The sequence below is a fragment of the Mycoplasma sp. 773 genome (genome assembly GCF_053851515.1).
Window position 1 is genome coordinate 1 of the sequence record NZ_JBSQAV010000002.1, and the last position, 94,443, is coordinate 94,443.

Annotated in this window: 70 protein-coding genes, 4 tRNA genes, 1 other RNA gene and 1 pseudogene; 24 read left to right on the forward strand and 52 right to left on the reverse strand. The window is 27.8% G+C overall.

What is annotated here, in order from left to right; all coding sequences use genetic code 4:
- The coding region (locus ACWXVJ_RS00415) for a hypothetical protein (RefSeq protein WP_455966013.1) at positions 1-3,599 on the forward strand (3,599 nt) is incomplete at its 5' end.
- Positions 3,600-3,728: 129 nt separating this feature from the next.
- On the opposite strand, the gene ACWXVJ_RS00420 is transcribed toward ACWXVJ_RS00415, so the two are convergent.
- Positions 3,729-3,804 (reverse strand) — tRNA-Arg (locus ACWXVJ_RS00420).
- A gap of 458 nt (positions 3,805-4,262) precedes the next feature.
- Here ACWXVJ_RS00420 and ACWXVJ_RS00425 point away from each other — a divergent pair.
- A complete protein-coding gene (locus tag ACWXVJ_RS00425) occupies positions 4,263-5,957 on the forward strand; it encodes a S41 family peptidase (protein ID WP_455966015.1) in 1,695 nt (564 codons plus the stop codon).
- A 62-nt stretch (positions 5,958-6,019) separates the two neighbouring features.
- Here the strand turns inward: ACWXVJ_RS00425 and uvrC are convergent, their stop codons facing one another.
- A complete protein-coding gene (gene uvrC / locus ACWXVJ_RS00430) occupies positions 6,020-7,714 on the reverse strand; it encodes an excinuclease ABC subunit UvrC (RefSeq protein WP_455966017.1) in 1,695 nt (564 codons plus the stop codon).
- 3 nt (positions 7,715-7,717) lie between these two features.
- Complete coding sequence (locus tag ACWXVJ_RS00435; protein WP_438340751.1) at positions 7,718-8,632, reverse strand: gamma-glutamylcyclotransferase; 915 nt, start codon at positions 8,630-8,632, stop codon at positions 7,718-7,720.
- A gap of 196 nt (positions 8,633-8,828) precedes the next feature.
- On the opposite strand from ACWXVJ_RS00435, the gene ACWXVJ_RS00440 reads away from it, so the two are divergent.
- Positions 8,829-20,027 carry a hypothetical protein gene (locus ACWXVJ_RS00440; protein ID WP_455966019.1) on the forward strand — a complete coding sequence of 3,733 codons (11,199 nt, stop codon included), beginning with the start codon at positions 8,829-8,831 and terminating at the stop codon, positions 20,025-20,027.
- Between the two features lie 714 nt (positions 20,028-20,741).
- Here ACWXVJ_RS00440 and ACWXVJ_RS00445 read toward each other — a convergent pair.
- The 11 genes from ACWXVJ_RS00445 to ACWXVJ_RS00495 all read right to left on the reverse strand — a co-directional run bounded on the left by ACWXVJ_RS00445 (position 20,742) and on the right by ACWXVJ_RS00495 (position 33,489).
- Positions 20,742-21,359: a hypothetical protein gene (locus ACWXVJ_RS00445; protein WP_455966021.1), complete on the reverse strand. Its 618-nt coding sequence runs from the start codon at positions 21,357-21,359 to the stop codon at positions 20,742-20,744.
- Between the two features lie 10 nt (positions 21,360-21,369).
- An RNA gene (gene ffs / locus ACWXVJ_RS00450) (signal recognition particle sRNA small type) lies at positions 21,370-21,465 on the reverse strand.
- 127 nt (positions 21,466-21,592) lie between these two features.
- Complete coding sequence (gene rpsD, locus ACWXVJ_RS00455) at positions 21,593-22,195, reverse strand: 30S ribosomal protein S4 (protein ID WP_438340744.1); 603 nt, start codon at positions 22,193-22,195, stop codon at positions 21,593-21,595.
- A gap of 207 nt (positions 22,196-22,402) precedes the next feature.
- Complete coding sequence (locus ACWXVJ_RS00460; protein WP_455966023.1) at positions 22,403-23,956, reverse strand: hypothetical protein; 1,554 nt, start codon at positions 23,954-23,956, stop codon at positions 22,403-22,405.
- Positions 23,957-23,968: 12 nt separating this feature from the next.
- On the reverse strand, positions 23,969-25,516 hold the full coding sequence (locus ACWXVJ_RS00465) for a hypothetical protein (protein WP_455966025.1): 1,548 nt from the start codon (positions 25,514-25,516) through the stop codon (positions 23,969-23,971).
- A gap of 5 nt (positions 25,517-25,521) precedes the next feature.
- Positions 25,522-26,436, reverse strand: a complete 915-nt coding sequence (locus ACWXVJ_RS00470) for an NAD(P)/FAD-dependent oxidoreductase (RefSeq protein WP_455966027.1) — start codon at positions 26,434-26,436, stop codon at positions 25,522-25,524.
- Between the two features lie 35 nt (positions 26,437-26,471).
- A complete protein-coding gene (gene lgt, locus ACWXVJ_RS00475; RefSeq protein ID WP_455966029.1) occupies positions 26,472-27,413 on the reverse strand; it encodes a prolipoprotein diacylglyceryl transferase in 942 nt (313 codons plus the stop codon).
- 82 nt (positions 27,414-27,495) lie between these two features.
- The gene (gene uvrA, locus ACWXVJ_RS00480; RefSeq protein WP_455966031.1) at positions 27,496-30,333 is read right to left on the reverse strand and encodes an excinuclease ABC subunit UvrA; all 2,838 of its coding nucleotides are present in this window, start codon (positions 30,331-30,333) and stop codon (positions 27,496-27,498) included.
- Positions 30,334-30,591: 258 nt separating this feature from the next.
- A complete protein-coding gene (locus ACWXVJ_RS00485; protein ID WP_455966033.1) occupies positions 30,592-31,845 on the reverse strand; it encodes a hypothetical protein in 1,254 nt (417 codons plus the stop codon).
- A gap of 1 nt (position 31,846) precedes the next feature.
- A complete protein-coding gene (locus ACWXVJ_RS00490) occupies positions 31,847-32,743 on the reverse strand; it encodes a Cof-type HAD-IIB family hydrolase (protein ID WP_438340737.1) in 897 nt (298 codons plus the stop codon).
- A complete protein-coding gene (locus ACWXVJ_RS00495) occupies positions 32,743-33,489 on the reverse strand; it encodes a hypothetical protein (RefSeq protein ID WP_438340736.1) in 747 nt (248 codons plus the stop codon). Before ACWXVJ_RS00495 ends, ACWXVJ_RS00490 begins: the two co-directional genes overlap by 1 nt.
- 122 nt (positions 33,490-33,611) lie before the next feature.
- Between ACWXVJ_RS00495 and ACWXVJ_RS00500 the strand changes: the two genes are divergently transcribed.
- Positions 33,612-35,006: a DNA recombination protein RmuC gene (locus ACWXVJ_RS00500; protein WP_455966035.1), complete on the forward strand. Its 1,395-nt coding sequence runs from the start codon at positions 33,612-33,614 to the stop codon at positions 35,004-35,006.
- A gap of 53 nt (positions 35,007-35,059) precedes the next feature.
- On the opposite strand, the gene tuf is transcribed toward ACWXVJ_RS00500, so the two are convergent.
- The 3 genes from tuf to ACWXVJ_RS00515 all read right to left on the reverse strand — a co-directional run bounded on the left by tuf (position 35,060) and on the right by ACWXVJ_RS00515 (position 37,560).
- On the reverse strand, positions 35,060-36,253 hold the full coding sequence (gene tuf / locus ACWXVJ_RS00505; RefSeq protein WP_438340734.1) for an elongation factor Tu: 1,194 nt from the start codon (positions 36,251-36,253) through the stop codon (positions 35,060-35,062).
- A gap of 317 nt (positions 36,254-36,570) precedes the next feature.
- The gene (locus ACWXVJ_RS00510) at positions 36,571-37,143 is read right to left on the reverse strand and encodes a diadenylate cyclase (RefSeq protein WP_438340733.1); all 573 of its coding nucleotides are present in this window, start codon (positions 37,141-37,143) and stop codon (positions 36,571-36,573) included.
- 18 nt (positions 37,144-37,161) lie between these two features.
- Positions 37,162-37,560, reverse strand: a complete 399-nt coding sequence (locus tag ACWXVJ_RS00515) for a hypothetical protein (protein WP_438340732.1) — start codon at positions 37,558-37,560, stop codon at positions 37,162-37,164.
- A gap of 127 nt (positions 37,561-37,687) precedes the next feature.
- Here ACWXVJ_RS00515 and ACWXVJ_RS00520 point away from each other — a divergent pair, with 127 nt between their 5' ends.
- The 9 genes and pseudogenes from ACWXVJ_RS00520 to ACWXVJ_RS00560 all read left to right on the forward strand — a co-directional run bounded on the left by ACWXVJ_RS00520 (position 37,688) and on the right by ACWXVJ_RS00560 (position 44,186).
- The gene (locus tag ACWXVJ_RS00520; protein WP_438340731.1) at positions 37,688-38,884 is read left to right on the forward strand and encodes a phosphoglycerate kinase; all 1,197 of its coding nucleotides are present in this window, start codon (positions 37,688-37,690) and stop codon (positions 38,882-38,884) included.
- A 71-nt stretch (positions 38,885-38,955) separates the two neighbouring features.
- Positions 38,956-39,936: an aspartate--ammonia ligase gene (gene asnA, locus ACWXVJ_RS00525; protein WP_455966037.1), complete on the forward strand. Its 981-nt coding sequence runs from the start codon at positions 38,956-38,958 to the stop codon at positions 39,934-39,936.
- A gap of 224 nt (positions 39,937-40,160) precedes the next feature.
- Complete coding sequence (gene metK / locus ACWXVJ_RS00530) at positions 40,161-41,306, forward strand: methionine adenosyltransferase (protein WP_444705062.1); 1,146 nt, start codon at positions 40,161-40,163, stop codon at positions 41,304-41,306.
- A gap of 21 nt (positions 41,307-41,327) precedes the next feature.
- Positions 41,328-41,401 (forward strand) — tRNA-Trp (locus ACWXVJ_RS00535).
- Positions 41,402-41,788: 387 nt separating this feature from the next.
- Complete coding sequence (locus tag ACWXVJ_RS00540; protein WP_455966039.1) at positions 41,789-42,856, forward strand: alanine/ornithine racemase family PLP-dependent enzyme; 1,068 nt, start codon at positions 41,789-41,791, stop codon at positions 42,854-42,856.
- Positions 42,857-42,984: 128 nt separating this feature from the next.
- The gene (locus ACWXVJ_RS00545; protein ID WP_455966041.1) at positions 42,985-43,167 is read left to right on the forward strand and encodes a hypothetical protein; all 183 of its coding nucleotides are present in this window, start codon (positions 42,985-42,987) and stop codon (positions 43,165-43,167) included.
- Positions 43,164-43,553 (forward strand): annotated as a pseudogene (locus tag ACWXVJ_RS00550) (transposase). Before ACWXVJ_RS00545 ends, ACWXVJ_RS00550 begins: the two are co-directional and overlap by 4 nt.
- A 76-nt stretch (positions 43,554-43,629) precedes the next feature.
- Entirely contained in the window at positions 43,630-43,992 is a 363-nt protein-coding gene (locus ACWXVJ_RS00555; RefSeq protein WP_455966084.1) for a transposase, read from the forward strand.
- A 26-nt stretch (positions 43,993-44,018) separates the two neighbouring features.
- Positions 44,019-44,186: a hypothetical protein gene (locus ACWXVJ_RS00560; RefSeq protein WP_455966086.1), complete on the forward strand. Its 168-nt coding sequence runs from the start codon at positions 44,019-44,021 to the stop codon at positions 44,184-44,186.
- A 203-nt stretch (positions 44,187-44,389) separates the two neighbouring features.
- Here ACWXVJ_RS00560 and ACWXVJ_RS00565 read toward each other — a convergent pair whose 3' ends face one another.
- From ACWXVJ_RS00565 to ychF, 3 genes are all read right to left on the reverse strand, one after another.
- Positions 44,390-45,214 carry a hypothetical protein gene (locus tag ACWXVJ_RS00565; protein WP_455966043.1) on the reverse strand — a complete coding sequence of 275 codons (825 nt, stop codon included), beginning with the start codon at positions 45,212-45,214 and terminating at the stop codon, positions 44,390-44,392.
- Positions 45,214-46,692, reverse strand: coding sequence for a putative cysteine peptidase (locus tag ACWXVJ_RS00570; protein ID WP_455966045.1), 1,479 nt, complete (start codon positions 46,690-46,692; stop codon positions 45,214-45,216). Before ACWXVJ_RS00570 ends, ACWXVJ_RS00565 begins: the two co-directional genes overlap by 1 nt.
- Before the next feature lie 283 nt (positions 46,693-46,975).
- A complete protein-coding gene (gene ychF, locus ACWXVJ_RS00575) occupies positions 46,976-48,079 on the reverse strand; it encodes a redox-regulated ATPase YchF (RefSeq protein ID WP_438340724.1) in 1,104 nt (367 codons plus the stop codon).
- Positions 48,080-48,189: 110 nt separating this feature from the next.
- Between ychF and ACWXVJ_RS00580 the strand changes: the two genes are divergently transcribed.
- Entirely contained in the window at positions 48,190-48,768 is a 579-nt protein-coding gene (locus ACWXVJ_RS00580) for a thymidine kinase (protein ID WP_438340723.1), read from the forward strand.
- Between the two features lie 5 nt (positions 48,769-48,773).
- Here the strand turns inward: ACWXVJ_RS00580 and ACWXVJ_RS00585 are convergent.
- The 15 genes from ACWXVJ_RS00585 to ACWXVJ_RS00655 form a co-directional block, all read right to left on the reverse strand.
- Positions 48,774-48,849, reverse strand: a tRNA-His gene (locus ACWXVJ_RS00585).
- A gap of 156 nt (positions 48,850-49,005) precedes the next feature.
- On the reverse strand, positions 49,006-50,427 hold the full coding sequence (locus ACWXVJ_RS00590; protein WP_455966047.1) for a hypothetical protein: 1,422 nt from the start codon (positions 50,425-50,427) through the stop codon (positions 49,006-49,008).
- Between the two features lie 53 nt (positions 50,428-50,480).
- Positions 50,481-50,792, reverse strand: coding sequence for a hypothetical protein (locus tag ACWXVJ_RS00595; protein WP_455966049.1), 312 nt, complete (start codon positions 50,790-50,792; stop codon positions 50,481-50,483).
- 91 nt (positions 50,793-50,883) lie between these two features.
- Positions 50,884-52,422 (reverse strand): hypothetical protein, encoded by a 1,539-nt coding sequence (locus ACWXVJ_RS00600; RefSeq protein WP_438340711.1) that lies wholly within the window; start codon positions 52,420-52,422, stop codon positions 50,884-50,886.
- A gap of 70 nt (positions 52,423-52,492) precedes the next feature.
- On the reverse strand, positions 52,493-54,769 hold the full coding sequence (locus ACWXVJ_RS00605; protein ID WP_455966051.1) for a hypothetical protein: 2,277 nt from the start codon (positions 54,767-54,769) through the stop codon (positions 52,493-52,495).
- A gap of 57 nt (positions 54,770-54,826) precedes the next feature.
- Positions 54,827-57,769 carry a hypothetical protein gene (locus ACWXVJ_RS00610; RefSeq protein WP_455966053.1) on the reverse strand — a complete coding sequence of 981 codons (2,943 nt, stop codon included), beginning with the start codon at positions 57,767-57,769 and terminating at the stop codon, positions 54,827-54,829.
- A 281-nt stretch (positions 57,770-58,050) separates the two neighbouring features.
- Positions 58,051-58,422, reverse strand: coding sequence for a hypothetical protein (locus tag ACWXVJ_RS00615; RefSeq protein WP_438340708.1), 372 nt, complete (start codon positions 58,420-58,422; stop codon positions 58,051-58,053).
- 2 nt (positions 58,423-58,424) lie between these two features.
- Positions 58,425-59,891 carry a F0F1 ATP synthase subunit beta gene (gene atpD, locus ACWXVJ_RS00620; protein WP_438340707.1) on the reverse strand — a complete coding sequence of 489 codons (1,467 nt, stop codon included), beginning with the start codon at positions 59,889-59,891 and terminating at the stop codon, positions 58,425-58,427.
- Positions 59,875-60,759, reverse strand: a complete 885-nt coding sequence (gene atpG, locus ACWXVJ_RS00625; RefSeq protein ID WP_455966055.1) for an ATP synthase F1 subunit gamma — start codon at positions 60,757-60,759, stop codon at positions 59,875-59,877. The genes atpD and atpG overlap by 17 nt, the downstream gene beginning before the upstream one ends.
- Positions 60,738-62,321 (reverse strand): F0F1 ATP synthase subunit alpha, encoded by a 1,584-nt coding sequence (atpA, locus tag ACWXVJ_RS00630; RefSeq protein WP_438340705.1) that lies wholly within the window; start codon positions 62,319-62,321, stop codon positions 60,738-60,740. Before atpA ends, atpG begins: the two co-directional genes overlap by 22 nt.
- A 13-nt stretch (positions 62,322-62,334) precedes the next feature.
- The gene (locus ACWXVJ_RS00635; RefSeq protein WP_438340704.1) at positions 62,335-62,865 is read right to left on the reverse strand and encodes a F0F1 ATP synthase subunit delta; all 531 of its coding nucleotides are present in this window, start codon (positions 62,863-62,865) and stop codon (positions 62,335-62,337) included.
- 2 nt (positions 62,866-62,867) lie between these two features.
- A complete protein-coding gene (locus tag ACWXVJ_RS00640) occupies positions 62,868-63,398 on the reverse strand; it encodes a F0F1 ATP synthase subunit B family protein (RefSeq protein ID WP_438340703.1) in 531 nt (176 codons plus the stop codon).
- 42 nt (positions 63,399-63,440) lie between these two features.
- On the reverse strand, positions 63,441-63,749 hold the full coding sequence (atpE, locus tag ACWXVJ_RS00645; RefSeq protein ID WP_438340702.1) for an ATP synthase F0 subunit C: 309 nt from the start codon (positions 63,747-63,749) through the stop codon (positions 63,441-63,443).
- A 28-nt stretch (positions 63,750-63,777) separates the two neighbouring features.
- Complete coding sequence (locus ACWXVJ_RS00650) at positions 63,778-64,572, reverse strand: F0F1 ATP synthase subunit A (protein ID WP_438340701.1); 795 nt, start codon at positions 64,570-64,572, stop codon at positions 63,778-63,780.
- Positions 64,565-65,005, reverse strand: a complete 441-nt coding sequence (locus ACWXVJ_RS00655; protein ID WP_455966057.1) for a hypothetical protein — start codon at positions 65,003-65,005, stop codon at positions 64,565-64,567. The genes ACWXVJ_RS00650 and ACWXVJ_RS00655 overlap by 8 nt, the downstream gene beginning before the upstream one ends.
- Before the next feature lie 241 nt (positions 65,006-65,246).
- On the opposite strand from ACWXVJ_RS00655, the gene ACWXVJ_RS00660 reads away from it, so the two are divergent.
- The gene (locus ACWXVJ_RS00660) at positions 65,247-67,409 is read left to right on the forward strand and encodes an ATP-dependent Clp protease ATP-binding subunit (protein WP_455966059.1); all 2,163 of its coding nucleotides are present in this window, start codon (positions 65,247-65,249) and stop codon (positions 67,407-67,409) included.
- Positions 67,410-67,443: 34 nt separating this feature from the next.
- Here the strand turns inward: ACWXVJ_RS00660 and ACWXVJ_RS00665 are convergent.
- Positions 67,444-67,519, reverse strand: a tRNA-Lys gene (locus ACWXVJ_RS00665).
- Positions 67,520-67,822: 303 nt separating this feature from the next.
- Here ACWXVJ_RS00665 and ACWXVJ_RS00670 point away from each other — a divergent pair.
- Positions 67,823-69,436 carry an ABC-F family ATP-binding cassette domain-containing protein gene (locus ACWXVJ_RS00670; RefSeq protein ID WP_444705050.1) on the forward strand — a complete coding sequence of 538 codons (1,614 nt, stop codon included), beginning with the start codon at positions 67,823-67,825 and terminating at the stop codon, positions 69,434-69,436.
- Positions 69,437-69,478: 42 nt separating this feature from the next.
- Here the strand turns inward: ACWXVJ_RS00670 and ACWXVJ_RS00675 are convergent, their stop codons facing one another.
- On the reverse strand, positions 69,479-70,732 hold the full coding sequence (locus ACWXVJ_RS00675; RefSeq protein WP_438340697.1) for a CNNM domain-containing protein: 1,254 nt from the start codon (positions 70,730-70,732) through the stop codon (positions 69,479-69,481).
- A gap of 102 nt (positions 70,733-70,834) precedes the next feature.
- On the opposite strand from ACWXVJ_RS00675, the gene def reads away from it, so the two are divergent.
- Complete coding sequence (gene def, locus ACWXVJ_RS00680; protein WP_438340696.1) at positions 70,835-71,392, forward strand: peptide deformylase; 558 nt, start codon at positions 70,835-70,837, stop codon at positions 71,390-71,392.
- Between the two features lie 36 nt (positions 71,393-71,428).
- Here the strand turns inward: def and ACWXVJ_RS00685 are convergent, their stop codons facing one another.
- The 3 genes from ACWXVJ_RS00685 to ACWXVJ_RS00695 are packed head-to-tail and all read right to left on the reverse strand — an operon-like array spanning position 71,429 to position 76,858.
- Positions 71,429-72,571, reverse strand: coding sequence for a hypothetical protein (locus ACWXVJ_RS00685; protein ID WP_438340695.1), 1,143 nt, complete (start codon positions 72,569-72,571; stop codon positions 71,429-71,431).
- Entirely contained in the window at positions 72,571-76,494 is a 3,924-nt protein-coding gene (locus tag ACWXVJ_RS00690; RefSeq protein ID WP_438340694.1) for an AAA domain-containing protein, read from the reverse strand. The genes ACWXVJ_RS00685 and ACWXVJ_RS00690 overlap by 1 nt, the downstream gene beginning before the upstream one ends.
- A 1-nt stretch (position 76,495) precedes the next feature.
- Positions 76,496-76,858: a hypothetical protein gene (locus ACWXVJ_RS00695; protein ID WP_438340693.1), complete on the reverse strand. Its 363-nt coding sequence runs from the start codon at positions 76,856-76,858 to the stop codon at positions 76,496-76,498.
- A 252-nt stretch (positions 76,859-77,110) separates the two neighbouring features.
- Here ACWXVJ_RS00695 and trpS point away from each other — a divergent pair, with 252 nt between their 5' ends.
- Both trpS and thrS read left to right on the forward strand, forming a co-directional pair.
- Complete coding sequence (trpS, locus tag ACWXVJ_RS00700; protein ID WP_455966062.1) at positions 77,111-78,115, forward strand: tryptophan--tRNA ligase; 1,005 nt, start codon at positions 77,111-77,113, stop codon at positions 78,113-78,115.
- The gene (thrS, locus tag ACWXVJ_RS00705; protein ID WP_455966064.1) at positions 78,102-79,841 is read left to right on the forward strand and encodes a threonine--tRNA ligase; all 1,740 of its coding nucleotides are present in this window, start codon (positions 78,102-78,104) and stop codon (positions 79,839-79,841) included. The genes trpS and thrS overlap by 14 nt, the downstream gene beginning before the upstream one ends.
- Before the next feature lie 58 nt (positions 79,842-79,899).
- Here the strand turns inward: thrS and ACWXVJ_RS00710 are convergent, their stop codons facing one another.
- The 3 genes from ACWXVJ_RS00710 to ACWXVJ_RS00720 form a co-directional block, all read right to left on the reverse strand.
- Entirely contained in the window at positions 79,900-80,637 is a 738-nt protein-coding gene (locus tag ACWXVJ_RS00710) for a hypothetical protein (RefSeq protein ID WP_438340690.1), read from the reverse strand.
- Between the two features lie 179 nt (positions 80,638-80,816).
- Positions 80,817-81,458 carry a hypothetical protein gene (locus ACWXVJ_RS00715; protein ID WP_444705045.1) on the reverse strand — a complete coding sequence of 214 codons (642 nt, stop codon included), beginning with the start codon at positions 81,456-81,458 and terminating at the stop codon, positions 80,817-80,819.
- A 14-nt stretch (positions 81,459-81,472) separates the two neighbouring features.
- A complete protein-coding gene (locus ACWXVJ_RS00720; protein ID WP_455966066.1) occupies positions 81,473-82,177 on the reverse strand; it encodes a YgjP-like metallopeptidase domain-containing protein in 705 nt (234 codons plus the stop codon).
- A 150-nt stretch (positions 82,178-82,327) separates the two neighbouring features.
- On the opposite strand from ACWXVJ_RS00720, the gene rpsT reads away from it, so the two are divergent.
- The gene (rpsT, locus tag ACWXVJ_RS00725) at positions 82,328-82,591 is read left to right on the forward strand and encodes a 30S ribosomal protein S20 (protein WP_438340687.1); all 264 of its coding nucleotides are present in this window, start codon (positions 82,328-82,330) and stop codon (positions 82,589-82,591) included.
- A 42-nt stretch (positions 82,592-82,633) separates the two neighbouring features.
- Here rpsT and rsmI read toward each other — a convergent pair whose 3' ends face one another.
- From rsmI to dnaX, 6 genes are read right to left on the reverse strand one after another with little or no spacing between them, the layout of a single operon-like run.
- Positions 82,634-83,341 carry a 16S rRNA (cytidine(1402)-2'-O)-methyltransferase gene (rsmI, locus tag ACWXVJ_RS00730; protein WP_444705043.1) on the reverse strand — a complete coding sequence of 236 codons (708 nt, stop codon included), beginning with the start codon at positions 83,339-83,341 and terminating at the stop codon, positions 82,634-82,636.
- Positions 83,331-84,209 (reverse strand): hypothetical protein, encoded by an 879-nt coding sequence (locus tag ACWXVJ_RS00735; protein WP_455966068.1) that lies wholly within the window; start codon positions 84,207-84,209, stop codon positions 83,331-83,333. Before ACWXVJ_RS00735 ends, rsmI begins: the two co-directional genes overlap by 11 nt.
- Complete coding sequence (gene tmk / locus ACWXVJ_RS00740; RefSeq protein WP_455966070.1) at positions 84,209-84,850, reverse strand: dTMP kinase; 642 nt, start codon at positions 84,848-84,850, stop codon at positions 84,209-84,211. The genes ACWXVJ_RS00735 and tmk overlap by 1 nt, the downstream gene beginning before the upstream one ends.
- A gap of 8 nt (positions 84,851-84,858) precedes the next feature.
- Positions 84,859-85,449: a toprim domain-containing protein gene (locus ACWXVJ_RS00745; RefSeq protein ID WP_438340683.1), complete on the reverse strand. Its 591-nt coding sequence runs from the start codon at positions 85,447-85,449 to the stop codon at positions 84,859-84,861.
- Positions 85,449-85,742 carry a YbaB/EbfC family nucleoid-associated protein gene (locus ACWXVJ_RS00750; RefSeq protein ID WP_455966072.1) on the reverse strand — a complete coding sequence of 98 codons (294 nt, stop codon included), beginning with the start codon at positions 85,740-85,742 and terminating at the stop codon, positions 85,449-85,451. Before ACWXVJ_RS00750 ends, ACWXVJ_RS00745 begins: the two co-directional genes overlap by 1 nt.
- Before the next feature lie 29 nt (positions 85,743-85,771).
- Entirely contained in the window at positions 85,772-87,760 is a 1,989-nt protein-coding gene (gene dnaX / locus ACWXVJ_RS00755; RefSeq protein WP_455966074.1) for a DNA polymerase III subunit gamma/tau, read from the reverse strand.
- Positions 87,761-88,011: 251 nt separating this feature from the next.
- On the opposite strand from dnaX, the gene ACWXVJ_RS00760 reads away from it, so the two are divergent.
- Both ACWXVJ_RS00760 and ACWXVJ_RS00765 read left to right on the forward strand, forming a co-directional pair.
- A complete protein-coding gene (locus ACWXVJ_RS00760; protein WP_455966076.1) occupies positions 88,012-88,539 on the forward strand; it encodes a hypothetical protein in 528 nt (175 codons plus the stop codon).
- Positions 88,526-88,954 carry a bis(5'-nucleosyl)-tetraphosphatase gene (locus tag ACWXVJ_RS00765; protein ID WP_438340679.1) on the forward strand — a complete coding sequence of 143 codons (429 nt, stop codon included), beginning with the start codon at positions 88,526-88,528 and terminating at the stop codon, positions 88,952-88,954. The genes ACWXVJ_RS00760 and ACWXVJ_RS00765 overlap by 14 nt, the downstream gene beginning before the upstream one ends.
- A gap of 26 nt (positions 88,955-88,980) precedes the next feature.
- Here ACWXVJ_RS00765 and ACWXVJ_RS00770 read toward each other — a convergent pair whose 3' ends face one another.
- Positions 88,981-89,349 (reverse strand): hypothetical protein, encoded by a 369-nt coding sequence (locus ACWXVJ_RS00770; protein ID WP_455966078.1) that lies wholly within the window; start codon positions 89,347-89,349, stop codon positions 88,981-88,983.
- Positions 89,350-89,883: 534 nt separating this feature from the next.
- Here ACWXVJ_RS00770 and ACWXVJ_RS00775 point away from each other — a divergent pair.
- Both ACWXVJ_RS00775 and ACWXVJ_RS00780 read left to right on the forward strand, forming a co-directional pair.
- A complete protein-coding gene (locus tag ACWXVJ_RS00775; RefSeq protein ID WP_455966080.1) occupies positions 89,884-91,572 on the forward strand; it encodes a hypothetical protein in 1,689 nt (562 codons plus the stop codon).
- A gap of 157 nt (positions 91,573-91,729) precedes the next feature.
- Positions 91,730-92,815 (forward strand): M42 family metallopeptidase, encoded by a 1,086-nt coding sequence (locus tag ACWXVJ_RS00780; protein WP_438340671.1) that lies wholly within the window; start codon positions 91,730-91,732, stop codon positions 92,813-92,815.
- Here ACWXVJ_RS00780 and ACWXVJ_RS00785 read toward each other — a convergent pair.
- Both ACWXVJ_RS00785 and ACWXVJ_RS00790 read right to left on the reverse strand, forming a co-directional pair.
- A complete protein-coding gene (locus tag ACWXVJ_RS00785) occupies positions 92,783-93,544 on the reverse strand; it encodes a transposase (RefSeq protein WP_455966088.1) in 762 nt (253 codons plus the stop codon). The genes ACWXVJ_RS00780 and ACWXVJ_RS00785 overlap by 33 nt on opposite strands.
- A gap of 472 nt (positions 93,545-94,016) precedes the next feature.
- Complete coding sequence (locus tag ACWXVJ_RS00790; RefSeq protein WP_455966082.1) at positions 94,017-94,205, reverse strand: hypothetical protein; 189 nt, start codon at positions 94,203-94,205, stop codon at positions 94,017-94,019.
- Positions 94,206-94,443: the final 238 nt, after the last annotated feature.

Genomic DNA, 94,443 nt, shown 5'->3' on the forward strand with positions numbered 1-94,443 from the left:
TAAATAATCAAAAACAAAATGCCGATAAAAATCTAGAAAGAATTAACAACATAATTAGCCAAAAAGAATCTGAAATTCAGGCACAAACTAATGTTAGAAATCAACTAGAAGCACAAAAAAATGACAATCAAGAGAAAATCAATAAACTACAAGAAAAGATCAAACAAACCGATCATCTTTTAGCACAAAAACAAAGTGAAATTTCAACTAAAAACAATGAATTAATAGAGGCAAATAAAGAACTAGCACAAGCTCAGGAAGCCCTAAATAATTCAATGCAAAATTTAGATAATATTAATCAGACAATCATAGACCTCGAAAAACAAAGAAAAAATCTTGAGGCAAATTTATCACAAAATAACAACAGTTTTCAAGAACAAACCAACAAAATCGATCAAATAACAATGCAACTGCACTCTGCTATTGATGAATTAAAAAAAGAGAATGAGAATCAAAAAAATAAAGTAGAAAAAGCTGAACAAGCAAAGCAAAACCTGCTAGAAAAGCAAGGCGAAATTTCGCTAAAAAACAAGGAATTAGAATTTACACAAAAACAAAAAGAAACTCTCGAAACTCAGAAACAAAGTGTGCAACAACTTCTTGATAAAATTAGTTTAGATATAGGCAAAAAAGAAAAAGAAATTCTAGATAAAACCGATGTAAAAAAACAATTAATGGTTGAACAAAATAAAGCACAACAAGAAGTTACAAAAGCAAATGAAAAGCTAACACAAGCAACACAATCACTAAATCAAAAAGCAAGTGAAATTTCAACTAAAAATAATGAATTAATAGAGGCAAATAAAGAACTAGTACAAGCTCAGGAAGCACAAAAAGCAACAAAGCAAAGCCTAGAAAACACAAACAGACAAATAAAAGAACTAGAAACTAAAAAAGAAGAGGCTGATACAAACCTTTTAAATATCAACAATAATTTACAAGAGGAATCAATCAAAATTTTGCAATTAGCAAATGATTTACAAAGTGCGATTGATGCATTAAAAAAGGCAAATGAGTCTCAAAAGAGTGCAATAGAAAAAGCAAAGCAAGCTAAGCAAAAACTTTCGCAGAATCAAAATGATATTGCTCTAAAAAATAAAGAATTGCAACAACAAAATAATCTAAAGAGTTCACTACAACAAGAAAAAGCAAAACTAGAACAAGACCTACAAAAATACACGGAAGAAATAAAACAAAAAACTGCTTCCAAAACTACCAAATCACAAGAAAAAAGCAAAGCTTCAAGTGCATTAGATACAAGTAAACAAAAAGTCACAGAAACTGAAAATAAATTAGATGAAACTAACAACTCAATTAAAGATAAATCAGTTGCTGTATCTAAAAAAGAAAAAGAATTAGAAATAGAAGAAACTAATTTATCAAATCTACAACGTTTAGAACAATATAATATGCAAGTGTTGCAAGAAAAGAACACCGAATTAGACGGAATTAGTCAAATTTTAGCGCAAACAATACATACATATGAAGAGGCTTATAATCAACATAAATCAGTAGAGCAAGAAAGTTTGAATGCAAAAAATAATATTGAAAGAATAAAAAAAGAAAAAAAGAATGAATTAGAAACTATTAAAGAAATACAGGATGAATTTAACCAGGAAAAGAAAGAGCTTGACGACGAAACTGAAAGAAGATGAAAAAAAATAAAAGATATCGAAAACGCCCCTGACACCAAAACAAATGAGGAAAGGAAAAAAAGAGATGAAGAGTGAAGAAGTGCAATAATATCATGATATGTTTGAAATAATTTTTCACTTAAATCTCGGTTAGAGAGACTCAAAAAACAATATGATCGAGAGCTGATGGATTGGGATTCTGACAAAATTATGTCTGAACTTAAGGCTGCTGAGCAAAAATATAACGATGCCCAAAAGGTATTAGAAGAAAAAACAAAAATACTTGCCGAAAAAACTAAAGAAAAAGATAATGTTCAACAAGAATACAACAATGCTGAACGTGAAAAAAATAACGCAACGCGTGAACTTGAGCAAACAAAATCTTCTATTCAAGCAAAAAATAACGAGATAGATAGGATAAAAAGAGAGTTAAATGCTGCGAAGCAAGAACTTCAGGATGCTAATGTTACAAAACAATCAAATATAGCAGAATTACAAGAAGCTAAAAAAGAATATGAAAGTAATATAAAAAACTTAAATACAAAAATTGCAGAAGAACAAAAAGCTGTAGATACATTAAATAATGTAGAAACAAATAAAAATTTATTACAACAAAAAATACAAGAAACTGAAACAAAAATAAATCAAATAGATAATGAAATAGCTAAAATCAACCTTTCATTAGCGCCATTAACTAATTCAAGCAAAACATTGCAAACAGAAAATAACGGAGTTGAAAGCGAATTGAGTCAAGCTAATAAAAATGTAACACAAAAAACTAGTGATCTTGAATTAGCAAACACTAAATTAAAAGAAGCAAACGCTAAAATTCAGGAAATTAAGAAAAATAAAGAAGAAGCAACCCTAGCCAAACTAAAAGCCGATAATAATTTAAAGGAAACTCTAAAAAATAAAAGTGATCTCGAAACCCAACTTCAAACCACGATACAAACAATAGATGAAAAACAAAAAGAAGTAAACAAAAAAAATAATGCACATGAAATAGCAAAACTAGAAGAACAAAAAGCCCAAGCTAATAAGGAAAAAGCAGATTTTGAACATAAAATAGCAACCCAAAAACTAAATAATAAAAATCAAGAATTAAACAACATATCAAAGCAATTAAATGATGAACAACAAGCATTGCAAGATTCTAAAACTACAAAACAAAATACACAACAAGAAGCTGACAAATTAGCAAATCAAATTAGCATTGTTAATGAAAATATTAAAAATATAGAACATGCTATCAATAACTCAAATCAATCAAAAACCATAACTGAAAACACAAATGCACAAGCACAAAAGGATTTAGAAGAAGCAAATAAGAAGGTAGCAAATAAAGCTCAAAATATAGAAAATATAAACTTAAAATTGCAAGCAGCAAATAAAGAAATTAAAAAAATCAAAAATACTAAAGCTAATGATGATTCAAAATTAGAAAAAATAAATAGTGATATTCAAATGTTTTTAAACAAAAAAGAAGAAAAGGAAGCTGAATTAAAAACTCTGACACAATCAAAGGATAAAAAAATTGCAGAAATAAATAAAATAAACAAAAATCTCGAATTCACAAGATTGGGGCAACAAAAAACTCAAAATAATAAAGATAATACAATATCATTATTGGATATTGCACAACAAAATCTAGATAACACAATTGAGCAATTAAAAAATAAAGATAACGAGTTGCAAAAAACCAAACAACAACTTAGCGAATCTCAAAGTGTCTTAAAGGAAACAACACAAGATATAAGTGAACAAGAAGAAAAACTAGAAACTATAAATAAAGATATTACAAACCTAAACCAAACTTTAGTAAGTAAAACAAAGGAAAAAGAAGAAGCAAATTTAGCAAATACAAATGCTAAAAAAGAATTAGAAAAAACAAGTCAAGAATTAGTTGAAAAATCAAAGAAACTTGAACAACTAATCAATAAACCACAAACCTATACTAATAACTAAAAAACAAAAATATCAAAAAACATCAGACTCAAATTTAAATAAAAAGATTTGGGTTTTTTCTTATTTTGTATTAAAAACAATTAAATTAAGTTTTATTAATAATTTAGTATAAAAAAAGAATAAAAAAAATGGCGATCGTAGCAGGATTCGAACCTGCGACCACATGCTTAGAAGGCACGTACTCTATCCCCTGAGCTACACGACCGTTGCATATAATATTTTAGCACTAAAATAAATTTAAGAACGCTTTTTATAAAATTTATTTTTGCATTAATTATCACAATACATATAAAATGAATTTTGATATCAAAATATGAGCTTTTTATATAGGCTATTATCCTATAATAAAAGATGCAAAATTTTGATAAAATTGTAGTTAAACAATTAAATAAAATCATAAATCTATCTTAATTTAAGTTGAGTTTGTATTTTTAAATCATAAAATTGGGAAAATAAATATTTAATTTCAAATATCAAAAAATTTTGTTTTTGTATAGAGCAACACAAACTTATAAATTTTTCAAAATCAATAAGTTTTTATAAAGAAACTAATTAAATTAATCTATTTCACATCATTGCATAAGTAAATAAATAATTTTGATAATGAACCTTAATAAAAGCGTAAAATTTCAATATTATAAGGAATTAAGAGGGAATTAAAATATGAAGAAAAAGTTCTTATTTCTATTAGGTACACCATTACCACTAATATCATTGAGTGCTGTTTCATGTTATAGTGATTTTGATTATTTAGACAATGGTCCTTCTAAAATTTTTAATATCAAGAAAACAAAATTTATAAATTTATCATCAAAAGATTATTCAATAAAAAATAAAAATCTAAACTTATATTTTCTTGACAATAAAATTCATCAACCATATGTTGCTATTGAGGAAATGTTAGGTGTTTTAAATGGTTTCGTTGATACTTCGCTAATTAGAAAAATACCGACTTATGACATCAATGCAACACAACTAGTTTCAAATAATCAATTAATGTATATTGACGCAGATCGTGATATTATTAGTGTTAGCAACGAAGCATTTTTTAATTTTGTTAAGCAAAGCAATTTGACTAATTACTCACGCTTCATAAGTTATGAAGGCTCAAAAATTGAAAATATTAACGACTTAAACGGACCTATCAAATTTGATTTAAGAAGTTATCACATCGATATTTTTAAAGAGGGGAGAAGAACTTTTATTCCTTTAAGTATTTTTAATACCTTATTTTGTAGTCAAAACTATTACAATCTCTACTATAATGGCGATGCGGTTTATGGTAAATTTTTTTCACTAATGGAAGATGAAAATGACGCTTACTCATATCAACAAGGTTCATGGTCGGCGGATAAAGAAACAACACAGGATCGAATTTATAACCTTGATAATCTCTTATTTACCCTTGATAATTTTTATGGACTTAAATCATATAAAAATATATCAAACTTTCAACAGTATATCAGCGATATAAAAAAAGAATTATTAAACAATAATCCCGATATATATAACAAGGCATATGCAAAATTATTCTTTAACAAATTAAATGACTTGCATACTAGAATTAATATGTTAAATATATTCACAAACAATAGTAAAAAAATCAATGATTATGCATCTAAATTATATGGAACTGAACGAAGTGAATATGCCAAAGTTAATGAATACCTTGAGCAAAAAAGAGCCATACTTGAGCAAAAAATTAAACAAGATGGCTTTATTATAAATGGTAACTTAGCATATATTATTATCGACAATTTTGAAACAGCATCTAATAATGAAATTTATGCAAAAAATATCAAAAGTGACACATTTGAATTTTTAAGAAATACATTACAAAAAATATTAAAACAAAAAAATATTAAAAATGTTGTGATTGATATTTCTAGAAATGGTGGTGGAAATATTGGAGCAATGTATCGTGCTGTTGGTTTATTAACAAATAAGGACATTGTTGTGCATAGTAAATCACTACTTTCTGGTATTATAGAAACACAAAAATATAAAATTGATGCTAACAAGGATGGTAATTATTATGATAATGATGCATTTGAAAACTTTAATTACTATATATTAACTAGCAAAAATACTTTTAGTGCTGCTAACACATTTTCAGGAATCATAAAGGAACTAAAAGTAGCCAAAATTATAGGTCAAAAATCTGGAGGAGGGACCGCGCCTGTATTGCCCTTGGTTTTGAATGATGGAACATCAATATCAACTAGTTCACCATTAAATTATTTATATAAACATCACGGATCAGAAATAAATCTAGAAGATGGTGTAAAACCAGACATTGAAATTCCATATAACAACTTTTATGATATAGACTATCTAACTAAAATTTTGCCTAAATAAATCTAAATTTAAATTGAATTTTTTTCTTTAAACAATAAAGTAGGAATTTAAAATTCCTACTTTTAGATTTTTATTTTCTTAATTTCACTAGCGATTTTTGTACTAATAATTTTAGATAATTCTAAAATATCTGCGTCAATTATTGCCTGATATGAGCCAAACTTTTCCAATAATTTTTGTTCTATCTTAGGCCCAACACCTTTTATTTTTGTTAAGAGACTATCTGTAATTATTTTATTGTGTCTTTTATTATAAACGGCCTTAGCACTCTTATCGACATCATATTGAATTTGCGATAAAAAATTAAATACCTTAGCATCTGAAATTTTAATTTCTACGCCACTATCATTAATTAATCTCGCAAACTCGTGGTGATTATTTTTTACAAGTCCGAAAATAGGCACATTTTTATGAAATTTTTTCAAGGCCTTAATTGCAGCATTAATTTGAATCTCACCGCCATCAACAAAAATCAAATTAATATCTTCATCAATTGAATGATCACAAAAAAACTTACTAATATTTTGATACATATAATGGTAATCAGAATTAGCATCTTCATTTTTGCAAAGTATATAAGAACGATTAAATTTCTTAACATTAATTCCATCAACAAAAATCATCCCTCTGCCAACGACTTCTTTAGTTGCTGATTGAAACGAATTATCGAATATTGCAAACCTTGAACAATCAATATTTAATATATTTTTTAAAGATTGGAGAATATCATTGCTTTTTGTTTTATCTTTTATTTTCTTTATTTTATTGCTTAAATCATTCTTAGCATTAGCATTAGCTAAATCAAGTAATTTAGAATTTATACTATAATTCTTTTTAATAATCGAATTTCTAATTTCTTTATTAAAAGGCTGATTTTTATATTTATCATCAATAATTATTTGATCAGGAATAAGGTTGTTTTTATAAAAATTTTCTATAAATTCAAATACCAATTCTTCTTCATTTTTTTCAAAACAAAATTGAAAGTCTTGGCGATTATTTAACAATGAATAACGATATTGTAAAATAGAAGCAAACAAAATATTATCATATAAATATACGCCCCATACATCAATAGATTTTTTTGTCTTTAATCTAATGTTTTGGATATTATTCTTTTCGTTTATAAAATCAAGAATTTTTTTAAGTTCTTCCGCCCTTCTAAAATCAAGTTGTAAGGAGGCGCTTCTAATTTTACTAATTAATTCTTGTTTAAATTCTTTATTAAATTTTATTATTTCCTTTGCTTTTGCGAATCTTTTATCTACCTCTACCGGAGTCATTTTTTTAATAATTAATCCTTCTTGCGTTTTTAATAAATGGACTAAATATTTAATTAATAGACGTGTTTTTTCACCATCTACAACCGGACCATAATAAATAATATCATCACGTTTTTTATATTCATTTTTAAGTTGTATATCAATACTATTGGCTTTTTTTATAATACAAATATAAGGATAATTATTATGAGAGGGAAGCATTACATTATATTTAGGTTTATATCTATTAATACTAGCTCGTTCAAACATCAAGGCTTCCGATTCCTTATCAAAAACGGTTGTATCAAAAGAAGCAATATGTTTTAACATTGCACTAGTTTTAAATGAATTATGAACATTTTTGTCAAAATATTGTGACATCCGTGATTTTAGGTTTTTGGCTTTGCCCACATAAATAACATTGCCATCTTTATCTTTTCAAAAATAAACACCAGGTTTTGTTGAAACGTCTTTAATTAATTCTTTATCAATCATTAGTTATTTCATATTTTCTTCAAGAGTATGAATAATAATATCTAATCTTCTAAATGGATCGATATCAAAATCATTAAGGGTTATTTCATAGGCAATATCTTCAAATACACCAAACTTAGGTTTTTCGATTGTTTTATCTAACTTTAAATTAATGTACTTAATTGGCTTTTTATCTAATAAGAAATCAATATTAAATTTATAAAGTGGTTTAATATCTTTAATAATTTCTACCCCTTCAATTTTATTTTCTATAGCATGATAATAAAAAATACTATTTAATGAATTTTTTCTACCAAACGAAATTAATAAAGCATATTTTTTATCATGAATTTTAATACCTAAAACTGCATAAGGGTCAACCAAATAATTCTTAAATTTTTGGTCATCCAATATCAATGCAACATACGGATGCGAAAGATGAATTATTTTTTCAAATTCTTCATCGGAAATTTCATATAAAATAGCATTATCAACCAACGGAAATAATTCTGTTTGTTGTTCTAACGTGATAAAAGCTTTTAAATTTTGCTCATTTTCATTAGGCGAAGTTGAAAATCCCATGTCATCGGTTGCTAGATAATATTTACCAAATTCTAATTTAGTGTACACATATACGTTTTCGATAATTTCGTTTGTATCAGTGGCAATAACATTGGCCTGAAATCTTTGATATTGAGGAAACATTTCTCATCTATCAATCATAAATAATTCATCCTTTGTTATTTCAAAAAGAGTGCCTTTAACTTGATGGGCAATATCTTTTTTTAATAAAAAATATGCAGTTTCATCAACACACTTAGCATAGCCATTTAATAAAGCGGGTCTTCTTACGCAATCAGGCGACAATAAATTTTTATAGAATAATTCATCTTGAATAGTTCCATATGAAAATAAATAAATTTTGTTGTCTTTTTCCATTTTTACTCCTTAAACATAAACTAATTTTAGGTAGATATTATTAATTATATTTAATATTATTTTTTTAAGCCCATTTTAGCTTGTAATATTTAAAAATTTCCTAATTTTGAGCCTCTTTCTTTTTTTTTTTTTTTTTTTATCTAAAATATTAAATTAATATAAAAAACTATACAAAAAATATTTTATTGAGGTGTTTATGAAAAAAACAAATAGAAGAAAAAAAGTTGTAGCTGGAATAATAACTGGTGTTTCAATTGGGGCAACAATTGGAACGGGCTATGTTCTTTTAAATGAAACAATAAAATGAAATCACACAATGGCAAAATTGCAAGCATTAATAAAAAAGATGAATGAGTGGAAGAAACAAAATGAAATTGATAAAAAAACATATACTCACGATCTTTATGCAACCTTTCAAAAAGAACTAAATGAGCTAGACCAATTATTAAATATAAAAGACATCAAAAAAGTAGATGAAATATTAACTAAATTACAATCATCTAAAATTAATTTCAAGAATTATAAAAGTCAATATGATAATCTTGAATTACTTAATGGTGAAGCAATTTCTGAAAAATCGTCATTTAGTGATCTTCTTGCAAACTATGAATCTAAGTACAATAATAAACCTTTTGCTACCAAATATATAACTATTTACAATCAAGAAAAAACAAATTTGGAAAATCAATACAATAATGCAACCAATGAAGATGGACTTGCAAAAGTAAAAGCCAAAGCTATTGAATTAAAAAACAATCTCCAAGTGTTGTTTAACCTGACAGATGAAATTTTAAATGCAAAAAACATTGATTCAAAATTTCCTTCTGATATCAAAAATAAAGGTATATTTGAAAAAGCAATCAAAGAAGCTGAAAAAATTCTTAATAATCCAAATGCAACCCTTGAGGAAAGACAAAAAGCACTAAATTCTTTACATGAAAAAATTTCAGAATTCCAAAAAACCCTATCATTAGAAAAACAAAACCTAATAAAGCAAATTAATGACTTAGTAAAAGATGCCGAAAATTATAAGAACACAACCCTCGATTATGACAAATATAAAAATTTAGCCAAAAAATTAGACGCTGAAATAACCAACATAAAAAATAAAATGAGCAAAGATAATGAAATTGCTACACTGAGAGAAATTCTAGAAAAGGCTAAACCACTAAAAAGTGATGCACAACAAATTAAAGAAGCTATTGATGGTTTAACCCAAGAATTACCTTCTTCACAAAAATTACTAAAAGAAATCGAATCAGCTAGCGATTTATTTAGTTCTCAAAAAATTGAGGACGAATTAAAGAATGCAATAAATGTAGGTAATGAAGCTCTAAAAAAACTTGACAAAAATAGTATTACAGAAGCTTTAGCTAATCTAAACAACAAATCAGAACAAGCAAGTGATTTAATTACAAAACAAAAAGATAAATTAATTAGTGAAATAACTAACTTAATTGAAAGAGGACATCAACAATTAGATAAAATTAAATCTTCTGATGAATATGAAAATAATAGAGACCAAATTAGCGATGCCATTGAAAATGCACTACGAAACAATAATACTAATACTTTGTTAGGCGATCTAGTTACAAATAAAAATATGCTTGATAGTTTATTAACAAAAACTAAAAAGCAAGTTGCAAGAGATAATCTGACCAGAGAAATTGCCATTGCAAAACAAAATCTTAAATATACCAAAGAAAACAATATTATTAGTTCGACTAATGAATTTGAAAAATTCATACAAGATGCTGAAAAAACGCTAGAAACATTAGATAATGAACAAAAATCCGTAGATGAAATTGAGGTTGAATATAACAACGGTGCTAAAACTTTAAAAGATAGCTACCTTCAAAAATCTAAGGAAGCATCTATAAGCACACTAGTAGAAGCTAAAGAACTTAACACTGAACTAGAACAAGAAAAATTTAAGGACAAGGGAACTTATCATGTTTCTAAAAAGGATCTACAATCAAGAATAAATTCGGCCGAAGAAACAAATAGCAATGCTAACTCAAATAGTTACAATGTTCTTGAAAAACTTAACGAGCTAAATAAAGCAATTAAAGAGGCTAAAAGATTCCGTGATGCTGATGAAAATGAACGCAAGAAAATAATTGAAGAAATTATTAAATTAAAAGAAGACATTATTAGCAAAAAGAATGAACTAATTGGTGCTCAAAATGGGCTAAAAAATGAAAATTCCGAAAAATATAAGACATTAATCAAGGAATTAGACAAAGTTTTAGAAGATTATAATACTAACATTGAGCCAAATGTTAGCGATTTTGGTGTTGCGAGATTAGATGATGTTAAAGTTAATCTAAAAAAAATAGTTGATAAAATACCTAAAGAAAAAGAAGAAATCAATAAAAAATTTAGCGAATTAAATACCAAATTGGATGAATTAGTTAAAAAAGCAAATGACTTTGTATCGCAAATGCCAACTGATGAATATGATCCTGAAAAACAAGATCTAAAAGATTTAATAACCAAAACGCAAGATCCAACTAATAGGGATGCTATTGATGAATTAAAACAATTAGTTGAAGATTTTAAGGATAAAAATCGAAAAGCGGAAACAAAAATTATCCAAATTAATTCTAATAAAGATGAAGAAATCGAAAAAATTAATAACAAGATTGCTGAAATAACCGATTTTGCTAATGCAAATAAAGATGAATATCCTCAAATAACAACCCCATTATTAGAATCGCTAAAATTAGTCAAAGACAATAATTATCCAAGTTATAACAATACTATCCAAGAATTACAACAAAAATTATCTAATATCACAAGCGCACTAGATAATGCAAAACAACTGCTTTCAAATACACAAAATAAAGAACAGCTTTCATTATCAACCAACCAACTTGAGGCTATAAAAGATAGCATCAAAAGTAATGATGACGAAATGATGCAACTAAAGCACAACTTAGATGTTGAAATCCAAAAAGCACGTGAAATAATCGCGAAAGAACAAACAGATAAATATACTCAAGAAAAACAAACTATTGATAATCTAAAGCAAAGCGCAGAACAACAAATTATTGATTTTGAACAAAAATTAGCAGAAGCAAAAAGTAGATTTAACCAGGCTAAAGAAAGTGCTAATAGCGTTCTGGAACAAGCAAAAAGTGATCCTAATAGCGCTAACTATGCTGACATCATTGCTAAAATCAAAGAAAAGATTAGTCAAAATGATGTTATTGATGAAAACGGTCCTTTAAAAAATATTGATGCTGCAACAGCTGAACTTAATGGTTTAGCAAGTTTTTATAATGCAGAAAAAGAAAAAGCTGATGCTATTACACAAGCTGCTCTTGACAAACTAAATCAAGAAATCGAAAATGCTGAACAAATTAAAAACAAAATGGAGCAAGAACCAGATTTAGATACACAAAAAGCAGTGTTAGAAAAAGCAATTGAAGTTGCTAGAACTTCACATATGCAAAGTCCGAAGTTAACTAATAACGCTATAAAACAAGTTCAAGATACACTAAAGCAAGCAGAGGATGTAGCAAATGACGCCATCGATAAAGCAAATAAGCAAAAAGATGGTATCAGAACAAATATTGCACAAAAAGAAGTTGAAATTCAAAATTATATTAACAATGTTTTAACGAAACCTGAATATGAAGCTATCAAAAATGATCTAGATGCCTTTTTAAAATCTTATGAGGCAAATGATAAAAATCTTCTAGGGGAAAAAACTAGACAGCAACTAGATGATTTAGTAACGCAAATGAATATGCATCTTGATTCTGCTAAACAAAAGAAGGACGAAAAAGATGCAGAAATAAGAGCTAAAAATAAGCAAGCTCTAGCAGAAGCAAAAGAAGCATTAGCAAATGTTTCAAATTCAATAACAAGCAAAGATCCAAAAATGACTGCTTTAAGAGACGAACTTAACCAAGCAATCAGCGAATCAGAAGCAATCATTACAAATGAAGAATCAGATAAATATGTTAGTCAAAAAGAAAAACTAGAAAACCTAAGTAAAAAAGCAGAAACCACAAAAACAGAATTTGCTAAGGAATTACAAAACACCAAAGAAGCTCATGCGCAAAAAATTCTTGAAGTAAGAGAAAAAATCTCACAACTTCAAGCAGATGAAAATGCAGCTAATTTAAATAATGTTATTCAAGAACTGCAACAAGCAATTGCAGATAATCAAACAATCGATGATAATCTACCACTATCAGAAATTAATAATAAAAAAGATCAATTACAAAAAGCAATAGAAACTGCAGAAAACAAAAAAAATGCTGAGGCACAAAAAACTAGTGAGCATTTAGCACAACTACAAAAAACAATAACAGATGTTAGTGCTACAAAAGACTCAATGACTTCTGAGCCATTATTAAGTAGTGCCCAAACTAACTTAGAGCAAGCAATCGCAATAGCACAAACAGCAAAAAATCAAACTCCAAAATTAGCAAATAACGAAATCGATGAAGCTAAAAAAACATTACTACAAGCAGAAAATATTGCCAAACAAGAAATTAAAAAGATAAATGATCAAAAAGACCAAATTAAAAATCAAATTAATCAAAAAGAAACAGAAATTCGTGATTATATAAATACCGATTTAGCAGGAAATGATTTTGCAAATATAAAAAACGAATTAGAAAAACACTTAAATGATTATGTAAATAATGAAAAAAATAGCTTATCAAATAAAACAAAACAACAACTTACTGATTTACTATCTAAATTAGATTCACAACTACAAGACATTAAGAATAAAAAACAACAAAAAGACTTAGAAATTAGAGAACAAAATAAGCAAAAGCTAACAAAAATAAAAGAAGCCCTTAAAAGCGTTGGTAATAGCATCACAAGTCGTGATCCTGAAATGACAAAACTAAAACAAGAAATTAATACAACAGTCGCTGCGACTGAGGGTATAATTAGCAAAAACGAATTTAATAAATATGTATCGCAAATTTCAAAAATCGAAAGTTTAAAAACTGAAGCAGATAAAAAGATAAGTGACTTTACTAAAAAATTAAATACCGAAAGAGACACATATAGACACAAGCTACAAGAAGCCAATAATAAAGTATCTGAATTACAAAATGATGCTAACTCAGCAAATCTAAATACTGTAATTCAAAATTTGCAAAACACAATAAATCAAAATAACAATGCCCAAGACAGAGACCCAATTTCATCATTTACTACTAAAAAGGAGAATTTAGACCAAGCAATAAAAACAGCTGAAAGAGAAAAAGCTGTTGCAAATCAGAAAACTGAAGCAAATTTAGCAAAATTAGGAAATACAATCAATGAATCAAAAACTACGCTAAATTCAATGAATTCTGAACCTTTATTATTGGATGCTAAAAATAAATTAAGTGAAGCAATCAAAACAGCTGAGGGTATAAAAAATCACACACCTAAACTGGCTGATAAAGATATAGAAAATGCAAATAAAACCTTATTAGAAGCAAAAACAGCAGCAGAACAAGCTATAACAGACATAAATAGCCAAAAAGACTCAATCAAGACGCAAATAAACCAAAAAGCCAAGGAAATTGAGGATTACAAAAATAACCTAAATGGAAATCAATATGATGAAATTAAAAATAAATTAAAAACAGAATTAGATAATTTCAATAGCAATAATAAGAATAATCTTGGTTCTAAAACAAAAGCCGAATTAGATGAAATATTAAATGATTTAAACAAAAAATTATCCGATGCTAAGGTGGACAAAGCTAAAAAAGATAATGACATAAATGCTCTTAATAAGCAAGAATTAACAACCACAAAAGATAATTTAAAGACATTTGTCGATTCAATAACAAGCAATGATAAGGAAATGTCAGACCTTAAGAAAAAAATAAAAGAGGCAATTAAGGAAGCTGAAAGTACAATTTCCCAAGATCAAACAGATAAATTTGTTGAACAAAAGAAGAAACTTGATGATCTAAAAGAAAAATCTGAAAAAGAAAAAACATCATTTGACGCCAGAGCAAAACAAGCAAAAGATGCCTATGACCAAAAATTAAAAGAGGCTCAAGAAAAATTAAATAATCTAAGAAGTGATTCAAATGTAGCAAACCTAACTGATGTAATTAATACTTTGCAACAACAAATTAACAATAATCAAAACGCTAATATTAATGATGCAATTAAGAATATTAACAACAAAAAAGATTCGTTACAAAATGCGATACAGGCAGCAGATCAAGCCAAAAATGCAGCAGATCAAAAGACACAAGCAGCTTTAAATAAATTAAATGATGCAATAACTGCCGCAAATAAAACAAAAGATATGATGGCAAATGAATCTGCACTAAATAGTGCTAAGGATACATTAAGTGAAGCTATAAGAGTTGCTCAACAAGCAAAAGATAATAATCAAAAATTAGCCGATACTCAAATAGAAAGTGCAATTCAAACATTAACTCAGGCTGATAATGTGGCAAAAGAAGCTCTCAAAAATATAAATACTGAAAAAACAACTTTAATAAATCAAATTTCTCAAAAAATAGATGAAGTTTCAAACTTTTCAAATACATTAAAAAACCATCCTGAATACAAAGAAATCAAAGATAAATTAGATACAACTCATAATAAATACAAAGATAAAAATGCGTTAAATTCAAAGGCTAAAAATGAACTTCAAAGCACATTAACTGAATTAATAAATGCATTAGACAAAGCAAAACAGAATAAAATTAAAAAAGATAATGATATTACACAAGGAAATAGACACGCTCTTGAACAAGCTAGAGATACATTGCAAAATATTTCAAATTCAATTACTAGTCATGATAATGAAATGACAACACTTAAAGTCAAACTTGATGAAGCAATAAAAGAAACAAAAAAAATTCTTGATAGTAATCAAGCAAGTAATTATGTCACTCAAAAACAAAAATTAGAAGATTTAAAAACCGAAGCTGAACAAAAGAAGAAGCAATTTGAAGCTAAATTACAACACGCAAAAACTGAACATAATAATAAAGTTAAAGAAGCAGAAGCTAAAATAAGCCAATTAAATCAAGACAAGAACTCTGCAAACTTGACTAATGTAATTAAAAAATTACAATCAGTTATTGATAACAATAAAAGCATTAATGATAATGATAGCATTGTAAATATAGACAATAAAACAAAAACATTGCAAGATGCTATTCAAACTGCCGAAACAGAAAAAACCACTGCAAATCAAAAAACCAATAACGAACTTGCTGAGTTTGAAAAAACAATTCAAAAGGCTGATGCAACTAAAACCACAATGGATAATGAGCCAGAATTAAATAGTCAAAAACAAACCTTGCAACAAGCAATCAATACAGCTAATGGTATTAAAAACGCAAGTAAAAATGCAACTGATGCCCAAATAAAAGAAGCTAATAAGGCGCTTGCTGATGCTGAAAAAGTTGCAAAAGCTGCACTTGATAATATCAATGTTCAAAAATCAAAATTGATAAGTGAAATTCAGACAAACGCTAATAATGTTCAACAATATATAACCCAAAATTTATCTAATAATAGTGATTATAATCAAATTAAGACTGAATTAGAACGAGTTTTAAATGATTATAATAAGAATGATAAAGCAAATATTAATTCTAAAACAAAACGCGATTTAGAACAACTTAAGTCAAAACTTCATGATGCACTTGAAAAAGCCAAAAGTGATAAAACTCAAAAAGATACCCAGATTGTAGCAAGAAATAGACAAAATCTAATAAATGCTAAAAATCAAATAAATGATGTTGCAAAGCGTATTATTACTCGTGACCCTGAAATGGTAAAACTTAAAAAGCGCTTAGAAGAAGCTATTAAAGAAGCAGAAAGAATTATTAATGATAATGATCAAAGTAAATATATTCAGCAAAAACAAGTAATTGATAACTTAAAAAATGAAGCAAACCGTGCAATAAATGATTTTAATGATAGACTTCATGCTGCGCAAGCTCAACATGACCAAAAACTCAGAAATGCAAAAGCAAAATTAAATTCATTAAAACAAGATCCAAACCGCGCAAATTTAGTCACCATAATTAGTCAATTGCAACAAAAAATTAATACAAATAAATCCAAAGAAAAGATTGACCCAATTAAAAGCATTTCAGATAAGACTAAAGCCTTAGAACAGGCAACAACAAACGCCGAAACACAAAGAGTAGCCGCAAATAAGAATACTGATGCTGAAATTGCTAAATTAGAAGCGACTCTTACCAAAGCGAATGCTACAAAAACCGAGATGGATAAGGAACCGGCATTAAAAAGTTCAACAGAGGCACTTACAAATGCGATTAGTTCAGCACAACCAGCAGCTAATAAAACTACTAAACTAACTGATGCTCAAATTATCAATGCTAATAGAAGTTTAACGGCGGCTGAGGATGTTGCCAAAAATGCTCTTGATGCTATTAATACCCAAAAACAAAAATTAAGAACACAAGTGCAACAAAAAGCAGATGCAATTAACACTTATATAACTTCAAACCTAAATAAAAAAGAATACAACACAATTAAGAAAGAACTACAAAATATTCTTAATACATACAATTCGCAAAATAAACCTCATCTAACAACAAAAACAAAAGCTCAATTAGAAGAAATATCTAGAAATCTAGAAAATGAATTAAATAAGGCTAAACAAAAGAAAACAAAACAAGATAGCGATACAAGCATTGCTAATAAGAAAAAGGAAATTAATAAATTAATTGACCAAATTCCTTATCCAGATCCTAAATCACCTGAAGCAACCCAAGCCAAAACTGCATTAAAAAACGCTGTCGATAAATTAAATAATATCCAAAGTTTAGATCAAAAACAAACTGAGATAACTAATTTTAGCAGCCATATGCAAAAAAAGAAAGATCAGTTAGGTGCCAATGGCGAAAATCTAAAATATTCACAAGATAATGCACAAGCAGTTCAAAAAATAAAACAAAAGCTAAATTCAGCGGAAAATATAGATCAAGCTAACAATGCGTTGCCTGATGGTTGAGCTAATAAGATTGAAACATACAAAAATGTAATTAATAGTTCATTTAATGATGGACCAGATAAGAACAATTTAATAACAAGATTAAACCAAACTGTTCCTACAACAATAACTGGCAATGACATTTATAATGAAAATAACTTAAAAAATGAAATAATACTAAACTATAAACGTCTTTCAAAAGAAAAAATTGGCACTTTAACCAATATTCCTCAAAATGAAAAAAATAATATAACGAGAAATATCGATAACATACAAGTTCCCAATGATCATACAAATTTATCTAAAACCATCGTTGACATTAAGTTACTTGTGACAAATGCTACAAGACAAAACTTCAACTTATTTATTGATAAATTAGCATATCCAGAAAAACCATCGCAATTAAGAACTGATTCATTAAAAACAAAAGAAAAAATTAAGCAGGATCTAACATCTAAAATTGATTATTCAAATAAAAATTCTGTGGAAACGACTCTAAATAAGCTAAAAACAAATATTGATACATTAAAAAATGAAATAAATAATATTAAACCAGAAGCAAAGAAAAATGAATTCTTAACAGAATTTTCTAAGGCTGATCATACTAAAATTTCAACATTATTACAAAAGGTTAGAAAATATAAACAGGATTATGAAAACAAAAAGCGTTTAGCTCAAGAAGTTATTTCGCAAATTACTGATCAAAATGAAAAGAAAAAACTGCAAGAAAAATTAGATAACCCAACAAATAGTATCGAAAACTTTGATGCTATTAAAACTGAAGCAGAAAATCAAAAAGAAAAAGAAATTAAGCAAAAGTCTAAGGAACTTCAAAGAGCTAAAGATGAAGCAAAGAAAATTGTCGACGAAATTAACTATCCTAGTGGAAACAAATCTCACGCGAACGAAACTTTGAAACGCCAAATTGATCAAGCACAATCAATTGATGAAATTAATAGATTAAATGAAAATAATAAGAAGATAAAAGATGCTGTTAAGAGGGCTCTTGACGCTATTGATAAATTAACAGATAATAAAGAAAAAGAAAATTTAAAAAGAGAGCTTGATAGCACCATAAGTATCGATGGCCAAAATAGTGGTATTAAACATATTACCGGTAAGGCTATAATGAAACATCGTGAAGCATTAGAAAAGAAAAAAGGTAATATTCAAAAAGAAATAGAAAAACAAAAGGATTCGGCAGATAAAAAAGATTTAATAAACCAACTAAAACACATCGATAGTGAATCAGACCTAGATATGGTTAAGCAACAACTTAACTTAATTAAGGAAAAAGATAAACTAAAAGATGAAGTTTCAAAACTTGAACTATTTGACCTATCTGGCCACTCAAATGGAAATGGTCAAACTGGTAGAGGAGGTTTAAATAGTTCGGAATTATCAATGCTAAACAAGAGAATTACTGACGCAACTACTAAGCAACAACTAGATGCTATAAAAAATGATATAGATCGTCAAAAAGCCGCAGAACTTAATGACTTAAAATTGCAACATGCAAACGGGGGAACCATAATAAATAGCGATTATACTCAAACCTTCCAGGATTTTAGTGAAATGAAGAAAGCCTTATTCTCAATTATTGCAAAAATACAAGTAATTAAAGGAATAGGAAATCATGCAGCTGAAAGTGAATTCAGAAATAAAGGAATGGCGTTGCAAAATAAAATACTTTATCAAACAACAACCATAGATCAATATAAAAAAGTTAAACAGGAAGTAGAAAATTTTGCTAAACGTTGAGAAGATGATAGCAAAACTAAGAATTGAACATTCTTCTTTATTGAAAGAGTTGAAAAACATTCTACACAAATCCCGCCTGAAGCCGGTCCATTCCCAGTAAATGTTGCGAAAGAACATATTGATCATATTAAAAAAATATTTGAAGATCCAGGGACAACACGTGAACAAGCCATAGAAGCAGAAAATAATTATCTAAAACATATATTCTTTAATGCAAGAAGATTAAAAAAGCTTGATTATGACTATCTACAATTTATTAAAGACTTAAAATTAAATCCGTTCTTGGATGAAAATGAAAAATCAAGACTTGATGCGCAATTTGACAGCTTTAAGAAAGCTCCTAGTATAAACAGCAAAGAAATAGTAGCTCTTAATATTGATTCTAGCTTGATTGGAAAAAGAACTAATACAAGGGATTTCTGAAGGGCAAGTTCACAAATCGCCTTTGTTGAATATTGGGTTTCAATGGTTGCTGAAGCATCAGAAAATATAATTAGCCAAGAAAACAAATATATATGAATTGATAAAATTGCTCTAAATATTGATGAAAGAAAAGAAGTCGCTAAAAAACTATGAGATGAGTTTAAAGCCAAATATAAGGATACGCTACTAAAAGGCGTTCCATTAGATAAAGACGGATTTCCTCGAAGACATGAACCGTTCTTTGAATAAAATATTTTATTGAAACATTAATTAATGATTTTCATAAATTAATAACTTAAACTTTTAACATTTTTAATAACTAAACAATAAAATAAGGGGAAAATGCTGATTTATTAAAAAAATCAGTATTTTTTTACTTTTTTGACCTCAAATATATAATAATTTAGTTATAAATAAACTAAAGAAAATAAGGTAAAAATGATACTAAAAGGCCAAAGAGTTCAAATGTCTAAAAATGTCAAAATGATTAGAAAAGGTGATAATAAATATGTATATTATTAGAAGATGATAAAAAAATATCATTCGTTGCTTATACCGGGCAATATTTGACAATAACTAAAATTTTTAAAGATTTATATATAGATAAACAATTCCCGTATTTCCCACTTTAAGTATAAAAAAATAAATATTCCATTTTTATGGAGTTTATTAAGTTAAAATAAAAGGATTTTTTCAGTAGTGTACAAAATTTTGTGTAAATTAATCTCAGGCTTACCTTTTAGTAAGAGATTTTAGTATAGCAATTACACAAATCTAAATTTATTATGCAAAAACAACCAAACAACATGACAAAATTTGATAAATTTTCTTCCAAATATGTTGTTTGAATATTTTAATTATTTAATCTTCTTTTTCAAAAATAAATTGTAACTGATTAAAAACAGGCCCTCAATTAGGAATAAGGTACCAAAAATAATAAATTAAAAAGTCCTTTTGGACTTTTTAATTTATTGATTCCAAGTCATAAATGGCTTTTTCAATATTAATCCCAATAATATTATGAACATAATGATAAACTGATGATTCTTTGTTTAAAAAAGCATCATTTGCGGTTTTTATTTTAATAAAATAATTTTCATGAAGCTGAATATTTGCATTAACGTCACATTTATATACTGTTTCTAATAGATATTTAAATTCTTTCTCAGCAATTTCTTGATCGCAAAAAACATAAAATGGTCAAAAATTATTTTCTTTATATTTAAACGTAATTAATGTTCCACCTTTTCCATCATTGTTTATTATTTCACGAATTTTTTTTAACTGCTTTAATTTAAAATAAGAATTTTTTTTATTGGCAGTGATATTTTTAATAAAAACAGCATCTTTATTAAACTGACTATAAAACAATTCATAAGAACAAATGAAATATAAACTTTCCTCAAAGTAGAAATTATATTGAGTTTCTTCATTACTTATGTATGATTCATAATCAATAGAATTATAAAACGGAGATTTTGCAATTTTTTTATAAATAACAAAATCACCTAAATCAAGAATTGGTAATATATCATAATCTTCTTGATTTTTTATAGGACTTAATAAACGTGTGCAAATCATTTCTTTCTCCTTAAAATAAAAACCACAAGACACTGCACTTCTCGATATGGCTGCTATATCTCTATCCTGACCAATTTACAAGGTTACCGTTCTCATGGCTTTATTATTATACTATATTTGCAAGCATTTTATTATATTAAATTAATCCAAAAAAACGCTTTGAATAAACTACATTATTTGCAACATTAACAAATGTCCCAAAATGAATTATAAAATGCGCCGAAGCGCAAATTTTAACGTCTGTTGTAATATTCAACAATTAATGATTCATCAATTTCTTTTGCAAACTCATTTCTTTCTGGCATTCTTGTATATGTAAACTTATTCCCATCACGAGTTAATCATGCAGCGGTTGTCATAACTTCAAGAGCGTCTTTAACATTTGCATTATTTTCTAATGATGATTTAAGTTCGATTACAGAGCCTGGTTTAATAATCATTGAAGGTATGTTTGCCTTATGTCCATCAACAACTACGTGATTATGGTTTACAAATTGTCTTGCCTGAGCTCTAGTACGAGCGAATCCTGCTCTAAATACTAGGTTGTCTAGTCTAGATTCAACTAGTTGCAATAAATTAATACCTGTAACACCATCTTTTCTAGCGGCAATAGTAAATAGATTTTTGAATTGTCTTTCATTTAAACCATACATAAATCTAACTTTTTGCTTTTCATACATATGTAATTGGTAATCAGAAGGTTTCGATCTTTTGGCACCATGTTGACCAGGCGCAGTCATTCTCTTCTTACCCTTTGTGAATTCTTTATTATTTTCTAGAAGCGATGTTCCATATCTTCTAGATTTTTTAAAAATTGATCCTAAGAATCTTGACATATTTTTTTCCTTTCAATATGCAAAGACAATTAAATAATTCTTAATTTATATTTTTTTCTCTAATGATTTCGGTTAAACAGCTTCCTTACTATCAAATTTATAAAACAAAGAAAAAACTTTTAAATAATATTATTTATGCTGTTGTCAATGCTTTACAATTATACCTTATTTTTATTGTCAATAACTAATTATTTTCGCAAGAAATATTTATTCAGCCAAATTAATCAATGGTTTATCATATTTAATTGTAAATTTATGCATAAACTTCTTGATTTTTTTTGCAATATTACCTCTAGTATTATTTTTTTCTTGAATCACAAAAATTAATTTTTCGTATTTAGCATCGTATTTAATAGCCATTCATTCTCTTTGCTCAAAATTAAACTTTGCAACATACTTTGTATCACTATCCTTAAAATTTTTTCTAACATCTTCAATTGTGCTAACTTTTAATTGGGCAATTGAATCCTGCATATATAATTTAGTCTCAAAGTCAACAACATTTGATGGATGACAATCATAAACAAATTCACTAATAATCAATTTATTTGATAGGTCCAAATTTTGGTCACATATATCATCATATCTCATTTCTTGAGTTTGATAATAATTTAACATATCAACTAAAATATTAAAAAATAAAAATGCATCATACTTGATTTTTTTATCATTACTAAAATAAACCTGATAATCTTCATTAAAAAACATAAAATCAGGTTTTTCTATATTTTTTGAATCAAATTTTCAACTAAAACCAAGGTTAATTTTATATTTATTAGCTATGTTTGTAATATTCTCCTTCTTACAAAGATTTGATGTAGCAATACTTTTTAGATTTTTAAAGTCATTGTTTGTATTTGTGTAATTATTAATAAAGGATAAATAATTTATCACAAGGTCAGAGATATCAACCAAATCATATTGAATAAAATATTTTTGTTTATTATTTCTTCTATATAAATAGACCTTTTCATAGTCAAACGAAAATTTAAAAATATAATCGACATTTTTAAGCAATGCAAGTTTAAAAATTGAAAATTTCAAATAACTAGGCTTATCAGGCTTAAATGTATCTTTTAAAACTGTATAAGCAATATCATTTTTTCCAAGAATTTTCTTAACAAATGAATCTTGTAGCGCGCTAGAAATTACACCTATTTTGAGAATATGATTAGCGTTTTTAGTAAAGTTTTTACTTAAAAGAAAATCAGTGTATTCCTTTAATATTTTCCTAAAATTTAAATTACGCATTTGCGTATTGCTATCCTTAACTAAGTCTATTGATACTTTTGTATATTCGTCTAGAATATATTCAATTATTTTATGATTTAATGGTTCATTATTCTTACCATATAACGAAATAGCAAAATTATTATTATCATATTTATGAAGATATATGATAACCACAAAAGCTTCGCTAACACTGTTTGTAAATGAACAAAATGCTCTACTAACAGGTTCATTTTTCTCATAACCATATGAGTCTATATGATCACCATTGATTTTATCAATTAATTCATTTTCAAAAAAAGCTAAAAATTTATGGCTGCCATCATTTGCAATTAAAATTGATTTTTTATCCTTGCTAACATTAGATAAAACATTCTTAATAGCAAATCCTAATAATTTAATAGTAACCTCATTAAAGTTATCATATCCTGCCTTAATTTTAGCAATAATGTGATTGTTTCTACTAACGAAATTGCTATTTATTTTATTATTTGTAGATTCATAGAAATTAGGAAATAATTTCAGCTTCATATTTTTTATCCTTTATTTTATAAGTTCTTCTAGCTTAACAAGAAATTCATCTATTGCTTGTTTTGGTGATATATCCCTTCTTATTTTTTCAATAAGGTTATTCTCAACTAATATTTTAATATATTCCCTAAATTTAGATTCTTTTATATCGATGAGATCACTAAAGGGGATCAGGTCATTATCAAAGATATTTTTTAAAACTAAATCATTCGCAATATTTGAATAGTTGTGTTTTTTTATCTCATTTTTAAAATTTTTTGTGGGAAAAATATAATCAAGTTGATAGCTTAAATATTCAATTGGCGTTAAATAAAGAGGCCTCCCATCAACAATTTGCTCATGCCTATTATTTTGATTATACATTCAATCTAAAAAAAGATTTATGACCTCATTTTTCGCGCCTACAGCCGATTTTATTGCAGAGAGAAATAAACCTTGGATAAAAAATGAGCCTTTTTTATCTTCTTTAGTTTTACGATGAGGCACATCTAAAATCAAAAAATCATCCTGATGATTTAAGAAATATTTTAGATTATACTTATATGCTCTAGTTGTTATGAACGTAAAAAGTTGGTCTTGTAGCCCTTCAATAGTTATTTTTTTTGTAACATCAATATCAATTTTTTTTGACTTTAGGGCAGTATAGAAGTTTATAAGAGTTTCTCTAAATTCCTCATACTCATTCCTATTTATTTTAAAAATATTGGCATAATCTATTTTAAAATCTTGATTGTATTTAAGAAAATAATTATTAAAGTCAGATCCAGCTTTTTTAAATAAGGTCTCAAAAATATAATTTTCGATATGCTTAACAAATAAAATACTTGTATTATCCTCATTAATTTCCATTTTTTTTATAAGATCAACAAACTCATTAAACATATCATCATAGCAAAGTATTTTATTACTTAAATAATTAATTAATTCCTCATTTTTTTTATCTGCACTAGTTGGTATAAAACTTCTTATTATATTAATAATTTTAAAATTTTTGAATCTAGCTAAAAAAGGCTCTGATGATTCTTTGATTTTGTCATAAATTGAATAAAAATAATTAATTAATAATCTCTTATTGACAATAAGCATCTCTGAACTAATGCCAACAGGTAGGCTAAAAATTTCATTTCGATTATCAAAACCAAGACGATTATTATAATCTAAAATCTTTTTCTCAATATTACTCTTTTTTGCAATATCGGTTAGTTCAACTAATCGGTTATTATAATGAATAGCCGAAACAATAGAAGGGTAGGAAAGAATTAAGGAAGGTGTTCTACTATCTTTGATATTTAGCTCTAAAATAACTTTATTATTAATGTTTTTTTTGTCAAATGAGTTGCGAATTCTAATTTTGTGATTAGCATATTTTGAATCAAGAGTATCATTGAATTTATTAACTAACTCTACAATAGCGGCAAATGCTTTTTTTTCATGGGTTTCTACAAACGGAACCATTAAATTAACATTATCATCTTCGCTGACTTGACAAGAATTACAAAAAGCCACGCTAAGTGGCGAAAAAATCGTAGGAATAATTTTAAAAATTGTTTTCTTTGACATACTTATTATTTGATAATACGTGAGGAAATAACTCTTGCCGCAATAGTGCCGTCATTAGTTGCAGTTGTAATTTGTCTGATATCCTTAGCTACAACATCACCGACAGCAAAGATATTTTTGAATTGTGTCTCCATATTTTTATCAACTATTATAAAACCACGCTCATCTAACATTTCTTTGTTAGAAATAAACGATGTCGCAGCCTTAAAACCAATATAAGGAAAAACCGCCTTAATATTCATTTCTTGAATATTTCCATCAATTTTGACAATAATACTTTCTAATTTATCTTCACCTTGAAGTTTTAATATTTCAGAGTTATAATGAATATAAATATTTGCATGCTTTTTTGCATCGTTAATAATTTTTGCTTCAGCTCTAACTATGTCTCTTACAAAAATGTGCACCTCTGATGCGGTTGCTGCTAAAAAAGTCGATTCTTCAAATGCTGAGTTTCCACCACCAATAATTGCACATGGTTCATTTTTATATAAGGCGCCATCACATACAGCACAATAAGAAACTCCACGTCCCCTAAATTTTTCAATATTTTCAATTGATATTGGTACTAAATTAGTCATTCCACTAGCAATAACAACAACTTGTGCATAATACTCATCGCCGTTTTCTAAAATAACTATTTTTTCATTATCGCTAATGTTCCTAATTTCTACAACTTTTCCATAAATATATTTGGCTCCATTTTTTCTTGCTTGATTTAACATACTTGTTGCTAATTCAAAACCACTTATAAAATCAAAACCAGGATAGTTTTCAATCTTAGATTGTTGAGCGATTTTACCGCCGGGAACAGATGATTCAATAAAAGCTACATTATACTCATTTCTAGATAAATATAAAGCTGCTGTTAAACCAGCTGGACCTGCACCAATAATTAAAACATCAAATACTTTTTTCATTTTTCTCCTTTTTTAAAAAAATAAACATTAGTTTTTTAGGCTAACGTTATTTTTTGATCCTCTGCTTCTTTACGACTTAATAGATCTCTTCTTAATAGACCTTTGTTGTCATTTTTAGGTTCATAAACAATAAAGTAGAATATTTTATGAGTTCATTCTTTCTTATATTTATACACCTTATAAACATTAAAGTTTAGCTTAATTACAAATTCGAATAGAATTAATAAAACCGTACCAACGACCATATATAAAGCTGAAATTACCTTATAGATACCATAATTATCTTGACGTAATGGTTCCATTCCGAAACGTAGAATTCCATAAAAAATAATATATAATGCCCCAGTGGTTCCGGGTCTTAATCAGTTGTAATTGTTTAAAATTCAAACAAGCAAGATATAAGCAAATAAGTTAGCAATTGATTCATATAGGAATAATGGAAGACGATAGTGTCCATTAATAAACATATGGTCTCTAATCAACTTAGGTAATATCTTAAATGCAAACGATGTTTCAGACATAATTTGTCCATAAACTTCATGATTAGCAAAGTTTCCTCAACGACCGATAGCTTGACCAATAAAAACGGCAGGTAAAATAATAGAAAATGCTTTTCTTAAATTTATCCTCTTTGGATTTTTTGAAAATACAATGTATAATACACAACAAATTGTAGCAGTAATAACCCCACCATGAATAGATAAACCTCCTTGCCATACATAAAATATTGTATATCAAGGCCCATTTGGTCATCCTCTATGTTCGATTAGTTGTTGAACGACAAAGATAAATCTCGCACCAACAATAGCGGTAGGCAAAGCAATAAAAATTAGAATTGCTAATTGCTCAAAGGAATATTTTTCTCTTCTTCAGAAATAAGCAACTGTCAGTATTGCACATATCATACCTAACATTAAAGTTAAAGAATATACGTGAAAAGGGCCAACTTGAAGACTAACGCCTGCATAATCCTTCATACTTTCTCCCTTCATAATAAAAAATAATAAAGAATTACTTATATATAATTTATATAAAATTATATTTTAATTTAATAAATTTTTATGATGATTTTAATATCTTACTTAAATACTGACCAGTATATGAGTAGCTAACATCAGCAACTTGTTCAGGTGTTCCGGTTGCAACGATATTGCCTCCATACTTACCTCCATCAGGGCCCAAATCAATAATATAGTCGGCACTCTTAATTACATCGAGGTTATGTTCAATAACTATAACTGTATCGCCATTATCGACAATTCTATTCAAAACATTCAATAAATTTTGTACGTCATAAGAATGAAGGCCAGTTGTTGGTTCATCTAAAATATATAACGATTTACCAGTAGGTTTCTTTTGCAAATAAGTTGCTAATTTAACTCGTTGTGCTTCGCCACCAGATAATGTTGTTGCATTTTGTCCGAGTTTTATGTATCCTAAACCCACATCAATTAATGTTTGCAATTGATCTCTAATTTTAGATTTTTGAATAAAGAATGTATATGCTTTTTCGATAGTCATATTTAACACATCATTTATTGACTTTCCATGATATTTTACTTCAAGAGTTTCATAATTATATCTTTGACCATCACAGTGATCACATGTCACATATACATCAGGTAAAAAATGCATTTCAATTTTAATAACTCCATCACCCTCGCATTTATCACATCTACCTCCGGGTATATTAAATGAAAATCTTGATTTAGTAAATCCCCTAATTTTTGATTCTTCTAAATTAGCAAATATTTCTCTAATATCATCAAATACACCAGTATATGTAGCAGGATTAGATCTTGGTGTTCTCCCAATTGCACTTTGATCAATTTTAATTAACTTATCAACTTCTAAAAATCCATTAATTTTTTCGTTTTTAACAAGGCTATAATAAGCCTTTCTATTCATCGCGTTTTCCAATTCCTTAACCAATTCTTGATTAATTAAGGAAGATTTACCAGACCCAGAAACACCAGTAATTGCAATAAATTTACCTAACGGAAATTTTAGCGTTATATTTTTTAGATTATTAGCAGTAGCTTTTTTTAATGTTAATACTTTACCATTACCAGAACGCCTTGATTTTGGCACCTTAATTTCAAGTTTTTTTGCAAGATATTGGCCAGTAATGCTCTCATTTGTACTCATTATTTTTTGAATATTGCCACTAGCAACAATTTCTCCACCGTGTTCACCGGCTTTTGGACCAATATCAACTATAAAATCAGCATGTCTTATTGTATCTTCGTCATGTTCAACAACAATCAAGGAATTACCTAAATTAACCATTTTTTGCAATGAATTCAGTAATTTTTCATTATCTTTTTGGTGCAAACCAATTGAGGGTTCATCCAAAACATATAAGACACCTGTTAAATTAGCACCAATCTGTGTTGCTAACCTAATTCTTTGAGCTTCACCGCCAGAAAGCGTTTCTGCTTTTCTATTCAAGGTTAAATATTGTAATCCAACATTGATAAGAAAATCTATTCTATGGTTTATCTCTTGCAAAATAAGATTAGTTATTTCTTTTTCAAGGTCAGTCATTATTATATTATTAATAAATTCTTTAAGTTCTTCAATGGACATATTGCATAATTCATATATATCCAAACCATTAATTTTAGTAGCAAGGGCAAATTTATTCAATCTTTTTCCGTAGCATTCATCACATTGAGTATCAGACAAATAACGAGAATAATACATTCGCATTTCATTTGATGAAGTATCAAGGTATTTACGCTCAATTTTTTCACAAACACCTTCAATCCTTTTGTTACGTTCATATTTAATTCCATTTTCAGAAATAATAGTATAGGAAATTTCCTCCATCGAGCCATATTTTAAAATATTTATATGTTCCTTAGATAAATCACCTATTGGCACGTCTTTTGGAATACCATAGTATCCTAACATTCTATCAAATTCCTGCCACTCAAGATTGCGAGAATTAATAATATTTTTATAAATTAATATTGCACCTTCATTTATTGACATTGTTTTATCTGGACATATTAAATCTCATGATGCTTTTTGCAAGACACCAAGTCCCTTGCATTTATAACACATTCCATTTGGTGAGTTAAATGAAAAAAGTCGTGGTTCAATTTTTGGCATATTAAAATCGCCGTATTTACAGCTATGTGTTGTTGAATATGTGTTTGTTTGTCCTCCAACAACTTCAATAGTCACCAATCCATTAGAATAAGATAAAGCAATCTCGACAGCCTCAGCAACACGTGACATTGTTTCTTTATCATTTGATAAACTAAAGCGGTCAATGATTAAGTCGATGTTTCACCTTTTATTCTTATCCAAAATTGGGTCTTTTTCTAGTTCCAAAATAGTACCATTAGCTTTTATTCTGAGAAAACCGTCCTTTTTTAGTTTTGCTAACGTGGTAGCAAAAGAGCCCTTTTGATTATTAATTATTGGAGATAATATAAATATTTTAGAGCCCTCATTTTGCGACAAAACATAATTAATAATATCTCGGCTTTTTTGCGCTGTAATTTCAATTTTATGATTTGGACAATAAGGTTTTGCTATTCTTGCGTATAACAATCTCAAAAAATCATAAATTTCCGTTACTGTGCCAACAATACTACGAGGATTATTGTGGACCGTTTTTTGCTCAATAGAAATGGCAGGGCTCAATCCTTCAATACTATCCACATCAGGTTTTTTTGTTCCACCTAAAAATTGTTTAGCATAATTTGATAAGCTATCAACATACCTTCTTCTCCCCTCTTCATAGATGGTGTTGAATGCTAGCGAACTCTTTCCAGACCCTGAAAGCCCGGTGAAAACGACAAATTTATTTCTTGGTATTTCAAGATTAACATTTTTTAAATTATTTTCTCTTGCATTTTTAATAATAATATTATTATGTTTCATAATATAGAATTATATTAATAAATTAGTGTTTTTAAATAGTAAATAAAAAATTAAAAAATGAATATCTATAATAAAATACGATATTCATGATTGATTGTTTGATTTCTAATTATTTAATAATGAATGTTTACCATTTTAAATTAAGAATATTTATTATCATATTTAAAAAAATAGACCATTTTTAGCTTAATTAAGCCCATTTTTTTATATTTCTATAATACAAGCAAATAATGAAAATAATATATTATAAGAACTAACCTAATTTATTTCATCTTCATCTACTGTTTCTTGTTCTTGCTCTCTTGTTTTTTCTCTTCCTGACTTCTTTTCTCTATATATTTCAAGCACAGTTCTTATAAATGACTCATCTTCAAAGTCCGTAATGTTCATTGCGGGCACACCAGGAACAAAAGTTCCTTGTTTAACCTGAGCAACAAATTCCTTCAATGTTTGAACGATTTCTGCTTCATCAATTCCCATATCAATTAAAGGTTCAACGAAACTTTCTATAAATGCGTATCTCAAATCATCACGAGTTTGAATTTTTGAAGTATCAAAAGGCAAGTCTAAATCACCATTCTTAACTTTTTCAATCATTTCTTTCTCAGATTTTGCATATTTTTCAGGATTACTTAGAATTTCTTGAATTTTCTTTACATCATTATGTTCAGATTCTGATAATTCTTTCGAACCAAAAAAATTACCTATTGAACCCATATTAAGCAACTCATGGTCATTTAAACTAGGGGCAATGTATTCGAAGTATGACTGATATATTTTGTCTTTACTTCTTCATTCAAAAATTGATGAAATTTCTTTAGATATGGTTGAAAGTTCTAATCTTGAAAGAAGACCAAAATCAAAAAATTCTGTCGTAGCTGAAACTTCCCCAAAAGAAGGAACAAGAGAATTATGGAAAGCATATACGTAATTATTATCATATAAAGATTTTGCTAGTTGCATACCAAAAACGCTTGTGTTTTTACTATTTTCGACCCTATTTGTTTTATTAAATTTTAATGAATGTTTTAATACCGCATCTGTGTTTTGCTTTAGCATAGCGCTAAATCTTTCGGCCAATGATACTCCAGCGTATTTAATACCCTTCTTAAGAGTAAATTCAAACGAAACAACCGAAAAATCAGATAATATTGCTGTAAAATAATTTGATTTCTTATCAAGATATTCTATTTTTTTGAATAAAAAGTCATCAACATTGGCAATCAAGCCTTTTTGAGCTCTTGTTTCAAAAGTTATTTCTCTGAGTTCTTTCTCATCGAATTCACTTGTATCAAAGATTGGATAATATGGATTCTTATTATATCCATAGAAAGATAGAATTAATCTACCCAATTCCTCAAATGTTAAATTATCAGATATAATTAGTTCTAACGGCTGATCTTCGCCCAAAAAGTCAACTAGTTTAACATTAGTTTCATTAAAAAAAGGAGATAATTTATTAATATTATTAACCTTTAAAATATAATTTTGTCCAATTCTTGTTACCTTCATCTTACTTCTCCTTTATAAATTCATGAAACATATATTTTCTTGTAATATTCTTTAATCGATATAAATAGTCCAAAATAGCTTCCCCTAACCCATTTTGTGCTACATCACTTGTAAAAAGTTTAGCAGTTTTTAATACTTCATTAGATGAATTATCCATTGCATATGAATAATCAGTAAGTTTTAACATCGGGGTATCATTATTACTATCTCCGATAGTCATAACTTCTTTTAGCATTACTTCTTCATTGCTATAAATATTTTCAACCATTCATCTAACGGCACTTCCTTTATTAACTCCTAACGAATTAATTTCTATATTGCAATGGGTCACAATAATTTCCATTTTATCTTTTAGGTGTTTGATACTATCATATATTTTTTCATATAGTGTTGTTGATGGCTGATCGTCAATGGCATACAACTCAATTTTAATAGGTTTTATAAACTCACCTTTTCACAATTTAGGTATCATTTTCTTATTTTTGTCACTAACAAAATGATAATTTATAACCTCGTCAATTATAATCTTTTCATCTTTTAGATAAAAATAATTTTTGTCATCTCAAAAAATAACTTGTAAATTTAACTCATTTGCAATTTTAATTACTTCTTCTAAATAAGAGAATTCAATATTTCAACTCTTAATAATCTCTGCTTTTTTCACGTCATATATTTCAGCACCAGATGAACAAAGAAGATATCTCACATTTAGTCTTTTAGCTAAATTTAACATGCGCTCTTGCACCGGATTTCCGGTGCATATGTTAAAATCAGCACCATTATCAATAGCAAACCTAATATCATATTCGGTATCTGGTCTTAAATCAAAATTTCGATACAGCGTACCATCTACATCGCTAAAAATAACAGGTTTTTTGTTATTAATTATTGCATACATTATTTAGCTCTTCCTTTCTTAGCTTTAAAAGCTATTTTCTTGCGCTTAACCAATATTGCTATTATTATATATAAAAATAATGCACTAAAGCTAATTGTGGGGACAACATATCCAACAATTTTCCACTTTTTATTGCTATCATTATTTTTATCATATTCTCTATTATAAAACCAATGGCCATATAGAACAATCTTGTTGCTACTAATATTTTTTAATTCCTCAATTTTCTTGGCTTCTTTTAAATATTTTTTCTTTGTTAACCAAGTTCAAACTAATATGGCTGCTTCAGGCAAGGGGAGTTTTTGACTTCTCAAAATTACTATCAATTTTTCATCATCATTTTTTGTTTTATTATAGTTATCAACAAGATCAATAAAATCCTTAGAAATATATTTTTTAGCAGTTATATTATTATCCAACGCTTGTGACTCTTTTGATGTTAAATCAGAACTTTTACCATTTATTTCTATTTTATCCAAGGCGTTTAACCCTTTTTCACTACCCCACTCAAAGAATGATTCATAAGTATAATCCTTATAAGAAATATTTTCATCTTTTACTTTTTTAGCCAAAAGAAAATCATCTCAATTAAGCTTTTCATATTTTTGTTTAATAGCACTAAATTCAAGACTTTTATCTTCTTCAACTTGATTTTTATTTTTACATGAAACAACTAATGGTGCAGTTGCAAAAACAGGTAATGTAACTAATGATGATAGAAATATTTTTTTTTGCATTTTCTTCATAATTACAATAAATTTTATAATAATTAAGGCTATTTTTTGAATATTTGAAATAACCAAAAAATATTACATTATTTATGTTTAAATTATTAATAGCATTATTCTAAAAATAAGGAGGTAAAAATATGAATAATCTTTTAATTGCCTTGATTGTAATTAGTGCATTAGCACTAATAGGAATAGTTTCCACATTATCTTATTTAATCACACAAAGATTAAGAGCTGAAAAGGCAAAAACAAAAACTGAGGAAATTATAAAAAATGAAATCCAAAACCATCTAAATGAAATTAATAACCATATTGAAATAAAATTAGATAAGTTAGAACTAAATCAAAAAGGTTTTTTAACTGAAATCATTGGTGATAAAATAAATAATTTAAAAAATGAATTAAACAAAACAATAAATGAATTTGGAAAGTCTTATAATGAAATAATCAACAATAATTTGGTTCGAATAGCTAGTGTTATAAAAGAAAGTAATAAGGTTCAAAATGAAGATCTAAATAAATTATCAAATGTTTTAAGAGAAAATGTTAATACAAGACTTGAAGATATAACTAAAAGAAATCGTGAGTGATTTGAAGAAATTAAAACAAAAATAGATAAACACTTTGAAGATAAATTAACAAAACAAATCAATGAACATTTTAATAATATCAAGAGCTCGATGGATGAAATGAACAAAGGCATGACTGAATTTAGCACTATTCAAAAAAGTGTTATTGATCTTAACAAAGCTTTTTCAAACAATAAAACTGTAGGAAATTTTGGTGAATTCTCATTAAGACAAATTTTAGAAAACCATTTTCCGTCACTTAAAAATAATCTCTGATTTGAACAATATAAAATTGATCCAAAAAGTGATGAAAAAGTAGATTTTGTTATTAGGTCAAAAAATATTATTGATGGCAAAGAACAAGAAATCATTATCCCGATTGATAGTAAATTTCCTTTAGATACATGAAATAAATATATTGATAAGGAAAATGAAGTAGATAAAAAGGATGCTCTTAAAAAATTAAGAGATAAACTTAAAGAAATGGCTAAAAGTATTAGAGATAAATATATCAAGCCATATCATAATACTACACCTTTTGCCATATTATTTCTGCCATCTGAGAGCATACACCTAACATTAATTCAAGACAATAACTTTATACCTGCAATATTCAATGATTATAAAATATTAATAATAGGCCCAAGTTTTATGATGGCTTTTATATATAGTTACTCTGTTCAAAACCAAAATTATAGAGTTGCAAAAGATATTGAAAAAATTAAAGATTTATTTATCGAAATTCAAAATAAATACAATGCTGTTAATAACAATATTATTGATGGTTTAGATTCTATTGGACAAGCATCTAAAAAGATTGGAAAAGCATATAAATATACAAACGAAGTCATTAATAAAATTAGCAAAAACTCTAATGAATTAGGCATTCCTGCCCCCGTTATAAAGGAAACCACTGAAAAGAAGAAAAATAAAATAAATGCCCTAATTTCTGATGACATTTAAAAAAATAAAAAAATATGTTGCACATATTGTGCAGCATATTTTTCAAACTAAAATTATTTTGTAATCTTTGTTACAGTTCCGGCACCAACAGTTCTACCACCTTCACGGATTGAGAATCTTGTTCCTTCTTCAACAGCAATAGGTGCAATTAAAGTAACTTTTAATTCAACTGTATCCCCTGGCATAACCATTTCACGTTGTCCGATGAATGCAATTCCACCTGTAACGTCTGTTGTACGGAAGTAGAATTGTGGTTTATAGTTTTGGAAGAAAGGTGTGTGACGTCCACCTTCTTCTTTTTTAAGAACATAAACTGTAGCTTCAAATTCTGTGTGAGGAACGATTGTTTTAGGTTTTGCTAAAACTTGTCCACGTTCAATTTCTGATCTATCAATACCACGTAGTAATAAACCAGCATTATCCCCAGCTTGAGCTTCTTTTAGGTTCTTTCTAAACATTTCGATACCGGTAACAACTGTTTTCTTAGTTGGCTTTAATCCAACAATTTCAACTTCTTCGTTAAGTGATAAAACACCACGTTCAACTCTACCAGTTGCAACTGTTCCACGTCCTGTAATTGTGAAAACGTCTTCAATAGCCATTAAGAATGGTTTTTCTGTTTCACGTTTTGGTTCTTCAATGTATGTATCAACAGCATCCATTAAGTCCATAATTTGTTGCTCATAAGCGGCGTCGCCTTGTAATGCTTTAAGAGCTGAACCGGCAATAACAGGTGTATTGTCTCCATCGAAACCATATTCGTTTAGCAATCCACGGATATCCATTTCAACTAAACCAATCATTTCTTCTCTTTCATCATCACTAAACATATCAATTTTGTTTAGGAAAACAACAATTTTAGGAACACCAACTTGTTTTGCCAATAAAATGTGTTCACGTGTTTGAGGCATAGGACCATCAGTAGCAGCAACTACTAATATTGCACCATCCATTTGAGCGGCACCTGTAATCATATTTTTAACATAGTCAGCGTGACCTGGACAGTCAACGTGTGCATAGTGACGCTTTTCTGTTTGGTATTCGATGTGTGAGGTGTTAATTGTAATACCACGTGCTTTTTCTTCTGGGGCATTATCGATTGAAGCGTAATCTCTAGCTTCTGATAAACCTTTTTTAGATAAAACTGTTGCTATCGCAGCTGTTAATGTTGTTTTACCATGGTCAACGTGACCGATTGTTCCAACGTTAACGTGAGCTTTTGAACGGTCAAAATCTACTTTTGCCATTTTCTTTCCTTTCGAGTTAACTATATAAATTTTTAATTTTTTTATAGATATTAAAATCTTTAAGATTAAACGCGTTTAACCACCTAAGCATAGCCTTTCATCTATGTCCTGTCCAAATTAAGGCGTTTAACATTGATTTTTAAAGTAAATAAGTAATGAAATAATTTTAACAAAAATAAAAATTTTTAAATTTTTTTTAAACTTTTATTATAAAAACTTTAAAAAAGTAATATAAATTTTTCAATTTAATTTAAGTCGTTTTTTCATTTTTAATTATCAAAAAATCACAAAATATAATAATACTAAATTAATAGCTATTAATTAGAATCTCTTAAAATTCTACCTAAAACTATTTGCAATTGTTCTAAAGGAACAGACTGTAGTACGCCATTTTCAGCAAGCGTTATACCACCGTTTTCTTCGCTAACAATTAATGTTGAAGCATCACTCATTTCAGAAATTCCCATTCCGGCGCGATGTCTTGCACCATATTTATTATCAATTGACTTCTTAGTTATTTTATAAAATGTAGCAACATAGTAAATTTTATTATTTCTTATAATAACCGCGCCATCATGTAAGGGGCTATGTTTATTAAAAATAGAAATTAAGATCGAGGAAGAAATATTCGCATCCAAAATAATTCCATCTGTTCTTAGTGGGTCTAAATTATCATTATTTTCAATTGTTATAATTGCACCAGTTTTTGTTGCCGAAAGTTTCTCTAGTGCTTCTCTCAATTGATAAATTATTCTAATTTTAGTTGAGCTTCCAAGGCTCTTTTTAATAGACTTATTTTTCTTCTTAGCATTTACAATGTTAATAATATAATTAACTGATAAAACAACCGAAATAAAGATTACAAAAAATAAAATAATATATTCAACCATTAAAAACCTCATCTAATTTTATGAATTACCATTTGCTAATTTAATAATTATTATCAAGACAATGATTTGAATAATTATTACAAAAATAATTGCCAAAATTCTTCTTAGTTTACTAATTGGTTTTGCTTGTGTTGCCTGTGGAGAATCAGATCATCTATCGAACTCAATATATGTTTGATACTTCATTTGCAATTGTGTTTGTCTATTCTGGGCTTGCTTAATTATTTCCTTATTTCTTTCATCCATAATATTCATAAATCTCATCTTTTGAAAATAATTAAAAATTTCCATCTCAGAATAATCCTTAAAAAATTTAGCATTCTTCTTATATGACTGAAATTCAGTAATGATTCTTGAGATATTATCGCTCTCAGGATCATAATTCAGGGTTCTTGTATCTTTTTGTTTTTGAGCCATCTTTCTCCTAACAATCAATAAATCATCATTTTAATATGTTTGATTATTAATTAAGATTATTTTATTATAATTACACATATATTAATAAAAATTTTATATTAAATTACTAAAAAATATAGGAGATAAAATGAAAAAAACAATCAAGGATATTGAACTTAAAGGAAAAAAAGTAATTCTAAGAGTTGATTTTAATGTCCCTGTTTCTAACGGAATGGTTATGGACACAAAAAGAATCGATGCAGCATTGCCAACAATCAAGTACATTTTAGACCATGGCGCATCACTAATTATGCTTTCACATTTAGGAAGAATAAAAGCTCCTGAAGACAAATTAAATAAATCGTTAAAGGTTGTTGTAGAAAAGTTTTCTGAAATTCTAGGCAAAAAAGTGGACTTTATTCCTGAAACTAGAGGTGAAGAAGTTAAAAAGGCAGCTTCAAACCTAAAACCAGGAGAAATTATTTTCTTAGAAAACACTCGTTTTGAGGATTTAAATGATAAGGCTGAGTCGGGAAACAATGAAGAATTAGCAAAATATTGAGCTAGCCTAGGAGATGTTTATGTTAATGATGCCTTTGGTGCTTCACATCGTGCTCATGCTTCAACGGCAGGTATTGCAAAATTCATCAAGGAATCAGCACTTGGTTTATTAATGAACAATGAAGTTTTACACTTATCTAAAATATTAGATGGATTCGAAAGACCATATGTTGCTATTATTGGAGGAGCAAAAGTTAGTGACAAAATCAAGGTACTTGAAAAATTATTCAATGTTGCTGATAAAGTTCTAGTTGTTGGTGGAATGGCATATACCTTCCAAAAAGCGTTGGGTCACAAAGTGGGAACATCAATTTGTGAAGATGACAAAGTAGAAATGGCAAAACAATATTTAATTGAATATAAGGACAAAATTGTTTTACCAATTGACAATGCTTACACTGATGAATTCGCTGATAAAACTCCTTTATTTACAACAAAAGATAATATCAACATTCCTGATGGATATATGGGATTAGATATTGGCCCACAATCAGTTGAGCTATTTAACGAAATTATCGCTTCCGCAAAAACAATATTTTGAAACGGACCTGCGGGAGTAACTGAATTCAAAAACTTTGAAAATGGAACAAAAGGTATTGCTATAGCTATTGCAAATAATGAAAGAGCTTACTCTGTTGTCGGTGGCGGTGATTCAGTAACTGCTATTAACAAACTAGGATACCAATCAAAATTCAGTTTTATTTCAACCGGTGGCGGAGCTTCTATCGAATTCATTCAAGGTAATAAAATGCCCGGTTTTGAAGCAATTCAAGATAAAGAGTAATAGTTTAATATAAATTAAAAGAGAGTTCATTTTTCAATGGACTTTTTTGTTTAATTTGTTAAAATTCTTTTATGAAAAAAACATGTTTAACATTAAAAGAAACTCAGTTTGCGATTGAAAAACTAAAAGACGTTTTTTCACATAAATTAAGAAAAGCCTTAAATCTTACAAGAGTATCAGCACCTATGTTTCTAAGAAGTAGTAGTGGCTTAAATGATGGTCTCTCAGGAGAAAAACCAGTTATATTTAGACCTAAAAATATTAATGAAGATATCGAAATTGTTCACTCACTAGCAAAATGAAAAAGAGATGCCTTAGCAAGATATAATTTTAACGTTTATGAAGGTATCTATACTGATATGAACGCAATAAGACAACAAGAAAATATTGATAAAACCCATTCTTTTTATGTCGACCAATGAGATTGAGAATTAGTTATAAATAAAAAGGATCGTAATATTAATTTTCTTAAAAAGGTTGTTAAAAAAATATATAAATGCCTTAAAGAAACAGAAAAAACCATTAATAAAATTTATCAAATTTTCGCAACAAAACTTCCAGAAAAAATTTTCTTTATTAGTTCAAATGAACTATATAATCTCTATCCAAATATTTCGCCTGAGGAGAGAGAATACGAGATAGCAAAAGAACACAAAGCTATTTTTATTTACCAAATTGGTTATCTATTAAATGATAATAAGCCACATTCAAAAAGAGCTAAGGACTATGATGATTGGATGCTTAATGGTGATTTAATTGTCTATGATCCAATCAACGATATCGCTTTGGAACTAAGCAGTATGGGAATTAGAGTGGATGGTGATTCACTAAGAAAACAATATCAACTAAATGACTATGAAATAGCAAAAATAAGTCCATATCATAAGGCTATTTTAGAAAACAAATTACCTTTAACTATCGGTGGGGGGCTAGGGCAATCAAGAATTGCAATGTTTTTATTAGAAAAAAGACATATTGGTGAAGTTCAAGTTAGCATTTGAAATGATGAGACTAAAAAAACGATCAGTGAAAATGGCATAATTCTCTTATAAAATGATATACTTTTATCATAATTAAAATACATAAAGAGTTGTTAGCTTGACGGCGATGAAACATGCCAACCTGTTCGCATAGAATAAGGTGGATAGTCAGAGATTTTTATAAAAAATCTAACATGTATCATTTGTAAGTTTATTTAGTCAAAAAACAACCTATAAAATAGAGTTGTTTTTTTATGTTTTTAATTATAGCTATAGAAATTTAAAGGAGAAATACAATGAAGAGATTATTAACAAGCGAATCTGTGGGTGCGGGACATCCAGATAAAATTTGTGACCAAATTTCAGATGCGATTGTCGATGCTTTATTAAAGCAAGATAAATATTCAAGAGTAGCATGTGACGTTATAGCAAATGATGACCTCATATATATTGGTGGCCAAATTTCAACAAAAGGTTATATTGATACTATTAAGGAAGCATGAAAAATACTTAAAAATTTAGGCTATAAGGAAAACGATTTTAAAATAATTAACGCAATTACTGAACAAAGTCCTGATATTGCTCAGGGAGTAAACAAGGACAACAATAAAGAATTAGGTGCTGGCGATCAAGGGATTTTGTTTGGTTATGCCACTTGCGAAAATGAGTATTATATGCCATGGCCTATTGTGCTAGCTCATGAATTAGTAAAGCGTGCCGAAAATTTAAGAAAACATAAAAAATTTCCATATGCAAAGTCAGATATGAAAAGCCAAGTCACAGTTGAATATGATGATAAAAAAAATACATATACTATTAAAAAAGTTTTAATGTCAATTCAACATGAGGAAAATTTTAATTATGATAAATTTAAAACCTTTATAAAAACAAATATCGTTGACTATGTTTTAAAAGAACATAATTTCAATTTAGATTATGAATTATTAATAAATCCCACCGGTAGATTTGTAATAGGGGGGCCAACCGGAGATACTGGTTTGACTGGTAGAAAAATAATTGTCGACACTTATGGTGGTTTTGCAAGACATGGTGGTGGGGCGTTTTCAGGTAAGGACGCAACCAAGATAGACCGTTCTGCAGCATATATGGCAAGATATATAACCAAAAATTTTGTTGCTGCTGGCATTGCAAAAAAAATGGAAATCCAATTATCTTATGCCATAGGATTACCTAGACCACAATCAATTTATATTGAGACTTTTGGTACTTCTAAATATACAGAACAGGAAATAATTAATGCCGTTTATAAATTATTTGATTTAAGTGTTGAAGGAATTATAAACACACTAAATTTATTAAATCCAATTTTTCTACCAACCGCAACTTTTGGTCATTTTGGTAGAAATGACCTTAATTTAAGTTGAGAAAAAATTGACAAAATAAATGAAATAAAAGATTTCTTTAAAAATATAAAAAGATAAATTATAATTTTATATGTGTCTAGGGGATTAGTTTAATGGTAGAACAATGGACTCCAAACCCATTTGTGCGGGTTCGATTCCTGCATCCCCTGCCATATCATAAAATTGTTATAAAACAAGATGCATTACAAATGTATCTTGTTTTTTTAAAAAAGTAAAGCATTTCTTATTAATAGGTTTAATAGGAAATGTAAAACGGCTAACTTCGCGTTTTATGGCGATTAGGTTTATTTTTAATTTTTTAATTAGTTATATCGGTATAAATATCTTTTTTTCTCAAAATCTGTTAAATTCTAGATTTCTATTTTTTATATTTCACATTAACTCCTATAATTATTTTAAACTATAGGATGTTGCAAAATAATTGAGAATTTACAAATTACGAACAAAAATATGCCTTATTAAGAAATGGCAAAAAAGAATTTATAATTATTAAAATATAGCAAATAATATAGGAATTAAATTAAAATAAAGGAATAAAAATGGGATACCCAAAAATTATTATTAATGAAACTAAATTCAAAACTAACGTTAGAAGAGCAATCGAAATTTGTAAGGTTAAAAATATTGAAGTTTTAGCAGTAACTAAAGGTTTTTGTGGAAATAGAAGAATGGCGGAATTATATGCTGAGGCCGGCATAAAAAACTTTGGAGATTCACGGCTAGATAATTTTGAAATATATAAAGATATACCAGGTCACAAACAACTTTTAAGAATACCAATGATTTCTGAAATACCAAAAATGATTGAATTATGTGATTCATCATTAAATGGCGATTTAGATGTTATTAAAAAAATTAGTGATTATTGTTTAAAAAACAATAAAAAGCCGCATGAAATTGTTTTAATGGTGGACTTAGGTGATAGAAGAGAAGGCGTTTTGCCAGAAGATGCTTTAAAATCAGCTAAATTAATCAATGAAATGAAAGGTGTTAAATTAATTGGTTTAGGATGCAATTTTGGGTGTTATGGTGCTAGAATACCATCTGATGAAACAATGAAACAATTCGTTGAAATCCAACATCAAATTGAGAGTGAACTTAATATCAAATTAACTCATATGTCAGGCGGAAATTCATTAAGTTTACATATGGTGTGAGAAAATCGTATGCCAGAAGAAATCAATGTTTTAAGAATGGGTTTTGCAATGATTTTTGGTACTGAAGATATGTATCGTCAAACAATTGATGGAATGTATCGTGATGCATTTAGATGCGAAGTTGAAGTTGTTGAAGTTGATTATAAAAGTTCAATGCCAATTGGTGCTTGCGGAATTGATGCGTTTGGACATGTTCCTTATTTTGAAGACATTGGTGATATAAAAAGAATTATTTTGGCAATCGGTAAATTGGATACAATGTTTGATGCCATGATCCCATATGATGAAAAGCTAAAAATTTTAGGTGGATCTTCAGATCATATGATTATCAACGCTCAAGATTCAAATATTGAATATAAAGCCGGTGACATCGTTACTTTTGGTCTTGACTGAGGAAGTTTATTATATCTATTCAATTCTTCATATGTAATTAAAGAATTTGAAAAATAGTTTAATTTTTGTAAAAAATAACCAAACTTATTGAAAAGAGATTTTTTGGAACTGTAGATAATTTTGTGTAAAAATCTCCTAATAGCAAATATTTAAAATTAAAATATTTATATAGAAGATTTTTTAATATGCCAAAAAAAGAAATTAAAATGCTAAGTGCAAAAGAATTATATAATAAATATAAATTAGCAACTCAGGAAGAAGTTTACGAAATTATTAAGCAAAATACCAAAGATCTTATTCGAATAATACTAGAAGAAGAGATCAAAAAACACCTTGTTACGATAGATATGAGCATGAAAAAGCGATAAAAGATAACTATCGAAATGGTAGTTATTCTAAAAATATAAGATCAAATTTAGGTGAAATTGAACTTCAAATTCCGAGGGATAGAAACTCTTAATTTAAACCAACAATAGATCCAAAATACCAGTATGATATTTCTAAAATTGAAAGCCAAATTATCGGTCTTTATTCAAAAGGAATTTCAACGAGAGATATCTCTCAAACTCTTAAGGAAATGTGCGGAGTTGAAGTTGATGCTGCTTTCGTTAACAGAGTAACTGATAAGATAATTCCACACATAACAGAGTGAAGAAATCGACCTTTAAAAAAAACTTATGCCATGGTTTTTATTGATGGAATAAGGTTAAAGTTGCAGAAGAAAATAAACTTGTTAAAAAGTCAGTTTACATAGTTATGAGATACTCTTTGGAAGGATATAAGGATGTTTTGGGTTCGAAATTGGGGAATCTGAAAGTGCAAAATATTGAATTCAAGTACTAAATAACCTTAAATTAAGGGGGGGCGTTCATGAGATATATCTCATGGCGAGTGATAATTTAGCGGAAATTAACGAAGCAATCAAAGCTGTTTATTCTAAAACACAAATTCAAAAGTGCATAGTTCATCAAATAAGAAATTCGACAAAACATGTTAACTATAAAGATTTAAAAGAATTTACCCAAGATATGAAAAATATTTATAAATCCAGCAACCTGGATGAGGCTTCAAGGTTTCTTGAAATTTTTGAACAAAAATGAGATTCTAAATATCATTATGCAGTCAAAAGTTGAAGAAATAATTTCGATGAATTAGTTACTTTTTTAATTTTCCAGCGGAAATTAGAAAACTAATTTATACAACAAATGTTATTGAAAATTTAAATAGAAATATTAGAAAAATTTCTAAAAATAAAACTTCATTTCCTACTGATGACTCTTTAATAAAAATAATTTATTTTGCAATTCAAAATCAAGTTGAAAAACGAGGTAAATCCGCTCCTAACTGAGGGGTTGTTTATAACCAATTGCAAATAATTTTCGAATAATAATAATAATAATAATAATAATAATAATAATAATAATAATTTAAAATAACCAAAATAACATTTAGGAGATTAAATTCTCCGATTTTGTTATGTTATTTGGTTATTTTTACATAATAAATTTAGATTTATGTAAGCTATTCTCAAATCTCTTACTCAAAAAGTAAGCAGGAGATAAATTTACACAAAATTTACTACACTACCTATTAATAATGCAAATTATAAATATTTATCTCTTTTTCGCTACCATCCTTTGCTTCCAATTCTTCATATTCCTTTGTTTTTGAATAATCACTAGGTATGTATCTATTTATAAAAATTTTTAAAGTTGCATCTTTTTTATCGTTATCTATTCCGATTATTATAATATCTGCAATGTCCAATTCCTTATCATTATATTTAACCTTATGTTTATTAATAGCTGAAAGAAAAGATCTTGTTTGTAAAAAACTGGGATAAGGTGAATGAATTGTTTTTTTTCAATTTGTTACGTCTTTATAAGTGTCTTCTGAGCTTGTTTTAAAAATTTTAAAATCTTCTAAATCCTGAAATGGTGTAGCATATCATTGCTCAAATTCAAACCCATAGGGTAGAAATTGAGTAATCATTTTTTTAGGAAGATAAAATAGCACTATATCCTTTAAATTTAGTATTTTTTCTTCAAATTCTTCTCTAAAATCTCCTTTATTATCTTTTGATGTATTTATAAGTTTAATTTTCAATGGGATAACATAAAAACCCTCTTTCTTAATGCTATTTATATATTTTTTAACTTCCTCTATTTTATTAGAGGTTTTAAATTCATATTTTTTAAAAGGATTTTTAATTAAAATGTTATCGCCCTTAAAGGCATCCTTATAAAGAGTTACATCTTCTAAATAATTTCTATGAGGCATTGATGGTCCGATTGGCATATTAAGACGATCTAAATGCGTTATCACCGAATATATGCTAAAGCCAAGCAATGGAGCACCAATCACAACAGTTGGCACCAGCGCGCCTATTAATGCAATTTTTGTTTTCTTTTTCATTATTTTATTAACTCGCAATCCTTTAATCTTTCTGTAATTTCACTTCCAGTAACAAAATTAGCACCATCCCAAAAATATTTTCCTAGTTCACCTTGATCTTTATTTTCTAAATATTCAAGCCATTTAATGTTGTTTGTATCAATAATAACTTGATTTCATTTGTCATATCAATTAAAATTAACTAGTGCTCTTCCATCTTCATAAACTCCATAAGCTACATAAATATGCGAAGATTCGCCATTCAATTCATATCCACCATTCTTAAATTCTCTTGTATCCGAAACTAGAAATGCTGGTATTTTTTTATCCTTAATAAAATTTACAATATTATTGCTTCTGTTATATCAATAACTAAATGTATAATCAACATATTTTTTGTTTAATAGATTTTTAATAATTTCTTTCCTATTTCAGTATGTTGTACCCTTCTTGAATTTAAATTTTTCTAAAAGATCTTTCATATAAACATCATTTAATTTTGGAGAAAAATAATTTTCTTTTAAATATTTAACTTTTTCATTATTAGTTAAATTGGAAAAATATGTTCTGAGCTGATGAGTTTTTTCATACTCATAATCATAAACAAGGTCACCATTTATAATTTCCCATGGCATTGAGTCATAATCATATATTATTCCTGCATCAAAGGATTCTGTTTTATCTATATATTTTTCTTCTTCTTGAAATCCTAAATATCTAGGATTTAAAAAATAATTATTATAAAGTATCATCTGATTTATGGCAATATAGCCGCATATTCCACCTCAGTCTTCTTCGTTTGTGTAATATTTAGCATCATTAATTCCAAAAACCTTATTGTTGTTTGATTTAAAAAATCATGAATACCTAATTTCATCATCAGCATATAAAAAACCGTTGTATTCATTTCTTATACCATTTTTCTTGAAATCTGTTAAACTAGAATTTTTTACGGTGTTTAAATTCCAAATATTAAAATTGCTAAAATTAACATTTTTAAAATTTTTTTCAATTTTTTTAGATTGATCTTTTCAATCATCGGTCACATTTTTGGTTTTCTTAATAGGCCTATGAACGTCACCGGGAAATGGTTTATCCCTATCGCGAATATTTGTATAATCAAATGATGTTTCGCTATTTCTTAATATTATTGTATCCTTATTAGGAAACATTAGCATCATTTCTGGCGTAAAAATATAATAAGGATTAACTTCTACTATTTTTTCTCTACCATGATCAAAGATTGAATAACCACCATTTTCATAGCCGACTATATAGTTATATTTATCAATATTAAAAAAATTACCTGATATAAATTTAATTTTGGTATCTTGTCGCCCTGTTAGTCTTATAAAATCGCACAAACAATAAGCACCAACTTTTTCCTTATATTTTATTTCTAATGCTTCATCTGTATTGTTACTATTTTTAGTATAAGAGATAACCAATATTGGACTAACCACTAGCGGCAATCCTAGTAAAAAACTTATCTTTTTCATATATCCCCCTTAACTTAATTTTAAAACTTTAAATTTTTTCAACAATAAATGAGGCGTTTTTTACAAAAAAATACATATTTAATATCAAAAAATAAACCCAAAACCCTAACTAGTTTTAGGCCTATTGGTTCTATTATTAACCTTTATTTTTTATAAAATATTCATTAATAAAATACTTCATTCTTACAATTTAATATTTTAAAAATTAAAACATTAAATAAAAATTAATATTTTATCCCTGTCATTAATAAACAAATACATTATAAAAATTTCTTTTGTAATTTTATTTAGCTATCTTAAAATAACAAACATCTCCATCCTTCATTAGATAATTTCGGCCTTCTAGCATCATTTTACCTGCTTCTTTCGCTTGTTTTTCACCACCACAAGTAATATAGTCATCGCATTTAATAACCTCAGCTTTAACAAATTTCTTTTCAAAATCAGTATGAATAATCCCGGCACATTCAGCTGCGTTCATTCCTTTTTTAAACACTCAAGCTCTTGTTTCAACTTCTCCAACAGTGAAATAGGTAGCTTGATCTAATAAATAAAAACTCTTAGATATAAGTTCGGCAAGTCCAGATTTATCGATATTATATTCATTTAAAAACATTGTTTTTTCTTCATTTAAAAAGCTAGATACTTCATATTCAATTTTTATACAAATTGGAATTATATATTCATTATTTTTTTCTAATTCTTGTTTTAATCTTAAAAAATGTTTTGCTTCTGATAGATTTTTGTATGAATTTGCATCAAGATTAGCAACATAAATAGTAGGCTTAATTGTAAGAAATTGATAATTTTTAATAATTGCCAATTCCTCAGATGAAAAGTCAATATCCTTTAGCATTTTTTCATCAGATAAATAATCTTTAATTCTAACCAAAAGTTCATATTCTTTTTTTAATTCCTTATCATTTGAGTTAATTGCCTTTTTGCCAATGCGTCCTAGAACATTTTCAACCATCTGCAAATCTGCTAAAATTAGTTCTAAATTAATTATTTTTAGGTCGGCCAATGGATCAATATGATTTCTCACATGAACTATATCATCATTTTCAAAACATCTAATTACGTGTACTATTGCATCCACTTCACGGATGTTAGATAAAAACTTATTACCTAATCCCTCACCCTTCGAGGCCCCTTCGACAAGTCCGGCAATATCAACAAATTGAAATGTTGCTGGAACAATTTTTCTAGCATTAACAAGAGATGCTAAACTATATAATCTTGAATCTTCTAAATTAACTATTGCAATATTAGGTTCAATAGTAGTAAATGCGTAATTAGCTGACTCTGCTTCATTTAATGTTAAGGCTGAAAAAAGTGTGCTTTTTCCAACGTTTGGTAATCCCACAATCCCTGCTTTTAATGACATAAAAACCTCCAATAAAGAAAAAAATTTATACTAATAATTTTAATGTAATATAAGAAAATAATTTATTATTATAACAATAAATAACTCACAGAATTTAAGGTAGGTTTATTATGTATAAAAGATTCTCAAAAGGTATGATTGAGATTATCACAGGTCCCATGTTTAGTGGGAAAACCGAGGAACTACTAAGAAGATTAAGAACATTATCATATGCTAAATTTAATAGTTTAGTAATTAAGCCTGAATATGACAATCGTTTTTCTGATAGCGAAATAGTAAGTCGCTGTGGATTAAAAGAAAGAACTTTTTCAATTAAACAAATTGAAGATATTTATGAATTGCTTGACAAAGCTAAATATGATGCAATTTTAATTGATGAGGCTCATTTTTTTGGAAATAATTTAATTTCAGTGGCCGATGATTTGGCAAACAAGGGATATTTAATAATAATTGCTGGACTTGACCAAGATTATCGACGTCAACCTTTTGGACCGATGCCTAATTTAATGGCTATTGCTGAAACAATTACTAAATTGCATGCTATTTGCGTAATATGTCAAAATGTTGCAACTACTTCATATAGAAAAATAAAAAATAAGAGTTTAAATTTATTAGGTAATTACAATGAATATGAAGCTAGATGTCGTAAGTGTCATTTATTAGGTGAAAATGTTCAAAAAATAAAATAAAAAAATGGGGCGTTCGAAGGGGATCGAACCCTCGTATGCCGGAGCCACAACCCGGAGCGTTAACCACTTCGCCACGAACGCCATTTTCTAAATTGCTTTATTATTTTAACATAAATAAACGTTTTTTTACAAATTTTAGGTTTATTATCTACAATGTAAAGTAAATTTTATAAGTTTGAGTTTTTAGTAGTTGCAATCAAAAAAACACACATTTATTTTGCGTGTTTTTTTGATAAATTAAGCTTTTGTATCTAATTGAAAAAGTTCAATTTCATAAATAGTAGAATGACCTTTAAACTTAAATGGAAGAACAATTTTACCGTCTGCTTTCTTTTCTAAGCAAAGTGCTTTTCTACTATTTTTCTTATTAAAATTATTTGCAAAAAGTATTTCTTTTTTATGTCAAAGATCAACAAATTCCTTTGAGAAAATTCCTGATCCAAGGTTTTTTGCTTTGTTTTTCTTGTTAGGTCTCTTTTCGGAGAACATAAAATTATTTTTTTGATCAAAAGTAACATAGCCAAAGTAGTGATGTTCTCTTTCGTTTGATAACCTACTGTTTCCTTTTAATATAGTAATAATTGTATTTTTAACATCTTCAGTAATTGAACCAGTTGATACAATTGAATTATTATTTATTTTATCAACTATTTTTTGTTGTTCCTCAGTTAGATTTTCCTTGACATTTGCATCCGGTTGTTTTTTCTTGGCATCTGTATTTTTATTTAAGTTGTTTTTTGCTTGCTCAAGTAAATTAGACAATTTTTTGGTAGCATTTTCTATTTTTTCGGAATCTGAACTATCTTGTTTAACAACTTCCTGTTGTTTTTTTAATTCATCGTCTAATTGCTTTTTAATATCATCATGTTTTTGGTTAGTAAGAGTTTTTGAATAATCTTCCACTTCTTTAGCTATTTTATTGAATGAAGCTAGTGCTTGTAGCTTAGAATCTTTTTCTTGTTGTGCATCATCAATATCCCTTTTTGCATTTTTGGCTTTAAGTGTAGCTTCAATTAATACTGATGAAATAGAATCAATTTGCTCCTTAGTGCTTTTATCATTAATAGCGTTTTCATTTTCTTGAATGACTTTATCCAATTCATCCTTTATTGCTTTATATCTAGAATCTGACTCCAATTCCTTGCTTATTTTTTTAGCGGCATTAAGATTATTATCAAATTCAACTCTTGCCTCGATTTCATCATCGATTGGTTCAGCCATTTTTTTTGCTTTTTCTGATGCATCTTTTAACTTTTTAGTTGCTGCTTCAAATTGTTCAGCAGTACTATTATCATTAATATTTTTAACTATTTCATTAACTTCCTTTTCAAGCATGGACTTTATTTCCGCATACTTAGGACCACTCAAATATGTTAATTGATCATCGATGATATCTTTTTGCTTTTTATATTCTTGTTTTGTTTTTTCTAAAATATTATTTGTATTATCACTACCGTGTTGTTCATCTATCATTTGTTTGGATTCTTTAGCAGTATCAATAGCATTGGCTATTTTATTTGCTGCTTGCTTGAATTGCTCAACACTAGACTTGTCAGAAATTTCTTTTTTAGCAGTATTAATAGATGATTCAAGTTTAATTTTAGCTTCCTTATACTTATCATCTAGCAACGAGGATAATAACTTATTTGCTTCATCCAATTTAGTGTTATATAAGGATTTAACAGCTTCTAATGAATTATTATTTTTTACATCTATAGTATTTTCTTAATTTCACTAACTTGACTAACTAACTTTAATAACGCATCATTAAAATTGGAATTTGTTGACTTATCAGAATTTAGCACCTTTTTAGCGTTATCGATAGCTTTTTTAATTTCTAACTTTTGTGAATCATTAAGTTTCTTATTAGATTTTAATTCTTGCTCAAAGGTTTCGATTTGCTGAGATAGCTCTTTTTTAGGTTTAGCATGTAACACGATCCCTACTGATAAACCGGTTGCAAGCACGACAGCTGTACCACTAATAGAACCTAACGAAATTAGTAATTTACTCGATTTTTTCATTTTAATTTTCTCCCACATTTTTAGCGCAAAAATTATTATTAGTGCAATTCATTTATTGTACAGGTTTTACCTAATTTATAACATAACTAAATTAGTTATTTGTCATTTTCTTTAATTCATCGCTAGTAAATAGTTCTATTTCATATATCTTGTCGCTGCCTTTAAACTTAAAAGGTAGAACAACTTTGCCATCCTCCTTTAATTCAAGACATAACGCTTTTCTTCTGCTATTTGAACCGGCATATAAGACATCTTTTCTATTTATTAAATCCATAAATTCTTTAGCAAATAAATTTCCAAGATCTTTCTTTTTTCCTTTTGAATTTTCAGAAAATTGCAAGATTGGTTCTTGTCCTTTTGTTGGCCTCTTGTAGCTTAAATAGCCAAAGAAGTATCTCACATGTTCATTTCTATCATGACTTTTAGGAGATTTGTATATTTCAATAATAGCTTTTTTAACATCCTCACTAATGGCGCTATTATTTAAAATTGTTTTATTTTTTATTTTTTCAACTAATGCCTTTTGCTCGGCTGTTAAAGTTTCTTCTGTAGTATCTGCTTTTTGTGCGTCTCTTTTGATTTGTTCAAAGAATTTTTTAAGGCTTTTAGTAATATCTTTAACTTTGCGAGAAGTTGTATTTTCCTGATCTACAATACTTTTTTGCTTATTTAACTCAGCCTCTAATTTATTTTTAAGACCATCTTGTTCAGGCTTTTTTAATGTCTTAATAAACTCTTTAATTTCATTTTCTAATTTATAAAAATCGTCTTTTGCTGCTTTTTTAGTATCATCAGTTTTTGATTTATTATCAATTTTTTTCTTCTCTGCCTTAGCTTGATTAATTGCGTCATTAATTTCATTTGTGGCAGCAAGAAATTCATCCTTAGAACTTGATTCAGTTATCGTTTTTTTATTTTTATTAACTTTTTCTTCTAACGTCTTCTTAATAGTTGCGTATTCAGGTTTTGCTTCTAATGTTTTAATTAGTTCATTAGCTTTAGAAATAACTTTGTCATATTCTTCTTTAGCATTTTCTAAATTTTTATTAGAATTATTTAAATTATGAACATCAATTGATTGTTTTTCACTATTAGCAGTTTCAATAGCACTTATCAATGATTTAGTAGCATTTTCATACTGTTCTTTTGTACTTTTATCGCTAATTTCTTTTTTTGCTAAATTAATAGATGATTCCAATTTTGTTTTTATTTCTTTATATTCATCATTTGAAAGCATAGTTAGTAATTCGTTGGCTTCATTCAATTTAGATTCATATATTTTTTTAGCTTCGCTTAATAATAAATCAGGTTTTGAATCAAAGCTTTTTTTCCTAATCTCACTAACCTGACTAACGAGTTTTGATAATGCTTCTCTAAAATTAATATTTGATGATTTGTCAGAATTTAACACTTTCTTAGCATCATCAATTACCTTTTTAATCTCGGTTTTTTGCGATTCGTTAAGCTTACTATTAGATTCTAATTCTAATTCAAAAGCTTGAATTTGTTGTGCTAATTCTTTTTTTGGTTTTGCTTTCATAACTAAACCAACCGATAAACCGGTAGCAAGTAAAACTACTGCGCCTGTAATAGAACCTAACGTGATTCATAATTTACTTGACTTTTTCATTTTTTTATAATCTCCCTAAATTTAAAAATAAATTTTACTAATCAAATTTATTAAATCATTTAAACTGTTATTATTCTACAATGCTAGGATTTGTTTTAAGCATATTCTTTAATTCTTCACTTTTGAATAACACTATTTCATAATTTTTTTCATGTCCCTTAAATTTAAAGGGCAATACGACAGTTCCGTCTTCTTTTAATTGAAGCGATAAAGCTTTTCTGCCGTTGCTTGCTTTTGATGAAGTTGGAAAAACAATTTCTTTCTTTAATACTAAGTTAACGAATTCGCTAGCAAATATTCCATGGCCAAGATTTTTCGCCTTAATCTTGCCTTTTGGTCTTTTTTCTGAGAATTTAAAATCATGAGTTTTTTTATCAAAACTTATATATCCAAAGTAATAATTTACCTTTTCTTCATTAACTCTAGATTTATTTTTAAATATTTCAATAATTGAATTTTTTACATCCTCGGTAACGGCAGCTTCATTTATAATTGTTTTATCCTTAATCTTATCAACTATTTTTTGTTGTTCTGGATTTAAATTTTCTGATGCCTGTTCGCTTCTTTGAGATTCTCTCTTAATTTGTTCAAAGAAAGTCATAAGTTTCTTTGTAATTGTTTGAATTTTTTTGGCTGTTAAATTTTCTTTATTAATGTCATTTTTGCTTTTTTCTAATTCAGCTTCAAGTTTCATCTTAAGTTGAGTATGGTCAGACTTTGTTAATGATTTTTGAATAAATTCAGTAATTTCAGTTTCAAGTTTTTTAAATTCAGCTTTTGCTTCATCAATTTTTTGTTTTAAAATTTCTTTTTTATCTATTTCCTTTTTTTCATTATTAGCAGATTCGATAGCAGTTTCTAATTCCTTGGTTGCGCTTTTATATTCTTGATCAGTAGTTTTATCATTAATCTTTGTTTTAATTTGGTTTAATAAATCATCTAATTTTTTCTTGACATTTTCGTATTTAGCTTCCTTAAGAGAACTTGATAATTCCTCAGCCTCCTTTAATTTTTCTTCATAATCTTTTTTAGCATCAACCTTTGGTGTGGTTTGCTTATCAAGTTCTATTTTTGCTTTTCTTGCATTGTCAAAAGCTTTTTCTAGTTTTTTTATTGCTTCTTTAAAATCATCAATGGTACTGCTATCACTAACACTATTAACAATCGCCTGAACTTCTTCCTGTAATTTATCTTTTATATCTTTATATTTGTCACCAGCCAATTCGACATCATATATATCAAGAAAATCATTAGATAATTTATTATAAAAAATCTGTTGTTGTTCTTCTAATTGGTGTTGTATTTTATCATCAATTGTTTTTTTATCATTCTTAGTTTTTTCTATTAATTCAGTTATTAACTTTGTAGCACTATCATATTGTTGTTTAGTACTCTTGTTTGTAACTTGATCTTTTAATTTCTTAAATGATTCATCAAATTTTTGTTTAATATCTTTGTATAAATCACCATCAAGTTCTTTTGATAATTTATCTCCTTCACTAATTTTTTCTTCATATTTATTTTTAGCTTCCAATAAATTCTTTTCTTCCAAATCAATTTGCTCTTTTAATTTCGAAGCTTCATCTATTGCTATTTGTAATTTAATTTTGGCTTCATCATAATCATGTTTTTTACTTTTATTATTTAAATTATTAGTTATTTCTTTGATGGATAGATCCAATCTTGCTTTAACATCATAATACTTATTAGCTAAAAGTTTGTTTGATAGTTCTTTTGCTTCTTTAATTTTGTCATTAAAATCATTTTTAATATTTTCGAGAGTATCAATTTCTTGTTTAGCTTGTATAGCTTCTTTTATCGCTACTTCTAGTTTTTGTTTTGCTTCGTCATAGTCGCTTTTTAAACTGTCATCATTTATATTTTTTGTTGACTCATAGATAAATAAATCAAGTCTAGATTTAATGGCTTCATATCTTGGATATGATAATAGTATTTGTAATTGTTTAGCTTCTTGTAACTTGTTATTATACGATTTTTTTGCAAACCTCTTTAACTTGACAATATCCATTTCTTCAGTATTTGGATTTTGTTTAATTTCTTCAACAGAATTAACTAATTGCGCAATGGCATTTTCAAAATTTAAGTTTTGTGAAGAAGCGCCAGAAAGAAAAGCCTTGGCAGCTTCTATTGCCTGCTTAATTTTTGTCTTCTGGTTTTCGTTAAACGAAATATTATTTTTTAATTCTTTTTCATATTGATCAATCTTTTGAATTAAAACATTTCTAGGCATAGATTGTTGTACAGTATAGATTGATATTCCCGCGGCTGCAGCAATAGTTCCAACATTGGCTCCGCATAATGAAATTAATAATTTACTAGACTTCATTACATACTCCTTATTTATAAAAATAATTACTAATTATATATTTAAAACTCATTGAACTTATTTGTAGTTGCTAGGTTTCTCATTGCTTGTAAATAACTCAATTTCATATACCTTGGTATGATCTTTAAACTTAAATGGCAATACTATTTTTCCATCACTTTTTAATTCAAGAGCTAACGCCTTTCGAGCACTTTTACCTGTTTTATTAGTTGGAAAAATTATTTCCTTTTCATGGACAAGTTTGATAAATTCCTCATCAAAAAATCCGATACCAAGATTCTTATGTTTTATTTTGTTTTTATTCTTTTTATTAGGCTTTTTCGATGAGAACTCAAAACTATTATTTTTCTTAAATTCAATATATCCGAAATAATAATGAAAATTTTCACCAGATACTTTGCTATTGTCTTTAAGTACTTCTAAAATATGGTTTTTAACTTCTTCTGTAATTTTATCTGCCTTTAATAATGTTTTATTATTTAACTTATTAACTATATCTTTTTGTTTTTGTGTTAATCCATCATCAGGTTCTTCGGCCTTGTTTGCTTCCAACTTAGCTTGTTCAAATAATTTTGTAAGTTTTTCCGTTGCTTTTTTGATTTTATTAGGTGATGATTCACCATTAACTATTTGTTTTTGCTTATTTAATTCATTTTCTAAATTAGTTTTAATGCTCATTTGACTAGGTTTTGTTAATGCTTTTAAAAAATCTTCGACCATTCCTTCCAAGGCCATAAATTCTGCTTCGGCATCCTTTTTTTCTTTTTCAGTATTTAATTTTTTGTCAATTTTGTTCTTCTCACTCTTAGCTTTTTTGATGGCTTTATCTACCTCGCTAATTGCATTACCAATTTCTTGTCTAGTATTATTCACATTTACTGAATCTTTCTTTTCTTTAACCACCTTTTCTAAATCGCCTTTAATATTTTTATATTCATTGTTACTACCGAGCTCAGCAGCAATTCTTTCTGCTTCGGCAACTTTTTCATGCAATTTTTCTATTAATTTTAATCTAGCTCCAATTTCTAGTATTTCATCATAAGCGTTAGCAATTAACTCTTCTAATTTCTTAGTTGCTTCATCATACTCTGTTTTTGTATGTTTTCCACTACCTAATTTAGTTTTTATTTCTTCCACGTTTGAATGCAGTTTGTTTTTGACTGAACTATATCTACTATCTGAAAAATTATCATTTTCAAACTTTTCAACCTCTTTAACTTTGGCATCATAAGCTGTTTTTGACTCTTCAGTTTCCAAAATTGTTTCTTTGGCTTTTTTGGCTTTTTTAATTGCCTCTTCTAATTTATTAATAGCACCATTGTATTGATCTTTTGTTAATAAACCTTGTGATGCATCTTGAACCTCTTTATCAAATGCAGATTTAACTTCAACAAATTTAGATTCTATTAATTGTTTAGATAATTCATCTGCTTCACTTTTTTTAGATTCAAACGCTTTTTTGGCACTTTCTAATTCAGAATCTTTGCTATCATCAATCATTTTCTTTTGCTTATTAGCTTCAGTAATAGCATCTTCCAATTTTCTAGTTGCTTCGTCATACTCTTTTTTTGTATGTTTTCCACTACCTAATTTAGTTTTTATTTCTGCTACTTCTGAATGTAGTTTGTCTTTGACTGAACTATATCTACTATCTGAAAAATTATCATTTTCAAACTTTTCGACCTCTGCAACTTTGGCATCATAAGCTGTTTTTGACTCTTCAGTTTCCAAAATTGTTTCTTTGGCTTTTTTGGCTTTGTTAATTGCTTCTTCTAATTTATTAATAGCATCATTGTATTGATCTTTTGTTGATAAACCTTGTGATGCATCTTGAACCTCTTTATCAAATGCAGATTTAACTTCAACAAATTTAGATTCTATTAATTGTTTAGATAATTCATCAGCTTCACTTTTTTTAGATTCAAACGCTTTTTTGGCTTTTTCTAATCCAGAATCTTCGCTATCATCAATCATTTTCTTTTGCATATTAGCTTCAGTAATAGCATCTTCCAATTTTCTAGTTGCTTCATCATACTCTGTTTTTGTATGTTTTCCACTACCTAATTTAGTTTTTATTTCTGCCACTTTTGAATGCAATTTGTTTTTGACTGAGCTATATCTACTATCTGAAAAATTATCATTTTCAAACTTTTCTGCCTCTGCAACTTTGGCATCATAAGCTGCTTTTGACACTTCAGTTTCCAAAATTGTTTCTTTGGCTTTTTTGGCTTTATTAATTGCATCTTCTAATTTATTAATAGCATCATTATATTGATCTTTTGTTGATAAGTTTTGCGATGCATCTTGAACCTCTTTATCAAATGCAGATTTAACTTCAACAAATTTAGATTCTATTAATTGTTTAGATAATTCATCAGCTTCACTTTTTTTAGATTCAAATGCTTTTTTGGCTTTTTCTAATTCAGAATCTTTGCTATCATCAATCATTTTCTTTTGCATATTAGCTTCAGTAATAGCATCTTCTAAATCCTTTGCAGCTCGGTCATATTGATCCTTTGTAGTTTTATCATTAATTAAATTGGTGTTTCTTTGAATAGTTCCATCTATTTTTTTCTTAACTTCTTCATATTTTGAATCAACTAATATAGAAGACAATTTCATAGCTTGCTGCAACTTTGCATTATATCTATTTTTAGAATTTTCCTTTTCTTTAATATCTGGGACTGGTTCAAAATTTTGTATGATTGCTTCATATGAACTAACTAATTGCGAAATAGCATTTTCAAAATTAGCATCATCCATGTTTTGTCCAATAAGAACCTTATTAGCTTCTTCGATAGCTTGTTTAATAGCAACCTTTTGTTCTTCACTAAGTCTTTTATTAGTTACCAATTCTTCTTGAATTTCTTTAATCTTTTTAATCAGAGCGTTTCTTGGTTTTTGTTTAATAGTTGTAGAAATAGAAATTCCTACTGATGCAATAATAGCACCCACATTAAGGGTACATAATGTTATTAATAATTTACTAGATTTTCGCATTCTTTAATACCTTTATGAAAGTTTAAGTTGTAATTTAATTATATATATTATATATTGTAGTACAGAGTGAAAATAATCATTATTTTCTAACTTGTTTTGGAATTTTTTTTAAAGAAAATTTAGGGTTTTCTTTAGGTTTAATGTAAAAATCTAATTTATAGTTATTTTTATAGTTTTTTATATTGGCTAATATATTTTAAATATCTACTAGCAGTTAAACTAACGCCAATAACTTATTTGAGTCCTTAAAAAAAATAAATAAAATACAGATTTCTCTGTATTTATAGTTTTTTATTTTGTTCTGCCAATTTCTTTTTTAAAACAACTTCTTCAATAATAGTATATTTCTTTTCATTTGTTTTTTTAAACTTGATTTCTGTGTCAATTGGTTTAACGTCAATATTATTGACAATCAACGAAAGCAAATTATCTCTAAATTCAACAATCCCACGATCGATGTAAAAAATCCGGTTATTATTATCTTGATCTTTAATAATTATTTGTGAGGGAACTAATGCCGCTAAAAATGGAACAGCATCTTTCATTAGACCAATTTGCCCCTCAGTAGTGGTAAATGTTACGATACTACCTTTACCTTGATAATATACACAATTTGGCGTTGTTATAACTATTTCAATGAATTTATCATTCATAACTATTTGTCAAATACATATCCAAGGTTTTTAGCTTTTTCAATAACATCTTCAATAGTACCAACATATAAAAATGCTTCTTCTGGTAGATCATCATATTTTCCGCTTAAAATTTCTTTAAATGATCTAATGGTATCTTGTAATTTAATGTATCTACCCTTTATACCACTAAATTTTTCAGCAACAAAAAATGGTTGGGACAGGAAACTTCTTATTCTACGTGCTCTAGCAACAACCTTCTTGTCTTCCTCTGATAATTCATGCATACCCAATATTGCAATAATATCTTGTAATTCCTTAAATCTTTGCAAAATATTTTGTACTTCTCTCGCAGTATTGTAATGATCTAAACCAACGATATTAGGATCCATCATACGTGAATTAGAACCCAATGGGTCAATAGCAGGATAAATACCTAATGCTGCAATATCACGATCTAAAACAGTTTTCGCATCTAGATGAGTAAATGTGGTCGCAGGAGCAGGGTCAGTAAGGTCATCAGCAGGAACATAAACTGCTTGAACAGATGTTATTGATCCCTTATTTGTAGAAGTAATTCTTTCTTGCAATTGCCCCATTTCGACTGCTAATGTTGGTTGATACCCAACGGCAGAAGGCATTCTACCTAGCAATGCCGAAACTTCTGAACCTGCTTGGGTAAATCTAAAGATATTATCAATGAATAAAAGCACATCTTGGCCCATTTGATCACGGAAATACTCGGCCATAGTTAGTGCAGTAAATGGTGCTCTCATTCTAGCGCCTGGAGGCTCATTCATTTGTCCAAATACTAATGCAGTTTTATCTAAAACACCACTTGCCTTCATTTCGTGGTATAAGTCATTACCCTCTCTTGTTCTTTCGCCAACACCAGCAAATACTGATAAACCACCATGTTGTTTTGCAATATTATTAATCAATTCTTGTATTAAAACAGTTTTGCCGACACCAGCCCCACCAAAAAGACCAATTTTTCCACCTTTAATGTATGGTATTAATAAGTCAATAACCTTAATACCAGTTTCAAATATTTCTAAAGTGGATTTTTGTTCTTCAAAACTAGGTGCGCTTCTATGGATAGGCATTTGTTGCTCAAAATCGCCTCCTAGCAAGTCAATAGGTTGACCTAAAACATTAAACATTCTTGAAAGAATTTCCTTACCAACAGGTGCAGTAATTGGTCTTTTAAGGTCCAAGACCTTCATGCCACGTCTTAAACCAATAGTTAAACTCATGGCTATTGTTCTTACAGTGTCATTACCAATATGTTGAGCAACCTCAAGAATTTGTTTGTTGTTAGGGTTTTTTTCATCAATAACTTCCAAGGCATTAAGCATTTTAGGTGCAGTGCCTTCCTTAAATCTGACATCAATAACAGCACCAAGAATTTGGGTAATAACACCATAATTTAATTCATTATTTTTTTTATTAGTCATTTTCTTTATCCTTTCTTTAAGATCCGACACCATTAACAATTTCAGTCAATTCTTGTGTTATCTTTGATTGACGCGAACTATTATATTCAATTTTTAATTCATCAATAAGGTCCTCGGCATTATCAGAAGCCTGTTCCATTGCTGTTCTTCTTTGACTAGTTTCTGCCAATTTTGCATTAGTTAAAGCATGAAAAATAGATGCTTCAAAGAATATTCTAAATGAGTTAATTAAAATGGTTTCAGGGTTGGGCTCAAAAACAATCTCCCTGATCCCTTTATCTTGGTGAAAACTTTGGTTATTTTTTTCGATTTTGCCAATCGTGTTTGCTGAAATTGGAAAAATTTCTTGAACGACAGGATCGGCCTTTAATGGGTTTTCATAATTGGTATAAATTAATTTAACTGAATTTAAAAGTGATATTTCTAAAACATCATAAATCTTATTTGAAATCACTTGAGCTATTTCATATGTTGGATTATCACCGATTTGTGTTAAGGTTTGGATAATGTGATATTTTTTATTTTTTTCAATTAGGCTTAACAATTTAGAGCCAATAACAATCAAAATATCTTCACCTGTAACAACTTCATTTATCATTTTATACATTTCGGAATTGAATGATCCACATAGACCTAAATCACTCCCAAAAATAATATATAAATTACGACGATTGCTAAATTTTCATGCATGCTTATTTAATAATTTATCAATATCCTGCGCTGAATTTTTTACAAGATTAATAAAAATAGCTTCAACGTTTTTAAAGTAAGATTTAACCTCACTAATTTTGTTTTTAATTTTTGAAAACTTAGCAGTGGCTACAAGTTCCATAGCCTTCGTTATTTTTTTGGTAGAATTAATTGAATTAATACGTTGCTTTATTTTTTGCAAGCTTTCCATGGTAATTCAGGGATAGGCATAAAGTTTTCAGGATTATATAGGGGAATAGTCTTTATAAACAGGTCATTAAATAAAATGATTTGATTATAAATTTCTTCAATTAATTCATTAGTTCAATCATTAGATTCATCGATCTTTCTCATGATTTTTATTGCTTTAGGTTCTGTTGCAAAATAAGTTAGAATTTCTTGACGATATTTAATAATGTTGTTTTTAGGGATTACATTAATTAAGCGATACTTAGCAAGGAACAATAAGATAATTTGTTGACCAGGAGAATATGGTGAAAATTGTGACTGTTTCAACAACTCATAGACCTTAGCACCATGTTCCAAAATAATTCTTGTATTTTGGTCTAAATCAGAACCAAATTGTGCAAATGCTTGCATTTCATTATATTGAGCTAATTCTAGCTTTAAACTTGAAACCACCTTTTTAGTCATTTTGGTTTGCGCGGCTGAACCAACTCTACTTACAGAATAACCAATATCAATTGCAGGTCTTTGTCCAGAATTAAATAAAGATTCTTTGGTAAAAATCTGACCATCAGTAATTGAAATAACATTAGTTGGAATATATGCTGAAATATCTTCAGCTTGTGTTTCGATAATTGGCAAGGCAGTTATTGAACCACCACCATAATCGTTATTTAGTTTTGCAGATCTTTCTAGTAATTGCGAATGTAGATAAAAGACGTCACCAGGATATGCTTCACGGCCGGGAGGTCTTCTTAACAATAAAGATAATGTTCGATAGGCAACGGCATGTTTTGATAAGTCGTCATAAACTATTAAAACACTTTTACCTCTTGCCATTCATTCCTCAGCAATAGTTACGCCAGTATAGGGTGCTATATATTGCAATGGCGCACTTTCAGAAGCTGATGCTGCAATGATAGTTGTGTATTTCATTGCATCATTCTTTTCAAGCTGATCAACAATTTGGGTAATTGTTGAATTTTTTTGGCCGATAGCCACATAGATACAATAAACATCTTTGCCTTTTTGGTTTAATATCGCATCAATGGCAATGGCTGTTTTTCCTGTTTGTCTATCACCAATAATTAGTTCACGTTGTCCTTTTCCAATAGGAATTAAAGCATCAATTGCCAAAATACCAGTATGTAAGGGTTCTGAAACTTCCTTACGTGTCATAACACCAGGCGCAATTTTGAAAATTGGTCTCTTTATTTCGCTATTAATTTTACCCTTACCATCAATTGGTAATGCTAGGGCATTAATAACACGGCCCAATAAAGCGTCACCCACTTGAACCGAGATAACGTTGTGTGTTCTCTTGACATGTGAATTTTCCACAATATTACGATCATCGCCAGTAACAACAACACCAACCAACTCTTCTTCAAGATTTAAGGCCATACCAACAATACCGCAATCAAATATTACTAATTCACCATATTCAACATTAGTTAAACCACTAACTAGAGCAATACCGTCACCAACAGTAATAACTCTACCTACTTCATCATAACTAACAGTTTCGTTGAAATCTTTAATTTGATTTTTAATGATAGCTGATAAATCACTGGGTTTTAAAGCCATATCTTTCCTTTCATTATTCTAATGATTTTATCTTGTTTAATTTTCCCAAAACAGAGTTATCAATCAAGTACTCGTCTACTTTTATTCTTATTCCACCGATTAAATCAGGGTCTATATGATTAGTTAAAGTAACTTTTGCATTTAGATCAGATGAAATCTTTTTTTCAAGGTTTTTCATCTTATCAGTACTTAATGGTTTAACTGAATATACATAACCATACTTAATATTTAATTTTTCATTTGCTAATTCAATAAAGCGATGAAATATAATATCCATATATTTAACAATATGTTTTCTGGTTGCTAATTTAATAATATTTAATATATATGGATGGTATGAATCAAAAGCCTCACTAATTAACATAAACTTTTTTTCTTCCGTTATATCAAAAGAATTTAAGATTTTTAAATAATCTTTATTTTGTTTCAAAACCTTAATAATGTCAGCAGTCTGATTAGTAATTTCCTGAAGTTGATCAGACCCATTAGCTAAATCATATAAGGCAAATGATCAATTATTAATTACTTCATTTAATTCAGTCATATCTATTTCTTAATAACCTCATTAATCATTTTGACATTATCAGCATCTTTTATTTCACGGCCAATAATTTTTTTAGCAATTTCAACAGCATTTTCCATAATAATTTTCTTTTGCTCTTTACTGAATTCAACACGCTTTTTATTAATCAAAATTTCTGCTTGTTCTAACATCATTTCAGCTTTTTTCTTTGCAATAGCTGAACCACTATTTACAATTCTTTCACTTTCAGCTTTTGCATTATTGATAATAGTTCTTGCCTGATTAGTAGCCTCAATTATTTTTAAATCATGTTCTTCTTGTATTTTTAGTGCTTCATCTTTTGCTTTGATTGAAGCATCAATATTACTTTGAATTAATTCTTGACGCTTTTTAACCATTTTCTTAATTGGTTTGTATACCAAAAAAGTAATAATAATGGTTATTAGCATTAACACAATTAAAGAAAAAACAAATAGAGGCCAATTAAATGTTAAGCCAGAGAAGGTTTTTTCTAATTCTTCACTAACCCCCCCTTTACCTTCAGGGGCTTTCATAAGATAAGTTAATACTCTCATATAAATCAAAAAATAATTTAACTATACAAAGATTAATAATAAAGCAATAACTAAACAATAAATTGATGCAGTTTCAACAATAGCCAAACCTAAAATTAATAAAGTACGAACTTTAGATAAAGCTTCTGGGTTTCTACCAACAGCTTCACAGGCTTTAGCAACGGCCATACCTTGACCAATCGAAACAAATCCAGCTCCAAAGATTGCTAACCCGGCGCCTAACATTGTTAAACCGTATGCAAAGGGGTAATTTTGACCGCTAGCATCACCGGCTTTACTTGGGTCAAATCTATTAATAACATCTGAAATTTTATCTAATTTATCAATCATTTTTTTCTCCTATATTTTTAAAAATATTTTAATTACTTTCTTGAATTAATTGTTTATTAGCGATAATTTTACTTTTTCAATCTCTAATTTTTTTCTTATGTTTTTCCTTAACGTCTTCCTCAGCTGCTTGCGCCCAATATGACATTGTCAACACTACAAAAACAAATGCTTGAATAATACCATCAAATAAATCAAAATAAAGATTAAATGCCGGCAATACCACAACACCAAATGGATTGAATGTCGAAGCTTCAGCACTAACATCAAGACCAATAATTTTTGCTCATATATTGTTTAAGAAAATTGTTGCCAATGAAACAAGAACAACTCCCCCAATGATATTTCCATATACCCGGAAAGTCATAGAAACAATTGGTGAGAAATTTGAAGCAAATTCTAATGGATTTAGCAATTTAATAATATGCTTAATTTTGTTATAAGCTATCCCAACACCAGCCGTTCCTAATCAAGACACCACTGTGGCAGCTAAAACCGCAGATAAACTCGAGCCAACCGGAGCAAAACCAACTAATGATAATATGTTTCCAAAGAACATAAACACAAATAATGATATTAAGTATGGATTTGCTTTATCAAACTTCGATTCATGTGTATCACTAAAGAAATTATCTCCGCCGATAATAGCTGTTTCAACTAGGATTAAAGCAGCATTAGGTGCCTTGTCAACTTTTTGTCGTTTTACTGCTACATAAATTAAAACTGACAAAATAAGAACAATAAAAACTAAGGATATTAATGAAAATATTTGATTACTATTAATTTCTGTCGAACCAAATCAATTAATTTTTAGTAATTTATCCATTTAGCTCCTTTCTTTTATTAACCATAGTAACAACGGCCCACACTATTGAAAAAATGGACAATAGAATATAAGGTGCTGTCATTGTGATTGTATTAAATGGAAAAAAAGCAGCATTTAAACCGGGATAGTCTTTGTGAAGGTAAGTATTAATATAAATAAAAATAGCAAATATTGCTCCATTAAAAATATTCAATGCAAAAAATATAAGAACAGAAATAAGCATCCTTATTTTATAATGTTTTTTACCTTGAACATTAATACTATTTTTCACAATTTTTAGGATCACATATACTGATAATAAAAATAATAAAAAACTAACTATACCCACTAAATACCCTAACAATAACGAGTAGTCAAAAAATGACATTGATGAAAATATTAACAACAACGCAACATTTAATGTAGTATAAGTTATTCAAATTTTTTTTTCCATGTGTTTTATTCATGCTCAAGTGGTTATTTTTATATTTTAATAACCTAATGTAAAATTATATTACTTTTGAATTTTTTGTTTTTATAAATATATTCACAAAATAATGCCAAAAAATATACATCCTTAAAACCTAAAACCAAATATGAAAAAATAGTTTTTTAGCACTTTATTTAGCACTTTAAGTAATAGAGTGCTAAATTATGTTATAATTAATATATATTTAAATTAGGGAGGTCGAAATATGCATGCATCATGAACACCTGCAGAGGATAACAAAGAAGATAAAGACCCATTATTAAAATATGGCCGCAATCTTACTGAACTGGCTTTGGAAGGAAAACTAGAACCAGTTATAAATCGCGACGAAGAAATAAGATCATTAGTAAGAATCTTATCTCGCAAGACAAAAAATAACCCAGTTTTAATTGGGGAACCAGGCGTTGGAAAAACAGCAATTGTTGAAGGATTAGCTAAAAAAATTATTGATAACCAAGTGCCTGAGAATTTAAAAAATAAAAAAGTATACGAGCTTAATATTTCATCTATTGTTGCAGGAACACAATTTCGAGGTCAATTTGAGGAAAGAATTGAAGCTATTTTAAAAAGAATTAAAGATTCTAATGGCGAAATTATTCTTTTTATTGATGAAATTCATATGATCGTCGGAGCTGGTGGAACAGGTGATAGTAGTATGGATATAGGTAACATGTTAAAACCAATGATGGCAAGAGGACAATTACACCTAATTGGCGCTACCACTCTCGACGAATACAGAAAACACATTGAAAAAGATTCTGCTCTCGAGAGAAGAATGCAAAAGATTTTTATTAATGAACCAACTATTGAGGACACCATTACCATTTTAAGAGGAATCAAAGAACGACTTGAAACTTTTCATGAGGTAAAAATCAAGGATGAGGCCCTAGTAGCCGCAGCAAACCTATCGGCCAGATATATCCAAGATCGTTTTCTACCTGATAAGGCAATAGACCTAGTAGATGAAGCCTCAGCATCTATTAAAACAGAAATGAAATATATTCCCGAGCCAATTGAAAAACTAAATTATGAAATAACTAAACTGGAGATCGAAAAGGCAGCAATAAAAAACTCTGTTGGTAAAGAAAATAACAACAATAATGACCGCATAAAACAAATAAATGAACATCTAACAAAAATCAAGGCAGAGCATAAAAAGCTGTCTAGCCAATGAGAAGAAGAAAAAAATTTAATTGCTAAACTATCCTCACTAAAAGACAATATTGAAGATTTAAAAAGACAGCTAAACACATTACAAAATGAAGGCAAATACCTTGAAGCTTCAAAAGTTATGTATGTTTTATTACCAGAACTTGAAGATTCAAAAAAAGAAGTTGAAAACAAACTAACCAATTTGCCAAATCGTTTAATAAGAGAAACAATTGATGAGGAAGAAATTGCTGAGGTTGTAAGCAAATGAACTAAAATACCGGTAACAAAATTGCTTGAAAAGCAAAAAAATAAACTTCTTAAATTAAGTGAAAATCTTGCATTAAGGGTTAAGGGGCAAATAAATGCTATCAACCTAGTTTCCGAAGCTATCAAAAGAGCTAAAGCTAATATTAATGATCCTAATCGACCTATTGGTTCATTTCTATTTCTAGGGCCAACAGGTGTAGGAAAGACAGAACTTGCTAAAGCATTAGCATTCAATCTATTTGACAATGAAAACAATATTATTCGTTTAGATATGTCTGAATATATGGAAAAACATAGCATATCAAAACTAATCGGTTCACCCCCAGGATATATTGGATATGATGATAATGGTGGTCAATTAACAGAAAAGGTAAGACAAAACCCTTATTCAATAGTTTTATTTGATGAAATTGAAAAAGCTCATGCTGATGTTCTAAATATTCTTTTGCAAATATTGGATGACGGGATACTAAGCGACAATAAAGGTCGAAAAATAAATTTTCGAAACACAATAATTATAATGACCTCAAACATTGGGTCAGAACAAATTATGACAAAAATGCCTAGCAAGGATGAAATTATAAAAATCTTGTTAACTAAGTTTAAGCCGGAATTTATTAACCGTATTGATGAAATTGTTCCATTCAATAAATTGAGTAACTCAGTCACAAAAGAAATTGTTGATTTAGAATTAAAAAAACTAGCCAACCGTATCTCGATAAATATTAAATCTGAGTTGCAATACGATCAAGGAGTTATCGAGTATATTGCAGATAAGTCATATAACACAGCTTTTGGTGCTAGAGTTATTAGAAGATTTATTCAAAACAATATCGAAAATAAACTTGCAGATTTTATATTACGCAACTCAATAGAAGAAGATTCGATTATTTATCTATCAATTGTAAACAATGAAATTAAAATAGAAATAGATCATGAAGGTAATTAAAAAAATACAAGGCAATTAGCCTTGTATTTTTATATGGTACATCCTGTGGGGATCGAACCCACGACCCAGGGATTAAGAGTCCCTTGCTCTACCTGCTGAGCTAAGGATGCATTTAAAATAATACCTAATAAATTATAAACAAATATCTTTGATGATATTAAAAAAAATAATTATTTATTGCAAATAAATGTAAGACTTTTCAGGAATGCAATAAATTAAACCAATTTTATTAATATTTCGCAAGACATAAAATACTATGAAATAATTAAAAAAGTCTATTAAAAGATTAAGTTTTAATATAAAAAGCAATATAAATCATGTTTATATAATCCGAGCCTTCAATATAATATAAAAACCTACAAAATTTAGTAAAATTTTTTAGTTATATACTGATATATTTTAAGGAGTTTACTATGCTAGATGTTTGTGGGATAAGCAAAATCTTTCCAGATAAAAAATTATTTACCAATATCAATCTGAAATTCTTGCCTGGAAATGTGTATGGAATAATTGGGGCTAATGGTGTAGGAAAATCTACTTTTCTAAAAATTTTAAGTGGCGAGATCGAGGCAACTGAGGGTCAAATTATTAAAGAAAAAAATGCTCGTATGAGTGTTTTGAGCCAAAACCAGGATGAATTTAATGATTTTAATGTTACCGATGTTGTAATCATGGGCAATAAGGAACTTTATCAAATAAATATTGAAAAGAATAAAATTTATGAAAACCCTGAGGCTACAATGGAAGATTATGAAAAGGCAAGCCACTTAGAACAACTTTTTGGAGAAATGGGCGGATGAAACGCTGAAAATGATGCCCAAACTCTTCTTTCAAATTTAGGTATTGAACCTGAAAAATGAAATATGCAAATGTCTAATCTTAAAGCAAACGAGAAAGTTAAAGTTTTATTAGCAAAAGCCCTATTTGGAAATCCAGACATCTTGATCATGGACGAACCAACTAATAGATTAGATTTAAAGACTATAAAGTGATTAGAAAACTTCTTAATGGATTATCCAAATATTGTCATTGTTGTTAGTCATGATAGCGACTTTTTAGATGCAATATGTACCCATATCATTGATATCGACTATTCAGAAGCGAAGTTATTTGTTGGTAATTATTCATTTTGAAAGCAATCGAGTCAATTATTAGTTGAAATGCAACAAAAAACCAATCTAAAAAAAGAAGAGCAAGCACAAAAGTTGCGTGAATTCATTGCCAGATTTTCTGCCAATGCTTCAAAATCCAAACAAGCAACAAGCCGGAAAAAATTATTAGAAAAAATTGTAATTGATGAACTAAAACCTTCATCAAGAAAGTATCCATATATTAAATTTGAACTAAATAGATTGCCCGGAAAACAAATTTTAAATGTTCATAATTTAACATATAAAAATGAAAATGGAGACACACTATTTGAAAATGTAACTTTTTCCTTAAAACCTGGTGATAAAATGGTTATCGTAGGTAATGATGATATTGCTAAAACCAGATTCCTTGAAATATTAATGAATAGAAGAAAGCCAACCTCCGGGACTGTTGAATGAGGTATAACTATTTCTCCTAACTATTTTCCCTCAAATAATCAAGAATATTTTAATGAATCAGAAAGCATTATTGATTGATTAAGTAAATGGCCATTAAATAACACTACACAAGAAACAAAAGATAACAGTGATGCTAGAATGAGGGCATTTCTGGGAAGAATGTTATTTTCTAATGATAGTGTTTTTAAAAACGTCCAAGTAACAAGCGGGGGAGAAAAGGTTAGGTTAATGATGTCTAAATTGATGCTAGAAGAAAGCAACTTTTTAATTTTTGATCAACCTCTTGATCACTTAGATTCGGAGTCAATTGATAGCTTAATTGAAGGCGTTAAATCATATAAGAGCTCATGCATTTTTACAACCTATAATCGTGCTATGATTAAAGAATGCGCGAATGTTATTCTTGAAATAAAACCAAAATCAAGTTTCTTATTTTATGGAAATCTCGATGAATATGAAGAAGCTATGGGATATTAATTAATAAAATCCGGAAATTAGTTTCCGGATTTTTAAATTTAGCTAATTGCTTCAATCTATCTCGAAATAATCATATTTTTTTTCTCTTGACTTCTTTTCTAATACCAAAAATGTTATTTTGTCTTCAAGTTCAAATTTGGTATTTTTTCTTAATGAATGACCTTTTTTTGACTCAATCCAACTTGAAAGTGTTTGATTCTTTTCCTTATCAGTTAATTGATAATCGAGATATTCATAAAGCTCCAATTGTTTTCATAGAACCTTCATTAAGACAGAACCCTTAGCTTCGCATCTTTCAAGACTAATTTCGTAGATTTGTTCATCATTGTCATATTCATCATATATTTCGCCAACAACTTCTTCAAGAATATCCTCGATAGTAATAATACCTATTGGTTTATCATCACTGTTAGTTTCGGTAACGAAGGCCATTTGTGCGCGCGATTGTCTCAACTTTTCAAGTGCTGATGATAAGATTGAGTTAGCAGAAACTTTAGGAACAGTTTTAATATAATTTAAAATATTTCCTTTTTTAAGAAAAAATATATCCTTAAGCAACAATATGCCAATTAAATTACCATCTTTTTCAACTGGTATTCGTGAATAATTAGTTTCTCTAAACATTTTTAGTGCTTCTTGCATAGTAGCCTTAGAACTGATAAAATCCACATTTTTCATTTTAATATAATGCTGTGAAACCTTAGTTGAATCAAGATCTAAGACATTTTGGGCCATTGCAGATTCTTTAAATTCCAAAACACCCTCATCATGTGCAATATTTAATAAGTTTTTAACATCTTCCTCAGTATTGGTAATATAAATCTTCTTTCCAATTTTAGAAATAGGATATGTTATGGGAATAAATATTCAATATAACATTTCAATAAACCAATAAAATGATTTAACGGTTTTTTCTGGATAGCGCTTTGCAACCAATTTTGGCAATATTTCAGCAAATAAAACAATAATTGGTGTCATTACAATTGTTGAAATAATTGATGCCAAGCCTGCCTTAGGAGCTCCAAAGGCTTGTGTTAAAAGATAAACTAATAATGTTGAAGAACCAATATTTACCAGATTATTAGCAATCAGAATGGTTCCAAGTGTTCTATTAAAGAAATTGTGCTGTTTTAGAATTATTTTATATCTTTTTTGATTCTTTTCAATCATTGTCTCGATTTTGGCCTTGGTTAAAGAAGTATATGCTGTTTCAGTTGCGGAAAAAATTCCAGAACAAACGAGCAATATGGCTAGTAAAATTATTAATAAAGCGTAATGTCAAGGTTCGAGGTCCATCTAAATGTCTCCATACAAAAATTTAAAATATAACTATAATTAGTATTATATAATAGCAAAAATAATTATTATTTATATTTAAATATTTTATAATGTTATATTATGTTTAAATTTGAAGATGTTAGTATAGTGCAATTACCTAAAAAAATATTACGAGAAAAATCAAAAGATGTAGAAATTCCCTTATCACAAGAAAATATTGATTTGATTGAAAAAATGATTTTTCATGTCAGCGATAGTCAAAAACAAAATACAAAATTTAGACCAGCTGTCGGTGTCGCAGCTATTCAATATGGAATACCAAAAAACATATTTTATATTCTGATAGTTGATAATAATAACAATGTGATTTTTAATGATGCCATAATAAACCCAAAACTTATTGGTCACTCAGAGCATAAAATTGCCTTATCAGAAGGTGAAGGATGCCTAAGTGTTAGCGAAGATTGACCAAATCAGGAAGGCTTAGTCCCTAGATATGCAAGAGTTATTTTTGATGGATATTCATATATGGAAAAGAAATACAAAAGATTTGAAGCAAGTGGCTATAGCGCAATCGTATTTCAGCATGAATTTGACCATTTACAAGGTGGATTATTTATAGATAGAATAAATAAAAAGAGCCCATGAGCAAAAGACAAAGATTTGCAAGTTTTGTAATAGAAAAATAGGTTAGATAATAACCTATTTTTCTTATTAACCTTTTTCAAAAAATAATGGAACATCAAACTCTATTTCCTTTTGGTTATTGCCATAGTTAGGTTCGATATAAATGCCATATTGAGAATGATATCTGCCTAGTTTCTCTTTATTTGTAGATAAGGTAATAATTCTACCCTTAAATTTTATTCGTGTTGATGTTTTTCAATCTTCATTATCAAAACCCTCAATTTTTATTGGAGATGTAAATAAAATAGGGGAATAAAAATTATTAGTTTCTGTTACAAAGTTAGATACAACCGTCATTTGTTCAATGCCGTTATTTATCTTATGTGGTTCACCAAAAGCTCAAGAATAATCAATTAATTTTGATGAGTCATTTTTAATAGAAGAAAATTTATCATTAAAGTCTTGTATAAATTTTCTAAATTCCGCTTTATATCTATTAATTTTTTCATTAGAAAATTTATCTTTTACATCAATAGGTAAAAGCAACTTATAAGCGACCTTATTCCTAATTGATTCAATAAATTTACTATCAAATTGGTCTTGTTTTTTCTTTATTGTTTCTTCATTGAATTGTTTTGTTTTTAATGTTGTATAAATAGGAAAATTTCTAATAACAAATTCAGTATTTGTCCCTTCTTGATGTTTAAAAACAAGATCAACAAATAATGTATTTTTAGATAATGTATCAATTACAAAATTTTCAAATTCAATTTTCCATTTAACATTAGAATTTTTATTTTCAAAAATTGCATATTCACTTATTTCTTTTTGAACATTTTTTTTAAACAAAAGACTAATATTATCGGAATCACTATTATTAATAATTTTAGCCATGACACTTTCTGGAGTGCCATCAATTTTTATATCGTTGTTTATTTTTATATTAACATCTTTGTTTTTATTATTATTTAAATTAAATGAGTATTTTTTAACACTATTAAACCAGTAAATGAGTGCTTTTTTAGGCTTTGTAAGTTGTATACTGACTGTTGCAATAATAACAGAAGAAAGCAAACCACCTGAAAGTGATCAAAATAATATTTTTCTTATCTTCTTTGCTTTCGTTAGACGTTGAGCAACTTTTTTATGTTTTAATTGGTCTTCAAAGCTAACATCCTTGTCAATCGAATCAACCCAATCAAATTCCAAATCTTTGTTATCTTTTTTCATTAATCCCCAAATTCAAATTCCGTTGTTTTTTCGTCAGTATCAACTAAACCAAACTCATCAATTATATTATCCGGTGTATTCTCTATCTTTTTAAAATCAACCTGTTTTTCCTGATCTGCTCTAACATTAGTTTCTTTTAATTCTTCAAATTCAAAATCATTTTCTTCAACACTAGATAATCCTAATAATTCAATATTATTAAACTCATCTGTTTTATTGTTTATCTTGTTGGAATTTATTTTAAAATCATTAATTTCAGTTTTTGAGATAGTTTCATCATTTTCTTGATCAATTATATAGGTATCATCTTCCAAAAAATCAGATGATAAATTATTTAATGAAACTTCGCTATCTTCGAATTCTTCATGTGTATTTTCATTTAAATTCATAATAACATCGGAAGAATAATCTTCATTATCCTGAGCAACTTCCAAATCATCTTGCTTAAATTGTTCTACCTTAAAATCATCAGTAAGAGAGTCAATATCATCTGTCTCATCTGGATGAATTTCCAAATAATTATTTTGTTCTTCGAATTCATCAATTTCAACCGCTATTTGATTATGATTATCCATTTCTGCGACATAAAAATCATCGACGTCATCAATATGATCATTGTTTTTTGCCGTTTCATCACCTGTTTTTATATTATTTTCTTTCAAGCTAACAATATTATTATCTTTTAGTTTAGTTTCTATATTCATATCTTCTTCTCCAGATTGAGGAATAAAATTAACTTCTTTATATTCTTTTAATTCATACATATTATTTTTTTGTAATTCTATAATAGCTTGATTTTCTACTTGTTGTTGTGATATCAATGCTTCTAAATATGCAAATATCTTATTTTTAATAATTGGCCATTCAATTTCAGAAATAGTAATAATTGGATATTCCTTAGATTCAAGAAACTTAATATTGTCTCTAAAAATAAGATATTTACGATAATCATTCTTATATAAAAAATTATCTAAAATAAATCCTTGAATAAGCTTGTTGTTAAGCTTATTAATTAAAACAATATCGATGGTTTTAGTTCCAACAGAGTAATCTGTCTGAAATTGAAGGTTTTTGTCATTAATAAAATTGCGAAGTTCATCTAGTACATCAACCTTAAATTTAATATCTTCGGGTAATGAAATAATTTTAGTAGCCAAAAAATCTTCAACCTCATCTAAATAATTTTTTTGCTCATCAATTGATAAGTCAAGAAATTTTAATCATTCCTTAAATACTATCATGTCAGCTGTTGATCGATCTGTAATTTCAATATCATCGGCATAAATCGATTTAACAACAAAGACCTTTTCTTTAGCGCGTGATATTGCCACATTAAGAGCATTTTTCCCGCCTTTTCTTGCAACGTATGTGTTATATAAAGCAGTATTTTTATCATACACAACTGACATAATAACCAAATCAGCTTCATCGCCTTGGATATTTTCAATATTTTTCAAAACAACTTTTTCACTATTTAGAGCATCTTCTAATTCTGGATCATTTCCGAATATTCTATTAAATAGATATTCTTGTTGTTTAACATTAAAAACTAAAATGATTATTTTGTTATATTTTTCAAGATTTTGCTTGCATAATTCAATAACCTTTTCACCCTCAGCAACATTCATGCTATTATCCCAAGTTCCATCAACTTGAAAAACCTCAATTGCTTTTTCATTAGAAACTGATAGTTCATAGTTATCAATAACATCAAGTTTTGATTCATAAAAATGCTTTGATGAAAAAGTCATCAATGTCGCCTTTTTAGAACGGTAATTTTTATCTAATAGCAGTGAATAAACACCTCTTGCCCTAGCATAATCTAGCAACGATTCGATATTGCCAAAGTCATCTTCTTCATCAAAACTATATGTCGCAGAGAATCATCTTGTGGGTTGCATTTGTTGGCTATCACCGGCAAGAATTTTTCGCTTTGCTAAATATAAAATTGGAATGCCCTTTTCAATAAACATTTGCGATGATTCATCAAGAATAGCAAAATCAAATTCCTGTTTAGATCACATCGACAAATCAAGTTCAGGAGTAGTGATAATTATTGGAAATAATATTTTAATCATCTCCTTATGTTTGTGAAAAAACTTGTAAGGCTTTAAATGGCCAGTTCTTATAGCCATAGCAAAGGAAGTATATTGCATTTTCTGCTCATCACTAAAATTGGTCATCCGATCAAATGTTTTTTCAAGAAGCATCTTAACAATATTTTTATCATCATTTAAATAATTGGTTTTTTTGTTGAGAATTTTTTTATATTGTTTTTCAAAATTAGTAATTTCTTCAAATGAAACAAGATTTACATATTTAAGCGCCTCATCAATATCAATAGTCATTAAACTTTGATCATTCAATATTATTTCCGCCATGTTTTTAATTATTTTAGGAATAATACTAAAAATAGTGCATTTCTTATTAAAATTTTTTTCATATAGTTTTTTTATAATTAACTTCTTATCACTAAATTCGCAACATTGATTATATTTAAGATTATGATCCATTTTTTTAAGGTTTTCATATGTTTGCACACTAAAATTACCATTCATTACCGCGCTATAAAAATTAATGATATTATCTATATTTTTAGTTTGCTTAATTAAATTTACATTATCAACATAACTTTCATCTTCATCACTAAAAACACTAAGACCTTCTTCAACATTTGAATTTTCATAATTTTCTAACAAATGAATAAATTCACGCAATGGCTTGTAAAAATTCTCAGGTCTCAGATTTTTATCATTTAATGCAAATAAGCAAAAAATAGAAAGCTTTTTTAGCCTGCTACGTAAAACGTCTAATGCCGCTTTCTTTTGGCTTACAACTAAAGCGGTGTAGCCTCTTGTCATAATATTAGTTATTAAATTAGAAATAGTTTGTGATTTCCCTGTCCCAGGGGGACCTCAAATAATTGTATCCTGATATAGTGACGAGATTGTTGCAACATCCTGAGAAAAATTAGTTTCTTGAATTTTAAAAAGCTTAAACTTGTTATCAAAAATTACTCTATTAACCTTTTCACGATATAAATTCTTATTAAAATTTGGATTTAAAATCTCATCGAACTCATCATTTTCAATAATTTTTTTCATTTGATTTCACAAATATCCCGACGAAACATTATAAAAACCAAGAACTATTCCGGGATAAAATTCTATTGAGCTATTTTCAATATTTTCAATTGTTAAATTTTTAATACCTTCTTTCAAAGTTAAGGGCATATTGAAGAGTGGTTTTCAAGCATTTTTAAAACTTTCAAATACTTCACGAATTGATAGGTTATTAAAATCAAATGAGTCAACATTGAGTGAAAAGCCTTCTTGATTCAAAAACGTGACTAGCTTGCTATTTACTCTTATGTCAGAACTAGAACTTAAGGTAACCAATGAATTTTTAACTTCAACCAATATCTCTTTAAAAAATAATGGAGCATAAATTGTTTTATTTTCTGTTTTTATTGATATATAGAAAAAGCCTATATGCAAGGGCCAAATATTGGTTTCAATATTGATATTTTGCGCTTTATTTAAAATTTTCTTTCACTTAACAACTGATTTTTGAAACTCCGTTTCCTGACTAGCAACAATAATGGCTTTTGCTTTTTCAAAATTTGTACCAAGCATCTTAAATAAATTTTCTGGTATTCGTTTATTATAGTCTTCAAAAATAGCAATTACTTCATTCTTATTTTTAGCTTCATAAACCTTTGTTGCAATCATCCGATTTGCAATATCAGAAATCGTGCAATTTATATTAAAATTATTGTATATATGATCAAAGGTTTCTTCACCGAAATTTTTTAACACATCAAAATATTTTTCGTTATCAATTGAACTGTACAATGAAGAATCAAAGGTATCAATATTTAGCAGATTAGCCATTAACATTTGATATTTGGTATTGTTATTCATTTTAATTTACCTCATTAATTAAGTGCTCTATGTGTTTGGCTACATTACCGACTACAAAAGAAATAGTTTTACTTTGAATTGCAACTCCGGTTATACCATCAAGATTTTTTAATTGCGGTATAGCAATCTTGGTCTTATCAAAAAAATTAATTTTTAAAATTTTTTGTGTAGCTGATACCGATTTAATATTTTCTTTTCCACCTAATAGCGAAACAAACACATCAAAATTAAAACTTAATTTAGTTTCCTTTGAGAGATAATTCTTGGGTTTGGTTTGTCTAAATCTTTTCTTTCAATAAATTAAAATAAATCCAAAAGTAACTATGATTAAAAAGATATATAAAAATTTGTTTTTTGGGTTCATATTAACACCTTTTTCACTTAAAAATTTCTACTTTTAAATTATATTTTAATTTAAAATTAATATCAAAAAAACATTTAATTAATAGTAATTTTCAACAAAGATATCAAATAAAATTTATTAATTATTTTTTCAACTTAATTTAAGCATAAAAAAGTTATAATGTTGGATTATTAAATAATAAATTATTTAATATGATATTTTTAAAAAAGTTATAAAATTTATACAAGAATTTATTAAAAAAGAAGGCACAAAATGGACAAAAAAAGAGTTTTAAGTGGAATTACGGCTACAGGAAAATTAACCATAGCAAACTATATTGGAGCAATAAAAAATATGGTTAAATTGCAAGAAAATTATGATAGCTATATATTTATCGCTGATCTCCATGCTCTAACCCTCCCTATTGAACCACATATCCTTGAAGAAAATCGTAAAAATATATACGCTTTATTTATTGCCTGTGGAATTGATCCTGAAAAATCGACCCTTTTTTTTCAATCAGATGTTATGGAACATGGTTTAATGAACTGGTTAATTTTAACAAATACAACTATTGGTGAATTATCCAGAATGACTCAATTTAAAGATAAATCTCAAAAAGTAAAAAGTTCAAATGGTATGGAAACAATTCCAACAGGACTTTTAATGTATCCAACATTGATGGTTGCTGATATTCTCTTATATGATGCTGATTTAGTGCCTGTCGGAATTGATCAGAAGCAGCATGTTGAATTAACAAGAAATATAGCTCAAAGACTAAATAATAAATTCAATATTAAATTCAAGGTTCCTGAGCCATATATACCGGAAGTTGGGGCAAAAATTATGTCACTAGTTGACCCAACTAAAAAAATGTCAAAATCAGATGCAAATGAAAAATCAGCAATTTATTTATTGGACGATCCTGAATTAGGATATAAAAAAATAATGAAAGCAGTTACTGATTCTGAAGGAAAAATTTACATCTCAGACGATAAGCCGGGCATTAAAAATTTATTATCAATTTATTCTTCACTTAAAGATATAGACTTAAGGGAAGCTGAACAACATTTCAAAGAAAAAAATTATGGTGAATTAAAGCAAGAAGTGGGCATCTTAGTTAAAGATTTTTTAACTAAAATTCAAACAAAATACAATGAAGTAATAAAAGATATCGAAAAAAAAGCAAAAAAGGGAGCACAAAAGGCTTCAAAAACTGCTTCAATTACTCTTAAAAAATTTATGAAAGGACTAGGTTTAAATAATGAAATCAAATAATAAATTAAATCACTCAACTAGTCATCTATTAGCTGCAGCAATTTTAAAAATGTATCCAAATACAAAACTGGCAATTGGTCCTGCTATCGAGGAGGGTTTTTACTATGACTTTGAATTTGAAAATCCAATTTTTGAATCAGACTTACCTCGAATTGAAAAAACAATGAAAAAACTAGCTGAACAAGGTTATGAAATGAAAAAAGTCGAAAAAGACTTTTTCTCTTTTGAGAATCAACCCTACAAGCAAGAATTATATGATAAATTCGTAAATGAAAAAAAAGAAATAACCTTCTTTCAATTCAAACACCCAAAAACTAATGAAATTTTATTCACAGATCTTTGCGCCGGTGGGCATATCGAAAATACTAAAGAAATTAAGCATTTTAAATTGTTATCAATTGCAGGGGCCTATTGAAAGGGTGATTCTAATAACAAAATGTTAACAAGAATCTATGGTACTTCGTGAGAAACTAAACAAGAACTTGATGATTACATAGAAATTCTAAAAGAAAGAAGGGAAAGAGACCACCGCAAAATAGGCAAGGATCTAAACCTTTTTATGTTTAGTCAACTGTCGGGCCAAGGTTTCCCAATTTGACTCGAGGATGGAATGAAAATTCACAATTCAATCCAAAGATATGTTTTAAAGTTAGATAAAAAATTTGGTTTCACCGAGGTTTTAACTCCTCACTTTGGAGAAAAAAAATTATATGAAATAAGTGGTCACTGATCGCATTATCAAGACGTTATGTTTAGTCCTATATTGATGGATAATGAAACTCTTGTGGCACGCCCTATGACTTGTCCGCATCATATAATCTTATTTAATTCAACAAGACGTTCATATCGCGATTTACCTATACGATATTCTGAACAATCTAGGTTGTACCGTTATGAAAAATCAGGTGCCCTTTCTGGATTAGAAAGAGTTAGATCTATGGATTTAACCGAAGGACATATTTTTGTTAGACCAGACCAAATTAAATCTGAATTTAAACACCTTTATAAAATGATTCTACAGGCACTCAAGGATTTTAAAATTGAAATAGACCATGTTTCGCTTTCTTTAAGAGACCCAAATGATGAAAAAAAATTCTTTAAGGATGATCAAATGTGAAACAAAGCCGAAAATGACCTTCGTGAAGTATTAAGGGAATTAAACATTGAATACAAGGAATTTATAGGTGAAGCAGCTTTTTATGGTCCAAAAGTCGATTTTCAAGTCAGAACTGCGTTAAATAGAATAATAACAATGTCAACGCTTCAACTCGATTTCTTGCTTCCTCATAGATTTAACATGAAGTTTGTTAATGATAATGAAGAATTTGAAACGCCTGTTTTAATTCATCGTGGCTTAATTGGAACTTATGAAAGATTTATCGCTACATTATTGGAACAAACCAAAGGTATTCTACCGTTTTGATTAAGTCCAAGACAAGTTACAATAATGCCAATTGTAAGTGATTTAAATGATTATTGTCAATCTCTATTTGAGGAATTTTTGGATTTAGATTTTAATGTTAATGTTGACTTAAGAAACGAAAGAATAAATAAAAAAATTCGCGATGCACAAATTCAAAAATCTAAATTTATAGTTATTATCGGACGCCAAGAGGTTGAAAATAACAAATTAGCTGTAAGAGAATATGGCAGCGAAAAAACCGAAATATATTCAAAAGAAGAATTTATAACCAAATTATCAATGCTGAAACGCGAATTAAAATAATTTAAAAAGTTAGGTAGCCCTAACTTTTTTAAAAATTTTTACTTTTTATATATCTAATTTAGATTATAGCCTTTACACGTAATACAATTAAAATAATGTTAACAATAATTAATAATGTTAATATTGTGAATAAAGCAAGGAAAGCTCTTTTTTCACGTCATAAACCAAGTTTTTTATTGTGAGGCATTGCTTTGCATGATGAACATGAGCTCATTGCTTCTTCAGCAAAACCTGTAATAATGTATTCGTGAGTCATTGATGAATTGCCTTCGTTTTCTAAATGAAATGAAACAACTAATGTATTGCCTAACTGTTTAACCTTTTCAATAATTGTTATGTATTTTGAAAATGATTTAACATCAAGAGCCGAAACTTGTGAAGCCTTTCTTGTTTCAATATTTTCAACATAAAAAGTTGTTTGTGATGCTTCTGCTTCTAAATCGATCATAGGGGTAGTTTTCATCTTTTTAACTGGCATTGGTTTATCCACCAAATCCTCCTTTTCAATATATTCAATAGCCTTTTCATTTTCAACTTTAACTTCTAATATTTTTTCAATTATGTTACGAGCTTTCTTTATATCAACACTTCCACGGTAGGCCCCGTCTTGATGAAATCACACACGAGTATCATTTTTTGATTTTTCACTAACTCTAATAAATTCTGAAACAGCATCAACAAATTCAGTAAAATTACCTGAAATTTTTTGATTTGCTTTTTTGAAATTAAATGACACTTTTTTATCATCACCAATCTTTTCAGAAATGTAATATCTTTCTAGTTTACTTTTGGTCATTATTTCCTTTCTATTGTTTTATATTTTATATAATATTATGCTTTAATTATAGACAAAAAAAATAATTTAATTCATTTATATAAACAATTTTTATTTTTTTAAGATACTAAATACTAAAAAAGCAATCATTTTCAATAAACAAGCAATGTTTTAGCAATACTTCTTATAAGAACATCAAACTAAAATTCAAGACGTTTATTATTTAATAATTCAACAATTTTTTCAACATTTTCAGGAGTTATTATAGGCTTTAATTGGCGCTTTGCATCATTCATAAAACTTGATAAATCTTTGAGTTTAGAGAAGCCTAAATATCCTGGATAATTATTAATATCAATTTTATCGATGTCTTCAAATATTAAAATGCCAATCACTGGAAGATTATTAGGAAGTAAAGGAAGTAAATTATCAATATTTTTATTCAAATCCCAAAATAAGTTATTAATACAATATTTGGCTTTGGGCGTAGTCAAAAACCATTCACGATTATTATAATCACCTTCAACTAGCATAGCATTATCTTTTATATTTTTAATAACAAAAAGACCATAGCTATTTATGATTAGGGCACCACTAATAAAGGAGTCAAATTTTTCAGGTCTATATTTACCTTCCTTTATATATTTCGTGTTAGGTATAAACCTACTTATTTTCTTAATTTCGGTGTTTAGATCAACTTTATTAATTTCACTTTCTTCATTTTGCATTTCACTTCTTTTTTTATTTTTAAAATGTCTTATAATAAAAATTAAGTCAATGATTAATATTATTGCTAACATTGTGTAAATAACAATCAACAACACCACAGCTTGTTTTTCCATTTATAAATTTCTCCTTAGACTAAAATGTGTCTTTTTTGTTTTTTATCAAGTTCACGAAAATTGGGGATAAATGATTCTAACAAATCCCGAAATGCTTTTGAGTGATTTGGATGAATTATATGGCAGACCTCATGATAGGCAACATATCTTATTATTTCTTCACTAAAATGAATTAATTTATTGCATATGCTTATCCTATGCGTCCTTATATTTATTGAAGCTCATGAAGTATTTTTTTTCATAACAATAAATTTTAGATTGTATTCTTCACCAACAATTTTTTTATATGCTTCATCAGCATAAAATTTAAATACGACAATTAGTTTTTTATTCAATTGATCATTTACATAAGTTTCAGCTAATAAAGGAGTTATTTTTTTAGAGATTTTTATTGACTCAAATTTTTCATCATCAAAAATGATAAGATTTTCTCTTATTTTAAAATTAACTTTTTTGCCTAAGTAATAAAATGTTTTCTTATTATAATCAACACCAAGAAAATATTGATTATCAATATTAATTTTTTGAGTTATTTTTAATATTGTTTCATCCACAAATCTTCAACATTCCTTAGAACATAATTTTATAATTGAACCTTGCAAAACATAATAATTATTTTCTTGCAATAGCAAAAAGGAATTATCGTAAGTATAATAAAGTTTTATTAAATATTTTTCTTTATTTATTATTCTATAAACAGTCATATTAGGGCTTTTCATATAAAAATATTTTAATAAATTAAAATAAATAATGTGTAATTATTAAAAAAAGTAACAAAAAACAAAAATAGTAACTAAATACAAAAAAATATTGCGTTTTTATGTAAAATTAGTATGCTAATTATTTTTTTTAGCAAGAAAGGCAAAAAAATGGCAAACATTAAATCAAAACAAAAAGCAATATTATCTAACGAAAAAGCTAACGCACGTAACTCAGCTATTAAATCAACTGTAAAAACTGCTATCAAAAAAGCTAAATTAGCAGCAACATCACAAGATGAAAAAGCAGCTGAATTAGTTGCTAAAGCACACCATGAAATTGATAAAGCTGTTTCAAAGGGTGTTTTACACCAAAATAATGGTGCAAGAAAAGCTAGCCGTTTAGATGCATTTATTGCTAAATCAAAGAATTAATTCTTAATAAATAATTTTTTAAAAACCGGAAAATTCCGGTTTTTATTTTTTTGCATATTTATTAATCTTAATATGCTTTTCTTTTTTAATATTAAAGACAATTACATATTCGCCCTTAATTGGCTCATTTTCTAATAATTTAATAATTTCATTTGGAGTCCCGCGATAATCTTTTTCAAAAAGTTTGGTTAACTCTTTGCATAAGTAAATATCAACTTTTTTAGAAAAAACTTCATCAAAATCTTTTAATGTACTTATTAGCTTATATGGCGATATATACGCCACATAAACACCCTCATTAATTTTTTTTAACTGATTAATTCTCTCGCCACTTTTATCTTTCAAAAAACCAATAAAGTTAAATGTAGATCCAAAGTTAGATTTTATGAATGCATGAGTAAAGGCAGTAACTCCCCCTATAACATCAACAAAAATTCCATTTTTATTCGCTTCACTAATTAAATTAAAACCAGGATCAGAAATGCAAGGCATACCAGCATCAGAAATTAAAGCAACTTTTTTTCCAGATAATATATAGGAAATAACACGGGGGGCCAATTCTTTCTCATTAAACTTATGATAAGAAATCAATTTTTTGCCTGTTATTTTAAAATTATTTAATAACTTCTTACTTACTCTTATATCTTCACACAAGATAATTTCGACTTCATTTAGAATTCTAATAGCGCGTAAAGTTATATCTTCTAAGTTTCCAATGGGGGTTCCAACGATATAAATTTTAAACTCCATAGAACTCCTCTAATTTCAACAATAAAATAGCCTTTTGTAGATTAAAGTTTGCTGCATTTTTTAGATTTACTTTAGTTTCTTGAAGAACACATAATATTTTATAAATAGGAACATAATCAAATGATGTTGGTTGTATTTTATAATCATTCAAGATTAGTAAATCATTAAATCCTTTTTTTACTTTATATATATCCATAAATGCCATGATCATAAAATTTATGATTACTTCCTTATTATCATAGTTAAAATGACTAATAATTTTAACTAATAATTTTTGTGGCTCTTTATTGGAATTAACTATTGACTTGCTTAATTCTGTAAAAATAGGAATAATGTCTTCATTATATTCACTATTTGTATGAACAAAAAAATTCTTAAATGGCTTAAATTCATTAATATCTCTTGTATTTAAGGTATTATTTAATTCAATAATGAATGCACGTGATTTAATTGTACTTATAACCTGAGAAATATAATTACAAGACATTAAAACAATGGTGTTTTGGGGTGGATTTTCTAAAAACTTTAAGAGACTATTAAGTGATTGCTGTGTACCATTTTCAACAGTGTCAATTATTAGTATTTTTTTCTTATTTTTAGATAACAACGATGTTTCAGTTGTTTCATTCATAACATCAAGAATATTTTCTTTGCCAATTGTATTTTTTCTTCCATCCACATAAAAGTAAATATCACCTAGTTTAATGTCGCTAATTTTTTCAAAACATTCACCATTAACATTATTAATAAAATATAAAAAATATTCATCAAAACTTTTGATATTTTTTGATGAAAATAAATAAACTTGCCCTAATTTTTGCTCTAAGAGAGAGTTATCAATTATTTTTTTAAAAACAAAATCAATCATTATAAAATATTTTCTTTTTTAAGAATTTCTAAAACTTTCTCATATAAATCAATAATAGAACAATTTGCATCAATAACGCGGTATCTAGAGCGGTTTTTTGCAATAACCTTATTATAAGCCTCTCGCAAAGAAAAATAATATGATACATCAGAAGTCTCGAATCTATCCATTCCTTCACGCATCTTAGTAATTCTTTCAACTGATACAGAGGGTTCAAGATCAAAAAATATTATTAAATCAGGTTCAGTTTTATTTGTTGCTATTTGGTTAATTATTTCTACTTTTTCCAAGCCAGCCTCACCTAAAACTCCTTGATAAACATATGATGATGTTGTATAACGATCTGTAATTACATGTTTTTCTTCCTGCAAGGCAGGCCATATACCTTTTTCAAGATTTAGGCGTCTACTTGTCGCAAAAAGCAAAGCATCAACCATCGAGCTAAATGAATTTTCATTATCAAGAATTAATTGTCGAATGTGTTCAGCCTCTTTTGAAAAAGCAGATCCTGGTTCTCTAGTAAATACAAAATTATCAATTAATCCATCCTTAATAAGATCATTCTTTAGCATTTGAATAATAGTTGTTTTTCCAGATCCGTCCATTCCTTCAAAAGCAATAAATTTACCTGTTCGACCCATAAATACTCCTACACCTTTTTCTTGTTTAATATTGACTGTTTTAACGAAATCGGATCGGCGGCATCGATTGACATTCCAAAAGGAATACCAACAGATAGCTGATACAGATCCTTATTTTTTAATTCATCTCGTATCTTTTTCTCAAGAAATTTCATTGTTATTTGGCCATTTATATCAGTATTTAAAGCTAAAATAATTTCGTCATTTTTTGATGCTACACTTAATAAATGGTTGATTTTTTTAGTTGTTTCATTACTAATTTGTTTAGTATTGATATATTCATTAAAAACAAAATATTTGCCTTTTTCAATGTCCAACTGCTCAATTTTTTCAATATCATTGTTATCTTGGACTACAAAAAGTTTTTTACCTCTTTTTTTATCTAAACAAATATCACAAATATCCTTAGTAGTATATGCTAAGCATTGTGTACACTTCTTGGTTTGCTTTTGTAAGTCTATAATATCCAAAAACAATGTACTTGTGTATTCTGGATTAACCTCAAGAAAATAAGTCACAATTTTGCCTGCCTGCTTTTTTGAAATACCAGGTATCATTTTTAGAGCTTCAACGATTTTATCTCTAAGTTGTAAATTCATTAAAATGGTAACCCGCTATTTGAATACTTTGCCCCAATTTCATCATATGCAGCTTCAATTTTTTCAAGAGCCTTATTAACTGCAAGCATAACTAAATCCTGTATTAATTCAGGATCCTCAGGATCTATTAATGCTTCATTTATAATAATCTCTGTAATTTTTCTTTGGCCACTCATTGTAACCTTGATTCCTTGCTTTTCAACAACAAACTTTTGTTGAGCAACAGCTTGCTCATCCTTTTCCATTTCTCCTTGAATTCTCTTTGCATTCTTTAACATTTCATTAATGTTCATAATAATTCTCCTTACTTTTTTTAATTTCCTTATGTCTTCACAATATCGCCAAATAATTTCTTAGCAAATTCTACATTGGGATTTTGTTTATTTTTATACTTATCTAAATTTGGCAAATTAATAATTTTAATTTCTTCACCTTTTTTGCTTGCTCAATTTTCTTTACAATATTTTATAGCATTATCAAGCTGGTTACGCGTTATTGCAACAACATTTGTGTATCTGCCAAAAATGCTATTAACAGCCTCAATAAAATCAGGACTAGTTCTTTTTAAATTTAGTTGATGAACCCTTGCAATGTCTTCACTTTTTAAAACAATGAGGTCATCAATACTATAAAATATTTTAAAATCTGTCAACAAGGGAATCAAATATCCAAGTTCCTTCTTAATTCTTCTTTCAATCATATTGTAATACATAGTATCAATATCTGTCTTAGCCTTGGAATCGTAATTATAAATCTTCATTCGCACGTATTGGTAAATAAAAACAAGTGAATTAACCTCATCTTGGTCTAACTCTGCCTTAAGGATTTCGACAGTCTTAGAAGGGGCAAGATCATTATACTCGGCACTAATAATATCATTTAATAAATCTGAATTCTCATATTCCTTGGCCGTTTCTACAATAAGAATTTCTGATGTTTTTTCAAGCAATTGATCAACATTTATTTCTTCAATTCCAACATCTTTGAGCTCTTTTTTGATTGATTGTGTGCTAATTTCATTAGGAGCTTCAAATTGATTAGAAATGCTTTTAAGATCAAAAATTGAATTAAATTGTTTATGATTATCATTATTAGCAATTTCGTCATCAACCAGTTGGAAATCATTATTCAAATTATCTTGATGAACTTTTTCTTTATTATTAAATGAAAAATTATTATCTTCAATATTTTTTTTGATAATCCCATCATTTAAATTATTTTTCTTATAAGAAGACATCTTTAATAAATAAAGATCAATAAGTTCTTTGGGAATATCAGAATTTTTTGAATCTCTTATTGCGCTTTGAATTAATTCTATATATTTAAATAAAGCTTCATCATCAATATCAAGTTCACTAAGTTGCTGTTTGTTAGCAAACTCTAATAATGATTCGTCATGAGTTTTTTTCATAATTATATAGTCTTTAAATGCCTTAAATATTTGCAGAACAATTTTTTCAATGCTAGCGCCATTTTCAACCAAATAATTAAACTTGTCAATTAAGGGCTTATGCTCGTTGGCACATATACATTTTATTAAGTATCAGATATTTTGAAAATCTACTATTCCGAAGAGCCTTTCTATTGCTTCTTTAGTTATTTCTTCATTTGCACAATAAATAGCGACTTGATCAGCAATACTTAACGTGTCTCTAAAACTGCCATTACCCAAATCAACAATTAACTTAATGGCATCATCCTTTGCTACTATATTTTCTCTCTTAAATATATTAACAAGCTGATTAAATAATACTTTTTTATCAATCTTTTTAAAGTTAAACCTTTGAACACGACTTAATATTGTTAGCGGGATCTTCTGAGGATCAGTAGTTGCTAAAATAAATATAGCGTGTTTTGGCGGTTCCTCGAGAGTTTTTAGAAGAGCATTAAAAGCTGCTTTTGATAACATATGGACTTCATCAATAATATAAATTTTATATTTACCATTCGTAGGCAAATGTTTGATTTTCTCTTTAAGTTCTCGAATATCCTCAATTCCGGTATTTGAAGCAGCATCGATTTCAATAATATCAATATTATTATCAATCGATTTAATGCATTCTAAACATGGACTTTCTGAGCTACGGTGGATACAATTAATAGCATTTGCAAAAATCTTTGCTGTCGAAGTTTTACCATTACCATGCGGACCACAAAATAGATAGGCATGGCCAATTTTGTTTTCATGAATAATATTTTTTAGTGTCTCTACTATGTGTTGTTGTCCACAAATTTCCTCAAATGTCTTTGGACGATATTGACGATATAGAGCTAAATATTTTTTTGTGATCACAGAACTCTCCCTAAACATAAATAATATATTTTATACCAATGTTTTAAATTTAAAAAAACTCAATAACCTTTAGTTAAAGGTCTATCAAAAAAGCAAAGGTATTCTATGCTATTATTGTATTAAATTATATAAGCAAAAATTATCAAAACTTCTTTTTTTAAAAAAATCATGTTAACATAAAACAAACTATTATTATTGAAATTAAAAAACATTTACTAAGTTCTAACTAATAGTAAAAAGTATTTATTTTAATATATATAATAATAAATATGAATAAAATTGATAACCTAATCAAGTCACAAATCAAGCGCAATTTCTACACATTCTTTGTATTAGTAATAGTAGCTCTATTGGCATCCGTTATACAAATAATTGCTTCAGCATTATTAAAAAAAGACATCAATAAAAATTTATTAATTGGAATATTAGCTATAATTACACTAACAAATATTATTATGTTGTTAACTAGCCTTAGCTATATGCCAATATTTAAGGAAAGAAAAAATCTTAATCATAATAAATTATTAAAAACCGTTTTCGGTCTAGTTATTGCTTTAATTGCTTTTATTTTAATTTTTTTTCTGCTAATATTTCTAATCAATGGGACTCACCAGGCTATAATAAATGCTTACTTACAAAAAAATCTACATAGTAGGGAAAAGAATATTAATTTATTCATGAATTTAAAAATAATCAAGTTAATTTTTGATTCTCTTCTAATTTTAAATATAATTACAATATTGGGAATAAATATTACAATTAAAAAAAGAGGTGGCATCTTAAATGAAATACGTTAAATCATGCGGCGCAGTAGTGTTAAATAATATTGAATCTAAATTATATGTTTTGCTTGTTCAACAAACAGCCGGACATTGGACATTTCCTAAGGGACATATGGAAAAAAATGAGACAGAGATCGAAACAACACTAAGAGAAGTTAAAGAAGAAACAAATGTTGATATTGAAATCATTGATGGCTTTAAAGAAAAAACAACATATTCTCCATTCAAAAACACAACTAAAGATGTTATATTTTTTTTAGCAAAACCAAAAAATTTTGATATAAAAAATAAGCCGGGAGAAATAGAAATAGTTGAGTGAGTTGGAATTGAAGAAGCTATGGTGAATCGCATTACTCATGACTCAAACCGGGAAGTGCTCCAAAAAGCTGTAAATTACTACATCACCAATTGTTGAAAATATAATAAATAAAATCTGGATTTAATCCAGATTTTTTATTATTTCTTTCCGCCGGGGATGTCATATATATCAATGATAGGTGCGTGACCTTGAATTCCGCCTGAAAATAAATTGTAAAGATCACCTCATTTTGTATCTTCATTTATGATGGTTTCTTTTTTAGAGGATGTTGATTCACTTTTTTGTTCTTGTTTTTGTTTAGATTCTGTTTTTGGTTTAGTTTGCATTTGACTAGGTTCATCATCCTCATCTCACGGAACATTTAACTCAGGCTCATCTTTCGGCACTTCAGTATCGTATAAATTATCATTATGGATAGTTATATCCTTATTATTGTGTGAATTATCTATTGAAAATCCAAATCTTTGTCCTTTTCCTTCTTTCGCCTTATCGTATTTGTTATACAAGTATCTATTAAAAAATGTGTCAATAATTCTTTTAATTTCATCATTAGAAGGATCGTTGTAATCAATTTCAATTTTTGGAGCTTCATTTTTTATATTATTTATAAGATTATTAATTTGCTAGAATAACAAAACAAAAAAATTAGTATAGTTTTATACATTATTTTAGCTCAAAGACATATTTTGAGACAATTAAGCAAGTTAGGATTGCTAAATAGAAAAAATATATTTAATTATTTTTCAAGACATTTAAACTGAGCACAAATGCAAAAAAACGCAAGAGAAAACATAATCAATTATCCATCTTTTATTTTTGGAAGTAATTTAAAAATAAAATAATTTAAACTAAAAAATCTATGCTAATTAAGTTTATGCTTTTTGCAACAACCATGCATTGTTATCAATTTAATGTAAGCAAAAAAGCTTTATATTATTGCTAATTGCTTTTTTAGTTACTATTAACCCTATTTACCTAGGAAAATAGTGATAATGTAATATAATATTTTTATTAATAAAACCTAATACTAAGGAGAAAATATGCGAAAAATAAGTTGATTTTTCTTAGGTCTTTTACCAACAATAGCAACCGCAGCGGTTGCATTTTCATGTGTAAATACAAAAACACATAATATACCAAACCCAAAACCTAGCCCTGATAAAATATCTGATACTCCTAAGAAAAAACCTAAAGTTAAAGAACAAAAAAATGATTTACAATCAGTTTATGAAACTATTAAAAGTATTCTACCAAAGGATACTCTAAATGATATTAGACATAAAAATAAACATATTAAAAATTTATTGATTGGAAATTTATTACCAAAAGATCTGATCCCTGATCTTCCAAAGGATCAAGACACTAGCTCAAATATTTTGAATGGTTTTAAAGGACCAAAATTTGAAATTGATTTTAGTGACCCAACTAATGAATTAATCAAAAAAACAATTGATAATTTATACTACAAACAATGATATAAATACTATGATAAATCCAAAGATGACGGAAAACAACATGCTTTTGATTTTCCACTAGAAGATGACTATATCGAAAATGAGTTAGATATATTCCCATCAAATGAACCTGAATCAAGCGAACCATGAGAAAACCATGAACCAAATCATAATAGTCCTTGAGAGTGAGATGAAGGCGCTGATGAAGTCTCTCCAAACGAACCAGAACATAATGAACCTTGAATTTCTGATGATGAAGAAGGATTGAGTAGTCCTGCTGCATTAGCAACTAAACTTATTAAATCTGTAAAAGGCGAATCAAATATAATTTATAATATGAATGATAATTTGGTTCCGCTATCTAATCTAAAATCACCTAACAAAAAAAAATTGGTTGATGAAATTAAAGAAGAATTTAGAAATTTAATTAGTACTGAAACACAAAAAATAAATCCTGTATATGATAATAAAATTTTTGGAAAAGAAGTATCTGCAACAACTACTGAAATTCAAAACTATTTTGAAAAATTAATAAATGATAGCACAACCGTTGGTCAAGTGTTGAAATATATTAGTACAGTAAAAAAATATGTCGAAACCGAAATAATGCTAGCAAACATGTATAAACCTTTTGAAGATTTTGGAAATAGTTTTAATGTTAGCAAAAATAAAAAAATATCATCTAAAGACTTAGAAAAAATTAATTACAATAAAGGAGCATTAGTTAAATACTGCGATGATGCATTTAAAACTCTAAGAAAAAGAAATGAATTTAGTGAATGGTTGAAAGAACCGGACCATAATTTTTACACTAAAACTAATGGTTATGTGGAAAAAATGCAAAATTTTGTAAACCAGATAAATGAAGCATATCAGCTTAAAGTTGAAGCAACTAAACCAGTTTTTCTTTTACAAATAGATGAAACTACAAATTATAAAAAAATGTATACTGAACAAGATATTATTAATGCACTCAATAATAAAAATAAAAATGGTTTAACCAAAGAAAAAGTGAATCAAGCCCTATATGCAACGATATTTAATATCAAAATTAGAAATATTTTTCTAAAAAAGGGTGGAATAATTGATTGAAGAAGTAAAAGCGGTAATAGCACTGTTGAATTTTTAGGCAAAATTGAGAAAAGAAATAACAAAGATAAACTAGTCGTTTATGTGGCTTACAAATTCGATAACAAGAGTAAAGAAAAAAATTTCAAAATTACTTTTACAAACTATTCAAAACAACAAAGCTATATTGAATTTAAAAAACAATAATTTAACACTAGCAACGCTTGCTAGTGTTTTTTTATCAAAACATAAAGATAAACTATACAAAATTGAAGGGTCACATATCGATTATTAAAACTAGTTATTTTAGTTATTTTGATAAAATTTATATATTATTTTTATATTTAAAGAGGTTTATAAATTTATGGATAAAAATGAGTTATTCAAACAAAGATTAATTAAATACATGGAAATTGAGGCTATGTCGCGTTATGAAGAGCCTGTAGTTAATGAGTTGAAAAAATCACTAGGAAATAAAAAATTTGAGATTAGCAGAGATAACCTTGGATCAGTTATATTTAGAAAGAAATCAAAAAATCCTAATGCGCCAAAAGTTATGATTGCTGCACATATGGATGAAGTAGGGTTTCTAGTTAGAAACATAGATAAAAAGGGACAACTTTATTTATCTCCAGTTGGAGGTATTTGACCATCAACAGTAATTGGAACAAAAGCAAAATTAGTAACAGAGGAAGGTAAAACCTTTAATGGAGTTTTTGGCCACACAAGCATACACATTATGCAAGAAAATGAAATTTCAAAAGCAATTTCTAATAATGAAATTTATGCTGATTTTGGTTTTAAATCAGATGAAGATGCCAAAGAACAAGGAGTTGGCGTAGGTGACTTAGTATACATGTCAGGTGAAACTATACTATTTAATGATCCTAATTTATTGGGCGGAAAAGCAATGGATAATAGAGCTGGTATAACTGTTCTAGAATACGTTGCTAATGCCATCAACGATAAAGATCTTGATGTTGATCTCTACTTAGTTGGCACAGTGCAAGAAGAGGTAGGAACAAGAGGGGCTAGAACTAGTGTTTCATTAATTAAGCCAAACATAGCAATTGCTCTTGATACATGCGCATCACATGACACTCCTAACACAATCCCAGGAAATACTTTATTATACAAGGGTGCTGCTCTAAGAATAAAGGATCGTGGTACAATGATGGACCCAAAATTAGTTAAAGAATTTCAAAACATATCAAAAAAATATAACATACCTACATATAAATTTGTTGCAATGGGAGGAGGAACAGATGCTCATGAACTTCAATTTGCTCATGGTGGTGCAGCGACTCTAACCATTTCTTTACCACAAAGATATTTACATAGCCCTATAGGTGTTTGTGCAATTTCAGACTTAATTGCTGCCGGAGATTTATTAATTAATTTTCTTCAGGACTTTAATTTAGAAAAATGAGAGGATATCAAATACAAGTAAGAAATATCAAAAGCACATAAATAAAATCGTGTTTAAACTAGTAATATAGTAAATTTTGCGCAAATTTATCTCCTGCTTACTTTTTGAGTAAGAGATTTGAGAATAGCAATCACACAAATCTAAATTTATTAGACAAAAATAACCAGAATTATCAAGCACGTCTTGATAATTTTTCTTATTTATTTCATAAGAAATTATTTTGCTTTCTTCATCCACTTTAAAATCAAAATAATTTCCATATGTTCTATAAATATCTTCATTTAAGTATTCAATATTTTCAAGTTGTTTTGATAATATATTTAAAACCGTATTATATTTTTCAACTTCTAATGATGCTTTTTGTTCATTATAAAACATATAAACGAAATATTTGTTTGTTGAATTTGTAAAAGCTTGCTCGTATGTTTTTCAAGCAAAAACTTTATGTTCAAAAATTAAATTTTCAGCATTTTTATATATTTTATCTTTGTTTTTATTTAATAAACTACTTAATCTTTTGTTATAAGTTTCTGCCATAATTATAAAGTCAATGTTCTCAGAAGCAATATTTTCAATATTGTCTTTTGAAAAATAACCGCGATCCAATACTAAAGTTGCTGATTTATAACGCAAATTTAAAACTTTATCAATCATTTTTTTGTAGTAACTTACATCAAAAACTGATTTGGGATATAAATCATAAAAAATTGGTAACCCAGTCTTTGGATCTAAACAATACGATAAGTTTATTTATGGCAGTCTTTCATCAACCTTTGGCTTTCCATATTCAGCATGTTTCATGTTTTTTGAGCTTATATTAAAGTTCGTTAAATCGGACAGATAAATATGCGTCATCCGAATATTCTAAATATGTTCTTAATTGTTTTGATCATCTATAATTAAATTCAAGTATTTTTTTGTTGTTATATCTTTATGCAAAAGCATTGATATCGTTTTGAAGGAATTGAAAACAAACCAGAAAAAATTTTATATGCCACTTTTCAAATAATTGCGAAGCCATAGATTCTTCATCAATATAATAAAATGTCAATGCCTTTATTAATTCGCTTTTTGTGTTAAAAATATTTTTTTAATTGTTCATCTATATATAAATCTTTAAAAATTCTAGTTATTGCCAAATATTGCCCGATAGAAATAACGGATGATATTTTTTTATCATCTTCTATGATTGTTATTTTTGTGTCCGAAAAAATTAAAATACTTATCATTTGGTATTAATAAGTTGCCATTTTTTTGGATCTATTTTGCCAATATTTACTCTCTTATCAATATTATATTTTTTATCTTTTTTATATTTTGTTCCTGCGACATAATATACATATTTATTATCATCTTTTCTTATAATTTGAACCTTTTTAGGAATCTTTACTCTTTGATCTTTTATTATCATTTTTACCTCATTTTATTTAGTTTATTTATAACTAAATAAAAATACTTTTCGAGCTAGAAATATAAAAAATGCTGATTTTTTCAAATTTAATTCTTTTTTGTTTTTTGCTTGAGTTTTATAAAATAATTTACAAAATTACTTCAAGTTTAGGGTAAAAGTATAATAAAAAAAGCCAAGACTGGCTTTTTGTTCCCTGAAAACTGAATATCGACTTTTTTTATTTTAGATAACTTCTATA